This window comes from Polynucleobacter sp. UK-FUSCHL-C3, from assembly GCF_040409815.1.
Classification (GTDB): domain Bacteria; phylum Pseudomonadota; class Gammaproteobacteria; order Burkholderiales; family Burkholderiaceae; genus Polynucleobacter.
This window is the reverse complement of record NZ_CP099959.1, coordinates 1,605,804-1,720,910: the sequence shown is the minus strand read 5'-3', so window position 1 is coordinate 1,720,910 and position 115,107 is coordinate 1,605,804. Positions and strand designations below refer to the sequence as shown.

Annotated in this window: 111 protein-coding genes, 1 tRNA gene and 1 pseudogene (2 of these 113 running past the window's edge); 60 read left to right on the top strand and 53 right to left on the bottom strand. The window is 46.0% G+C overall.

Going from position 1 to position 115,107, the window contains the following annotated elements; all coding sequences use genetic code 11:
• The 4 genes in view from NKE59_RS08710 to rsmA are tightly spaced (each overlapping or abutting the next) and all read left to right on the top strand, a layout consistent with a single transcriptional unit that may run on beyond the window.
• Window positions 1–2,207 carry the 3' portion of an LPS-assembly protein LptD gene (locus NKE59_RS08710; RefSeq protein ID WP_353438592.1) on the top strand. The gene continues 388 nt to the left of window position 1, outside the view, so the window shows 2,207 of its 2,595 coding nt (coding positions 389–2,595); its start codon lies beyond the left edge, outside the window; the stop codon is at window positions 2,205–2,207.
• The gene (locus NKE59_RS08705; protein WP_353438591.1) at window positions 2,207–3,649 is read left to right on the top strand and encodes a peptidylprolyl isomerase; all 1,443 of its coding nucleotides are present in this window, start codon (window positions 2,207–2,209) and stop codon (window positions 3,647–3,649) included. The genes NKE59_RS08710 and NKE59_RS08705 overlap by 1 nt, the downstream gene beginning before the upstream one ends.
• On the top strand, window positions 3,633–4,628 hold the full coding sequence (pdxA, locus tag NKE59_RS08700; RefSeq protein ID WP_353438589.1) for a 4-hydroxythreonine-4-phosphate dehydrogenase PdxA: 996 nt from the start codon (window positions 3,633–3,635) through the stop codon (window positions 4,626–4,628). The genes NKE59_RS08705 and pdxA overlap by 17 nt, the downstream gene beginning before the upstream one ends.
• The gene (rsmA, locus tag NKE59_RS08695; protein WP_353438588.1) at window positions 4,612–5,406 is read left to right on the top strand and encodes a 16S rRNA (adenine(1518)-N(6)/adenine(1519)-N(6))-dimethyltransferase RsmA; all 795 of its coding nucleotides are present in this window, start codon (window positions 4,612–4,614) and stop codon (window positions 5,404–5,406) included. The genes pdxA and rsmA overlap by 17 nt, the downstream gene beginning before the upstream one ends.
• 14 nt (window positions 5,407–5,420) lie before the next feature.
• Here the strand turns inward: rsmA and NKE59_RS08690 are convergent, their stop codons facing one another.
• The 8 genes from NKE59_RS08690 to miaB all read right to left on the bottom strand — a co-directional run bounded on the left by NKE59_RS08690 (window position 5,421) and on the right by miaB (window position 14,084).
• On the bottom strand, window positions 5,421–6,161 hold the full coding sequence (locus NKE59_RS08690) for a lysophospholipid acyltransferase family protein (protein WP_353438586.1): 741 nt from the start codon (window positions 6,159–6,161) through the stop codon (window positions 5,421–5,423).
• Window positions 6,158–6,730, bottom strand: a complete 573-nt coding sequence (gmhB, locus tag NKE59_RS08685) for a D-glycero-beta-D-manno-heptose 1,7-bisphosphate 7-phosphatase (RefSeq protein WP_353438585.1) — start codon at window positions 6,728–6,730, stop codon at window positions 6,158–6,160. Before gmhB ends, NKE59_RS08690 begins: the two co-directional genes overlap by 4 nt.
• Entirely contained in the window at window positions 6,727–8,871 is a 2,145-nt protein-coding gene (gene glyS / locus NKE59_RS08680) for a glycine--tRNA ligase subunit beta (RefSeq protein WP_353438584.1), read from the bottom strand. The genes gmhB and glyS overlap by 4 nt, the downstream gene beginning before the upstream one ends.
• A 3-nt stretch (window positions 8,872–8,874) precedes the next feature.
• Complete coding sequence (gene glyQ / locus NKE59_RS08675; RefSeq protein WP_353438583.1) at window positions 8,875–9,756, bottom strand: glycine--tRNA ligase subunit alpha; 882 nt, start codon at window positions 9,754–9,756, stop codon at window positions 8,875–8,877.
• 84 nt (window positions 9,757–9,840) lie between these two features.
• Window positions 9,841–11,361: an apolipoprotein N-acyltransferase gene (gene lnt / locus NKE59_RS08670; protein WP_353438582.1), complete on the bottom strand. Its 1,521-nt coding sequence runs from the start codon at window positions 11,359–11,361 to the stop codon at window positions 9,841–9,843.
• Window positions 11,362–12,207: a transporter associated domain-containing protein gene (locus NKE59_RS08665; RefSeq protein ID WP_353438581.1), complete on the bottom strand. Its 846-nt coding sequence runs from the start codon at window positions 12,205–12,207 to the stop codon at window positions 11,362–11,364.
• A gap of 57 nt (window positions 12,208–12,264) precedes the next feature.
• A complete protein-coding gene (gene ybeY / locus NKE59_RS08660) occupies window positions 12,265–12,714 on the bottom strand; it encodes an rRNA maturation RNase YbeY (RefSeq protein WP_353438580.1) in 450 nt (149 codons plus the stop codon).
• 11 nt (window positions 12,715–12,725) lie between these two features.
• Window positions 12,726–14,084, bottom strand: a complete 1,359-nt coding sequence (miaB, locus tag NKE59_RS08655; RefSeq protein WP_353438578.1) for a tRNA (N6-isopentenyl adenosine(37)-C2)-methylthiotransferase MiaB — start codon at window positions 14,082–14,084, stop codon at window positions 12,726–12,728.
• A gap of 135 nt (window positions 14,085–14,219) precedes the next feature.
• Here miaB and htpG point away from each other — a divergent pair, with 135 nt between their 5' ends.
• The 5 genes from htpG (at window position 14,220) to NKE59_RS08630 (ending at window position 19,290) form a co-directional block, all read left to right on the top strand.
• Window positions 14,220–16,118, top strand: a complete 1,899-nt coding sequence (htpG, locus tag NKE59_RS08650) for a molecular chaperone HtpG (protein WP_353438577.1) — start codon at window positions 14,220–14,222, stop codon at window positions 16,116–16,118.
• A gap of 10 nt (window positions 16,119–16,128) precedes the next feature.
• Window positions 16,129–16,515 carry an OsmC family protein gene (locus NKE59_RS08645; protein WP_353438575.1) on the top strand — a complete coding sequence of 129 codons (387 nt, stop codon included), beginning with the start codon at window positions 16,129–16,131 and terminating at the stop codon, window positions 16,513–16,515.
• An 84-nt stretch (window positions 16,516–16,599) separates the two neighbouring features.
• Window positions 16,600–17,802: an ammonium transporter gene (locus tag NKE59_RS08640; RefSeq protein WP_353439944.1), complete on the top strand. Its 1,203-nt coding sequence runs from the start codon at window positions 16,600–16,602 to the stop codon at window positions 17,800–17,802.
• Between the two features lie 23 nt (window positions 17,803–17,825).
• Window positions 17,826–18,350 (top strand): gamma carbonic anhydrase family protein, encoded by a 525-nt coding sequence (locus NKE59_RS08635; protein ID WP_353438574.1) that lies wholly within the window; start codon window positions 17,826–17,828, stop codon window positions 18,348–18,350.
• Between the two features lie 7 nt (window positions 18,351–18,357).
• Window positions 18,358–19,290, top strand: a complete 933-nt coding sequence (locus tag NKE59_RS08630) for an AEC family transporter (RefSeq protein WP_353438573.1) — start codon at window positions 18,358–18,360, stop codon at window positions 19,288–19,290.
• Here NKE59_RS08630 and maiA read toward each other — a convergent pair.
• Both maiA and NKE59_RS08620 read right to left on the bottom strand, forming a co-directional pair.
• Complete coding sequence (maiA, locus tag NKE59_RS08625) at window positions 19,287–19,955, bottom strand: maleylacetoacetate isomerase (RefSeq protein ID WP_353438572.1); 669 nt, start codon at window positions 19,953–19,955, stop codon at window positions 19,287–19,289. The two genes, NKE59_RS08630 and maiA, sit on opposite strands and share 4 nt — an antisense overlap.
• Window positions 19,955–21,553, bottom strand: a complete 1,599-nt coding sequence (locus NKE59_RS08620) for a gamma-glutamyltransferase family protein (protein WP_353438571.1) — start codon at window positions 21,551–21,553, stop codon at window positions 19,955–19,957. Before NKE59_RS08620 ends, maiA begins: the two co-directional genes overlap by 1 nt.
• A 215-nt stretch (window positions 21,554–21,768) precedes the next feature.
• Between NKE59_RS08620 and dctP the strand changes: the two genes are divergently transcribed.
• Genes dctP through NKE59_RS08600 form a run of 4 tightly spaced genes read left to right on the top strand, consistent with a single transcriptional unit; the run spans window position 21,769 to window position 25,981 of the window.
• On the top strand, window positions 21,769–22,869 hold the full coding sequence (gene dctP / locus NKE59_RS08615; protein ID WP_353438570.1) for a TRAP transporter substrate-binding protein DctP: 1,101 nt from the start codon (window positions 21,769–21,771) through the stop codon (window positions 22,867–22,869).
• A 20-nt stretch (window positions 22,870–22,889) separates the two neighbouring features.
• Window positions 22,890–23,414 (top strand): TRAP transporter small permease subunit, encoded by a 525-nt coding sequence (locus NKE59_RS08610; RefSeq protein ID WP_353438569.1) that lies wholly within the window; start codon window positions 22,890–22,892, stop codon window positions 23,412–23,414.
• On the top strand, window positions 23,407–24,732 hold the full coding sequence (locus NKE59_RS08605; RefSeq protein WP_353438568.1) for a TRAP transporter large permease subunit: 1,326 nt from the start codon (window positions 23,407–23,409) through the stop codon (window positions 24,730–24,732). The genes NKE59_RS08610 and NKE59_RS08605 overlap by 8 nt, the downstream gene beginning before the upstream one ends.
• Window positions 24,722–25,981, top strand: coding sequence for a Coenzyme F420 hydrogenase/dehydrogenase, beta subunit C-terminal domain (locus NKE59_RS08600; protein WP_353438567.1), 1,260 nt, complete (start codon window positions 24,722–24,724; stop codon window positions 25,979–25,981). Before NKE59_RS08605 ends, NKE59_RS08600 begins: the two co-directional genes overlap by 11 nt.
• 105 nt (window positions 25,982–26,086) lie before the next feature.
• Here NKE59_RS08600 and NKE59_RS08595 read toward each other — a convergent pair whose 3' ends face one another.
• The 5 genes from NKE59_RS08595 to NKE59_RS08575 form a co-directional block, all read right to left on the bottom strand.
• On the bottom strand, window positions 26,087–26,233 hold the full coding sequence (locus tag NKE59_RS08595; protein WP_353438566.1) for a hypothetical protein: 147 nt from the start codon (window positions 26,231–26,233) through the stop codon (window positions 26,087–26,089).
• A 64-nt stretch (window positions 26,234–26,297) separates the two neighbouring features.
• Window positions 26,298–26,374: transfer RNA gene (locus tag NKE59_RS08590), tRNA-Met, on the bottom strand.
• A gap of 42 nt (window positions 26,375–26,416) precedes the next feature.
• Window positions 26,417–27,175, bottom strand: a complete 759-nt coding sequence (gene modA / locus NKE59_RS08585; protein ID WP_353438565.1) for a molybdate ABC transporter substrate-binding protein — start codon at window positions 27,173–27,175, stop codon at window positions 26,417–26,419.
• Between the two features lies 1 nt (window position 27,176).
• The gene (locus NKE59_RS08580) at window positions 27,177–27,611 is read right to left on the bottom strand and encodes a hypothetical protein (RefSeq protein ID WP_353438563.1); all 435 of its coding nucleotides are present in this window, start codon (window positions 27,609–27,611) and stop codon (window positions 27,177–27,179) included.
• Between the two features lie 8 nt (window positions 27,612–27,619).
• On the bottom strand, window positions 27,620–27,820 hold the full coding sequence (locus NKE59_RS08575) for a hypothetical protein (RefSeq protein WP_353438562.1): 201 nt from the start codon (window positions 27,818–27,820) through the stop codon (window positions 27,620–27,622).
• A gap of 63 nt (window positions 27,821–27,883) precedes the next feature.
• On the opposite strand from NKE59_RS08575, the gene NKE59_RS08570 reads away from it, so the two are divergent.
• The 4 genes from NKE59_RS08570 (at window position 27,884) to NKE59_RS08555 (ending at window position 30,651) form a co-directional block, all read left to right on the top strand.
• The gene (locus NKE59_RS08570) at window positions 27,884–28,972 is read left to right on the top strand and encodes an alkene reductase (RefSeq protein WP_353438561.1); all 1,089 of its coding nucleotides are present in this window, start codon (window positions 27,884–27,886) and stop codon (window positions 28,970–28,972) included.
• Between the two features lie 57 nt (window positions 28,973–29,029).
• Window positions 29,030–29,806: a ferredoxin--NADP reductase gene (locus tag NKE59_RS08565; protein WP_353438560.1), complete on the top strand. Its 777-nt coding sequence runs from the start codon at window positions 29,030–29,032 to the stop codon at window positions 29,804–29,806.
• 221 nt (window positions 29,807–30,027) lie between these two features.
• Complete coding sequence (locus NKE59_RS08560; protein WP_353438559.1) at window positions 30,028–30,456, top strand: DUF2452 domain-containing protein; 429 nt, start codon at window positions 30,028–30,030, stop codon at window positions 30,454–30,456.
• Window positions 30,457–30,465: 9 nt separating this feature from the next.
• Window positions 30,466–30,651, top strand: coding sequence for a hypothetical protein (locus NKE59_RS08555; RefSeq protein ID WP_353438557.1), 186 nt, complete (start codon window positions 30,466–30,468; stop codon window positions 30,649–30,651).
• Here NKE59_RS08555 and NKE59_RS08550 read toward each other — a convergent pair.
• Genes NKE59_RS08550 through NKE59_RS08540 form a run of 3 tightly spaced genes read right to left on the bottom strand, consistent with a single transcriptional unit; the run spans window position 30,648 to window position 32,795 of the window.
• The gene (locus NKE59_RS08550) at window positions 30,648–30,911 is read right to left on the bottom strand and encodes a hypothetical protein (protein WP_353438556.1); all 264 of its coding nucleotides are present in this window, start codon (window positions 30,909–30,911) and stop codon (window positions 30,648–30,650) included. The two genes, NKE59_RS08555 and NKE59_RS08550, sit on opposite strands and share 4 nt — an antisense overlap.
• A gap of 35 nt (window positions 30,912–30,946) precedes the next feature.
• Window positions 30,947–32,131, bottom strand: coding sequence for an FAD-dependent oxidoreductase (locus NKE59_RS08545; protein WP_353438555.1), 1,185 nt, complete (start codon window positions 32,129–32,131; stop codon window positions 30,947–30,949).
• Between the two features lie 16 nt (window positions 32,132–32,147).
• Window positions 32,148–32,795: a VTT domain-containing protein gene (locus NKE59_RS08540; RefSeq protein ID WP_353439943.1), complete on the bottom strand. Its 648-nt coding sequence runs from the start codon at window positions 32,793–32,795 to the stop codon at window positions 32,148–32,150.
• 69 nt (window positions 32,796–32,864) lie between these two features.
• Here NKE59_RS08540 and NKE59_RS08535 point away from each other — a divergent pair, with 69 nt between their 5' ends.
• Window positions 32,865–33,107 carry a hypothetical protein gene (locus NKE59_RS08535; RefSeq protein ID WP_353438554.1) on the top strand — a complete coding sequence of 81 codons (243 nt, stop codon included), beginning with the start codon at window positions 32,865–32,867 and terminating at the stop codon, window positions 33,105–33,107.
• Here NKE59_RS08535 and NKE59_RS08530 read toward each other — a convergent pair.
• Both NKE59_RS08530 and nhaD read right to left on the bottom strand, forming a co-directional pair.
• Window positions 33,104–33,799 carry a haloacid dehalogenase type II gene (locus NKE59_RS08530; RefSeq protein WP_353438552.1) on the bottom strand — a complete coding sequence of 232 codons (696 nt, stop codon included), beginning with the start codon at window positions 33,797–33,799 and terminating at the stop codon, window positions 33,104–33,106. The two genes, NKE59_RS08535 and NKE59_RS08530, sit on opposite strands and share 4 nt — an antisense overlap.
• A 4-nt stretch (window positions 33,800–33,803) precedes the next feature.
• Complete coding sequence (gene nhaD, locus NKE59_RS08525; protein WP_353438551.1) at window positions 33,804–35,090, bottom strand: sodium:proton antiporter NhaD; 1,287 nt, start codon at window positions 35,088–35,090, stop codon at window positions 33,804–33,806.
• A gap of 608 nt (window positions 35,091–35,698) precedes the next feature.
• Here nhaD and NKE59_RS08520 point away from each other — a divergent pair.
• The 13 genes from NKE59_RS08520 (at window position 35,699) to NKE59_RS08460 (ending at window position 46,254) form a co-directional block, all read left to right on the top strand.
• Window positions 35,699–35,995: a hypothetical protein gene (locus tag NKE59_RS08520; protein ID WP_353438550.1), complete on the top strand. Its 297-nt coding sequence runs from the start codon at window positions 35,699–35,701 to the stop codon at window positions 35,993–35,995.
• Window positions 35,986–36,558, top strand: a complete 573-nt coding sequence (locus tag NKE59_RS08515) for a tetratricopeptide repeat protein (RefSeq protein WP_353438549.1) — start codon at window positions 35,986–35,988, stop codon at window positions 36,556–36,558. Before NKE59_RS08520 ends, NKE59_RS08515 begins: the two co-directional genes overlap by 10 nt.
• A 62-nt stretch (window positions 36,559–36,620) precedes the next feature.
• Complete coding sequence (locus NKE59_RS08510) at window positions 36,621–36,884, top strand: DUF4212 domain-containing protein (protein ID WP_353438548.1); 264 nt, start codon at window positions 36,621–36,623, stop codon at window positions 36,882–36,884.
• 2 nt (window positions 36,885–36,886) lie between these two features.
• Window positions 36,887–39,028: a sodium:solute symporter family protein gene (locus tag NKE59_RS08505; protein ID WP_353438546.1), complete on the top strand. Its 2,142-nt coding sequence runs from the start codon at window positions 36,887–36,889 to the stop codon at window positions 39,026–39,028.
• Between the two features lie 125 nt (window positions 39,029–39,153).
• Complete coding sequence (locus tag NKE59_RS08500; RefSeq protein ID WP_353438544.1) at window positions 39,154–39,720, top strand: chalcone isomerase family protein; 567 nt, start codon at window positions 39,154–39,156, stop codon at window positions 39,718–39,720.
• A 28-nt stretch (window positions 39,721–39,748) separates the two neighbouring features.
• Window positions 39,749–40,303, top strand: a complete 555-nt coding sequence (locus NKE59_RS08495) for a DUF3833 domain-containing protein (protein WP_353438543.1) — start codon at window positions 39,749–39,751, stop codon at window positions 40,301–40,303.
• A gap of 11 nt (window positions 40,304–40,314) precedes the next feature.
• Complete coding sequence (locus NKE59_RS08490) at window positions 40,315–40,854, top strand: DUF2878 domain-containing protein (RefSeq protein WP_353438542.1); 540 nt, start codon at window positions 40,315–40,317, stop codon at window positions 40,852–40,854.
• Between the two features lie 185 nt (window positions 40,855–41,039).
• Entirely contained in the window at window positions 41,040–42,134 is a 1,095-nt protein-coding gene (recA, locus tag NKE59_RS08485) for a recombinase RecA (protein ID WP_353438541.1), read from the top strand.
• The gene (gene recX, locus NKE59_RS08480; protein WP_353438539.1) at window positions 42,134–42,631 is read left to right on the top strand and encodes a recombination regulator RecX; all 498 of its coding nucleotides are present in this window, start codon (window positions 42,134–42,136) and stop codon (window positions 42,629–42,631) included. Before recA ends, recX begins: the two co-directional genes overlap by 1 nt.
• 153 nt (window positions 42,632–42,784) lie before the next feature.
• Complete coding sequence (gene sucC / locus NKE59_RS08475; protein WP_353438538.1) at window positions 42,785–43,951, top strand: ADP-forming succinate--CoA ligase subunit beta; 1,167 nt, start codon at window positions 42,785–42,787, stop codon at window positions 43,949–43,951.
• A gap of 29 nt (window positions 43,952–43,980) precedes the next feature.
• Window positions 43,981–44,874: a succinate--CoA ligase subunit alpha gene (gene sucD, locus NKE59_RS08470; RefSeq protein WP_353438536.1), complete on the top strand. Its 894-nt coding sequence runs from the start codon at window positions 43,981–43,983 to the stop codon at window positions 44,872–44,874.
• Between the two features lie 81 nt (window positions 44,875–44,955).
• Window positions 44,956–45,657 carry a TerC family protein gene (locus tag NKE59_RS08465; RefSeq protein WP_353438535.1) on the top strand — a complete coding sequence of 234 codons (702 nt, stop codon included), beginning with the start codon at window positions 44,956–44,958 and terminating at the stop codon, window positions 45,655–45,657.
• 96 nt (window positions 45,658–45,753) lie between these two features.
• Window positions 45,754–46,254, top strand: coding sequence for a pilin (locus tag NKE59_RS08460; RefSeq protein ID WP_353438534.1), 501 nt, complete (start codon window positions 45,754–45,756; stop codon window positions 46,252–46,254).
• Window positions 46,255–46,276: 22 nt separating this feature from the next.
• On the opposite strand, the pseudogene NKE59_RS08455 reads toward NKE59_RS08460, so the two are convergent.
• Window positions 46,277–46,408 (bottom strand): annotated as a pseudogene (locus NKE59_RS08455) (cyclic pyranopterin monophosphate synthase MoaC); the annotation flags it as partial.
• A 339-nt stretch (window positions 46,409–46,747) separates the two neighbouring features.
• Here NKE59_RS08455 and NKE59_RS08450 point away from each other — a divergent pair.
• Complete coding sequence (locus NKE59_RS08450) at window positions 46,748–48,931, top strand: tetratricopeptide repeat protein (RefSeq protein ID WP_353438533.1); 2,184 nt, start codon at window positions 46,748–46,750, stop codon at window positions 48,929–48,931.
• Between the two features lie 158 nt (window positions 48,932–49,089).
• Here NKE59_RS08450 and moaC read toward each other — a convergent pair whose 3' ends face one another.
• Window positions 49,090–49,569: a cyclic pyranopterin monophosphate synthase MoaC gene (moaC, locus tag NKE59_RS08445; RefSeq protein WP_353438532.1), complete on the bottom strand. Its 480-nt coding sequence runs from the start codon at window positions 49,567–49,569 to the stop codon at window positions 49,090–49,092.
• 29 nt (window positions 49,570–49,598) lie between these two features.
• On the opposite strand from moaC, the gene NKE59_RS08440 reads away from it, so the two are divergent.
• Window positions 49,599–51,245: a M48 family metalloprotease gene (locus NKE59_RS08440; RefSeq protein WP_353438531.1), complete on the top strand. Its 1,647-nt coding sequence runs from the start codon at window positions 49,599–49,601 to the stop codon at window positions 51,243–51,245.
• Here the strand turns inward: NKE59_RS08440 and NKE59_RS08435 are convergent.
• From NKE59_RS08435 to NKE59_RS08420, 4 genes are read right to left on the bottom strand one after another with little or no spacing between them, the layout of a single operon-like run.
• Window positions 51,242–51,673 carry a nuclear transport factor 2 family protein gene (locus NKE59_RS08435; protein WP_353438530.1) on the bottom strand — a complete coding sequence of 144 codons (432 nt, stop codon included), beginning with the start codon at window positions 51,671–51,673 and terminating at the stop codon, window positions 51,242–51,244. The genes NKE59_RS08440 and NKE59_RS08435 overlap by 4 nt on opposite strands.
• Before the next feature lie 21 nt (window positions 51,674–51,694).
• The gene (gene waaF, locus NKE59_RS08430; RefSeq protein ID WP_353438529.1) at window positions 51,695–52,711 is read right to left on the bottom strand and encodes a lipopolysaccharide heptosyltransferase II; all 1,017 of its coding nucleotides are present in this window, start codon (window positions 52,709–52,711) and stop codon (window positions 51,695–51,697) included.
• 28 nt (window positions 52,712–52,739) lie between these two features.
• Window positions 52,740–52,937, bottom strand: a complete 198-nt coding sequence (locus NKE59_RS08425) for a zinc-finger domain-containing protein (protein ID WP_353438528.1) — start codon at window positions 52,935–52,937, stop codon at window positions 52,740–52,742.
• A 5-nt stretch (window positions 52,938–52,942) separates the two neighbouring features.
• Entirely contained in the window at window positions 52,943–53,863 is a 921-nt protein-coding gene (locus NKE59_RS08420; RefSeq protein ID WP_353438527.1) for a branched-chain amino acid transaminase, read from the bottom strand.
• A 150-nt stretch (window positions 53,864–54,013) separates the two neighbouring features.
• Here NKE59_RS08420 and NKE59_RS08415 point away from each other — a divergent pair, with 150 nt between their 5' ends.
• The 8 genes from NKE59_RS08415 to NKE59_RS08380 all read left to right on the top strand — a co-directional run bounded on the left by NKE59_RS08415 (window position 54,014) and on the right by NKE59_RS08380 (window position 61,588).
• Window positions 54,014–54,775 (top strand): AzlC family ABC transporter permease, encoded by a 762-nt coding sequence (locus tag NKE59_RS08415; protein WP_353438526.1) that lies wholly within the window; start codon window positions 54,014–54,016, stop codon window positions 54,773–54,775.
• On the top strand, window positions 54,772–55,119 hold the full coding sequence (locus tag NKE59_RS08410; protein WP_353438525.1) for an AzlD domain-containing protein: 348 nt from the start codon (window positions 54,772–54,774) through the stop codon (window positions 55,117–55,119). The genes NKE59_RS08415 and NKE59_RS08410 overlap by 4 nt, the downstream gene beginning before the upstream one ends.
• Window positions 55,120–55,159: 40 nt before the next feature.
• Window positions 55,160–56,371 (top strand): phosphoglycerate kinase, encoded by a 1,212-nt coding sequence (locus NKE59_RS08405; protein WP_353438524.1) that lies wholly within the window; start codon window positions 55,160–55,162, stop codon window positions 56,369–56,371.
• A 2-nt stretch (window positions 56,372–56,373) separates the two neighbouring features.
• On the top strand, window positions 56,374–57,810 hold the full coding sequence (gene pyk / locus NKE59_RS08400; protein WP_353438523.1) for a pyruvate kinase: 1,437 nt from the start codon (window positions 56,374–56,376) through the stop codon (window positions 57,808–57,810).
• Window positions 57,811–57,812: 2 nt separating this feature from the next.
• Window positions 57,813–58,706, top strand: a complete 894-nt coding sequence (locus NKE59_RS08395; protein ID WP_353438522.1) for a phosphoribosylaminoimidazolesuccinocarboxamide synthase — start codon at window positions 57,813–57,815, stop codon at window positions 58,704–58,706.
• Window positions 58,707–58,771: 65 nt separating this feature from the next.
• Window positions 58,772–59,260, top strand: a complete 489-nt coding sequence (purE, locus tag NKE59_RS08390; protein WP_353438521.1) for a 5-(carboxyamino)imidazole ribonucleotide mutase — start codon at window positions 58,772–58,774, stop codon at window positions 59,258–59,260.
• Between the two features lie 24 nt (window positions 59,261–59,284).
• On the top strand, window positions 59,285–60,490 hold the full coding sequence (locus NKE59_RS08385) for a 5-(carboxyamino)imidazole ribonucleotide synthase (protein ID WP_353438520.1): 1,206 nt from the start codon (window positions 59,285–59,287) through the stop codon (window positions 60,488–60,490).
• A 24-nt stretch (window positions 60,491–60,514) separates the two neighbouring features.
• Complete coding sequence (locus NKE59_RS08380) at window positions 60,515–61,588, top strand: L-threonylcarbamoyladenylate synthase (protein WP_353438519.1); 1,074 nt, start codon at window positions 60,515–60,517, stop codon at window positions 61,586–61,588.
• On the opposite strand, the gene NKE59_RS08375 is transcribed toward NKE59_RS08380, so the two are convergent.
• Entirely contained in the window at window positions 61,534–63,099 is a 1,566-nt protein-coding gene (locus tag NKE59_RS08375; RefSeq protein WP_353438518.1) for a D-alanyl-D-alanine carboxypeptidase/D-alanyl-D-alanine-endopeptidase, read from the bottom strand. The genes NKE59_RS08380 and NKE59_RS08375 overlap by 55 nt on opposite strands.
• A gap of 166 nt (window positions 63,100–63,265) precedes the next feature.
• Between NKE59_RS08375 and NKE59_RS08370 the strand changes: the two genes are divergently transcribed.
• From NKE59_RS08370 to NKE59_RS08350, 5 genes are all read left to right on the top strand, one after another.
• The gene (locus tag NKE59_RS08370) at window positions 63,266–63,547 is read left to right on the top strand and encodes an HU family DNA-binding protein (protein WP_353439942.1); all 282 of its coding nucleotides are present in this window, start codon (window positions 63,266–63,268) and stop codon (window positions 63,545–63,547) included.
• A 408-nt stretch (window positions 63,548–63,955) separates the two neighbouring features.
• Entirely contained in the window at window positions 63,956–64,246 is a 291-nt protein-coding gene (groES, locus tag NKE59_RS08365; protein ID WP_353438517.1) for a co-chaperone GroES, read from the top strand.
• 26 nt (window positions 64,247–64,272) lie between these two features.
• Complete coding sequence (gene groL, locus NKE59_RS08360) at window positions 64,273–65,931, top strand: chaperonin GroEL (RefSeq protein ID WP_353438516.1); 1,659 nt, start codon at window positions 64,273–64,275, stop codon at window positions 65,929–65,931.
• Between the two features lie 115 nt (window positions 65,932–66,046).
• Complete coding sequence (locus NKE59_RS08355) at window positions 66,047–66,316, top strand: cupin (protein WP_353438515.1); 270 nt, start codon at window positions 66,047–66,049, stop codon at window positions 66,314–66,316.
• Window positions 66,317–66,366: 50 nt separating this feature from the next.
• Window positions 66,367–66,693, top strand: a complete 327-nt coding sequence (locus NKE59_RS08350) for a hypothetical protein (RefSeq protein WP_353438514.1) — start codon at window positions 66,367–66,369, stop codon at window positions 66,691–66,693.
• A 53-nt stretch (window positions 66,694–66,746) separates the two neighbouring features.
• Here NKE59_RS08350 and NKE59_RS08345 read toward each other — a convergent pair whose 3' ends face one another.
• The 3 genes from NKE59_RS08345 to NKE59_RS08335 are packed head-to-tail and all read right to left on the bottom strand — an operon-like array spanning window position 66,747 to window position 69,615.
• Window positions 66,747–68,111 carry an NAD(P)(+) transhydrogenase (Re/Si-specific) subunit beta gene (locus NKE59_RS08345; RefSeq protein WP_353438513.1) on the bottom strand — a complete coding sequence of 455 codons (1,365 nt, stop codon included), beginning with the start codon at window positions 68,109–68,111 and terminating at the stop codon, window positions 66,747–66,749.
• Between the two features lie 14 nt (window positions 68,112–68,125).
• Window positions 68,126–68,461 (bottom strand): proton-translocating transhydrogenase family protein, encoded by a 336-nt coding sequence (locus tag NKE59_RS08340; protein ID WP_353438512.1) that lies wholly within the window; start codon window positions 68,459–68,461, stop codon window positions 68,126–68,128.
• A 17-nt stretch (window positions 68,462–68,478) separates the two neighbouring features.
• The gene (locus NKE59_RS08335; protein ID WP_353438511.1) at window positions 68,479–69,615 is read right to left on the bottom strand and encodes a Re/Si-specific NAD(P)(+) transhydrogenase subunit alpha; all 1,137 of its coding nucleotides are present in this window, start codon (window positions 69,613–69,615) and stop codon (window positions 68,479–68,481) included.
• Window positions 69,616–69,783: 168 nt separating this feature from the next.
• Between NKE59_RS08335 and mnmA the strand changes: the two genes are divergently transcribed.
• Complete coding sequence (gene mnmA, locus NKE59_RS08330; RefSeq protein ID WP_353438510.1) at window positions 69,784–70,926, top strand: tRNA 2-thiouridine(34) synthase MnmA; 1,143 nt, start codon at window positions 69,784–69,786, stop codon at window positions 70,924–70,926.
• A gap of 3 nt (window positions 70,927–70,929) precedes the next feature.
• Here the strand turns inward: mnmA and NKE59_RS08325 are convergent, their stop codons facing one another.
• Complete coding sequence (locus NKE59_RS08325; RefSeq protein ID WP_353438509.1) at window positions 70,930–71,544, bottom strand: glutathione S-transferase C-terminal domain-containing protein; 615 nt, start codon at window positions 71,542–71,544, stop codon at window positions 70,930–70,932.
• A 134-nt stretch (window positions 71,545–71,678) separates the two neighbouring features.
• Between NKE59_RS08325 and purB the strand changes: the two genes are divergently transcribed.
• Both purB and NKE59_RS08315 read left to right on the top strand, forming a co-directional pair.
• On the top strand, window positions 71,679–73,052 hold the full coding sequence (gene purB / locus NKE59_RS08320) for an adenylosuccinate lyase (RefSeq protein ID WP_353438508.1): 1,374 nt from the start codon (window positions 71,679–71,681) through the stop codon (window positions 73,050–73,052).
• A gap of 9 nt (window positions 73,053–73,061) precedes the next feature.
• Entirely contained in the window at window positions 73,062–74,435 is a 1,374-nt protein-coding gene (locus NKE59_RS08315) for a 3-deoxy-D-manno-octulosonic acid transferase (RefSeq protein ID WP_353438507.1), read from the top strand.
• On the opposite strand, the gene secF is transcribed toward NKE59_RS08315, so the two are convergent.
• The 5 genes from secF to queA all read right to left on the bottom strand — a co-directional run bounded on the left by secF (window position 74,413) and on the right by queA (window position 79,949).
• Window positions 74,413–75,387: a protein translocase subunit SecF gene (gene secF / locus NKE59_RS08310; RefSeq protein ID WP_353438506.1), complete on the bottom strand. Its 975-nt coding sequence runs from the start codon at window positions 75,385–75,387 to the stop codon at window positions 74,413–74,415. The two genes, NKE59_RS08315 and secF, sit on opposite strands and share 23 nt — an antisense overlap.
• Before the next feature lie 3 nt (window positions 75,388–75,390).
• Window positions 75,391–77,250: a protein translocase subunit SecD gene (secD, locus tag NKE59_RS08305; RefSeq protein ID WP_353438505.1), complete on the bottom strand. Its 1,860-nt coding sequence runs from the start codon at window positions 77,248–77,250 to the stop codon at window positions 75,391–75,393.
• A gap of 50 nt (window positions 77,251–77,300) precedes the next feature.
• Window positions 77,301–77,624: a preprotein translocase subunit YajC gene (yajC, locus tag NKE59_RS08300; RefSeq protein WP_353438504.1), complete on the bottom strand. Its 324-nt coding sequence runs from the start codon at window positions 77,622–77,624 to the stop codon at window positions 77,301–77,303.
• A 93-nt stretch (window positions 77,625–77,717) separates the two neighbouring features.
• Window positions 77,718–78,872, bottom strand: a complete 1,155-nt coding sequence (gene tgt / locus NKE59_RS08295) for a tRNA guanosine(34) transglycosylase Tgt (protein ID WP_353438503.1) — start codon at window positions 78,870–78,872, stop codon at window positions 77,718–77,720.
• Between the two features lie 12 nt (window positions 78,873–78,884).
• The gene (gene queA / locus NKE59_RS08290) at window positions 78,885–79,949 is read right to left on the bottom strand and encodes a tRNA preQ1(34) S-adenosylmethionine ribosyltransferase-isomerase QueA (RefSeq protein WP_353438502.1); all 1,065 of its coding nucleotides are present in this window, start codon (window positions 79,947–79,949) and stop codon (window positions 78,885–78,887) included.
• A gap of 30 nt (window positions 79,950–79,979) precedes the next feature.
• On the opposite strand from queA, the gene recG reads away from it, so the two are divergent.
• The 3 genes from recG to ubiA are packed head-to-tail and all read left to right on the top strand — an operon-like array spanning window position 79,980 to window position 83,903.
• Entirely contained in the window at window positions 79,980–82,109 is a 2,130-nt protein-coding gene (recG, locus tag NKE59_RS08285; protein WP_353438501.1) for an ATP-dependent DNA helicase RecG, read from the top strand.
• A 10-nt stretch (window positions 82,110–82,119) separates the two neighbouring features.
• Window positions 82,120–83,046: a LysR substrate-binding domain-containing protein gene (locus NKE59_RS08280; RefSeq protein ID WP_353438500.1), complete on the top strand. Its 927-nt coding sequence runs from the start codon at window positions 82,120–82,122 to the stop codon at window positions 83,044–83,046.
• Entirely contained in the window at window positions 83,046–83,903 is an 858-nt protein-coding gene (ubiA, locus tag NKE59_RS08275; RefSeq protein WP_353439941.1) for a 4-hydroxybenzoate octaprenyltransferase, read from the top strand. The genes NKE59_RS08280 and ubiA overlap by 1 nt, the downstream gene beginning before the upstream one ends.
• An 8-nt stretch (window positions 83,904–83,911) precedes the next feature.
• On the opposite strand, the gene proC is transcribed toward ubiA, so the two are convergent.
• From proC to NKE59_RS08250, 5 genes are read right to left on the bottom strand one after another with little or no spacing between them, the layout of a single operon-like run.
• Entirely contained in the window at window positions 83,912–84,745 is an 834-nt protein-coding gene (gene proC, locus NKE59_RS08270; RefSeq protein ID WP_353438499.1) for a pyrroline-5-carboxylate reductase, read from the bottom strand.
• Window positions 84,746–84,759: 14 nt separating this feature from the next.
• Entirely contained in the window at window positions 84,760–85,494 is a 735-nt protein-coding gene (locus NKE59_RS08265; protein ID WP_353438498.1) for a YggS family pyridoxal phosphate-dependent enzyme, read from the bottom strand.
• Window positions 85,494–86,744, bottom strand: coding sequence for a glycolate oxidase subunit GlcF (gene glcF / locus NKE59_RS08260; protein WP_353438497.1), 1,251 nt, complete (start codon window positions 86,742–86,744; stop codon window positions 85,494–85,496). The genes NKE59_RS08265 and glcF overlap by 1 nt, the downstream gene beginning before the upstream one ends.
• A 2-nt stretch (window positions 86,745–86,746) precedes the next feature.
• Entirely contained in the window at window positions 86,747–87,880 is a 1,134-nt protein-coding gene (gene glcE / locus NKE59_RS08255; protein WP_353438496.1) for a glycolate oxidase subunit GlcE, read from the bottom strand.
• A gap of 2 nt (window positions 87,881–87,882) precedes the next feature.
• Window positions 87,883–89,379 (bottom strand): FAD-linked oxidase C-terminal domain-containing protein, encoded by a 1,497-nt coding sequence (locus NKE59_RS08250; RefSeq protein WP_353438495.1) that lies wholly within the window; start codon window positions 89,377–89,379, stop codon window positions 87,883–87,885.
• A gap of 34 nt (window positions 89,380–89,413) precedes the next feature.
• On the opposite strand from NKE59_RS08250, the gene NKE59_RS08245 reads away from it, so the two are divergent.
• Window positions 89,414–89,986: a cob(I)yrinic acid a,c-diamide adenosyltransferase gene (locus NKE59_RS08245; protein WP_353438494.1), complete on the top strand. Its 573-nt coding sequence runs from the start codon at window positions 89,414–89,416 to the stop codon at window positions 89,984–89,986.
• A 44-nt stretch (window positions 89,987–90,030) separates the two neighbouring features.
• Here the strand turns inward: NKE59_RS08245 and NKE59_RS08240 are convergent, their stop codons facing one another.
• The 4 genes from NKE59_RS08240 to NKE59_RS08225 are packed head-to-tail and all read right to left on the bottom strand — an operon-like array spanning window position 90,031 to window position 97,726.
• Window positions 90,031–91,152, bottom strand: coding sequence for a 3-deoxy-7-phosphoheptulonate synthase (locus NKE59_RS08240; RefSeq protein WP_353438493.1), 1,122 nt, complete (start codon window positions 91,150–91,152; stop codon window positions 90,031–90,033).
• 38 nt (window positions 91,153–91,190) lie between these two features.
• Complete coding sequence (tldD, locus tag NKE59_RS08235; protein WP_353438492.1) at window positions 91,191–92,684, bottom strand: metalloprotease TldD; 1,494 nt, start codon at window positions 92,682–92,684, stop codon at window positions 91,191–91,193.
• Window positions 92,684–93,505, bottom strand: a complete 822-nt coding sequence (locus NKE59_RS08230; RefSeq protein ID WP_353438491.1) for a carbon-nitrogen hydrolase family protein — start codon at window positions 93,503–93,505, stop codon at window positions 92,684–92,686. The genes tldD and NKE59_RS08230 overlap by 1 nt, the downstream gene beginning before the upstream one ends.
• A 33-nt stretch (window positions 93,506–93,538) precedes the next feature.
• Entirely contained in the window at window positions 93,539–97,726 is a 4,188-nt protein-coding gene (locus NKE59_RS08225; RefSeq protein WP_353438490.1) for an AsmA-like C-terminal region-containing protein, read from the bottom strand.
• A 57-nt stretch (window positions 97,727–97,783) separates the two neighbouring features.
• On the opposite strand from NKE59_RS08225, the gene glnE reads away from it, so the two are divergent.
• A complete protein-coding gene (glnE, locus tag NKE59_RS08220; protein WP_353438489.1) occupies window positions 97,784–100,594 on the top strand; it encodes a bifunctional [glutamate--ammonia ligase]-adenylyl-L-tyrosine phosphorylase/[glutamate--ammonia-ligase] adenylyltransferase in 2,811 nt (936 codons plus the stop codon).
• A gap of 9 nt (window positions 100,595–100,603) precedes the next feature.
• Here the strand turns inward: glnE and recN are convergent, their stop codons facing one another.
• Both recN and NKE59_RS08210 read right to left on the bottom strand, forming a co-directional pair.
• Window positions 100,604–102,271, bottom strand: a complete 1,668-nt coding sequence (recN, locus tag NKE59_RS08215; protein ID WP_353438488.1) for a DNA repair protein RecN — start codon at window positions 102,269–102,271, stop codon at window positions 100,604–100,606.
• Between the two features lie 15 nt (window positions 102,272–102,286).
• The gene (locus tag NKE59_RS08210) at window positions 102,287–103,192 is read right to left on the bottom strand and encodes an NAD kinase (protein WP_353438487.1); all 906 of its coding nucleotides are present in this window, start codon (window positions 103,190–103,192) and stop codon (window positions 102,287–102,289) included.
• A 34-nt stretch (window positions 103,193–103,226) separates the two neighbouring features.
• Between NKE59_RS08210 and hrcA the strand changes: the two genes are divergently transcribed.
• From hrcA to dnaJ, 5 genes are all read left to right on the top strand, one after another.
• Window positions 103,227–104,243, top strand: coding sequence for a heat-inducible transcriptional repressor HrcA (gene hrcA / locus NKE59_RS08205; RefSeq protein WP_353439940.1), 1,017 nt, complete (start codon window positions 103,227–103,229; stop codon window positions 104,241–104,243).
• A 20-nt stretch (window positions 104,244–104,263) separates the two neighbouring features.
• Window positions 104,264–105,373, top strand: a complete 1,110-nt coding sequence (gene hemH, locus NKE59_RS08200; RefSeq protein WP_353438486.1) for a ferrochelatase — start codon at window positions 104,264–104,266, stop codon at window positions 105,371–105,373.
• Window positions 105,374–105,422: 49 nt separating this feature from the next.
• On the top strand, window positions 105,423–105,968 hold the full coding sequence (grpE, locus tag NKE59_RS08195) for a nucleotide exchange factor GrpE (RefSeq protein WP_353438485.1): 546 nt from the start codon (window positions 105,423–105,425) through the stop codon (window positions 105,966–105,968).
• 105 nt (window positions 105,969–106,073) lie between these two features.
• The gene (dnaK, locus tag NKE59_RS08190) at window positions 106,074–108,002 is read left to right on the top strand and encodes a molecular chaperone DnaK (protein WP_353438484.1); all 1,929 of its coding nucleotides are present in this window, start codon (window positions 106,074–106,076) and stop codon (window positions 108,000–108,002) included.
• A gap of 81 nt (window positions 108,003–108,083) precedes the next feature.
• On the top strand, window positions 108,084–109,199 hold the full coding sequence (gene dnaJ, locus NKE59_RS08185) for a molecular chaperone DnaJ (protein ID WP_353438483.1): 1,116 nt from the start codon (window positions 108,084–108,086) through the stop codon (window positions 109,197–109,199).
• A gap of 3 nt (window positions 109,200–109,202) precedes the next feature.
• On the opposite strand, the gene panB is transcribed toward dnaJ, so the two are convergent.
• The 6 genes from panB to NKE59_RS08155 are packed head-to-tail and all read right to left on the bottom strand — an operon-like array spanning window position 109,203 to window position 114,512.
• A complete protein-coding gene (gene panB / locus NKE59_RS08180) occupies window positions 109,203–110,018 on the bottom strand; it encodes a 3-methyl-2-oxobutanoate hydroxymethyltransferase (RefSeq protein WP_353438482.1) in 816 nt (271 codons plus the stop codon).
• A gap of 53 nt (window positions 110,019–110,071) precedes the next feature.
• Entirely contained in the window at window positions 110,072–110,581 is a 510-nt protein-coding gene (gene folK / locus NKE59_RS08175; protein WP_353438481.1) for a 2-amino-4-hydroxy-6-hydroxymethyldihydropteridine diphosphokinase, read from the bottom strand.
• Window positions 110,582–110,623: 42 nt separating this feature from the next.
• Window positions 110,624–112,051, bottom strand: a complete 1,428-nt coding sequence (gene pcnB, locus NKE59_RS08170) for a polynucleotide adenylyltransferase PcnB (RefSeq protein WP_353438480.1) — start codon at window positions 112,049–112,051, stop codon at window positions 110,624–110,626.
• Window positions 112,041–112,754: an HAD family hydrolase gene (locus NKE59_RS08165; protein ID WP_353438479.1), complete on the bottom strand. Its 714-nt coding sequence runs from the start codon at window positions 112,752–112,754 to the stop codon at window positions 112,041–112,043. Before NKE59_RS08165 ends, pcnB begins: the two co-directional genes overlap by 11 nt.
• Window positions 112,751–113,512 (bottom strand): DnaA regulatory inactivator Hda, encoded by a 762-nt coding sequence (gene hda / locus NKE59_RS08160; protein WP_353438478.1) that lies wholly within the window; start codon window positions 113,510–113,512, stop codon window positions 112,751–112,753. The genes NKE59_RS08165 and hda overlap by 4 nt, the downstream gene beginning before the upstream one ends.
• 10 nt (window positions 113,513–113,522) lie before the next feature.
• Window positions 113,523–114,512, bottom strand: a complete 990-nt coding sequence (locus tag NKE59_RS08155) for an AI-2E family transporter (protein WP_353438477.1) — start codon at window positions 114,510–114,512, stop codon at window positions 113,523–113,525.
• An 85-nt stretch (window positions 114,513–114,597) separates the two neighbouring features.
• Between NKE59_RS08155 and purM the strand changes: the two genes are divergently transcribed.
• Window positions 114,598–115,107 carry the beginning of a phosphoribosylformylglycinamidine cyclo-ligase gene (gene purM, locus NKE59_RS08150; protein WP_353438476.1) on the top strand. It continues 546 nt past the right edge of the window, so the window shows 510 of its 1,056 coding nt (coding positions 1–510); the start codon lies at window positions 114,598–114,600; the stop codon falls past the right edge of the window.

Here is a 115,107-nt window from a genome sequence, read left to right as displayed (position 1 = left end):
GCGTTGTAGACCGTGAAATGAAACTAAAAGGGCGCGCACAAATACGACGAAATACCACTATTCTTAAAGCCGATGAAATTATCTATGACCCGGATACCGATATTGCCGATTTAATTGGTAATGCACAGTTAATTAAAGACAACACCGAATTTTCTGGACCGCGGGCACGATTTAAGGTGGATGCTCGCCAGGGTGAAATGGATCGGCCTAGTTATGAACTACGGGATGTACGTGGTCGGGGGAAGGCAAGTAAATTAACGATTGAGACTGCCGATCTATTTGTATTTGATAAAGCAACATATACAACCTGTAGTCCAGAGAACTTAGATTGGTATTTCACGGCAAGTCGTGTGGAGATCGATCAGGAGCAAAAGGTAATGACCGGCAAGAACGGGGTCATGCGCTTTTTTGATGTGCCCATTATGTATGCACCTTATTTCAGTTTGCCAACCTCTAATCAACGGCGTTCTGGTTTGTTATCTCCAACCATCGGTTATAACTCCAATAATGGCTTGGATATTGCTCAGCCGTATTACGTGAACATTGCACCGAATCGTGACTTAACAATTACCCCGCGATTCATGAACCACCGAGGAACTCTCTTGGGGAGTGATTTTCGATATATCGATCCTAAATACTCAGGTACCCTAAGTGGGCAGTTTTTAAACTATGACAAAAAGATGGGTCGCGATCGTTGGAAATACGACTGGCAACAAAGACAACTGATTGCCCCAGCATGGAATGCCTATGCCAATATGAACAAGGTCTCAGATAGCTTCTATCCCATTGATTTCTCCTACGGAATTGGTGGAGCGGTCACTAATCAATTTAGACAAGAGCTCGGAACAAATTACGGCGGTATTAAGAACTGGAATTTCACGGCGCGCACATTGACCTTTCAGACCTTACAGCCAGACCCTACCGCACCCGTTACTTCTCCCTATAACATCCTGCCACAGATAGCGGCAAACTACAGTAATCGAGGTAATCTGAATACTCCAGGTTCGTATGCTGGAACATTTGGGCGTGGACCCGATTTAACGTTTGGCGCAGATTTCACACGATTCTCATACAACACCAATAACTTATACGCTCCTGCATCGGGCATACCACAGGGTGGAGCATTTAGTCAGGCAGACCGAACAATATTTAAGGGGAGTATTGCGATGCCACAGATTACCCCCGGCTACTATATAAAGCCGAAGTTAAGTTTTCAGGCCAGTCAATATTCGGCAGCCCTAGTTAATGCACCTGGAAGACAAATTAGTCAGCCTAATGCACCAGTGCAAGGGTTTGTACTGCCGACCTTAAGCCTAGATTCAGGATTAGCGTTTGAGCGCGATGCTACAGAAATGAAATGGTTCTTTGGTCGAGAGATGTTGGTTACGATGGAGCCCCGCGCTTTTTATGTTTACACCCCATTTCAAAGCCAGGCTCAGACGCCGCTCTTTGATACTGCTGATGCTGGTTTTGGGGTGACCCAAATCTTTAGTGAAAATACCTTTGTGGGTGGTGATCGCGTAGCGGACAGCAATAAATTAACCACCGGCCTAACTAGTCGAATTCTTGAGGCAAATACTGGTGCTGAGAGAGCAACAGTGACCTTAGCCCAACGTCAAGATTTTGCAGGTCAGCGCGTTGGTTTAAATGGCACGATTGCAAACCCAACACGCTATTCTGATACCTTAGGTGCCAGTACCATTCGTTTAATGGGCAATTTCAATGTGGATTTATTTGGTCAATACAATACGGAACTTAATCGCTTTGTTCAAAGTAGCATAGGCGCAGGTTGGCGACCAACACCAGGCCGCAGTCTTAATTTTGCTTATCGCAACGTCTGGAATCCGCCTGCTGCAGGTAGCAATTCCGGTGTTACAAGCACGGATCAATACAATGCATTTGGTGAATGGCCCGTATTCAAAAAATATCGTCTGCTCGGCCGTTGGGGCTACGATGCATTAATGGCAAAGACCTTAAATACTTTAGTGGGATTGCAATATGACGAGGACTGTTGGACGGCTCGGTTTGCCTACTCACAGGCACGCAATACCTCGCAGATCACCACCACCCAGGTACTTTTTCAATTAGAATTTAGAGGTTTTGGTAGTGTTGGAAACAATCCAGTGGATGTGATGCGACTGAATGTTCCTGGTTACCAACCCGTTGCAAAACCTTTACCACCATCACCATACGAAAACTATCAATAATGGCTTTGCATCGTATTAAATTGCTCCAACCAGCCTTTATTGGCATATCAAGCTGTTTGGTGTTAGTACTTGTATTTTTTGCTAGCAATTCCTATGCGCAGGTCAATCCATCAAATATTGAATTAAAGATCAGAAATATTGATGGGGTCGTTGCGGTTGTCAATACGGGAGTAGTAACTCGCAAAGAGATTGATGATCGTATTGCGTCACTCCAAAAACAGGGCTCCACTGGGGGTAAGAAACTACCAGAGGGTGAAGAATTGCGTAAACAGGTTCTCGAAAACTTGATTCTGGAAAAAATACAAATTCAGGAAGCAGATCAGACCGGCTTAGCTGTTTCTAATAAAGACCTCAACAAGATCATTGAAGATATTGCTGTTCGTAATAAATTAAGCTTGGCTGATTTTAGGCAAGCAATTATTAAAACTGGGATTAGCTTTGAGCGGTATAGTGAATTGCTGCGTGAGGATGTTTTAAAGTCACGCTTGCGAGAGCGTGAGGTAGATTCACAAATAAAAATCTCAGATGCTGAAATCGATAACTTTATTGTCGAGCAAATGCAGCGGCGAGGCACTGATACTGGCGCTGCACGTGCCTCGGGACCCGAGGAAATTGCGGTCGCCCAAATTTTCATACCTGTAGAGGAGGGTGCGGGACCTAGTGCCCAGGCAGATGCCAGAAAAAAAGCGGAGTCGATCTTAAAAGAGGCTCGTGGCGACGCTGATTTTATGCAATTAGGCGCTCAGGCTAATAAAGAGAATTCTAAAATCAAGTTCCAAGATTTAGGTTATCGGACGCAAGATCGCTTACCCCAAATTTTTGTAGAGACGGTTCGTAATTTAGGCCCAGGCCAAGTTGCATCTTCTGTAATTCGAAGCCCCGCAGGATTTCATGTGCTCAAAGTGATGGACCGACGGAGCTCTGGGTCAGGAGCGCGCGCTGCAAGTAATGCCAACCCTCTTGATACCACACCGCAAAATATGATGGTTACTCAAACTCTAGCGCGACATATTTTGATACGACAACGTCAAGGCTTGCAGGATGCGGATGTTGAGCGCCGCTTACTCAGATATCGAGATCAAATCCGAGCAAAGACTGCAGATTTTGACTCTCTGGCAAAGAAATTTTCAGAGGACGGCTCGGCTCAAAATGGCGGTGTTTTGGGCTGGATGGGTCCGGGCGATCTTGTACCTCCTTTTGAGATTGCCATGAACCGTTTGCAAATTGGCGAAGTCAGCGATCCAGTTAAGACTGAATTTGGATGGCATTTAATTCAGGTAATGGAGCGACGCGATGCGCAGCTGACGGTTGAGAAGCAACGGGAGTTTGCGCGTGCAGCGATCCGAGAACGTAAATTTGAGCAGGCTTATCAAGACTGGTTGCGACAGTTACGCGATACGGCAACAGTCAAAATTTTGAACGTGGATGAACAGTACCGTTAAGTTAGCAATTAGTACTGGTGAGCCTGCCGGTATAGGGCCAGAGGTATCGATTGCGGCTGCAAACGCATTTATTGCAGATAATCCTCATACCAAAATTACTCTCTATGGTGATCGAAGTCTGCTGCAATCTCAAAGCTTAGTAAGCCAAATTCAGATTGCGCACATCCCGCTCATCAAGCCAAACCAAATTGGTAGGCTTAATCCAGAAAATGCCCCCTATGTTCTTTCTGTAATTCAAGGGTCCAGTGAAGCCTGCCGTTCAGGAGTGTATGACGCTTTGATAACAGCCCCCGTTCAGAAAAGTATATTAAGCAGACCCTCGATAGAATTTAGCGGGCATACCGAGTTCTTGGCCCAACTAGATGGCAAAGACCAAGTTGTCATGATGTTGTGTGGGGAGATATCAGATCCTAAGAGCGAGGATAAGAAATCATTTCCATTAAGAGTAGCTTTGGCGAGCACGCATTTACCAATCCAACAAGTGGCCCAATCGATTCAATACAAGTCTTTATTGCAAACCATTCGTATTATTCATACTGATCTACAAACCCGCTTTGGTATTGCTAGCCCCATCATTATGGTGACTGGTTTAAATCCCCATGCCGGAGAAGATGGACATTTAGGGCGAGAAGAAATTGACACGATTATCCCAGCGATCAATGCAGCGCAGGTTGAAGGGATCAAGATATCTGGACCATTTCCAGCCGACACGCTTTTTAATCCAGCTCGTTTACAGGTTGCTGATGCCGTATTGGCCATGTATCACGATCAAGGCTTAGCCCCCTTCAAGTTTGCAACGTTTACCGAGGGTGTGAACGTGACTTTGGGTCTTTCTTATATTCGCACCTCAGTGGATCATGGCACTGCACTGGATATTGCTGGACACGATAAGGCAGATTGGCACAGTATGTACGCCGCACTCAACTTAGCCCAAGAGCTCACCTTAAGACAGAAGCGTTTTAATGCATCAGGCACGTAAGCGATTTGGGCAGAACTTTCTAACCGATGGCAGCATTGTTTCGGGTATTGTCCGTGCCCTAGCTCCCGAATCAAACATCCATCTCTTAGAAATTGGTCCTGGTTTGGGAGCCTTAACATTACCACTGCTCTCTCAGGTAGACCATCTGGATGTTCTTGAAATCGATCGTGACCTGGTAAGTTATTGGCAGGAGCAAAAGCAGAAGCAAGCTTTAATTGGTTTAAATATCATCGAGGGCGATGCGCTTGAATTTGACTTTCTATCCTGGGCTCAGCGGGGTAAAGAGGCGAAGCAACGCAGTTGCATCATCGGTAATCTGCCATATAACATCTCTTCACCACTACTTTTTCATTTGATCTCAGCAGCGCCTTGGATCGATGAGCAGGTTTTTATGTTGCAAGCCGAGGTGGTTGAACGAATTACAGCGGCAGCAGGTGATTCTGAATACAGTCGTTTATCAGTCATGCTTCAAGCGCGCTACTATGTAGAACAAATCATGAATGTACCACCGGAGGCCTTTGAGCCTAAACCTAAGGTGAACTCAGCAGTAGTCCGCATGATCCCGCGCCGTGATTTTGATTTAACGGCAAAGGAATGGGACGCCTTAAGCAAGATCGTAGCGATGGCATTTGCACAACGACGTAAAATGCTGCGCAGTAACTTACATGCCTTCCAAGCAGAGTTAAACCTTTCTGATGAAGAGCTGAGAGCAAGAGCGCAAGAGATTACGGTTAGACGTTACATTGAATGGGCCAAAGTCTTGGCCCGATCATCCTGAAAAACTGAGCAGGACTAGTTGGCATTATAGGACTCGGGGTCAATCCGACGCATCTCACCCTCAATCCAAGACTCAACCTCTGTATGCAATTGATCACCAGATTTTCCATGCGACGGGATCGCAGGTCCAATAGAAACAGTAATGAGGCCAGGGTACTTCAAGAAACTATTACGGGGCCAGAAATGACCGGCATTATGAGCAACAGGAAGCACCGTCGCCTGGGTCAAGCCTGCAAGTCGAGCGCCACCCTTGCGATAGGGCTTATGGGAGCCAACAGGTGTGCGCGTTCCTTCTGGAAACAAAATAATCCATTTGCCTGCTTGTAAACGTGCCTTTCCTTGATTGGTGACCGAGATTGCGGAACTCTCTTTAGCCGAGCGATTGATATGAATCATATTGAGTAATCCCATGACCCAGCCAAAGAACGGAATCCATAGGAGCTCACGTTTAAACACATAGCAAAGATCTTTTGGGAAAAGATTTAAATAGGCAATGGTTTCCCAAGCAGATTGATGCTTGCTAAGGATCACCACCGCTTGGTCACGTACTGCATTGGCATGCTCCATACCAAGTACCTGATAACGAACTCCACAAAAGAACTCCAGAAAGAAAATAATACTTTTCCCCCAGAACTGAATCAGCTGATAGCGCTGATGTTCGTTGAGAAAGGGGAAGCTCACTAAGCAAAAAACGGCATAGGGCGGCGTATATAGAACGAGGCTTAAAAAGAACAAGAGGGATCGTAGCCAGATCATGATGTTGATAGGATGTATTTTGTAAAAGCCATTAGATCAGCATGAGTCTTGGTGCCTTCGGGTAACTCAGCATCTTTGACCTTATGGCCCTTGCCAGTTAGGACAAGATGGGGCGATGCTCCTAATTTAGTACCTGCAACAAGATCGCGAAGAGAGTCGCCAACAATCGAAATATTCTTTAAGGGCAAATCCAGATTAGCGCGATCCTTAAGATACCGTTTGGCAATTTCTTGCATGAGCCCCGACTTTGGTTTGCGGCACTCGCAAAGATCCTCATCAACATGGGGGCAAAAGAAAATCCCATCAATCCTGCCGCCAAGGGGCTTGAGTAAATCGATCATTTTTTGATGCATCGCGTGTAACTCAGAAAGCGAGTAAAGGCCTCGAGCAATCCCTGATTGATTAGTAGCAATCGTTAAAACATATCCTGCCTGTGAGAGCAAAGCAATCGCATCTAAGCTATTGGGGATCGGTATCCACTCATCTCTAGATTTAACGTAGTCATCGCGATCTTCATTGATTACCCCATCGCGATCTAAAATAATGAGCTTACTTGTCTTTGGACTCATGCAAGTTTGCCGATATCGGCTACTAGATTCATTTTCTGATGTAACTGGCTTAAAAGGGCAATACGGTTTTGCCGAAGTTGCAGATCATCATCCATCACCATTACATCGGCAAAAAATTGATCAATAGGTTGACTAAGGACTGCAAGACTCTGCAGTAAAGTCATAAATTCTTGACTCTTAAACTGCTGATCTAGTTTTGGGCTTAGAGTCTCTAAAGCCTTATAAAGATTCGCCTCTGCGGGAAGACGCAGTAGCTGAACTTGCACATTTTGAGCTGGTTGACCCTCAATCTTTTTCAGAAGATTACTAATACGCTTATTGGCCGCTGCTAATTGGGCAGCTTCACTTAGTTGTGTAAATCCACGAATAGCCTGTAAACGCTTGGGCAGATCATTTAGCTTACCCGGGTTCATGCTCAAAATCGACTCAATTTCTGGGGCTGTAAAGTGAGCATCCCCGAGTAATTGATCCCTGAGGTAAGTTTTTAATCGCTCTAGAAAAAATTGATAGATGGCTTCGTTATCAATTTCATTCTTAAGTGAAAGACCGACAAATTGTTTCTTGGCCATTGCGATTAATACTTTGAGATCTAAGGCCAAATTCTTTTCGATAAGAAGCCGGCAGATTCCTAGAGCATGGCGACGAAGGGCAAATGGATCCTTATCACCTGTTGGTACTAAGCCTACTCCCCAAATCCCGACAATGGTCTCTAATTTATCGGCAATGGCAAGAGTGGTGCCAACCATGGTTTGTGGAAGAGCATCACCGGCAAAACGTGGCAAGTAATGTTCATAGCAAGCTGCAGCAACATCCGGATGTTCTAGATCTGCCAAAGCGTAGTATTGCCCCATCACCCCTTGAAGCTCTGGAAATTCGCCAACCATATCACTAAGTAAATCGGTTTTGGCAACTTCGGCAGCCCGACCAACTATTTTGGGATCGATAGCAATCCCAGTTTCGTCCACTTGTTTAGCAATCTCACCAGCCAGAGCTCGTACACGCTCCATCCGCTGTAATTGATTACCTAGTTGATTGTGATAAACCACCTTAGCCAGATCGGGGATGCGAGACTCTAAAGAACGCTTCTGATCTTGTTGAAAGAAAAAGCGCGCATCGGATAGTCGGGGTCTAATAACGCGCTCATTTCCGGAGATAATTCCTTCAGGTCGATCGGTTACGATATTAGACACAATCAAAAAGCGGTTCTTCAACTTACCAGTACCGTCTGTTAAAGCAAAATACTTTTGATTGGTTTGCATGGTCAGGATCAGGCACTCTTGCGGAATATTTAAAAATTCAGGATCAAAGTGACAGGTATAGATCGCAGGATATTCAACCAGGGCAGTGACCTCATCCAGCAGAGAATCTGGCATGAGTACTTGGTCGGACTTCACTGCGTTTATTAAGTCAGTCTCAATGAGTTGGCGTCGTTTAGTAAATGAAGCAATTACCTTACCTTCGCGCTCAAGTGCTTGTTCATAATCGACGGCAGACTGAATGGCAATTGGGCCAGAAGACATAAAGCGATGACCCTCAGTAGTGTTGCTTGCTGTAATACCGAAGGCTTGAATGGGAAGCACATGAGAGCCATGGATCGCAACAATACGATGAACGGGTCTTGCAAACTCAACATCCTGAACGCTGCCATTTGCATCGTTTACTTGGTAATGCATCATTTTGGCAATCGGTAATTGCTTGATTGCTTCTTCAATAGCCTTTTGAAGACTACTTTGTAGATCTGCCCCTTTAGCAGTAACGTTGAGGTAAAGAGCCTCATTCTTACCCTCACCACTTTTTTCTAACTGCTCAATAGTGGTGTTGGCATAACCCAGGCTCGCCAGTTTCTTTTGTAGAGGCGCACTTGCTTGACCATTTTCGTCAAATGCAATTGAGGTGGGTAAGAGTTTCTCACGCACAGGATAGTCCGGAGCTTGCTCTAGAACTGCGCTGATTAATACTGCGAGTCGTCGTGGGCTAGCAAAGGATTGGCTAGTGGCTGATTGATTGACTAAGTGATCCTGGCTAAGGCATTGAAAAACAGATTGTGCAAAGGAGTCCCCTAAGCGCTTGAGCGACTTGGGAGGTAACTCTTCAGTAAAGAGCTCGACTAATAAGGCGTCATGTTTCATGGTGTGAGGCATGCCTTAAGTAGATCTCTTCTGGAGCATAGGAAAGCCAAGCTGTTCACGAGACTCAAAATAGGCTTGAGCAACCGACCGTGACAAATTACGAATACGTCCGATATAGGCGGCGCGCTCGGTCACCGATATGGCGCCACGTGCATCGAGCAAGTTAAAGGTATGTGCTGCTTTAAGCACCATCTCATAAGCAGGGAGCGCTAATGAAAGCTCCATTAAGCGTTTTGCTTCGCTTTCATAATTACTGAAGTTACCAAAGAGCATCTCAGTGTTGGAGTGTTCAAAGTTATAGCGCGATTGCTCGACTTCATTTTGATGATAAACATCGCCATAGGACACGCCATCGGTCCACACCAAATCAAAAACGTTTGAACAGTTTTGTAAATACATCGCCAAGCGCTCAATTCCATAGGTGATCTCGCCGAGAACAGGCTTGCAATCCAAACCGCCTACTTGCTGAAAGTAGGTAAATTGGGTTACTTCCATACCATTTAGCCAAACTTCCCAGCCAAGACCCCAGGCGCCTAAAGTAGGATTTTCCCAATCGTCTTCGACAAAGCGGATATCGTTTTGGTTTAGATCCAAACCCAATGCTCTCAAAGACCCTAGGTATAAATCCAAAATATTTTCAGGGGCAGGTTTGAGAACCACTTGATATTGATAGTAGTGTTGCAGTCGATTGGGGTTCTCACCATAGCGTCCGTCTTTAGGACGGCGTGATGGTTGAACATAAGCAGCTTTCCATGGCTCAGGCCCAATGGCGCGCAAGAAGGTGGCTGTATGGGAGGTGCCAGCACCAACCTCTAGGTCAATCGGTTGCAAGAGCGCGCAGCCCTGCCGATCCCAGTAGTCTTGAAGCTTAAGAATGATTTGCTGAAACGTTAGCATGCCAAGTCGACGAGTTTAGTAATTACGATATTAAGACCTTGATTTTACTCGGCAAAGAATGGTCGGGCTCAAAAGAACCCTTTCTTACTTTCGAAATCGTAGGTAAGCGCTTAGCAATAGAAAAAGAGAGGCTAATAAGATTGGCCAATTGCCCCAAATCACATAAGGGGTCTGCCCTGCATATGGCTGCACCAACCCAGTGAGCTCCCCTTGTACAAATTGATCTAAGGCGGTCTGTACCTCACCGCGATGATCAATGATGGCTGTAATCCCAGTATTGGTCGCTCGTAAACTGGGTAAGCCTGTTTCGATGGAGCGTAATTGTGAAAGGCGTAATTGTTGCATCGGCGCCTGCGATTGCCCAAACCAGGCCAAGTTAGTGACATTGATTAAAAGATTGACCGGGTTTTGGCTCTGGCGTAGGCGACTGACGATCTCATTGCCAAAAATATCCTCATAGCAAATAGAGATAGCAGCATAGCGTGCTTTACTGGGATCCTGATCGCGTCCTAGAACAGTAAATGGAGCCTGCGAAAATGAACCTCTTGCAAAATTACTCATGGGCACTTTGAAGGCATCGACAAACCATTGAAAGCCCGGCGGGATAAATTCTCCAAAGGGAACGAGATGATATTTATCGTAGTGGTATCGGCTTTGATCTTTCGTAAAGCCACTGACTCGATTGGAGTAACGGAAACTTTTTTCATCTATCGATACCTTACCAATCAGACCTAATAAAACTTGACTACCTGATTGATTGGCAAAGTTTTGAATTTGCTCAAGAGATTGATCGGGTAAATCGTGTTCAGGCCACGGGAAAGCGGTTTCAGGAACAATAATCAAATCAGCAGGCGCTTTCATAATGGTATCTCGATAAAAATCGATCTGCCGCAAAATTTCCTTGGGATTGAACTTCAGACTTTGCTCAAAGTTACCCTGAATCAGACGAACGGAAATGGCTGATCCACTTGGACTTGTGAACTGCCACATTCCCAATATCTGTGTGATAGCGATCACACTTAGGACAGCAAGCGCATTACGGATCTTTAATAGACTAATTTGCCAAGATGCCCAAACAACTAAGAAGGTACATGCGAGTCCACCCAGGTAAGGGGCAATTTGTATAAAGGGGCCATGCACTTGTGACTCTGCAAGACCCATCCAAGGAAATCCCGTGAACAACTGACCGCGTAAGTATTCCGCCATCACCCAGGCGGATGGTAAGGCAAGACCACGCCAGAGGGGATTGGTAATGAGCAGTCCACAACCAAAGGCGAGGCCAACATAAATCGCCATCAGACCTGCTAGAGCAAAGACGGCAAAAGAGGATAGCAACGTAGACATCCCTCCTACATCATGGAGACTGATATAGATCCACCACAGGGCAACGATGAAGTAACCTAGACCAAAAATCAAGCCCTGATTAAAAAGGCGGACCAGTGTTTGCTCGGCCCCTTTGGCACAGACGCGCCACACAAAGGCCAATAAAAGGATGTGGATGTATCCACTTAAGGGTAATTCACTCGAGATTGCTAGTAGTGCTCCAGCAGCGAACAGTAAAGCAAGATGAATCAGAGGAAGCGATCTGACGGTGCTTACCGACAATTAGGCCTCGGTCGGACTATTTGGATTAGGCAAAATACGACGCATGAGAAGAATATGAACCTGTCTTGGGTCAGCGCGTTGAACCTCAAACTCAAATTCATTTACTCGAACCCGCTCCCCAAATTTGGGAACCCGCCCAAGGTGTTGTATCACTAAACCAGCAACAGTCTCGACATCGTCCGCCTCAAATTGAGTATTTAAATCCTCATTTAATTGCTCTAGCTCTGTTATTCCTTTAATTCGATAATCACCATTTTTTAGAACGGTAATGTTGTCGGCATCCTCATCAATGTCATGCTCATCTTCGATATCACCCACAATTTGTTCAATCACGTCTTCAATCGTGATCATGCCAGCAACGCCACTATATTCATCAACCACAATGGCCAGATGATTGCGATTATTACGAAAGTCTTTTAATAAGATGCTCAAACGCTTTGACTCCGGAATAAAGACAGCGGGGCGCAACCAATCACGGATTTGAAAATCCTTCTCGGTAAAGTGACGCAATAGGTCTTTGGCCAACAGAATGCCAATTACTTGATCACGGCTACCCTCAAAGACCGGAAAACGTGAATGCCCTGTTTTAACAACATCCGCAATGATCTGCGGTAGGGGAGAACTGACATCGATCCAATCTATTTGGGCTCTTGGTAAGAGAATATCCCGCGCTGATAGCTCGCCCACCTGAAAGACCCCTTCGATCATCGAGAGGGCGTCAGCATCCATCAAACCATCAATCTGTGCCTCTCGCAGAGTTTCTATTAACTCCTTGCGTTGAGCCTTGGGATCAGAGGGTTGGACAGAGAAAAACGCACTTAAGCGATCAATCAAGCTATTTGACATAGATTAGACATAGCATAAAACATTTTGATGACAAGACCCTATTGAAGAAAACTGTTATTAATAGGGATTGGCAAAGCCGATAGAAGCCAGTAACTTGACTTCAAGGGCCTCCATTTTCTTTGTTTGGGCCGCATTCATATGGTCATGACCCTGGGCATGCAGACAGCCATGAATGAGTAAATGCGCTAAATGGGCCTTCAATAACTTACCTTGCTCTTTTGCTTCTTGGCGCACAATCGGCATACACAAAACGATATCAGCATCAATTGCTTCACCCTTGTTGTGATAAGGAAAAGTAAGGACATTGGTTGGTTTATCAAAGCCCCGAAAGAACAGATTTAGATCGTGCGCCTCTGCTTTATTGATAAACCGAATCGTAATACGAGCAGGTTTTGTAAAACACTTTCTGGACCATTGGCTAAGCTCTGTCTCGGAGGCGATCGACATCATTTGGGTTTGTAGTGCAGAACTTGCATATTGCAGTTCGATGGATGGTAATTTAGGCATGGATCTTTTCTTCAGGCGGGCACATAAGCAAGTTCGCCACGCAGGGTATGTTTAAGAACTTCGGTGACCTTGACATCTAACATCTCTCCGATCCAGCTATCTGCTTGGGGGTGAGCGACATCATTGGGGGGAATGAGGATATTAATCACGCGGTTGTTTTCAGTGCGACCTAAGAGATGGGCGCCATCGCGCGTGAATCCCTCAATCAAAACACGCTCTGTTTTATCTAACATGGCCTTGCTAACCACAAGTGCTTGCGCATCAATTTGAGCAATGAGGCGCTGTAAGCGTTTGAGTTTGATCGCGTAGGGAGTGTCATCCATTAAATTGGCTGCAGGGGTTCCTGGGCGGGGACTAAATATAAAGGAGTAGCTATTATCAAAATTGAGCTCCACCACCATATCCATTAATTTTTCAAAGTCAGCATCGGTCTCACCAGGAAAGCCCACGATAAAGTCGCTGGATAAAGACAGATTAGGACGTACAGCGCGCATCTTACGAATGATGCTCTTGAACTCCAGTGCGGTATAGCCACGCTTCATCGCAGCAAGAATGGTGTCAGAGGCATGTTGAACGGGGAGGTGTAAATGGCTAACCAGTTGAGGCACTTTGTCATAGACATCGATTAATCGCTGTGTGAACTCTTTGGGGTGGCTGGTCGTAAACCGAATCCGATCAAGCCCTGGGATTTCAGACATGTACTCGAGAAGCAGGGCAAAGTCAGCAATCTCCTTGCTATTGCCCATCGTCCCGCGATACGCATTGACGTTTTGTCCAAGCAGGGTAATTTCTTTTACGCCTTGTTCGGTAAGACCAACTATTTCAGTGAGAACATCTTCAAAGGGCCGTGACACTTCCTCGCCACGCGTATAGGGAACCACGCAATAGCTACAGTATTTGGAGCAACCCTCCATGATGGATACAAAGGCAGAGCCCCGTGTTTGACGCGAACGAGGGAGGTGATCGAATTTCTCAATCTCTGGAAACGAAATATCTACTTGGGATTTACCAGTTTCTAGTCGTTTAGCAATTAAATCAGGAAGGCGATGTAAGGTTTGTGGGCCAAAGACAAAGTCAACATGGGGCGCACGGTTCACAATTTGCTTGCCCTCTTGGCTGGCAACACAACCACCAACCCCAATGAGCAAATTAGGCTTATTTTGTTTGAGCTCACGCAGACGCCCTAAATCAGAAAAGACTTTTTCTTGGGCTTTCTCGCGAATAGAACAGGTGTTGAGCAAGATGACATCTGCTTCTTCGATGTCACTAGTATTACTCATGCCTTCGGATGAATGGAGTACATCGGCCATTTTTTCCGAATCGTACTCATTCATTTGACAACCAAATGTTTTGATATAAAGCTTTTTCATGTGCCGATCTCAGGTTTATAGCTGGGGGCTAGGCTAGATTGTAGTCGAAGCGCCCATATGGAGGGCTTGTCTAGGGGCTTGAAATTGGGCAATCAGTCCCCATATAAGTCGTATCCATTAATACTGAGGTAAGCCATGACTATGCAAAAAGAAACCCTAGGATTTCAGGCAGAAGTAAAGCAGCTTTTACAGCTGATGATCCACTCCCTTTATTCCAATAAAGAAATTTTCTTACGTGAGTTAATTTCAAATGCTTCCGATGCGGCAGATAAGCTCCGATTCGAGGCTATTAACCATGCCGATTGGTACGAATCTGATCCTGAGCTCAAAATTCAGATCAGCTTTAATAAAGAAGCGAGAACCGTCACCATTGCCGATAACGGAATTGGGATGAGCCGCGATGAAGTGATTGCCAACTTAGGAACGATTGCCCGCTCTGGAACGAAAGAATTCTTTTCTAAGCTTTCGGGTGACGATCAAAAAGATGCTGCATTAATTGGGCAGTTTGGAGTGGGTTTCTATTCGGCATTTATTGTTGCTGACAACATCGTGGTTCAGACCCGTCGCGCAGGCTTACCTGCTAGCGAAGGAGTACGTTGGGAATCTCAAGGGGCTGGCGAGTTCACGATTGAAACCATCAATCGACCTGAGCGGGGAACGTCGATTACCCTACATTTGCGAGAGGAAGAAGATGAGCTCCTCTCAAGCTGGAAACTCAAATCCATTATTCGGAAATACTCGGATCATATTTCCCTGCCCATTCAGATGCAAAAAGAAGAGTGGGATGAGGGCAAAAAAGAGCAGGTGCAAAAGGATGAATTTGAGAACATTAATCAAGCGACTGCATTGTGGGCGAGACCAAAATCGGAGTTAACGGAAGAGCAATACAAAGAGTTCTACAAACATATCTCCCATGACTTTCAGGATCCCTTAACCTATTCGCATAATCGCGTAGAAGGGCGTAGCGAGTTTACTCAACTCTTATTTATTCCTAAGAAGGCAGGTTTTGATCTCTGGGATCGCAATAAGCGTAACAGTATTAAGCTCTATGTAAAGCGCGTATTTATTATGGATGACGCAGAGCAGTTAATGCCTACTTACCTGCGTTTTGTTTCTGGAGTGATTGACTCCGCCGACTTGCCTCTCAATGTATCCCGCGAGATTTTGCAAGAGTCGCGAGACGTTAAAGCGATTCGTGAGAGCTCCACGAAGCGTGTCTTAGGTATGTTGGAGGATTTGGCGAATAGTGAAGATGCGAGCAAGAAGCAACAATATGCCGAGTTCTGGCAAGAGTTTGGCCAAGTATTAAAAGAAGGGATTGGTGAGGACAGCGGCAATCAAGAGCGCATAGCTAAATTAGCACGTTTTGCTAGTACCCATTCAGACTCAGCTGAGCAAACAGTTTCTTTGGCTGACTATGTCAGTCGTATGAAAGAGGGCCAAGACAAAATCTATTACGTAACAGGTGATTCTTACACTGCCGCTAAGAACAGTCCTCATCTAGAGATCTTCCGCAAGAAAGGTGTTGAGGTTTTACTTCTATCCGACCGGGTTGATGAGTGGATGCTTTCATTCTTCCCAGAATTTGAGGGTAAATCACTGGTATCCGTAGCCAAGGGTGGCTTAGATCTCGGCGCTCTGGCTGATGAGGCGGAGAAGAAGGAGCAGAAAGAAACGGAAGAGCAATACAAAGATTTGATCGAGCGTATGAAGAAGACATTGGATAGCAAGGTGAAAGATGTTCGTATTACCTTCCGTCTAACTGATTCCCCAGCATGCTTGGTGGCGGATGAGCATGAGCTCTCCGGAAATTTATTGCGTATGCTTAAGGCTGCGGGACAGCAAGCCCCAGATACAAAACCTATTTTAGAAATTAATCCTCAGCATCCTTTGGTGCTCAAACTAAAATACGAGGACAAGCAATTCGATGACTGGGCAACGATTTTGTTTGATCAAGCGCTCCTTGCGGAGGGCGGGCAATTACAAGACCCGGCTGCATTTGTGAAGCGGATTAATCAGATGTTATTGGCATAAAGGAAACGCTATGAGAGCAGTCGTATCTCGTTTTGGTAGTGGTCATTTTCAACAAGCTCTAGAGGTTGGATCAGATCATTTTGTTTCCGATGTCGATCGAGAAAAGGGCGGAAATTCAACCGGGCCATCCCCTCATGAATACTTGGGCTCGGCTTTAGCCGCTTGCACAGGAATGACTTTGAAGATGTATGCAGGAAGAAAATCCTGGGATCTTCAGGATGCGATCGTGACCGTTGATATCCTGCGAGCAGATGAAGTGGAAATCTTTAAACGCACCATTCAATTGCTTGGCAATATCGATGCGGAGCAGAGGGAGCGCCTCCTGGAAATTGCCAACAAGTGCCCCGTTCATAAGGCGCTTGCAGGCAAGATCGAGATTCAAACAATCCTCAATTAAAACGCACCAAATAGGTGCATTTCAGGCTAGTCTCAAGCCCCTAAACATTAATAATTAGCAAAATATTAAATAAAAGGGGTAATGATGGAAGCGGTTAAATCGGGGGCAGATGTCCTCTTTATTATGCTGGGCGCCATTATGGTGCTTGCAATGCACGCAGGCTTTGCTTTTCTAGAGCTTGGGACAGTTCGCAAGAAGAACCAGGTCAATGCACTCATTAAAATTTTGGTTGATTTTGCCGTCTCAACAATTGCATATTTCTTTATTGGATACAGCATTGCCTACGGCGTTCATTTCTTTTCAAGCGCAGAAGTTCTTGCACAAAAGAGTGGCTTTGAGCTGGTCAAGTTTTTCTTCCTGCTGACCTTTGCCGCGGCAATCCCCGCGATTATTTCAGGGGGGATCGCAGAGCGGGCTAAGTTCAACCCACAACTGATTGCCACATTTGTAATCGTTGGATTTGTATATCCCTTCTTTGAGGGTATTACTTGGAACCAGCATTACGGAATTCAGGCATGGATCAAAGAGCTAACGGGTGACGAGTTCCATGACTTTGCAGGTTCGATTGTTGTGCATGCAGTGGGTGGCTGGTTAGCTTTGCCCGCCATCCTTTTGTTGGGTGCGAGACGTGGTCGATATTCCAAGGAGGGGCAAATTGCAGCCCATCCACCATCAAGCATTCCTTTCTTGGCCTTAGGCGCATGGATACTGACCGTAGGTTGGTTTGGATTTAATGTGATGAGTGCTCAGACCATTGATAAGGTGAGTGGCTTGGTGGCACTTAACTCATTAATGGCTATGGTTGGTGGAACCTTGGCAGCCTGGTTAGTGGGCCGCAATGATCCTGGGTTTTCTTACAACGGGCCTTTAGCAGGATTGGTGGCAGTCTGTGCGGGCTCTGATCTTATGCATCCCTTGGGAGCCTTAGTGACGGGATTGGTTGCAGGCGCGTTGTTTGTCTACATGTTTACCCAAGTGCAAAATCGGTGGAAGATTGATGATGTTCTAGGAGTTTGGCCCTTGCATGGCCTCTGCGGATTATGGGGCGGTCTAGCAGCTGGTATCTTTGGCGCCACAGCCCTTGGCGGTCTTGGCGGTGTTAACCTTGCCGCCCAAACAATTGGTAGCCTATTGGGAGTAGTCATTGCTCTAGTGGGCGGCTTTGTGGTCTATGGAATCTTAAAAATGACCCTCGGTATTCGGATGTCACAAGAGGATGAGTACGAGGGTGCTGATCTGAGTTTGCACAAAATTTCTGCGACTCCAGACCGAGACTCCAGTTGGTAGCCTAGCCTCACTATAATTGGGGCATGGCTATATATGAATTAGATGGCATTTCCCCTGAATTAGGCGATGGAGCATGGGTGGCAGACTCGGCCGAGGTGATCGGTCGAGTGCATCTAGGCAAGAATGCTAATGTCTGGCCACAGGTGGTAATTCGTGGCGATAACGAGCCGATACGCATTGGTGCTGGTACCAATATTCAAGATGCAGCAGTTTTGCACTCCGATTTTGGCTCGCCATTAACCTTGGGCGAGAACGTATCGATAGGCCACCAAGCCATGGTGCACGGTTGCACGATTGGCGATGGTAGTTTGATTGGGATTAATGCCATTGTTCTTAATGGTGCCAAGATCGGTAAGAACTGCTTAGTGGGTGCTGGTGCTTTAGTCACCGAAGGTAAAGAGTTTCCGGATGGCTCTCTCATTATTGGTTCACCGGCTAAGGCAGTGAAGAGTCTAAGTCCAGAACAAATTGCTGAGATAGACAGAATCTCATCCCACTATGTTGAGAATGCAAAGCGCTATCGCAACGGTCTAAAGAAAATCGCATAGGCTTTAGTTGCTGCACGTTCTTAACGTTATCATCCCAATCTTCGCTTTAATACTAGCGGGATATATTGCTGGTAAGTCTGGCAAGTTAAGCGTTAATGCATCGACTGAAATTAATCGCTTTGTGGTTTGGTTGGCACTACCAGCGCAGATGTTTGATTTCACGGCCCACAGTAATTGGCAAGAGTTATGGCAACCTGGTTTCATCATCGCTTTTAGTGCCGGTGCACTAGCTGTTTATTTCGCACTCTTAATTTACTACCGCATTCAAACCAAAGATTGGACCGTAGCCAGCTTTCAGAGCTTGAGTGGTTCGTATGCAAACACAGGCTATATGGGCATCCCTTTATTGATGCTCGCTTTTGGTGAGAGTGGTTTGGGACCAGCTGTCATTGCTACTTTGATAGTGGTCTGCGCTTTATTTGCCGTAGCGATAATTTTTATTGAGTTAGGGGTACATGCCAAAAAACCCTTTAGCGAGATCATTCAAACGGTTGCTAAATCCTTGGCAACTAATCCATTATTAGTGGCCCCGTTTTGTGGAGCCCTTTGGGCAACCACCAGCTTAGAGTTGTATGCACCATTGCGTCAGTTTGTGAGTTTCTTGGGTGCAGCGGCTAGTCCATGTGCTTTGGTCTCAATTGGACTTTTCCTTGTTCAAAAAACGAGCGCTCCAACTACGACAACGTGGAGTTTGGTCTTCGTTAAATTAATCCTCCAACCGTTTGTGGTGTGGGTGGTAGCTGATCCAATATTGGGCTTACCGACCTTTTGGGTATACGCCGCAGTTTTAGTGAGCGCCCTACCAACAGGGACAGGCCCCTTTATGTTGGCGCAATACTATCGCGCGGATGGCTCACTCATTTCTAGAGTGGTATTGATTACCACCTTGGGATCTGTCATTACCTTATCCGCTTTAGTGTGGTGGATGACCCCTCACTAGATCTGGGGGTTAGATCCTTCGGCATCCAATTGTTTCTCCCAAGACGCATTGATAAATGCAGGCAGGGTCATGCATTGGGTGACGATGCGATGAACTGTTGGATAGACACTAAAATCGATCTTGGCGTCATAAGCATTAAAGACCTGCGGAACTAAAAAGACATCTGCCATGCTTGGCGTGTCACCATAACAAAATTGACCAACACGAGCATCCTTCGCAAGACGTTTTTCTAGACTTGCTAGACCTTTTTTAACCCAATGGTTATACCAAATGGTTTTGTTCTCATCGCTCACTCCTAAGGTACCTATGAGGTAGCGTAGTACTCGTAAATTATTAATGGGGTGAATATCGGCTGCGATATCTTGTGTTAGTCCCCGAACCCATGCTCGATCCTCTAAATTTTTGGGGAGCAGTGGTGGGTTAGGGTATTTCTCTTCTAGATACTCAATGATGGCTGCTGATTGATGTAAGGGAACACCATTCTCGATATAAAGGGGCACTAGGCCATTCGGGTTAAGAGCTTGATAGGGCTCCTTGAGTTGTTCCCCGCCACCCTTACGTAAATGCACGGGGATGATGTCGTAATCGATCCCTTTAAGGTTCAAGGCAATACGAACCCGAAAAGCAGCGGAGCTGCGCCAGAAGCTATAGAGAATTGGTTTCATCAGAAGGACGCTACCGCACCATCGCTGCGCGGATCCCAGCCGCCGCGCAAGATTCCAGATGGCTCCCGAATAATGCAACCCGCATGACCCACCGATTCATCAAAGTCAGCGAGCATCTCTACATCATGACCCATTTCTTTGAGTTGCTTCACTAGAGAGGGATCAAAGCGTGATTCGAGCTTCAGACTATCGCTGGTTTGCCCCCAAGTACGACCAAGCAACCAACGGGGCCGACTAATCGCATCTTGTGGGTCTAGCCCATAGACCGCTGTACGAGTGAATACCGCACACTGCGTTTGTGGTTGTCCGTCACCGCCCATGGTGCCATATACCATCGAGCGACCATCTTTAAATAATGCCAGTGCAGGATTAAGTGTATGAAATGGTTTGCGATAGGGCTCTAGGGCGTTGAGTGCATTGGCATCTAAAGAGAAACTGCAACCGCGGTTTTGCCAATTAATCCCTGTTTTAGGTAAAACAATACCAGCTCCAAACTCGTGATAAATACTTTGAATGAATGAGACGCAGCGGCCCTCACTATCAATGACCCCCATCCAAATCGTATCGGCAGGCCCACGCCCAGCACCCCAGGGCAATGCTTTCTGACTGCTTACCTTATCAGCAAGAGTCTTTAAGAAGGCGGGAGATAAAAATTCTTGGCCATGCTGTTGCATATAAGCAGGATCCGTAACAAATTGATCACGAACCTTGAATGCTTGCTTGGTTGCCTCGACACAGTGATGAACATACTCTGGGCTATCTACCGCGTATTGCCTTAAATTGAGTTGATCGAGGATGCCCAAAATCATTAAAGAGACCACGCCTTGCGTTGGCGGGGTCATGTTGTATACGTTAGCAACACTATGAGCAAGATGCAAAGGATTAATCAGTTTTGCCTGGTGACGATTTAGGTCATCAAGCCGTAATGGACTACCAATTTGTTTGAGTTCTTTGGCGATCTGTTCAGCGAGCTCACCGCGATAGTAATCATCCGTTCCCTTTTTGGCGATCTGGCGCAGGGTTGCCGCTAAGCGTTTTTGTAGAAAGACGCTACCGGTGGCGGGGGCCTTACCATTTACCAAGAAGGTGTCTGCAAAACCAGGTTGCGGAGTTAACTCAGCGCGCTTCTTTTCTGTTAAGGCAGACTGGCTATGGGTAACAGGTACACCACGCTCTGCATAATGGATTGCATCTTCTAGTAAGCGCGAGAGCGGCAGTCTGCCACCTAAACTCTTTTTAGAGAGAGCGAATGCAGCGCCCCATCCAGAGATAGTGCCTGCAACCGTGTTCGCAGCAATCGGCCCCCGAAACGGAATGGAGCCGGTAATGCCTTGAGATTGATACCAAGAGCGCGTTGCTAAACCAGCAGCAGCCCCACAGGCATCAATGCCCCCCATGGCTTTGCCAGGAGCATGAATCACCCAAAACGAGTCACCTCCAATCGAGTTCATATGGGGGTAGACCACTGCAATGGTAGCTGCAGCGGCGATCATCGCCTCTAGGCTATTGCCCCCCTCCCGCAAAACAGCGAGTGCAGATTGAGAAGCGAGTGAGTGGGGCGCAACAGCCATCCCCTGAATACCCCATTTTGGTTGCATAGCAATATTTTCCTTTGTACTAGAATGAAGAAAGTATTCCCTAAATTAAAGAATATTTGCACTAATAAGGGGAATATACCAACGAGACATCGATGTTTTCCCTGTAAATTGAGTAGCAATTGATAAATCGGTTCTTAAAGACTTCAGTGGGGTCGAATGCGTCAATTCATCACCATAAATTGTTTAGATGGGTTTTATAACTTTGGAGGATACAAATGAGTTCAAGTCGGCGTAAATTTTTAAGTACTAGTTTAGGTGCAGGTGTTGCGGGTGCCGCTCTTGCTGCACCAGCGATTGTAAAGGCACAAACAGCCCAAACCTTTAGCTGGAAAATGACCAGTGCCTATCCAAAGGGTGCGCCCTTTTACATGGACGGCCCAGGTAGCGCAACCGATCTAGCCAAGCGCATTCTGGAAATGTCGGGCGGACGTTTAAAGATTCAGGTCTTTGGAGCTGGTGAGTTAATACCTGCATTTGAGGGATTTGATGCAGTCCGCGCCGGTACTGTAGAAATGAACCATGCCAATAGCTATTTCTGGACTGGTAAAACATTTGCTGCCCAGTACTTTACGGCCGTACCCTTTGGTTTGAACTTCCAAGGAATGAACGGTTGGTTTTATGACGGCGGCGGTATTGATCTATGGAATGAGGTGTATGCCCCCTTTGGCATGGTTGCAATGCCATGCGGTAATACTGGAGTGCAGATGACCGGTTGGTTTAAGAAAAAAATTAACACGGTCGCCGATCTCAAAGGCTTAAAAATGCGTATCCCTGGTTTGGCCGGTAAGGTCTATGCCAGCTTAGGCGTGGATGTAAAGGTTCTACCAGGCGGAGAAATTTTCCCAGCGCTTGAGCGTGGCGTGATTGATGCCGCTGAGTTTGTGGGCCCATTCCAAGACCGTCGTCTCGGTTTACAAAAGGCCGCTAAGTTTTACTACACCACTGGCTGGCATGAGCCTGCAACAACCTCTGAATTGTTGATTAACAAAGCAGCATGGATGAAGCTACCTAAAGATTTGCAAGAGATCGTTCAAAATGCATCGGCCGCTTGTAATGTGATTGGTGAGGCATGGTGTCAGAAAAACAATGCCGATGCGATGGAAGATTTGGTTAAGAAGCAAGGTGTACAGGCTTTGCCATTACCAGATGCAGTAGTTAAAGCGCTTCGGGCCGAGACCACAAAGATCCTAGATGAGGCTGTTGCTAAGGATCCGATGACGAAGAAAGTTCATGATTCGTATTTCGCATATAAAAAGAAATATGATGCATGGGCTGCTTATAGTGAAGCAACTTATCACAATAAGGTTCGTGGTTAATCGATACGTAAAGGTTTTAAATGCAGAAAGCACCATTAGTAATTGCTGAGCGCATTGAAAGCGTTATTGACCTGTTTGGCAAGGTGGCCTCTTGGCTCACCTTGTCAATCGTTCTTTTAATCGTTATCAATGTCATCTTGCGCTACTCCATGAGTCTAGGTTCAGTTTGGGCCCAAGAACTCGAGTGGCATCTATTAGCCGCCATGATTTTATTTGGGATCAGCTTTTCCTTATTGCGTGGCGATAATGTGCGAGTTGATTTGTTTTATGCAAATTACACTCCCCAGAAAAAATACATCGTTGATTTAGTCTCAGCGATTTTGACCATCATCATTGCGGTCTTTTTTGTAAAGCTCTCTATTAATTATGTTGGGCAATCCTTCTCCATTGGGGAGAAGTCACCGGATCCAGGCGGCATTCCAATGCGTTGGCTGGTGAAGTCCCTAATACCGATTGGCTTCTCGCTGTTAGCCTTGCAAGGTTTTGCAGAGATGTTACGGGTCATCATGAACCGCCCCGATGCAGGGGGTAAAGACCATGTTTAATCCAGAAATTATTGCCTTTTTGATGTTGGGTGGCTTTTTTGCCATGCTCATGATTGGTGTGCCTGTTGCTATCTCCTTAGCAACCGTCGGCTTCGTGTTTGGTTTTATTGGCTTTGGTGACAATCTATTTAATTTATTACCCGCCCGAATATTCGGCGTTGCCGCAGGCTATCAGTGGCTAGCCATCCCGCTCTTCATCTTTATGGGGATCATGCTTGAAAAATCTGGTCTAGCGGATGATCTCTTAGATGTGATTGGACACTTATCAGGTGGCGTTAAAGGTGGTATGGCCGTTGGCATTATCTTGTTTGGCGCTCTGATGGGGGCCACAACCGGTATTGTTGGTGCCACCATCATTACATTGGGCTTGCTCACCTTGCCAACTCTTTTAAGAAGGGGATACGACAAGGGGATTGCCTGCGGCACGATCATGGCATCGGGCACCTTAGGTCAAATCATTCCACCAAGCCTTATTCTGATTTTGCTCTCCGATATCTTGCAACTATCTGTCGGTACTTTATTTGCTGCCGCAGTGATGCCTGGTTTGCTGCTCACGCTTGTCTACATCATCTACTTACTCATTCAAGGATGGTTAAAGCCTGAGATGATGCCGCCAATACCGCTTGAGGAGCGTAGCAAGGTCTCTGGTAAAGAGTTGTGGAAGCGTTTCTGGAAAGTGGTTGTCCCGCCCATTATGTTAGTCGTCGCAGTTCTTGGTTCGATTGTCGGTGGAGTTGCTGCGCCTACCGAGGCGGCCGCCATGGGATCGTTTGGATCGATCTTAGTGACCGTATTTTCTGGGCGCTTTACCTGGACAAGATTAAAAGCTGTCTTGATAGATACCACCAAGATCAGTGCTTTGATGATGTTCATTTTGATTTGTGCCCAAGTGTTTTCCTTGGCGTTTAGAGGCCTAAATGGCGAAGAGTTGATTGCTAAGCTCTTCAATGTAATTCCAGGCGGGCTCAATAGTGATATCTGGCTCATGCTTTTATTAATCTTTGTTCTAGGTTTCTTCTTAGAGTGGATTGAGATTAGCTATATTGCCGTACCACTCTTTATGCCGATACTCTTGTCACAAGGTGCCGATCCTGTTTGGGTAGCGATGATGATCACGGTTTGCTTGCAGTCTTCATTCCTAACGCCACCTTTTGGTTGGGCGCTTTTCTATCTGAAGGGGGTTGCCCCGCCCGAGGTTCTCATTAAGCATCTCTATAAGGGCGCAATTCCATTCATTGCGATGCAGGGCGTAACGCTATACTTAGTGTTCCAGTTCCCGCAAATCTCTCTGTGGCTGCCTAAATTAATTGGATGGTAATAAAGTAGCATCAATCTATTCGCTTGCGTACTCGGGCCCTGCGCCCGAGCGTGAGCTCTGCACAGACTGCGGTATCTCCCGCTCGTCTGATCCTAAGCGCTGTGGCCGTGCTTGCCAGTTTATTGACCCTCAATACGAGACACTCGAGAGTGAGATACATAGGCAATCACGTTTACTTGAAAACAGCGATCAACTGTTCTTCGGCGTCTACCGCAAGATGTACCGAGCTAGTCTGCGATTGCCTAAAGAGGGTGCACAGTGGACTGGTATTACCACTACGATTGCAGAAAGACTTCTCCAAAATCATTTAGTCGATGCCGTCTTAACCATGGCGCCCGATCCAACGGATTCATGGCGGCCTATGCCCGTGTTAATCACAGATCCCAAAGACATGGAGCAGGCACGTGGCATGCGCATGGGCTACGCACCTCTTCTGGCATTACTTGATGTTGCTAAAGAGAAGGGCTATAAGCGACTCGGGGTGGTTGGTATTCCATGCCAAGTTTATGCGCTTCGGGCTTTAGAGAAAGAGTTGAAATTAGAGAAACTTTATGTGATTGGTACGCCATGCTCGGATAACACGACGACCGAGAACTTCCATGAGTTCCTTAACCTAATCGATACCAAGCCTGATGAGATTACGTATTTAGAGTTTAGGGCTGACTATCACGTCGAGATCCGATATAAGAATGGCGAGAAGAGAGCGATCCCATTTTTGATGTTGCCTCTGTCTAAACTCAGACCGGATTTTTTCCCTCTCACTTGTAGAACCTGTGTCGATTACACCAATGCGCTTTCTGATATCACTGTTGGTTATATGGGAGGAACAGGTGAGCAGTGGTTAATCGTGCGCAATCAACAGGGTGAGGATCTACTAGCTCTTTTAGGTGATGAAGTAAAACTAAGTAATCCAGAGAGTGGTGGCAATCGTGTCGGACCCGTCAAAGGATTTATGAAGAACGTTGAGTTGGCTGCTGGCGGTTTGCCTCTTCGACAAATGCCCAATTGGTTAAGACCGATTGTGGGATGGTTAATGCCTAAGGTTGGACCAAAAGGATTAGAGTTTGCAAGAGCACGTGTTGAAATGAAGGCGATTGAAACGGTTCTTCACCTCAGACGAGAGCTACCCAAGAAAATAAAGAATATGGTTCCAGGACATGTCTGGAAAATAGCAAAGCCTTATAACTTAACTCCTAATGAGGGAGAGCTCAAAGATCCCGCTAAAGAGAGATCACAAATAGGGCAATGATTAGAACGTTGAGGATCCCGAAAATAATAAACACGGGTTTGTAAATGTATTTACGTTTAACTACCTCATCACGCTCTTTTTGAGTCTTTGGTTCCATACAAAATATTAACTCTTTTGTTTTGTCGAGAATGCGCCCAGCAATATTAAGACAGCGATCACAATACCAATTAAATCACGATCACGGATGTACATATAAAAACCCATCGCGAGGGCAATAAATCCAAAGATCATCCACCATTTACGTGTAATCATTGCAGTACCTTAACAACAATTGACTCAAAAACAAAGCCCCCAGACAAAGCTGAGGGCAGAAATTTGGTGGCGAATCAGGGATTTGAACCCCGGACCTGCGGATTATGATTCCGTCGCTCTAACCAGCTGAGCTAATTCGCCGAACTGATAATTGTAGCAAATTGTAGATATTTGAGTGATTGCTCAAGGTAATGCATACCCATGCCGCTTCAGAATTTCTTTGGCGATGGGTGATTGGATAAACTCAAACAGCTTAACGGCATCCTTCGTAGGATTTTTAATCAGAACCATTCTTTGCTTGATGGGCTGATATAAGTTTGGATTGAGGGTAATGAATTTGATCTCTTTTTGGATCGCAGGCGAGTTGGCAATCGAGAGTGCAGTAAAACCAATATCGGCAGACCCAGTACTCACAAACATAGCCGCCATCGCAATATTGTCGGCATACACAATCTTGTCTTTAGCGAGATCCCATAGATGGCTTGCTTTGAGGTATTCCACACTTGCTTTACCGTAGGGTGCCAACTCAGGCTTAGCTAAGGCAATTTTGTTGGCTCTTTTGATGAGGCCCGCCAAATCATCTTTGGATTCGTTGGGCGATATGCCTTTTGCTTGATTGGTAATGAGTGCCAACTTCCCAATTGCATAAATCTTCCCCTCATCAACGGTTTTTCCCTTCTTGAAGAGCTCTAATGGATATTGTTCATCGGCAGAGATAAATAGGTGAAAGGGTGCCCCATGAATAATTTGGGAGGCAAAATTGCCCGAAGAACCATAAATGACTTTTAGGTCTGCCTTATGCTCTTTCTGAAATTGGTTATTGATCTCCGTAAAGGCGTCTTTCATATTAGCTGCCACCACCACAAAGGTCGATTGCGCGAAGCAATGATTTGTGATCACTAGCAGGGCTCCGCATAAGAGAGACTGTAAATAACAGCGCATATTAGCCTTGACGAATTTTAAATAAAAGTAATAGATCAGTTTGAATGCTTTGAATCTCGGTTAGTAGCGTAGCCCGTTTATTAGTTTGGGGGTCACTACTATTTTGATTGCGTTGACATTGATACATTTTTAGAAACATGTCCTCAGTGAGCCCAAATTGCTCCCAATCAAACATGAGATTGATTTGTTCCTCCTTCATTGCGTCTCGTGTTGGATCCGTGATACCCAGCTTATTTTTTTCTAGAAGCGTATCGGAGTTTGTAAAAAGCGATTCTTTTAACTGCTCAAAACGCTCTTTAACATTTTGGTACTTATGTTTTTCTTCATCACTAATATCCAAAAAGAGGGCAGCTGTAAATGATCGAATCTGATCAAGCTTTGCTTGCAGCACTGCAAGATCGGCATCGCTCTCAAAATCAGCATCCTGCAAGAACATCGTATTCCTTATTCATTGACCCGAATAAAACGCCCATCTTCCATTTCTGTCTTTGGGCGGATCCAATAGCTGCCATTGATTAGTGCTTCATACACATAGGCATCCTCTAGATTTGCCTCAATCTTAGCAAGACAAATAATCCGGTAAAAACCACCAGTTTTGAGGTGTTGTAGTTGATCGCCAACCTGAAATTTGGGTGAAGTGCTCATCAGAAACTTGTATGGATAGTCTATAAAATCTCCACTTTACATTGATCTTTATAAAGGCTGGAAATGAACTTGCTGACCCCCATTACCTTAGGCGCAGTTTCTCTTGAGAATCGAGTTTTGATGGCGCCACTGACGCGCATGCGGGCAGATAATGAGGGGGTGCCTAGCCCCTTGGCAATTGAGTACTATGCACAACGTGCCTCAGCCGGTCTAATTATCAGTGAGGCAACGCAAATCTCCGAGTTAGGCAAGGGCTACCCCGCAACCCCAGGAATATATAGCGAGCCTCAAGTGGAGGCGTGGCGCAAAATTACGGATGCTGTTCATGCACAAGGCGGCAAGATCTTTTTGCAGTTATGGCATGTGGGGCGCATATCGCACTCATCCTTACATCCCAATGATGGTCTACCCGTTGCACCCTCGGCGATTAAGCCTGCTGGTAAGGTCTATACCGCATCTTGGGCCTTAGCGGAATACGAAACACCGCACTCATTAAGTTTGGATGAGATTAAGCAATTACGTTCAGAGTATGTGCATGCAGCAAAACAGGCTCAGCTCGCAGGCTTTGATGGTGTTGAATTACATGCTGCTAATGGCTATCTATTGGATCAATTCTTACAAGATGGCACTAATCAGCGCACAGACCAATACGGTAGCTCGATTGAGAATCGCTGCAAATTAGTCCTAGAGATACTGCAAGACATTATTCCTATTTGGGGCAGTGGTCGGGTGGGAATTCGTCTATCACCCTATGGAAGTTTTAATGATATTGCCGACTCCGATCCTCAAAAACTGTTCTCGTATTTGATTAATGTTTTAAATACTTTCAATCTTTCTTATTTACATTTGATTGAGCCGCGCGCAACAACAGCTGGGGGTAGTGATCAATTGCTTGCTGATGCTCCACGAACTGGCCAGTTATTCCGTCCATTATTTGCTGGCAAGGTGGTGTTGGCGGGTGGCTTTGATCAAGCGGGTGCAGAAAAGGCAATTGCCGATGGGGAGGCTGATGCCATCGCATTTGGAAGACTCTTTATTTCTAATCCAGATTTGCCAAGACGTTTTGAGTTAAATGCTGAGCTTAATCCATATAACCGCGCAACATTCTATGGCGGTAATGAGAAAGGCTACACCGATTATCCGACCCTTTAAGCGCATTCATTACAATGAAGAAGATCATCGAAAAACATACAAAGATCAAAATAGACTATGGCCACCTATCAAACTGAGCGCGTTCTCACCGTTAAGCATTGGAACGACAGCCTTTTTAGTTTCACAACGACCCGTAATCAAAGTTTGCGTTTTCGGAACGGCCATTTCTTGATGATTGGTTTAGAGGTCGATGGCAGACCTTTGGCTCGTGCCTATAGTGTGGTTAGCCCCAATTACGCCGAGCACCTCGAGTTCTTTAGTATCAAAGTACCCAATGGTCCCCTAACATCGCGTTTGCAACATATTCAGGTAGGCGACTCTATCTTGGTGAGCGAGAAGTCTGTCGGTACCTTAGTGATTGATGACCTGAACCCTGGTAAGCACTTGTATCTATTTAGTACTGGAACAGGATTGGCACCATTCTTAAGCATCATTCGTGATCCAGATACCTATGAGCGCTTTGAGAAGATTGTCTTAATTCATGGGGTACGTGTGGTTAATGAACTTGCGTATCAAGAGTATTTAACGAAAGAGTTACCCAATGATGAGTTCTTGGGTGAGCTTGTGCGAGAGAAGTTAATTTATTACCCCACGGTAACGCGTGAAGCTTATGCTCATACTGGCAGACTGACTACTGCGATTGAGTCAGGCAAATTATTTGCGGATATTGGTTTACCCCCACTCGACCCCAAAGTAGATCGCGCCATGATTTGTGGCAGCCCGGCGATGTTAAAAGAAACCAGCCAACTCTTAGATCAGTGTGGCTTTAAGGTCTCTCCCTCGTCAGGCGAGCTGGGTGATTATGTCTTTGAACGAGCCTTTGTCGAGAAGTAGCCAAAAAAGAAGCCCCTTGCGGGGCTTGAAATTCAAAGGAAATAAATCAGTCTCTATTACAGATTAGGGCTACCGATCTGGCTATACAGACTAATCAGTAATTAAAAACCCTTAGGCTATCGTTCTTCATCGCCTGGCTGTAGAGCCTTTTATTAGCTTTGTCCTGTGATTTCAGGCATTAGGCACTAGAATTTACCCTAGTCAGCCCCAATAGAAAAAGTATGCGAATCGAAGATAAAGACCCTGATAGACATAATGCTATCGAGTACCCGATGGAGGTCGGTGCTCCTAAATTTGCACCAGTGCCCATTAAGGAAGAAAAAGATAAGGCAATTAACATTGCCCGGCAGCATGCGAATCAAGAGTACGACCGCATTATGGAGCAGGCCGCAGTCTTAATGCGTCAGGCTAAGGCACTGCAAGAACGATTAGATGCAACCGAGATGGTGCATGCCGCCAAATTTACCTTTAACCCGGTCTACGGAAAAAAATATTACCTCTATCAAGACCAGGCAATTAGTGGATATCGCTTAGTGCAGAACTCACCGCGCGAATGGAGCTGCGGTATTCCAGACGGGTGGTCCTTTTGCCAAGCAGTACGCAAGATGGGCGATAGTACGTGGGAAATCGTTGAGGAAGATTTGCAATAAGGATGCCATATGAAAAGACCCGATAGCCGTTGTTGTGGATCAGGTGTTTGCATCATCAATGATGCTGGCGAATGTTGGTGTGGCCAAAAATGGGATGGTGAAAAAATGTCCCACGTTCCTTTAGACCTCAATCAACCGCAAGATGAGGCAATCCAACAAGCAAGTACAGAAAAGCCCAAATCAGATAAAACTTAGTCTTGCCCTCGTTTTTTACGAAGATGCGCAATGGTTCTAAAGTGAAGGTAGGCTAGAACGATTGCCAAAATAGCGACAGAGTATTTGAGAGGGATGCGTAAGAGCATTTCAAGGATGAGGGCTAAGAAAAATGCCCAAGCCATCACGCTCAAGTAGGAGACAGCCGCCAAAAACTCTTTGAGCTTACTACCATCCAAAAAGCGCGAGTAAACAATCGCAATAGGTATTAAAGCCACCATCAGATATAAGATCATGCGCATTGATTGGTCTCCAGTACGTTGCTAATTACTTGAGCTTACTCGCCCAAAATATTGGGCAAGAGCTTAGTGAGGGTAGCGCGCTGCGCTGTTGCGGATCCCGCTAAAGCAAAACCAAGTAATTGGGCTTGGGGGCTATAGAACAATCCCTCAATGCCATTCTCTTCTTGTTTAATCGTCCATGAGCCCTCGCTACCAGATGCAGGCGGAGATACCACTAGAGGTAAAGCTGGAGTCTTAATCATCACCGGCATGGCAGGGTAGATTAGGGCGCTATCGTGCCCTGCCAGAATACTTGCTAGTGTACGAGCAGCCTGCATGATGGGCATTACGTAAGGCAAGACATGGCCTTCAACTTCGGCACAATCGCCAAGACTATATATTCCCTGGATGCTTGTTTCCAGTTGACGATTAACTACGATGCCACGTTCGGTCTTGATGCCAGCGCGTTTGGCTAATTCAGTTCTGGGGCGAAGACCAATTGCAGAGAGAACGCAATCTGCTTGCAAAACATTTCCATTGCTAAGGCCAACCTCAAACCCATCTCCTACTCTTGAAACAGTCTTTGCACTGGTGCCAAGATGCCAGAGTACCCCCAGAGCGGATAACTTTGCTTGAAGCTCATCAGCCATTGCTCTTGGTAGAAGGCGTCCTAAAACTTGATCGGCTAAATCAACGACCTCAACGTGATAGCCACCTAAACTGAGGTCGTTTGCAAACTCACAACCAATTAAGCCGGCTCCCAAGATCACAAGCTTCTTTTTCTGGCCAATGCGTTCTCTAAAGATAGCGTAATCCTGCAAATCATTGACGGTCATAACTTGATCAGCTCCATCGCCAGCCAGATCTATCTGAATTTGATCGGCCCCCAAGGCTAAGACTAATTTGGAATACTGCAAAACATGTTCTTTGCCATCAGCACTTTGGAAGCTAAGACTTTGATCGGACCCATCAATCTTCAAAACCTTGCTATGTGAATGGATCTGGATATTGAGTTGCTCCATCATTTTTGCTGCACTTGAAGAGATCAGTTGTTGAGCATCTTTCTTAGAAGCAAAAGCAGTGGATAGCATGGGCTTGGAATAAAAATCCCCACTCTCTTGAGTTATTACAGTAATGGCTTGCTCAGCATTCAGTTTGCGGTATTCCCGGATCAGGGTATAGGCAGCCAAGCCGCTACCAATGATGACAATCAGTTTGTTTTGGTGATGAGTAGTGTTCATACGATAGATGCGGGGCTTACTTGCGAAAGCGCGCGAGCAATTCTTTCATAAAGATCCATAAAGCGGGTAGGCCTGGAATGATGATCATCGCGAGAGCGACTAAGGAAAAATTACTCTTAACCCAAGGATGATCGCCAATCAGATAGCCTAAGGCGGTGAGACTGCAGACCCAAATAATTCCGCCAATGATGTTGTAAAAGACAAAGACTGGGTAGCGCATTTGAGCCACGCCAGCTACGAAGGGGGCAAAGGTTCTGATAAAGGGAAGAAAACGCCCAATCACAATCGTTATCGGACCATGTTTTTCGTAGAAGGCGTGGGCTTGGTCAAAAGCCTTCTTATTAAACCAACGTGAGTTTTCCCAAGAAAATACTTTATTACCAACATAGCGACCAACCGAGTAATTGACCGCATCCCCAAGAATCGCGGCACTGGTTAAGAGAAACATTAAGAGCGGAAGGTTTAGCTCACCCACGGCAGTGAGGGCTCCGGCAACAAAGAGCAAAGAGTCGCCTGGTAAAAAAGGCATGACCACCAAACCGGTCTCAACAAAAATAATGGCAAAGAGGAGAACGTAGATCCACGTACCCCATTCATTGGCAATGAGGGCTAGATTTTTATCAAGATGAAGAAATAAATCTATGAGGTAAGCAAAATCCACGATAAGCTTTCAGAGTGTTTGTGGAATTGTAATGACATTCACCCCAATAAGAAAAAGCTCTAGAATGCGGGGATGCAATACGTCTTCCTGCTCATCGATATCGCTTTAGCCCTCTGGCTAGCCATCAATGTCTACCTATTAATTCTGGCTTTCCGAGTTCGGCGAAAAGAAGCTAATCCAGAACCCCTCTCATCATTTTTGCTAGAGCGTTTTGGCATTTTGGGCAAAAGCTTTGTTAGCACAGTGGTCTATGTAGTTATAGCCATAGGAATTGCTTATCTACTCTATGAAATTGGGGCAATGATCTTTACTTAAGAAAGTAGTAATTGTCGAAGATCATTTAAATCATTGCCTTGATGTGTCGGGGCTAAGCCAATTTCTTCAAAGGGTAACTGATAGCGATTAACCCAGAAGGTATCAAAACCAAACCAATTGGCACCAATGATGTCCCAGGCATTGCACGAAACAAATAACACCTCATTCTTAGGAATGGGAAAGTGATTAAGAACCAATTGATAACTGGCCGGTGTAATTTTGAACTGGCGGGCCTCATCAACGGAGATCACTGCATCTAATTCATTCCCTAATTGGCTATGATCAATCGCCCATGAGAGCATTTGTAGATTGCCATTGGATAAGATGCAGGTTTTTAGACCACCAGCATGAATAGCCTGAAGTGCTTCCGCGGATTCTGGGAATGGACTTAACTTAGCATGCTGTCCCAGTAATTGAGTTTCGTACTCGTGCGTTAAGTTGAGCCCGAGCTGTTTACAGGAATAGTGCAAGGCAGCGATCGTGACATCCCAAAACGATTGATAGTGTTTGCTACCACTCGGATTTTGCGGATCACTTAAAGAAATAAGGCGCGTGTACTCTAATTGCTTATCACGCCATAAAACGGACAAGGCCTTGCCCTGACCCGGAAAAAGTTTCTCAGCCAATGCGCCAATGGAATACACATCAAAGAGCGTTCCATAGGCGTCAAAGGCAATGAGTTGGTATTTCACGAAACTAATGAAGCAAGTTGTATTGGATTATGTAAGCGATGGCACCCGCTAAATATCCAATCAACGCCAACCAACTAATTCGTTTCACGTACCAAAAAAAATCAATTTTTTCCAAACCCATTGCCGCTACGCCCGCTGCGGAACCAATAATCAAAATAGAACCTCCCGTACCGGCACAATATGCGATGAACTCCCACAAAAAACTATCGGTTGGATATTGTTCAAGGCTATACATGCCCATGGAAGCTGCTACCAATGGAACGTTATCAACAACTGCGCTTACCAGTCCAATCAAGATAACGATATAAGCCTGATTTCCGACAGTGCTATCAAGCCATTGAGCAATGGCACTCAAGATATGAGTATGCTCAAGGGTTGCCACTGCCAGAAGAATGCCAATAAAAAATATGATGGAACTCATATCAATTTTGGATAGCGCATGCACTAGAGTCAGCGTATGTTTTTTATCCTCTTCTTTTTCATGATGCATTAAGTCACCGATAAGCCAAATGATGCCAAGACCAAATAAAATGCCCATGAACGGCGGTAGACCAGTAATTGTTTTAAAGATTGGTACTGAGATTAGTGCGCCCAAGCCCAGATAGAACATCACATTCTTCTCAAAGGGGTTGGTGAAGTTCTGTTTAGTATTTTGTACACTATTATTCGGTGAAATAACTGCTTTACCTTTTAACATTATGGCAATAACGACTAGTGGTATTAATAAGCTAATAGCAGATGGAATAAAGACACCTTTGATGATCTCAAAAGCAGTAATTTGACCACCAATCCAGAGCATTGTTGTTGTTACGTCGCCAATCGGTGACCACGCGCCACCTGCATTTGCAGCGATGACAATAATGCCAGCAAAAAATAAACGATCATCTCGTTTATCTAATAATTTTTTCATTAAAGACACCATGACAATAGCAGTTGTGAGATTGTCAAGTATGGAGCTTAGAAAAAAAGTTACAAAGCCAACTAACCACATCAGGGTGGATAACTTTTTTGTTTTAATCTTTGAGGTTATTACCTCAAAGCCGTTATGAGCATCAATCACTTCAACGATTACCATGGCGCCCATTAAAAAGAAAACAATCGAGGCTGTACCGACAAGCGTTTCAGAGAGTTCTTTGCCTACATGAGCAGGATCATTTGATAGGGTTGCATAAATTGTCCACAGCAAGCCCGCTCCAATTAGTGCCGAGGCAGATTTGTTCACTTTCAGAGAATGTTCAAAGGCAATGGCTGCGTAGGCTAAGACAAAAACGATGACTAGTGCGGTTAACATAGATGTTCCAAAAATCGGCTGGTTAATAAGGGTATCGTTAACACTTTATACAACACTTTATCGGACAGCAAAATGGCTAAACTACTTTTGAAATACTTTATTACTATTCGATTAAGAGACAATTGGGAATTAGTAAACTAGGTCAATACCTTTTATGGCCCTTAACAACTTAACGTCCCCTTCAAATAGTCTAGTGCAAAATCTGCGTCAGTAATTAATGCGGGTTTTACCTTTCTCAAAAATGATGAGTGCGGATGTTAATTACTTTTCACGGTATTCCATAGAGGCCTACTTCGCCCCAGATGAGATCATCCTGCCGCCTGCAGATGGAATGCCTAAGAATTTGTCTAAGAATTTGTATTTGATTCGTCATGTGAATTACTCTTGGGTCTTTGGGGTGGTACTAAAAAAGAGGGCTAGTAACTTTCAGGAGCTAAAAAACTAAGAAAAACAGGTAGCCTGAATACCAAAGGGGTAAATATCTGCCAATGTTTAAGGGTAAACACTAATATTTAAGTAAAAACTAAGGGAAATCACTGATTTGGGTGTATTCGGTCCAGAATCATAATGCCTGTTGGCTTTTTTTCCAATTAGCAAAAGGCTTTCGAGTGCTTTTATTCTTAAATATTGCCCAGTTAATTCTCTATATAGGCGGCCTAGCTTTAATCGGTCAGGGCCTGTTGTTTGTTCTCTCTGGGCAAAAACGCGAGACCAATTTGTTTTATCAGCTATTCCAAATTGTAAATAAACCCTGGACTGCAACGGCCCGCTTTATTTCTCCAAAGCAAATTGCAGATCATCAAATTCCATTTGTGGCGTTTTGTATTGTGGCCGTCTTATATATTACGGTAACCCTTGCCAAGATAGAGCATTGTGTATCGATAGGGGTTGAGCTATGTCAGTAAAACGTGATCTTCGCTGGTATCTTTTTAAATACTGGGCCTCGTCCCTCATTGTGCTTGGGCTAAAGAAACGGGCAACAGAGGTGTTTGAAGAGATGTTGCAGGAGTATCCGAATGATCCCTATGTACTTTCTAGCTTGGCTTACTTAAAAACCCAAGAAGGGGACAAGGCCGGTGCAATTACGCTCTACAAAATTGTGGTGCAACGCTCCGATGCGCCAGCCTATTCTTGGTACAACCTTGGTTTTTTACAAGAAGAAATTGGTCAAGTTGAAGATGCTGAGTTTAGTTTTCGGAAGGCCTTAAACCTTGATGAAAAGATGGATTTAGCCTGGTACGGACTAGGGCTAACCCTAATTCAGCAGCGCCGTTTTGACGAAGCTATCAAGGCCTTGAAGAAAAATACCCAATTACAACCGATGAGTCCCTATGGCTGGTATCAATTAGCAAGGGTTTATGTGGATCGCCAAGAACCCGAAGAAGCAGTAAAAATCATCAGGCATTTAAAGGATTTTGAGCCCAAATTTGCAAAACAGTTGGAACGGGAGACCGGTCTGACTGTTTAGCACAATGAAGTAGAAGTTCGAAGTTTGCAGTCGTTTTTTTTATAACTTAAGGAGAAACTGTTATGCAATTAACAGAATCGCATAAACAATATTGGTCTAAGAATCTACGTATGACAGCTTTTTTGTTGTCAATCTGGTTTGTCGTGACCTTTGTTGTCGGTTTTTACGCGCGGGAATTAAATTTTAATTTCTTTGGCTGGCCGTTTAGTTTTTGGGTCGGTGCACAAGGGGCATTAGTAATTTACGTTCTCATCATCGCTTATTACGCTCATTACATGAATAATCTTGATAAAGAATATGACTGTGCCGAAGTGGAGGAAGATTAATCATGGCTGGAATGACACCTAATGACGGAAGCGTCTTTGGCGGCGGCGGTAGTAACGTAGCCTTTAAAAAACAACTAAATAAAATCTACAGTTGGTATACCGGCGGATTCATTTTGTTCGTAGTGGTCCTTGGGATCCTCGAGCAAATGGGCATGGGCCGTGCCATGATTGGTTACGTATTTTTGGGCGCAACCGTTCTGCTCTACGCCGGTATCGGCGTGATGAGTCGTACGAATGATGCCGCAGAATATTACGTGGCGGGTCGACGCGTTCCTGCACTCTATAACGGTATGGCAACGGGTGCTGACTGGATGTCTGCAGCCTCCTTTATCGGTATGGCAGGTACCTTGTACCTCACCGGTTACGGCGGTCTTGCCTTCATCATGGGTGGGACTGGTGGATATTGCTTAGTCGCATTATTCTTGGCTCCCTATCTGCGTAAGTTTGGTCAATTTACAGTGCCTGACTTTTTGGGTGCTCGTTATGACGGTAATCTCCCACGCTTTTTAGGAATCGTGGCGGCAATTTTGTGCTCATTCACATATGTGGTGGCACAGATTTACGGCGTTGGTTTAATTACCACCCGTCTAGCTGGCGTTCCTTTTGAGCTCGGTATCTTCTTGGGCCTTGGAGGTATTTTGGTTTGCTCGTTCTTAGGTGGTATGCGTGCGGTGACCTGGACACAGGTTGCTCAGTACATCATCTTGATCATTGCTTACCTGATCCCTGTGGTTTGGCTATCAGTGAAGCAAACTAGCTTCCCAGTTCCACAGCTGATTTATGGTCAGCAACTTGAAAAAGTGACTGCTAAAGAAGCAGAGCTGATCAAGGATCCTAAAGAGTTAGAAGTACGTGCAATCTTTAAGGCACGTGCAGATGCACTTACAGAGAAGTTAAAAGACGTTCCTGCTGCATTAGCTGCGGATAAAGCGGCTGCAGAGAAGAAAGTGGCTGATTTAAAAGCTGCTAACGCTCCTGCAGACGAAATCGCTGCTGCTGAAAAAGCGCTAGCTGCCGTTCCAAAAGATGCGGATGCTGCCAAGAAGGCCTGGACAGCACAAAGAACCGGTGCAACCAATCGCTCTAATCAACTTGCCAACATGCCTCGTCATGGGCAGCAATTTGCGGGAGACCCAGCGGGCGATGAAAAAGCACGGACAGCCTTTGATACATCACGCCGTAACTTCTTAGCTCTGATTTTCTGCTTGATGGTGGGTACAGCTGCCTTGCCACATATCTTGATGCGCTATTACACGACTCCGTCGGTAAAACAAGCGCGTGAGTCTGTGACTTGGTCCTTGTTCTTCATCTTCTTGCTGTACTTCACAGCGCCAGCACTTGCCGTTTTGGTGAAATACGAGGTCTTTACGGTCCTAGTAGGAACACCATTTGATAAGTTACCGGCCTGGATTTCAGCTTGGGCAAAAGTCGATGCTACCTTATTATCGGTGGCGGATATCAATAAAGACGGTATTTTGCAACTCGCTGAGATGACCATTGGTGGTGACATCATCGTGTTAGCAACCCCAGAAATTGGCGGCTTGCCATACGTGATCTCTGGCATGGTGGCAGCGGGCGGTATGGCTGCTGCTCTGTCAACTGCTGACGGCTTGCTCTTGACGATTGCAAATGCTTTGTCTCATGACCTGTACTACAAAATGATTGATCCAAATGCACCAGCATCACGTCGTGTTATGGTTTCAAAAATCTTGTTAGTGGTTGTAGCACTTGCTGCTGCCTATGTGGCTGCGCAAAAGCCTGCTGATATCTTGTTCCTCGTGGGCGCTGCGTTCTCATTTGCTGCGGCTGCATTCTTCCCCCCATTGGTATTGGGTATTTTCTGGAAGCGTGCAACGAAGGCGGGTGCTTGCGTCGGTATGATCCTAGGTCTTGGTATTACGGTGTACTACATGATCATGACTCAGCCATGGTTGCGCGGTGTATTTAATATCACCTCGCCGGTTGAGCTCTGGTATGGTATTCAGCCAATCTCGGCTGGTGTCTTTGGTGTGCCTCTCGGTGTTGCGGCCATCATCCTCGTGAGCTTGGTAACCCCAGCCCCACGTAAAGATATTCAGGATTTGGTTGATCGCGTTCGTTACCCAACATTACGTGGCGATACCTTGAATACGGAAGCAAACTAAGTTTTACTTGATTTAGTTTTCTAAATCACCTAGAACCCGCTCTTCGGAGCGGGTTTTTTTATGCTCTTTTGAAGCTTTCGAAGTACTCTCGTGCACCCGTCACAAAACTCCTCTATGCTAAGAGCATGAAATCAAGCCACGCACTCGTGTTGTCTTTACTGATTAGCTTAAGTCCTATGGGCTGGGCGAATTCGCCTGCCGCAGGGAAGTCGCCGGTATACGGCTACTTGGAGACCGCCACGCTTCAAGGTCAGGGGCGTCTGACTTTTTGGGGTTTTGATGTCTACGATGCACGCTATTATGTGGCCGACCCCAAGGGGCAAAATGGCTTTGCCTTAGAGATTCAATATATTCGTTCGTTTAAAGGAAATGATCTTGCCAAGCGCACCATTGATGAGATGAGTCGCCAGGGTGTTTCTGAGAAGCAACGCACGATTTGGTTGCAAGGTTTAGAAAAGATATTTCCGGATATTGCTTCGGGGGATACCTTGATTGGTCTTCATCTTCCCGATAAGGGAACGATGTTCTTACACAATGGCAAAGTGGTTGGAGATATTTCTGGGGATGCCTTTGCGAAAGCTTTTTTTGGGATCTGGCTTGATGAGCGAACCAGCGCCCCTAAATTACGCTCAGCACTGATTGCCACTCGATGCCCGCCCGCATTAATTGCCGCAAATTGCCCGAATCCTTAACAATTTTTTCTCTTAGGTGTTAATCATCATGAATCTCTTGAGCCGGCTTAAAAACATCTTTGTAGTATGTGTGATGGTATTGGGTGTGGCATCGTGTTCTGGCCCAACGGTGCAGATGTATGCCAAGGAAAAGCCCCAGCTCGATTTGGCCACGTACTTTAACGGCGATATCGATGCCTACGGGATCTTTACAAACCGCAGTGGTGAGGTGGTGAAACGTTTTAAGGTGGTGATCAAGGCGAAGTGGGAAACCAAAGATGGTAAGCGTGTTGGTGTGTTGGATGAAGACTTTACCTATTCGGATGGGACAAAGCAAAAACGTATTTGGACCTTAACTGAACTTGCTCCAGGGAAATATTCTGGAACTGCCAGCGATGTGATTGGCGAGGCAGTCGGCGAAATGGCAGGGAATGCACTCAATTGGAGATATACCCTCGCTCTGCCGGTCGACGGCACAATCTATCACGTCCAGTTCAATGATTGGATGTATCTGATGGACGATAAGGTCATGCTTAATAAGGCAGCGATGACTAAGTTTGGAATCTACCTTGGCGAAGTGACCTTGGCTTTTTATAAGCGCTAGAGACTGGCATCGTGACCTTAGTAATTTCTAGAGAGGTGTGGCGCAAGATTTGGAATTTTGTTTTATTCCAAGCCGCCTGGTTTGCTTGCATCTTGGGGGCAGCGCATCAGCAGATTTGGATTGCGATTGGTGTTTCTGCAGTTTGTATTGGTATTTATCTTTGGCTTCACGCCAATGCGGTATCTGAACACAAATTTTTACTCAAGGCTCTAATCTATGGTTTAGTCGTGGATACCCTATTGCTTCAATTGGGTTGGATACAGTTTGAGTCTCCTTTGCCCTGGATTGGGATATCACCAATTTGGATGTGGGCTCTTTGGTTGGTTTTTGCCACCACCCTCAAAGAATCGATGTCTTGGTTACAGGGTAAATGGGCCTTGTCAGCCGTATTAGGGGCGATAGCTGGCCCACTTTGCTACGAGGCGGGGGTCCGCCTAGGTGCGGCTCAGTGGCCAAACTCGGATATACAGGTCTTTGGCCTTATCTACCTTGCACTTGCTTGGGCGTGTGCAATGCCATTACTTTTCTATTTCAGCCAAAAAGATCATTAATATCTATATAAATCAAATACTTATAAGTTTATAGGTGCTTACTTACAAATTAATATGTAGATACTGATGCTGAAATGTTCTAGAGGGGCTTGCAAATAGTACTGTTTTTATATACAGTAAACATACAGTAACGATTAACAGACCTAAATACAGCAAAACACCGTACAGAATAGAAAAGGACAGCCATGAACGACAAGAAAAAATCAGCCTCATCCGAATTTGAAGGAATGAGTGGAGACAAGCAAAAAGCATTAACGGCTGCCTTAGCGCAAATTGAAAAACAATTTGGTAAAGGCTCGATCATGCGTCTGGGTGATGCAGAGATCAATCAGGACATACAGGTGGTATCGAGCGGTTCTCTCGGTTTAGATATTGCATTAGGTGTTGGCGGCCTGGCACGCGGACGAGTGATTGAAATCTACGGACCAGAATCATCCGGTAAAACGACGCTCACTTTGCATGCAGTTGCAGAGATGCAAAAACTGGGTGGCACTTGTGCGTTCATCGATGCAGAGCATGCATTGGATGTGCAATATGCAGCCAAACTCGGCGTCGATGTCAATAATTTATTAATCTCCCAACCAGATACGGGTGAACAAGCATTGGAAATTGCTGATGCGTTAGTTCGCTCTGGCTCAATTGATCTCATTGTGATTGACTCAGTGGCTGCATTAGTACCGAGGGCAGAGATTGAAGGTGATATGGGCGACTCATTGCCAGGCTTGCAAGCTCGCTTAATGAGTCAGGCTCTACGTAAATTAACCGGTACGATTAAGCGAACCAATTCTATGGTGATCTTCATCAATCAAATTCGGATGAAGATTGGCGTGATGTTTGGGTCTCCAGAAACAACTACTGGCGGTAATGCCCTGAAGTTCTACGCCACGATGCGATTGGATATCCGCCGCATTGGCAGTATTAAGAAGGGCGATGAAGTCGTTGGCAACGAAACACGCGTGAAAGTGGCGAAGAACAAAGTATCGCCACCATTCCGCGAAGCCATTTTTGACATCATGTATGGCCAAGGAATTTCACGTGAGGGTGAAATCATTGATATGGGCGTAGAAGCCGATATCGTCGAGAAGTCGGGTGCTTGGTATAGCTATGGCGGAGAGCGCATTGGGCAAGGTAAAGATAATGCCCGTGAGTTTTTGAAAGAAAACCCTGAGATGGCTAAAGAGATTGAGGCAAAGATCCGTGAGAAGTTGGGTGTTAAAAACGGTGGCTCCTTGATTAGCGAAACACTCGATGATGAGGAGATGGAATCTGCGGACGCTTAATGCAGGCTCCAAGTAAATCGTCTAAACAAAGCCCGAGTCTCAAAGCTCGGGCTTTGCGTCTTTTATCTCGACGTGAATACAGTCGCAAGGAGCTAGCGAGTAAATTACTGCAGCTAACACAGCAGAATATAGAAGAGCCACCCATCGACTTAGAGCTACAAATTGAAGCAGTGTTGACTGACTTTGAAGCAAGGGGATGGCTAAGTGACGAGCGTTTTGCGCAAGCTTTAGTGCGTCGTCGAAGTGAGCGCTATGGGATTCGACGCGTCGCAGATGAGCTGCAAAGAGCAGGGGTTGAGGCGGGCCTTATTACCCAATTAACGGGCGAGCTCAAAGAGTCTGAATACGACCGCGCCAAGTCCTTATGGACCCGTAAATTTGGTCAAATTGCGATTGAACAAACGGAGCGGGCGCGTCAGTACCGCTTTCTTATTTCTAAGGGATTTAGCCCTGACCTTGTGGCCAAGGTGATTGGCGGACGCAAAGCATCCATTTAGCCGAATTAAGGCTTGAAAATGTTAGACTTATGGGTCTTTTGCAGGCGTTCTAAGCCCCGTTTTGCCTTGATTTGGGTCAATAGCCCTAAAAGCTTCATCAGGGAAAATAGCTTTCACGCTGGCGTTGAAAACTAATCATTTCCAGGAGCTGTTATGAAGATTCATGAGTACCAAGGCAAGGAAATTCTGCGCCAATTTAATGTACCTGTGCCAAATGGTATTCCGGCGTTTAGCGTCGATGAAGCCCTAAAGGCGGCTGAGAAATTGGGCGGCCCTGTCTGGGTTGTCAAAGCCCAAATTCATGCAGGTGGTCGCGGTAAGGGCGGCGGCGTGAAGTTAGCCAGAAGTATGGAAGAGGTAAAAAGCTACGCCTCTTCAATCTTGGGAATGCAATTAAAGACCCATCAAACGGGACCCGAAGGACAAAAGGTTCGTCGGCTCTTAATTGAGGATGGTGCTGATATTAAAAAAGAGTATTACCTTGGAATCTTGACCGATCGCGGTACCCAAAAAGTGGTGCTGATGGCTTCTAGCGAAGGCGGCATGGATATTGAAGAGGTTGCTGCAAAAACCCCTGAAAAGATTATTAAAGTATTTGTGGATCCACTAATTGGTTTAAGTGATGCACAGTGCGATCAGTTAAGTAAAGGGATTGGTGTTCCTGAGGCATCCCAAGGTAAGGCTCGTGAGGTGTTCAAGAATCTTTATAAAACTTACTGGGATACCGACGCATCTCTTGTCGAGATCAATCCCCTCATCTTAGAAGGTAATGGCAATATCAAAGCACTTGATGCCAAATTTAACTTTGACTCGAATGCGCTGTATCGCCATCCTGAGATCGTTACCTACCGTGATGAAGACGAGGAAGATCCTGCGGAGATTGAGGCATCAAAATTTGATCTAGCTTACATCTCCTTAGATGGCAATATTGGTTGTTTGGTCAATGGCGCTGGTTTAGCAATGGCAACAATGGATACCATTAAATTGTTTGGTGGTCAGCCTGCAAATTTCTTAGATGTTGGTGGCGGTGCTACTGCGGAGAAGGTAACCGAGGCATTTAAGATCATGCTCAAAAATAAGAGCGTCAAGGCTATCCTCGTAAACATCTTTGGCGGCATTATGCGTTGTGATGTGATTGCAGAAGGTGTAGTGACTGCATGTAAAGCAGTAAACCTATCGGTACCTTTGGTCGTGCGAATGAAGGGAACTAATGAGGAGTTAGGCAAAAAGATTTTGGCGGACTCTGGATTGCCAATCATCAGCGCCGACTCTATGGCCGAAGCAGCTACAAAAGTAGTTGCTGCAACCCAAGGTAAATAAGCCATCACACCCAATTAGAGGAATACATTATGTCGATCTTGATTAATAAAAATACGAAAGTCATTACCCAAGGCATTACGGGGAAGACCGGACAGTTCCATACTGAGAAATGCCAAGAGTATGCGAATGGCAAAAATTGTTTTGTTGCTGGCGTTAATCCCAAAAAAGCAGGCGAGTCTGTTTTTGGAATCTCAATTTTTGGCACAGTAAAAGAAGCCGCTAAAGAAACAGGTGCAACGGTATCCGTTATCTACGTACCACCCCCAGGAGCTGCCGCAGCAATTTGGGAAGCAGTTGAAGCCGACTTAGATTTTGTGATTTGTATAACCGAGGGTATTCCTGTTCGCGATATGTTGGAAGTGCGTAATAAGATGCAGCAAAAGGAAGCCAAGGGTGGCAAGAAGACTTTATTACTGGGCCCAAACTGCCCAGGACTTATTACCCCCGATGAAATTAAGATTGGGATCATGCCAGGCCATATTCATCGTAAAGGCCGCATTGGCGTTGTCAGTCGCTCAGGCACCTTGACCTATGAAGCCGTAGGCCAACTTTCTGCAATTGGTTTGGGTCAATCAACCGCTGTAGGAATTGGTGGTGATCCCATCAATGGTCTTAAGCACATTGACGTAATGAGAATGTTTAATGATGACCCTGATACAGATGCGGTCATCATGATTGGTGAGATTGGCGGACCCGATGAGGTCGAAGCTGCACGCTGGTGCAAGGCTAATATGAAAAAACCCATCATAGGCTTTATTGCAGGGGTAACCGCACCTCCAGGAAAGCGTATGGGTCATGCAGGGGCATTGATTTCAGGTGGCGCTGATACGGCAGACGCAAAACTAGCGGTCATGGAGGAGTGTGGATTTAAGGTCACTAAAAACCCCTCTGAGATGGCGAGTTTACTTAAAGCAATGATTTAATTTAAGAATTCAGTTTTAATGGCAGGCATTGTTCTATATAAAAGTGTTTTGGGTCAATATCAATAACAAATAGAGGAAGACATGGAATTTTTAGCAATGATTGACTGGTCTGTGGTGATCCAAATCATCATCATTGATCTTCTTTTGGGCGGCGATAATGCCGTAGTGATTGCGCTAGCCTGCCGCAACTTGCATCCCAATCAAAGAAAGAAGGGCATTATTTGGGGAACTGCCGGCGCGATTATCTTACGCGTCATCCTAGTTGCTTTTGCAGTCACTTTATTACAAATACCGTTCTTGAAATTAGTTGGTGGCGCATTACTGTTATGGATTGGCTACAAACTCATGGTGCAGCACGATGAAGAAGAGCACAATCTTGATGCACCAGACAAACTCTTTGCTGCTATTAAAACTATCATCATTGCGGATATCGTAATGAGTCTAGACAACGTACTTGCAATTGCAGGTGCAGCGGGTCAAGTTGATAATGCAGCCCATCAAGTGGGCTATGTGATCTTTGGTTTGATCGTCTCGGTTCCCATTATTGTTGCTGGTAGCAAGGTTGTTCTATACCTTATCGATCGTTTCCCACTCATTGTGACTGCTGGTGCGGGTCTCTTGGGTTGGATTGCGGGTGGCATGATGATGACCGACCCTGCGCTTATTAAGCAATTTGGTGAAGGCTTGGCGGATTACGCCACCATTGCTGGTATTGCTGGTGCGATTGGAGTGATGGCTGTTGGTGAATTGGTGAAGCGTAGCAGTAAAAAAGTTAGCACTTAATTGACTGACAGCAAAATCAGATACTAATTACAACAAACCACCCCTCTGTAATGAGTTTTTATCTGATGATAGAGGCTCATTAAGGAGGGGATTTTTATGCTTAAAAATAATAAAGATATAAATCAAAAAGGTTTTACTTTAATTGAAGTGATGGTAGTCGTTGCCATCATTGGTATCTTGGTTGCGGTTGCAGTGCCTCAGTATCAGGATTACATAGCCCGTGGCAGAGTGGTTGAGGGCTTAAATTTAGCTTCTAGTGCCAAATTAGCAGTAGCCGAAGCCTACGCGACTAAGGGCCCTTCACCGATGGATCGAGCGACTCAAGAGGCTTTCTCATTTACGGCAACACGCAGTGTCAAAGAGATTGAGATCCTTGCAAACGGGGCGATTGCTATTGATTACCAAACTACTGTTGCCCCAGATGGTAAAAATAGTTTGATATTGATCCCCACCAATGAACCGGACGTTGCATCTCCACGGGCAATAGACTTATCACAAAGTGGTGTTACAAGCTGGTCTGGGGGTTGGTCGTGTCGTTCGGAGCAAACCAGTCTTTCAGCAAAATTGCTTCCTGCAGAATGCAGGGCTGGTAAATAAGGTAGGGAAGGCGAGCTTTTAATTAACTCGCCTTCCACTCTCCAGACTTACCGCCACTCTTCTCAAAGGGCTTGACATGCCCCATCACCATGCCACGGCCTACCGCTTTGCACATATCGTAGATTGTGAGGGGAGCAACTTGGACTGCGGAGAGAAAACCCGCTAAAAAAGAAAAACTAAAAGATCATAAAACCAAACACCGTCAAATTAATTAATTAATAAATAAAAAAATGGAAAAAAGGCAAGAAAAAGACAACAAGAGCCTCATAATTGCAAAATATATTCATGGTAGATTGGCTAGTGAGGTCTCATGAATATAATAACTAAAGACAGGTGCCCTTTATGATTTTCTAGAAGCTGACTCACCTGCCGCATTCTCACCATCCAGCCTATCTATGCCCAGTATTTATCTTAAATAATTTAATATTTTTTAAAGTGGTGGTAACAGTTGGATTTTTGCTAAAGCTCTACATATATATTTAGAATATAAATTATGAATCCTCAACTACAAATTATGCTTTCCCAAGCAATACAGGCTTTTGAGACTGGTAATTTCGAGCGGGCTGAATCGATTATAAAAAAGATCTTGAAGGTAGATCCAAAAAACTACTCTGCATTGAGTATTTTCGGATTAATTAGAGTTACACAAGCAAATTATAAAGAAGCATCTGATTATTTAAAGAAAGCTACAAGCATTCAACCAAATGATGCTGCTATTCAATATAACTTAGCTAAAAGTTTGCATGACTTAGGCAATCTTTGGGATTCGATACCTCATCACAAAAAAGCAGTAGAACTAGCTCCAAAAAATCCAAGAGCTTGGCTTAGTTATGGAAAAACGTTATTAGATTTAAGTCAATATTTACAAGCCTTGGATTGTTTTGATGAGGCACTAAAACTGACACCAGATTATGTTGAGGCGCTGATCAATAAGGGCATTGCATTGCATCAAATTCAGCGTTATGCAGAGGCAATTACACACTTCGATATAGCCATAAGTCTAAAGCCTGACTTTGCAGAAATCTGGTCAAATAAAGGAAATACTCTATATGAAATCAAACAATATGATGAGGCAATTGAACACTTTACTAATGCTTTAAGTCTAAAGCCCGACTTTGCCGAGGGTTGGTCGAACAAAGGAAATGCCTTATATGAAACCAAACGCTATGATGAAGCAATTACAAACCACGATAAGGCTTTAAGTTTAAAGCCGAATTATGCAGAGGGTTGGTATAACAAAGGAGTCACACTAAATGCGCTTAAACGCTACGACGAGGTAATTTCTTGCTTCGATAAGGCACTCACTTTAAAGAATGATATTGAATGGGTCTTTGGTGATTTACTCCATACTAAAATGAAAATATGTGATTGGTCGCATTTTAATGATGATTTTGATGAGCTTTCTAATAGCGTAATGACCAATAAAAGAGTTTTAAGACCATTTCCTGCCCTTGGTTTTACTGATAATACTTTATTTCATAAAAAAGCTGCTGAAATTTATACTTTATCCAAATATCCACATAACGATATTTTAGGTCTAAACCATAAATACTCCCAAAAAGAGAAAATCCGAGTTGGATATTTTTCTGGCGATTTTAGAGAGCATCCTGTTGCATTCTTAACCGCAGAACTATTTGAGCTACACGATAAAAATAGATTTGAAATTGTTGCCTTTTCTTTTGGTGTCGACAGTCAAACTCTACTGCGTTCACGCTTAGAACAGGCTTTCGATCTATTTATAGATGTAAAAACAAAGTCTGATCAGCAAATTGCCCAACTTTCGAGACACTTAGAAATTGATATTGCAGTTGATTTAGGTGGGCATACCGATAGCGCTCGAGTAGGTATTTTTGCTTGTAGAGCGGCCCCTATTCAGTTAAGTTATATTGGGTATTTAGGAACAATAGGCGCTGAGTATTACGATTATTTGGTAGCAGATAAAACCATAATTCCTAGTGGGTTTGACCATTTCTATGCAGAAAAAATTGTACGTCTGCCAAACTACCAAGCAAATGATCGAAAACGTGCTATCTCCGATAAGAAATTTACACGTACAGGATTTGGGCTTCCCAGCGCGGGAATTATTTTTTGCTGCTTTAATAATAACTACAAGTTTTTGCCCGCTACCTTTGATAGCTGGATGCATATTTTGAAGGCGGTGGATGGTAGTATACTTTTTCTTTATGCTGATAGTAAGTGGTCAAAAGCTAATCTTATAAAGGAAGCAAGAGTCAGAGGTGTTGATTGTTCTAGATTAGTCTTTGGTGAGCATATTTCTTATAGTGAATATCTGACTCGCTATCAAGTTTGCGATTTATTTTTAGATACTTTTCCGTATAACGCTGGAACAACTGCTAGTGATGCCCTATGGACTGGACTACCAGTATTAACGCTCATGGGTCAGTCGTTCGCCAGTCGGGTAGCAGCGAGTCTTTTGAATGCGATTGACTTACCTGAGCTCATTACAACGAATCAAGAGCAGTATGAAGCCTTAGCAATTGAGTTAGCCACGAATCCTCAGAAACTTGCAAAGATTAAATTGAAGCTGGCTAACAATCGCTTGACTACCCCCTTATTTGATACACCGCTTTTTACTAAAAATCTTGAAGCAGCCTATATCCAGATGTATGACCGATATCAAGCTGGTTTAGAGCCAGATCATATCTCTATTATTTAGTTAGTAAGTGCTTAAAATTACTTGTTGCCCTTTGTGGGTAATGCGGGTTTGCTTCTTGTAGCCTTGGTTTCAAAAAGTTACTATTTACCTATTTCTTGGTAGGTCAGGATTGCGCCAAAATTTTTTATTGCCCCTGTTATTGCTATATATACTTTTGGTTACTTACTCGCCTTCCACTCTCCAGATTTACCACCGCTCTTTTCTAGTAATTTAATATCACTCATGACCATGCCACGATCGACTGCTTTGCACATATCGTAGATTGTGAGGAGAGCAACTTGGACTGCTGTGAGGGCTTCCATTTCTACGCCGGTCTGCCCAGTTGTTTCTGCCCTCACTGTGCATCGAATGATGTTGGTTGTAGGCGTGGACTCAAATTCTACGCTGACATGCGTTAGGGCAAGAGGGTGGCAGAGGGGGATCAAATCGGAGGTCTTCTTGGAGGCCTGAATGCCTGCAATTCGGGCTATTCCAAGGACATCCCCTTTTTTATGACCGCCTGCCTGAATAAGCTCATAGGTGGTAGGATGCATTTGAATGCAACCACTAGCAATGGCTATTCGGTGGGTGGAGGCTTTATCGCCAACGTTTACCATGTGGGCTTGTCCACTGGAATCAAAGTGCGTCAGTTTGTTCATAGCTAAGGTTTTACCATAGAGGGATGGGTATGCAATTGAAACGTATTTTGGCACTTCACTTAAGTTTAATCTTGAGTGCTCCCTCTTTTGCCCAACAGAGCGGAGTTTCCGTTCAACAAGACTCAGCCGCTCAGCAAAACTTGGGGCGCGTCGTCCAGTCACCTGAGGCCCGCTCCCCCAATTTACCAACCCGTAATACCCTGCAATCTCAACCCACACTTATATTGCCTGATATGGGTGATCCGGGTGGAGATGCGCTCAGCCCTTTGGATGAGCGTAAGATCGGCGAGCAAATCATGCGCGAGATTCGGCGTGATCGGGATTTCTCAAATGATTGGCCAATCTACGACTACCTTAATCAAATGGAGCGCCGCTTAATGCAAGCTGCCAAACGATTGCAATTGGGCGGCGCCAACGCTCAGGGGAGTGCTGCGTATGACTATGAGGTTTTTGCAATCAAAGATCCATCGATTAATGCCTTTGCGTTACCTGGTGGGTTTATTGGCTTTCATACGGGTTTGTTAATTACTGCAGAGACCGACTCTGAGGTAGCTTCTGTGATGGGGCATGAGATCGGACACGTTTTACAACGCCACATCGCTCGGTCTCTAGAGCGTCAGGGCACAAATTCAATTATTGCCTTGGCAGGTATTGTTCTTGGTGCATTGGCTGCCGCAAGTAATCCAAGTGCTGCTGCTGGATTAATTACTGGGGGTCAAGCCTTGGCGATTCAAAATCAACTCTCATACTCACGCGATGCAGAACGCGAATCCGATCGTATTGGTTTTCAGATACTTCAGGCTAGTGGTTATGATGTAAATGGTGCCCCAGCATTTTTTCAGCGCCTGCAAAAATTCTACGGCGTCATGGATAGCGGCGTACCTGCATACGTACGTACACATCCACTAACGATCGACCGCATTGCAGATATGCAAGATCGTGCTCGCACAGTTCAACAAAGTCGGGTTCCCAGTACCTTGGAGTTTTACTTAGTTAAAGCGCGGGCGCGGGTTGAGCAAAGTGATAGCTCAAGTGGTTTGTTTGACCTACGCAATGTGTTTGAGAGTTATTCCAAGCAAGCTGCCCCTGAGAAGCAAATGGAGGGCTTTTATGGCTTAGCGTTGGTTGCCCAGAAACAGGGTCGTCTTGAGCAGGCGGAGGGTTTTTTACAAAAGGCGCGCGCTGTAGCGCAGAATGTACTCGCACCAGGTTCTCCAGTGCAGCGTCAAAGCCTATCCTTTGATTACACTGCCTCAGAATTGGCCTTGGCGAGAGGAAAGGCAGAAGATGCTTTGCAGTTTGCACAAAATGCTGCTAAAGCTGATCCATATTCTTTTTCTGCAGTTGTAGCTATGGTTAAGGCAGAGCTCAAATTAGGTCGAACGAATGATGCGATCACACTTCTTCGTGCTAAAACAAAAGCTCAACCCAATGAAACAATTTGGTGGGAGTTATTAGCAAGTGCTTATGACCAAGATAAAAAGATCGGTCTACGGCATTACGCTCTTGCTGAAAAGTTTGCTACCGAGGGTGCCTGGCCATCTGCTATTGAGCAGTTAAAAATTGCACGTGCCGCTGCTGGAACTGACTTTTACTTAGGCTCAGTGATTGATGCCCGCTTACGAGCGTTTCAGAATCAATACCGCGAAGAACAAAACGAGAAAAGAAAAAGCTAGTGCAGTTCGTGTTGATCGTTCGGAAACTCAAAATCATCATCGTGTGAGCGGCTGGCATGTAAATGTGCAATTCGCCAGCCCTTACCGTCTTGCATTAGAACCAAAGTAATATTGATCAAGAAATCTGCTTCAATTTGATTGTTCTCAAAATAGACTGCTTCGGTGGAATCAAAGATAGCCGCACCCATAGTGATATGTTCAATACAGGCAATGGGTTCTAGATAGAGTGGTTTACTCAACATCCGTTCTATACCCGAGCGGATTTCAGCATGTCCACTGAGTCGATTGCCTTCAGGTAGCACACAGGTAATCGAATCATCATCCAGCCAGAGCGCTAAGGCCCCCTCAACATCGGCTTGGCGCAAGGTCTCGCGCCACGCATCAACAACGTCGTCTGGGTTTTGAAAAAGTCTGGCAAAACGTGGCATAAGGATCTCTGGCTGGTTAAGCTACAGCATAGTGTAGACCTGCTCAGCCTCAATTTTAGTTAAACAATCAAGATGCCCTAAGGGGCAGTTTCGTTGGTAGCAAGGACTGCAGGCTAAGCCAAGCCAAACAACCTTCGCTTGCTTGGATAGGGGTGGCGTATGCTTAGGATTACTAGACCCAAAGATTGCAATTTGTGGAATCGCTAGAGCTGCAGCAATGTGCATAAGCCCCGAGTCGTTGCTAATGATTTGTTTGCATTGTGCAATCACTGCCATTGCTTCTTCAAGACTAATCACTCCACACCAATTATGGATCCGCTCTATTGGCTTGGTATGGTCTTGGATTTCTTGGGCGAGCGAGTAGTCTGCTTTACTCCCCAAAATAACGATCTGGGCATCTGTATCCTTACCTAATATTTTTGTCGCCAGCTCGGCAAAGTGTGAGCTTGGCCAGCGCTTTGCAGGACCATATTCCGCTCCAGGTGCAAACACATATAGAGTTCTCGTGTCCAATGCATCGATACGCGCTTTCACTTCCTGAACACCTTCATCGGCAATAGAAAGTTTGGGTTGTGATGTATGGTCAAAGGATGGAGATGAGTTTTCTGAAATGTTTAGTAATTGGCCGTAATGCTCCACCATCGGTGTGCGTGCCTGACGTGATGGGTTAGCGAGAACATGATTAATAAAGCCGAAGCGAAGTTCGCCCCGATAGCCAATACGAATTGGGATACCAGCGAGCCAAGGAATTAAGGCAGACTTAAAACTATTGGGTAGGACAAACGCTCTGTTGTATGCGTTCGCTTTAATTTGCTTAGCAATGGAGCGACGTAGATCCCATTGCAAAATGCCATGCTGAAAATCAACCTCGATGACCTTCGTAATCTCCTTGCAAGCTCGATAGATAGGAGCAACCCAAGGCGTGCAAAGAACATCAATCGTTTGTGAAGCATTTGTTTGTTTGAGACCAGCGAGTAAAGGCTGCGACATAACCGCATCACCAATCCATTGAGGGGCAATGATGAGGGTACGTTGCATAGAAAAAGCCCTCCATGGAGGGCTGTTATTAATGGCCGTGAGGCTCGGTACCAGGGATGAGTCGGTATATCGTGCCGCAATATGGGCAGCGTACCACGCCAGTTTCTAAAACATCTAGAAAGACGCGTGGGTGATAGTTCCACGAAGGAGTATCTTTGGTAGGGCAATGGAGTGGCAAATCATTGCCATGAATCATCACCGCATTTAGTTCCTTGAGTTCGCTCATCTTAACTAGACAGGACTTAACCACTCACGGTAGCGATCATTTTTGCCATATACCGTGTCGAAGAATACATCTTGGATTTGTTTGGTGATCGGACCGCGCGTACCGTCGCCAATGGTGCGATCATCAAGCTCACGAATTGGGGTAACCTCTGCAGCCGTTCCGGTGAAGAAAGCCTCATCTGCTGAATACACCTCATCTCGCGTGATACGTTTCTCGCGTACCTCAAAGCCTAAATCTTTTGCAATCCGAATAATCGAATCACGGGTAATGCCGTCAAGACAGGATGCGAGATCTGGAGTAAAGACAATACCATTACGAACCATGAACATATTTTCACCAGAACCCTCAGACACATAGCCTTCGGTGTCTAAGAGCAATGCTTCATCGTAACCGTTCGCAGCGACTTCTTGATGAGCAAGAATGGAGTTGATGTAATAGCCTGAGGCTTTTGCTCTCACCAAGGAGGAGTTAACAAAATGACGGGTGAAGGAAGAGGTCTTGACCCGAATCCCTTTATTGAGACCGTCTTCACCCAAATAAGCACCCCATTGCCAAGCGGCGATGGCTGTATGAGTTGAGTTCCCCGTCGGGGAGATGCCAAGCTTTTGTGAGCCGATAAAAATAATAGGACGAATATAGCAAGATGCTAATTTGTTATCACGCACGACCTGAGTGATTGCTTGGGCAATCTGTTCTTCGGTGTAAGGTATTTTCATCTGAAAAATTTTCAGACCATTAAAAAGACGCTTGACGTGTTCTGTGAGGCGAAAGATGGCGGTACCATCTTGCGTTTTGTATGCTCGGATTCCTTCAAACACGCCCATGCCGTAGTGCAGGCTATGGGTTAGTACGTGAACATTGGCATCTCTCCAGGGGACGAGCTTGCCATCAAACCAAATAACTCCATCACGGTCAGACATCGACATCTTTAGCACCTTTTATGTTGTGGGCGGGCTGGCTAGCACTAGAAAACTGGCATAAGCCATTAAAAGTCTTATTGTAGAGCAGAGAAATGGCGGGGGATGGCTTTGAAACAGGCTTGCCGAACCAGGGGGTTTCTATAATAGGTGCCTCCTATGCGTTTTAATCCATTCGTTTCCAAGTTGCCCTACTGGGGCTGGACCCCTTTGCAACAAGGGGCTTGGCGAGACGGACTAAAAACCATGTCGACCTCAGCAGTGACCATTTTTAGTTGGGCCTTAGTTACTGGGCTGGCAATGGGTAAATCCCCATTGAGCACAGAGCAGGCGCTAGCAATGAGCCTCTTTGTGTTCGCAGGAACTGCCCAGTTAGCAGCCTTGCCCCTAATTGCTGGCGGATTCTCCATCGGCACGATTTTGATTACTGCCTTCGTCGTTAATCTGCGCTTCATCATTTTTAGTGTTGGCGTTCAGGCTCATTTTTCTCATTTGCCTTACTGGAGAAGGGTGATCTTGGGGTATTTCACGGCAGACTTCGGCTATCTCATGTTCACAAACCGCTTTACTGAAGTTCAAAACGCTCAGGAGAGAAAGGCTGACGGCTATTACCGAAGCCACTTTATGTATGGCTTGGCTTGTGGTAACTGGACCATTTGGCAAACAGGCTCAATTATCGGTATTTTGTTTGCCAGCCAGATTCCGGACAGTTGGGGATTGGAGTTTGCCGGTACTCTAGCTTTAATTGCAGTGATCATACCGATGCTAGATCATCGCTCGGCTCGCTGGGCGGCAGGGGCTGCAGCGGTCGTCGCTGTATTGGCGTATTCCATGCCATTTAAGCTAAACCTTACTTTGGCCATTATTGCGGCAATTATGGTGGGGATTCTTGCAGATCGATCTCCCAAGGGGGCGCAATGAGGCCAGAGCCTTTAAGTTCTTTAGAAATCATCTTCCTAATTCTAGGGATGGCCATCATTACTGGATTAACCCGTTCGTTCTTCGTATTTTTAGGCGATCGGGTCAAGGTTCCAGAGCTCGTTCTTCGGTCCATACGCTTCGCCCCGCTGGCAGCGATTGTGGGCATTTTGGCTCCGGAGCTTGTATTACCCCCTGGAGCCCTTGAGATTAGCCAGTTGGACTGGAAATTACCCAATATTTGGGGCGGTATTGCTGCTTTTGGGGTGTATTTTTGGACCCGCCAGATGCTACCGACCTTATTGGTCGGAATGGCAGTATTTAGCCTGGTACGCCACTGGATCTAAAATGGAGGACTCCAACCTTCCTAGATGAATAGTCTGTTTTATGCTCACTCCGCTTCTCAAAGTTAAACGCTTAAATGAACTTGCTGCTACTGGCCAGTTAAAAGGGAAACGTGTTTTTATTCGTGCTGATTTAAATGTTCCGCAAGACGAGGCAGGCAATATTACTGAAGATACCCGTATCCGCGCATCAATTCCTGCAATTCAGATGTGTTTGGATAGTGGCGCCGCGGTGATGGTGACATCTCATTTAGGAAGACCTAGTGAGGGGGCTTTTAAGCCCGAGGACAGTTTGGCGCCGATCGCTCATCGCATTGCTGAGTTGCTCAATCGCAAAGTGCCACTAATCAGTAATTGGGTGGATGGCGGCTTTGATCTTGCCGTTGGCGATGTTGTTATTTTAGAAAATTGTCGTGTCAATGTGGGTGAAAAAAAGAATACCGATGTACTAGCCAAGAAAATGGCTGCACTCTGTGATGTGTATGTTAATGATGCATTTGGAACAGCACATCGTGCCGAGGCAACGACCTATGGCATAGCGCGTTATGCCAAAGTAGCTTGTGCAGGCCCGTTGATGGCTGCTGAGCTTGACGCTCTAAGTCGCGCTCTGGCAGAACCAAAGCGTCCCTTGGTTGCTATTGTGGCGGGTTCCAAGGTCTCTACCAAGTTAACGATTTTGAAGTCATTGGCCGAAAAGGTTGATGAGTTGATTGTGGGCGGTGGAATTGCAAATACTTTTTTATTAGCTAAGGGCCTATCGATTGGCAAATCCTTGGCAGAGCCTGATTTAGTCGATGAAGCAAAAGAAATTATTGCCTTGATGGAAAAGCGGGGCGCGCGCGTCCCCATTCCTGAGGATGTAGTAGTTGCTAATGAGCTTTCGCCTTTAGCGCGTGCCAATCGAGTGCCGGTTGATGAAGTGGCCCAAGACGACATGATTTTGGATGTAGGTCCCAAAACAGCAGCAAAGTTGTCGATGATGTTGGCCCATGCCGGAACTATTGTATGGAATGGCCCATTAGGAGTTTTTGAGATTGATCAGTTTGGCGGTGGTACCAAAATGATTGCTGCTGCAATTGCCCATTCACCAGCCTTCTCTATTGCGGGTGGGGGTGATACGTTGGCAGCGATCGCGAAGTATGGAATTGAGAATCAAGTGGATTACATTTCAACTGGTGGGGGTGCTTTCCTCGAATTCCTCGAGGGTAAGACCTTGCCTGCATTTGCCGTGCTTGCTGAGCGCGCTAAGGACTAATCATGCAACGAGCAACAAAAATTATTGCTACTCTGGGACCCGCTTCTGAGAAACCCGAGGTCTTGCGGGACATGATCCGCGCGGGGCTCAATGTGGTGCGCCTGAATTTCTCGCATGGTACGGTTGCTGACCACCGCGCGCGTTACGATCTGGTGCGACAAATTTCAAAAGAAGTGGATAAAGAGGTCGGCATCATGGCTGACTTGCAAGGCCCAAAGATCCGGGTGGGTAAGTTCGCCGATGGGAAGGTTGTTCTTAAAGAAGGCGCTCAATTTATTTTAGATATCGCCTGCGAACTTGGTAATCAAGACCGTGTTGGTTTGGACTATAAAGATTTACCTAAAGATGTAAAGTCAGGAGATCGTTTACTTCTGAATGACGGGCTGATTGTTTTGATAGTCGATAAGGTTGTGGGTGGCGAGATTTATACCAAGGTGGAGACCGGTGGCCCCTTATCGAATAACAAAGGAATTAATCGAGCCGGTGGTGGTTTAACGGCCCCAGCCTTAACAGAAAAAGATATTCAGGATATGGACGCCGCTATCTCAATGGGCGTTGATTTCTTAGCAATTAGCTTTCCTAAAGATGGCGCTGACATGGCCTATGCCCGCAAGCTTGCCGATGCTGCCAGTGTCAAGCATGGTAAGGGCAAGGCACGTTTAATCGCCAAGGTTGAGCGAGCTGAAGCAATTGCGCCCGGAGCGCTTGAAAGCATTATTGCTGAGAGTGACGGCATTATGGTAGCCCGCGGCGATTTGGCTATTGAGGTTGGTAACCCTGCGGTACCAGCCTTACAAAAGCGCATGATTCGCTTGGCCTTAGAGGCAGACAAGTTCACGATTACAGCAACCCAGATGATGGAGTCGATGATCAATGCACCCGTACCAACGCGCGCCGAGGTGAGCGATGTTGCTAACGCAGTATTGGATGGTACTGATGCAGTGATGCTCTCTGCAGAATCTGCGACCGGACAGTTTCCAGTAAAAACCATTGAACAAATGGCAGCGATTTGCATTGAGGCTGAAAAATCTGAAGTTGTGAACTTGGATACCGATTTCTTGGACCAACGTTTTGAGCGGATTGATCAAGCGATTGCTCTTGGCGCATTATTTACTGCACATCATTTAAATGCAACGGCCATTGCCGCATTAACCGATTCGGGTTCAACCCCGATTTGGATGAGTCGCCATAATATCCGTGTCCCAATCGTGGCACTAACGAGCCGAATTGAAACCCAGCGTGCGTTGAGCACTTATCGTAATGTCAGGCCTTTTAGCATTGAGGCGGGAGTTGACCGTGAGTCGGCATTGTTGGGAGTTGAGAAACGCCTAAAAGAATTAGGGGTAGCAAAATCAGGCGATACCATCGTCTTAACGATTGGTGAGCCAATGGATCAAGCGGGTGGCACGAATACCCTAAAGATTGTGAAAGTTCGCTAGTCATGAATGCGTTGCACAGCACCTCAATTCGTTCTTTACCTCTAATCTCTCAGGGTAAGGTACGCGATGTCTATGCTGTGGGTGATGATCGGCTATTAATGATCACTACCGATCGCATTTCAGCATTTGATGTGATTATGCAAGAAGCCATTCCTGAAAAGGGCATGGTCCTAAATCAAATGAGTAATTTTTGGTTTGCTCATTTGGCTCATGTGATTCCTAATCATTTGACAGGAATTGATCCAAGTACTGTAGTGGCTTCTAATGAAATCGATCAGGTCAAGGGCAGAGCTGTTGTTGCAAAGCGCCTCAAACCCATTCTTGTTGAGGCAGTAGTTCGTGGTTATCTAGCAGGTAGTGGCTGGAAGGATTATCAAGATACTGGGGCGGTTTGTGGGATTCGTTTACCCGCTGGTCTGCAAAATGCCCAAGTCTTAGCAAAGCCTATTTTTACACCAGCAGCTAAAGCGGAGATGGGTCATCATGATGAGAACATTTCGTATTCAGAAGTAGAAAAACGGATTGGTACTGAGCTTGCGCACAAGATTAAAGAAACAAGCATTCGTTTGTATCGCGAAGCCGCTCAATATGCTTTAGAAAAAGGCATCATCATTGCCGATACGAAGTTTGAGTTCGGTTTAGATGAAACTGGACAACTGGTCTTAATGGATGAAATTCTGACGGCCGATTCATCACGATTCTGGCCTGCGACTACTTATCGGGTAGGAACTAACCCACCATCGTTTGATAAACAATTTTTGCGAGATTGGTTAGAGTCTGTTCGGGTCGATGGTAAGCCTTGGGCTAAAGCGCCCCCTGCGCCCCATTTACCGGCTGAGATTATCGAAAAAACTGCAGAAAAATATCGTGAGGCATTACGCAGGTTGACCCAATAGTGCTCATGACGTTAAGAGCCTAAAGACTGCGATAATAATGTTTTTCAAGCCCTTTTGGAGAGCCAATGGCTGATCAGGTTCTGGTAGGAGTTGTGATGGGATCCAATTCAGATTGGGATACCATGCAATACGCTGTTCAGATATTGGAGCAGTTCAATATTCCGCATGAGAAGCAGGTTTTGTCAGCACATCGCATGCCAGATGAGATGTTTGCCTATGCGGAGAAAGCCGAAGCACGGGGCTTAAAGGCCATTATTGCGGGTGCTGGTGGCGCAGCCCACCTTCCGGGCATGCTTGCAGCAAAAACGATCGTACCTATCTGGGGAGTCCCGGTACCTAGTAAATATTTACGAGGCGAAGACTCTCTCTACTCGATTGTGCAAATGCCAAAAGGAATTCCGGTTGCCAGTTTTGCAATTGGTGAGGCTGGAGCTGCAAATGCAGCCTTACATATTGTGGCAATGTTGGCCAGCTCGGATGCGTCATTAGCAAAGCGATTGCACGATTATCGAACCATGCAAACCCAAGCTGCTCAAGCAATGAAATTGCCCTAATGGGGAAAGCATCTTAATTCCATCATGACGAAGTCTGGAAATTCTGCTGTAACGAATCTGTCACCCATTCTCCCACCTGCTTGGTTAGGAATATTAGGGGGTGGACAGTTGGGCCGCATGTTTATTCATGAAGCTCAATCGCTTGGCTATAAGGTATGTGTTCTTGATCCAGATCCGCTAAGCCCTGGGGGTGCAGTTGCTGAGAAGCATATATGTGCAGATTATGGTGATGAGAAGGCCTTAAATGAAATGGCTAACTTGTGTGCAGCAGTTAGTACCGAGTTTGAGAATGTGCCTGCCAAGACCCTTGATTATTTTCAGAATAAAGATATTTTTGTTGCTCCCATGGGCAGGTGCGTTTCGATTGCCCAAGACCGGATCCTTGAAAAAGAATTTCTCCAACAGTGCTCTGTTTTATCGGGCATTGGCCCAGCCCCACACCATGTGATTAAAACGCAAAGTGATCTTGCAACAGTCCCTACCCAATTATTTCCAGCAATCTTAAAAACTGCACGAATGGGTTATGACGGTAAGGGTCAAGTGAATGTTAGGGATGCGGATGAGCTTGCAGTTGCTTGGCAGGGCCTTGGTGGAAATGCTTGCGTATTAGAAAAAAGAATGCCTCTTGCATTTGAGGTCTCGGCATTAATTGTTCGTGCTCATGACGGGCAGGTCACGGCCTATCCAATTGCTGAAAATATTCATCGTAATGGTATTTTGCATACCAGTACAGTGCCATCCCCATCCCTTGTAAAACATCCTAATGTATCAAAAAAAATTATTGGAGCGAGCTTTGAAATCGCCGAGAAGATGGCGTATGTGGGTGTTTTATGTGTTGAGTACTTTGTCTTGCAAGATGGCTCAGTGCTCGTCAATGAGATAGCGCCTCGCCCCCATAATTCTGGGCACTACACCATGGATGCCTCTGTTACGAGTCAATTTGAGCAACAGGTAAGAGCTATGGCGCGTTTACCGCTTGGTGATGTCACCCTCATGGAACCAGTCGCCATGTTGAATATTTTGGGGGATGTGTGGTTTGATAAAGATCAAGCGAGAGAGCCTGCCTGGCATCATGTACTTGCCCATCCCAGTGCTAAATTACATTTGTACGGTAAAGCTAGCCCCAAGTTAGGACGCAAGATGGGACATATTAATTGTCTGGGTAAGGGTATTCAGGAGGCAAAAGATGCCTGTGTAGCGGTAGCCCATGATTTAGGTATCGCACCATAATCTTACGATTTATTCGAGAAGCATTTGTCTGATTCCGAGTCCGTTACCAAAGCCCTGAGCGCACTTCATGCTGGCAAACTTGTGGCCATCCCCACAGAGACTGTTTACGGTTTGGGTGCAGATGCTAGTAATCCCTTGGCCATACAAGCGATTTATCAACTTAAGGGTCGACCAGCAAACCATCCACTCATAGTTCATGTCCAAGCGCCATTGGAATATTCACAAGATAAAGCCCACGATTGGTTAGCCATTCTAAGTCCTTGGGCAAGGCATATTCCCGAATCAGCCTTTGTTCTTATCGAGCACTTTTGGCCTGGCCCACTTACCCTGGTTTTTCAGAAAAGCCGATTGGTCTTGGATGCTGTAACCGGCGGTCAAGATACTATTGCCATTCGCTCCCCGTCGCACCCACTTGCACAAGAACTGCTAAGAGGATTTCGGGGAGGTATTGCCGCTCCTTCGGCCAATCGATTTGGTAAGGTTTCACCGAGCTCCGCTGCTCACGTTCGCTCAGAATTTATAGATCAAGATGATTTATTGATCTTAGATGGGGGCGATTGTCAGTTCGGCATTGAGTCGACAATCTTAGATGTCTCAGGAGATGGGGAGCCACGGCTTCTTCGGCCGGGCAGTATTAGTCCAAAACAAATTAAGGAAGCAACAGGGATTAATGTTTCTATTGACCCTATAAAGGATCAGAAGATACCGCGCGTTTCGGGTAGCCTGAAGGCGCACTATGCACCCAATACGCCACTTCATTTATATAAACAGGGATTAAGTGATTTCTTACAAAGCATTAAGCAAGGAAGAATACTTGATCAAAGTATTGCTTTAGTTGTCTGGGAAGATAAGAACTTGCATGATCTTGCTCAATTAAAAGAGCTAACCAAGAAAAGTAAGCTTATCCAAGTTCCAAAAGAGCCCATTGCGTTTGCTCACGGTTTATACCGTTTGCTTCGTCTTCTAGATCAATCCCAGTATCAGACAATCTACATACCAAGCCCGCCGAGTGGTGAGGGTTGGGATGCAATTCGAGACCGACTTCAGCGCGCCTCTTTTGGATCCGGCCCGTCTTCCATTAACCACCCTAGTAGTTGATCATGGATTTCTTGGCCGCGATTAGCTTTGGGATCATTGATAAATGATGTCACTGCATAAATACGACCCGACTTACTAAAGACATAGCCAGAAATATTTCTTACTTGATTAAGCGCGCCCGTTTTAATTCGAACTTCGGGCTTTTTCTTGAGATGTAAAAATTTACGTAGTTCTTTTACAAGGCGATGACGTACCGTTCCTTCAGACCCCGCTATTGGTAAAGAGTCAATAAATACCTCAGAAATCGGAAGGCCTTGGGCAGTTATTAGTAGTGTATTCAGATTTTTTGCAGAGATAGCCTCATTGCGAGATAGGCCTGACCCATTTTCAATAACAAGTTCAGGAAAAGATAAGCCTTGTTGCATGAGCCAAGCTTTAACGACCTTTTCGCCACCAGGTATATCAGCGGGCTTACCAATTTTTTCAAGTGCCAAGGTTAAAAACACTTGACGGGCCATCACATTATTAGAAAATTTATTAATATCTTGTGAAGCCTCAGCAAGATTAAGTCCTTCGTAGCTTAGAAGGGGGCGAGCATACACAGGAACAGTTCCAGAAAGACCGCGTGGGGATTTAATCCAAGTTCCACCAGCATCTTCCCAGGCTGCAGTAAACCCAAGAGTAAAAAAAGTATTAGGGTCAAATTTAACGGTGTTGTAGCCGATACCCCTACAATTTTTAGACAGATCACCTCTAAAAGTGGCTACCCACTGTATTGCAGATTGGTTCTTGAGTTGATTGCCAGAAACTAAATTTGGATCAGGATTTATCTCAACATTAACATCACGCTTACCAGCATCACACTGATTTGAGTTGACTGAAATATTGTTTTGAATACTAAGGCGCGCAAGCCTAGGCGTGTAAGTAATATTAAAAGTATCACTATTTTTATTGGAATCAATCTTAAAAGAAAGGGTTCGGAAAGAATATAAAAGTGGATCTGGTGGTACGTTGTAGGACCGAAATAACTCTCCATCAATAGTCTGATCCTCCATTACTTGGGGGGCATAAGCACTGCGATCATAAATCAAATTACCATCGATATGCTGTATACCAAGCTCTCTTAATTTACCTGTTAGCTTTAAGAGTTCCTCTGGAATCAATTTAGGGTCGCCATGCCCTAAAAAATATATATTTCCTTTTAAAGTTCCATTCTTGATAACGCCATCTGTAAAAAGATCTGTGCGCCACCGATATTTAGGCCCAAGAATATCCAATGCAACCAAAGTCGTTAGCAACTTAATGGTTGATGCAGGATTCATGCTTACTTCATCACGCCATGCCAGAATCGTGCGAGATTGCGATTTGGGATTAGTGGGTACTAGAATTTCTGTCACAGAAATGCTGATCGAATCCTTACCAATGCCACTTCGTTTGATTGCTTGGTCAACCGATGTTGGTAGTCGAATGGAAGCTTGGCTCTGTGATTGCGCTGCAACATGATGACCGGTTAAAAGAAATAATAAAGAAGAGGCTAGTAAAAACCCTATATTGAGCAAGAAACCCCGCAATCTCAAACACTTAAATATAAATCTGCTCATTTTTTATTCAATTTGTCAAAAAGCTTTTCAGTATTTTCGTAATTAGTTTGCTAGGATAAACGTGGAGGATCTATTTGACCTGAAATGGTCGAAGAGCCCCAAATTTCATAGCGAAGTGACAAAGCAAAGGAAATCTATTATGACAAAAGCAGACCTAGTGGATGTGATTGCAGATAGTGCAGATTTAAGTAAAACAAAGGCTGAGGAAGCTATAAATCTACTATTAGATTCAATTAAAGCGAGCGTCGCAAAAGGAAATGCCGTTCAGCTTATTGGGTTTGGTAGCTTTTCCTTGGGTTCGCGCGCGGCGCGTATGGGCAGAAATCCAAAAACTGGAGAGGCAATTAAGATTGCAGCATCCAAAACCATTAAATTTTCAGCTGGTAAGACCTTCAAAGATATAGTGAATAGGCGGTAGTATGGCTGACGTTTGATTAAAAAAACCCCTGCCTAGTGGGGTTTTAATGGGGCTATTAAAGAACCGACTACGGTAACTTGAGTGTTGATGCAGCTGACTTTCTAAATCAGCTTAAGTAAGGGCATATTGTTGATTTATCTGAAGGAAATTTCCTACAAATGGGGGTTTGACTTGGATCTCTGTGAAATCCTGGGCTAATAAAGGCTTATTTAGGAAAAGCTCTTGAAAATCTTGAGATAAGACCTATATAATCAGCACTCGCTACACAAGAGTGCTAATAATGATGAATGTTTATGACATAATACGAAATAAACATATAAATCATGATCTTAGCAATCTGTGCAGGGATTATAAACCATGCATTTAGGTCAATTTAATTAGTTAACACTTACTAACATAGGAGAAGGAATGAATCTGCGTCCTTTACACGATCGCGTCATTATTAAGCGTTTAGATCAAGAAACAAAAACTGCCTCTGGGATTGTTATTCCAGACAATGCTGCTGAAAAACCAGACCAAGGTCAGGTATTAGCAGTTGGACCCGGAAAGCGTGACGATAGCGGCAAGTTGAATGCCCCCGACGTAAAAGTTGGAGACCGCGTTCTCTTCGGAAAATATGCTGGTCAAACTGTAAAAGTCGACGGTGATGAGCTTCTCGTAATGCGCGAAGAAGACATCATGGCTGTTGTTCAGAAGTAATTTAGTCTCAAGAAAGGAATTTAATCATGGCAGCAAAAGACGTAGTGTTTGGCGATAACGCCCGCGTAAAAATGGTTGAGGGTGTAAATATCCTTGCGAACGCAGTAAAAGTAACTCTTGGACCTAAGGGCCGCAATGTTGTAATTGAGCGCTCATTTGGTGGTCCTACCATCACCAAGGACGGTGTTTCGGTAGCAAAAGAAATTGAATTGAAAGATAAGCTCCAAAACATGGGTGCGCAGATGGTTAAGGAAGTTGCATCGAAGACCGCTGACATTGCTGGTGATGGAACTACAACCGCTACCGTATTAGCCCAATCGATTGTTCGTGAGGGAATGAAATACGTTGTTGCAGGCCACAATCCGATGGATCTCAAGCGCGGTATTGATAAGGCAGTAAGCGCAGCAATTGAAGAGCTAAAGAAGATTAGTAAGCCTTGCACCACCACAAAAGAAATTGCGCAAGTAGGATCAATTTCAGCCAATAGCGATGAAAGCATTGGTAAGCGGATTGCTGAAGCAATGGAAAAAGTTGGTAAAGAGGGTGTGATTACTGTAGAAGATGGCAAATCGTTGGAAGATGAGCTTGAGGTTGTAGAGGGAATGCAGTTTGATCGTGGATACCTCTCCCCTTACTTTATTAATCAACCAGAAAAACAAACAGCCGTTTTAGAAAGCCCATACATTCTTTTATTTGACAAGAAAGTCAGCAATATTCGTGACCTCTTGCCAGTATTGGAGCAGGTTGCAAAATCAGGTCGTCCACTGATGATCATTGCTGAAGATGTTGAGGGTGAGGCATTGGCTACTTTGGTCGTTAACAACATTCGCGGTATCTTAAAAACCTGTGCTGTGAAGGCGCCTGGTTTTGGTGATCGTCGTAAGGCTATGTTGGAAGACATCGCAATATTGACCGGTGGCCAAGTGATTGCCGAGGAAGTTGGTTTAACACTCGAGAAAACTACTCTTGAGCACCTTGGACAAGCCAAGCGCGTGGAGATTGGTAAGGAAAACACCATCATTATTGACGGTTCTGGTGACGGCAAATCGATCGAAGCGCGTGTTAAGAATATTCGTGTGCAAATTGAAGAAGCAACCAGCGACTATGACCGGGAGAAGTTACAAGAGCGGGTAGCCAAATTAGCTGGTGGTGTGGCAGTAATCCGCGTAGGCGCAGCAACTGAAGTTGAAATGAAAGAGAAAAAAGCGCGCGTGGATGATGCATTGCATGCAACTCGTGCAGCGGTTGAAGAGGGTATTGTGCCTGGCGGCGGCGTAGCTTTAATTCGTGCAAAGCAAGGCATTACTGGCCTCAAAGGCGACAACGCTGATCAAAATGCAGGAATTAGCATCGTATTGCGTGCAATGGAAGAGCCACTCCGAATCATCGTATCCAATGCAGGCGATGAGGCGAGCGTGGTGGTCAATGCGGTTGCAGCTGGAAAAGGCAACCATGGTTACAACGCAGCAACCGGTGAGTATGGCGATCTAGTAGCTCAGGGTGTTATTGATCCTACCAAGGTGACCAAGACCGCATTGGTAAATGCTGCTTCTGTCGCAGCACTCTTGCTAACGACTGACTGCGCTATCTCAGAGAGTCCAAAAGAAGACTCTGCAGGCGGCGGTGGTATGCCAGGTGGTATGGGCGGCATGGGAGGCATGGGTGGTATGGACGGAATGATGTAATACAGTATTAGTCCAAAAACTAAGGGCAGCCTAGGCTGCCCTTTTTATTTGTTAGTATTTAAAAAACCTTGATTTAGGTATTAAAAAACTTTCAAGAGATAGAATATCCTTTGATATGAACAAGAGTCAATTTTTAGAGCAATTATCCAATGAGGGTTTTCCAACCCCCGTGATGGTGGAGCGAGAGGCTAATAGCTCCCTTGATGTTCATGCCCATCCGTTTGAGGCAAAGGCATTAATCATTAGCGGGCAGATTGATATAACTGTTGATGGAATAAAAACAAGTTATCGATCTGGAAATATATTTCATCTTCGCAAAGATCAGGAGCACTCTGAATCTTACGGCCCTAGAGGGGTGACGTATCTCGCCGGACGAAAAGATTGAGAGTTCTTCTAGCTCATGATTCCAATTTGCTAACCTTTCATTTTAGAATCATGAAAAAAATATTCATTATTTCCATTGCAATCCTTTGCGGCGCATGCGCTGCTCCAAAAGAAAAACCAGTAGAGCAGGCTAAAGAAAAAATAGTAGTACCGATGGGAGATCAATACTGGACCCTAGACTTTACATATTTTTATAAGGGCAAAGAGACCCAAACGGTTATCTCGCAGTATGAGCATCGCAGAGATTGTTTTGAAGCAATGTTTAAGATGCAGAAAGAAGCCAGTCAAAAGCCTTATAGCAGTGGAGGCGGTTTGTGTAAAAAGTTATTTGTTGATGGGCAAGAAAGAACACATAAAGATCAATTAGGCTACCGCTAAAAGCAAAACGGGGTAGATGGCTACTCCGTTTGGACTGGATTTCTTTAGCTTGCTTACTCCACAGCCTTGACCATATCTTCAACGACCTTCTTGGCATCACCAAAGACCATCATGGTTTTATCCAAATAGAAGAGTTCATTGTCTAGACCGGCATAGCCTGCGGCCATGGAGCGCTTATTAACAATAATGGTTTTGGCTTTAAAGGCTTCAAGGATTGGCATGCCGAAAATAGGGCTGCCTGGGGTACGTGCTGCCGGGTTAACTACGTCATTGGCGCCAAGCACTAAAACTACGTCAGCTTGACCGAAATCACTATTGATATCTTCCATCTCAAATACTTGGTCATATGGAACCTCGGCTTCGGCGAGAAGAACGTTCATGTGGCCAGGCATACGACCAGCGACGGGGTGGATGGCATATTTAACCGTTACTCCGTGATGAATCAATTTCTCAGTTAATTCTTTAAGGGCATGCTGAGCACGTGCTACTGCTAAACCATAGCCTGGAACGATGATGACGGTATCCGCATTGGTCATTAAGAAAGCAGCATCTTCTGCTGAACCGGTTTTGTAGTTCTTCGGACCGCTATCTTCTCCACCGGCAGCAGCTTCGGCACCAAACCCACCCAGTAATACTGCAACAATGGAGCGATTCATGGCTTTGCACATGATGTAAGACAGGATCGCGCCCGAAGAGCCAACGCAGGCTCCCGCAATAATCAATACGGGGTTATTTAAAGTGAAACCGATACCAGCCGCCGCCCAACCTGAATAGCTATTGAGCATCGATACAACCACTGGCATATCTGCACCGCCAATTGGAATGATTAGAGTGACACCGAGAACGAGAGCAATGGCACACATCATCAAGAAGGCTGCATGACTTCCAGTCAAGAAGTATGCAAAACCAGCGGCAACCATCAAAATAGCCATAATTAGGTTGAGCAAATGCTGACCAGAAAAACTAACGGGCTTACCACTAACTTTGCCAGATAGTTTTCCAAAGGCAATGATCGAGGCTGTAAAGGTGATTGCACCAATGAACGCTCCGATAAATAACTCGATCTTTTGCGCGCCCGAATGTTCTTGGGCAGGATTAAATACTGCCGCAATCGCAATCAGTACAGCAGATAGACCAACGAAAGAGTGCATTAGAGCAACAAGCTCAGGCATCTTGGTCATCTGGACGCGTTTCGCCGCGATTGAGCCAATGATGGCACCTGCAACAATCGCAACACCAATTAACCAATAGACCGGTTTAAAGCTCGGAATTAAAAAAGTGGTAACGACCGCTAAGGCCATTCCAATCATGCCGTAGGTATTGCCTTGGCGTGAGGTCGTTGGGGAGGATAAACCCTTCAGGGCTAAGATAAAGAGTACTGAAGAGACTAGATAAGAAAGGGCTGTGATATTTAACATGATTCGATCTCTTTTTAGTTACCAGCCGCTTCGTTCTTGGGAGCTTTTTTCTTAAACATCTCCAGCATGCGTCGCGTCACCATAAAGCCACCAAATATATTGATCGATGCCAGGAACACAGCAAGCGCACCAATGAGGCTGGTAAGAGTGATCTCATCCCCATTAATAATTTCGGTTTGCAAGAGAGCGCCCACGATGATGATTCCAGAAATGGCATTGGTCACTGCCATCAAGGGAGTGTGTAATGCGGGGGTAACGTTCCAAACAACATGGTAGCCAACAAAGATAGCTAATACGAAGACAGTGATGTTTTGAACAGTTAATAGACTTTGAATAGCAGCAGCATCCATTTTGGTTCCTTCAGAAATTAATTGGTACGAATGGCTTGACCATCACGACACATCAAACAAGCTGCGACGATATCGTCATCTGCAGCAGCAGGAATCGCCAGTTGCGCTTCTTTATTAATGATGAGTTTCATGAAATCAAGCAAATTACGGGCATATAAGGCAGACGCATCAGCAGCTACCATACTAGGTAGATTGGTGTATCCCACGATCTTCACGCCATGATGATTAACCACCTTATCAGCTTGAGTGAGTGGGCAATTACCAGAGCCATTGTCGCCCCGACCCGCAGCAATATCAATCACCACTGAACCGGGTTTCATTTTGCTAACTGTATCGGTATGTAACAAGACCGGTGGCTTACGACCAGGGATTAATGCCGTAGTAATCACGATGTCAGCTTGCATAGCCCGTTCAGCAACGAGGGCCGCTTGACGCTTCATCCAAGCCTCTGGCATTGGGCGCGCATAACCACCTACGCCTTGAGCAATCTCGCGCTCTTCATCGGTTTCGTAAGGGACGTCTACAAACTTAGCCCCAAGAGACTCAATTTGCTCCTTAGCGGCAGGGCGCACATCGGATGCCTCAATTACTGAGCCTAAACGTTTGGCAGTAGCAATAGCCTGTAAACCAGCAACACCAGCACCTAAAATGAGCACACGCGCAGCTTTAACAGTTCCTGCGGCGGTCATGAGCATCGGCATAAAGCGTTGATATTCATTCGTAGCGACCATCACAGCTTTATAGCCAGCAATATTCGCTTGGGAAGATAGTACGTCCATGCTCTGAGCACGGGTAGTACGAGGTGCCGCCTCTAGGGCAAAGGCTGTAATGCCTTGTCCGGCCATTGCCTGAATACCGGCATTATCGAATGGATCGAGCATGCCTAATAAAACAGCACCCGATTTCATTTGTTTTAGTTCAGCAGCCTCTGGGGAGCGAACTTTCAAAACAATCTCAGATCCCAAGGCGTCGGCTGCAGAGCCAATACTGGCTCCCACGGCCTCATAGGCTGAATCAGGTTGGCTAGCACCTACGCCAGCACCAGCTTGTATCAAGACCTGATGGCCTTGGCTAATTAATTTTTTGACAGTCTCAGGGGTTGCGGCAACACGGGTTTCCCCGGCCCTCGTCTCCAGCGGCACTCCAATGCGCATGGCTTATCTCCAAAAGCAACGATTTCTAAAAAAGGACCTATTTTAATAAATTAGCCACGCCTTGTGAGCTAGCCCGCTCAGTCTCCTGTATATCCCTTTGGCCAGACCTTGACCGAGACTTTTACAATATGAGCTTGAAACAATTAACTGTATTTTCGCACTTTTTTAATGGTTAGCCCCAATATCCAAAGCCCCGTCCCCCAAAGCCCTACCAGTAAGGCTTTGGGCAACTATTCTGTCCCGCAGAAGGTAGTAGTTGGGATGTCCGGGGGGGTGGACTCTTCGGTAGCGGCATGGCTTCTTAAGCAACAGGGTTATGAGGTCGTAGGCCTTTTTATGAAGAACTGGGAAGACGACGATGGCGAGGAATATTGCTCCGCCCGACAAGATTGGTTAGATGTGGTCTCGGTTGCCGATATCTTAGGGATTGATGTGGAGGCTGTTAACTTTGCTGCGGAATATCGCGAACGGGTATTTTCTGATTTTCTAAGAGAGTATGCCGCGGGCCGCACCCCAAATCCAGATGTACTCTGCAATGCTGAAATTAAGTTCAAGGCATTTTTAGATCATGCCATCAGCTTGGGCGCTAATTTAATTGCTACGGGGCACTATGCGCGCGTTAAACACCATGATCAGGAAGTGCAGTTATTAAAAGCGGTTGATACGACCAAGGATCAAAGTTACTTTTTACATCGTTTAACTCAAATGCAGTTATCCAAAGTTTTATTTCCTCTCGGAGAAATCACTAAGAAAGAGGTGAGACAAATCGCCGCAGACCTTGGTCTGCCGAATGCTCGTAAAAAAGATTCCACCGGCATTTGTTTTATTGGAGAACGACCCTTCCGAGAGTTTCTCAATCGGTATTTACCAAGAGTTCCCGGCCCCATCAAAAGTGTCGATGGCAAAGTATTGGGTGAGCATATGGGCTTAGCGTTTTTTACTCTGGGTCAACGCAAAGGGATTGGGCTTGGCGGTAGTCAAGACGGAACTGGTGATGCTTGGTATGTGGCTCGCAAAGATATTGCTAACAATACCCTGTATGTTGCTCAAGGACACGATCATCCTTGGCTACTTAGCGATACCTTATCGGCGATGGATGCATCGTGGGTAGCGGGTTGCGAACCTAAATTAGGACAATACAGCGCTAAAACACGCTACCGTCAGGAAGATGCTATTTGCACCATCACTGCGGAGCACGATAGTTCATTTGACCTACGTTTTGAGAGTGCCCAGTGGGCTGTAACACCAGGGCAATCAGCCGTTCTTTATCAGGGTGAACGCTGCCTTGGCGGCGGTATTATTGTTCGCTAAGAACTAAGCCGCTGGTGGGACTGTTTGAACAAAAGAAGGACGTTCGGAAAGTCGCTCATAGAGCCCTCGTAAATTAGGGTATTGAGTTTTCCAGTCTAAATAACCAAAACGCAACTCAAACCAGCCAAGTGCGCAGCCAACAGAAATATCGGCCAAACTAAATTGATTGCCATGACACCACTTCGCATCACCCAGTCCTTTAGCGATGGTTTTAAAACCATGATCAACCTTCTCCATTTGGCGATCTAACCACTTGGTACTTTGTTCGGTTGGATTGCGGAAGGTTTTTTCTAAGCGAACCAAAATACCAGCATCCGTTACACCATCGGCCAGCGCTTCCCAAGTTTTAACAGCAGCTCGCTCGCGCCCAGTCGCAGGAATTAGTTTGCCCACCGGGCTTAGGGTATCGATGTACTCAGCAATGACGCGGGAGTCAAACATAGCACCACCATCATCCATGACCAGGCAGGGAACTTTGCCCAGGGGGTTGAAGTCTGCAATTGCCGTTGATGCATCCCAAACATTGTCAAGCACTAGTTCAGCATCTATTTTCTTTTCAGCCATCATGATCCGTACTTTGCGGACAAAGGGGCTAGTGAGCGAGCCAATAATTTTCATAAGGGGCAGTATAGCAATCAATCAGTCATTTAAGCCGTGCGGAAATCACCAAAAATGCGTATCAAGCCGTTTGTCACTAATGGGTTCATAAACCCATTAAAATCAGTATTCAACCACTTTACAATGAGTCGACCTTGACCAAACTATCCCAACTGAGTGCCCTTTCCCCCCTAGATGGGCGATATGCCAAAAAGCTGGATGCCCTACGCCAATGGTTATCCGAAGCAGCGTTTATGCAACAGCGGGTTGTAGTCGAAATCCAATGGTTATTGGCTTTGAGCGAAGCAAAGTTAGCGAATATCCCCAGTATTGATGCAGCTGATAAAAAGTTTTTATTAAAACTGGCTGAAGATTTCTCTGAGGCAGATGCAGAGCGCATTAAATCCATTGAAGCCGTTACCAACCATGACGTCAAGGCAGTTGAGTATTGGTTAAAAGAGAAGGTTGCGAAGCGCCCTAAATTATTAAAGGCTAGCGAGTTTATTCATTTTGCTTGCACCTCAGAGGATATCAATAACACCTCGCATGGATTAATGTTGCGAGGTGCGCGCGATCAAGTCTTATTGCCACAGCTAAAGAACATTCTTAAGGTATTAAATACCCTGGCTGTTAAACATGCCAAGCTGCCCATGCTATCAAGAACACATGGACAGCCCGCATCCCCAACAACATTGGGAAAAGAGATTGCTAACATTGCGAAGCGCTTAGAGTCAGCAATCCAAAAGATTGAAGATGTTGCTTTATTGGGTAAGATGAATGGCGCTGTCGGTAATTACAACGCACATTTAGCGGCTTATCCCAATGTCGATTGGGAGAGGTTCTCTAAACAGGTTGTGGAGAAACGCTTGGGTTTGCAATTTAACCCCTACACCATTCAGATTGAGCCCCATGACGGAATGGCTGAGTTGTTTGATGCAATTGCACGCGCCAATACCATTCTCTTGGATATGGATCGCGATTTCTGGGCCTATATTTCCTTGGGGTATTTCAAACAAAAGACCAAAGCAGGGGAGATTGGCTCATCAACCATGCCCCATAAAGTAAACCCAATTGATTTTGAGAACTCTGAGGGTAATCTTGGTATTGCCAATGCCTTATTACGTCATCTAGCAGAAAAATTACCTATCTCGCGCTGGCAGCGTGACCTCACGGATTCCACTGTATTGCGTAATCTAGGCCCTGCCTTTGGCCACAGCGTACTTGCTTACGATAGTGCTTTACGCGGACTTGCTAAATTAGAAGTAAACGAAACTGCGATTGCTGCTGATTTAGATGATTGCTGGGAGGTTTTGGCAGAACCGGTACAAACTGTTATGCGCCGTTATGGCATAGAAAATCCTTATGAGCAATTAAAGGAGCTTACTCGCGGCAAAGGAATTACCCGAGAGGGCTTGCATCGCTTTATTAAATCTTTGCCGATACCTGAGCCCGAGAAAAAGCGTTTACTAAAGATGACCCCAGGATCTTATGTTGGTAAGGCCGCAGAGCTGGCTCTTCGTTTAAAGTAATTGGAACCTTTGGGCGCTTCATCTCATCAGGTAACAAAATTACCTATTGGCCTCTACTTTCTGTATGAGGCCCTTTGGCACGTTGCTATTCCATTCGTTCTAGTGCGTTTGTTGTGGCGTAGTCGCAGTAATCCAGACTACCTTAAAAAAATTGGTGAGCGCTTTGGCTTTTATGGGGTCAAATCTTCATTTCATCGGGCTGTATGGATTCATGCGGTATCGGTTGGCGAGACCCGTGCCACTCAGGCACTGATCGAATCTTTATTAAAAGAGGGTAAGACAATCCTATTGACCCATATGACCCCAACAGGTCGTAATACCGGGGCAGAGTTGTATCGTAAGGCGATTGCCTCAGGTCAACTTCGCCAAGTTTATTTACCTTACGACATTTGCTGGGCAATTGAAGCTTTCCTAAAATACTTTCGTCCCCAAATAGGGCTTTTTATGGAAACTGAGGCGTGGCCAGGTTTTGTATTTCGGACCAAGCAACTTGGCATCCCCTTATTTTTGATCAATGCCCGTTTATCAAATCGTAGTTTTAAGCGCGTTCAGCACTTTGGTTCTGCAGGCAGATCCCTCTTCCAATCCTTTGCAGGCATCTTGGCACAATCTGAGCCAGATGCAAAACATTACCAAGCACTCGGTGTCAACGATGTCATCGTTACCGGTAATATGAAATTTGATGTACATGAGCAGACCTCTATTCAGTCTTTAGGAAAGCAATGGAAGCGTGCCCTAAGTAATCAAGGGCGTTTGGCAGCATGCGCAGCAAGTACACGCGCAGGCGAAGAGAGCCTCATTATTGAGTCATGGAAAAGGTATCTTCAGCAACACGACTCTCTTAAAAAGCCCTTACTCATTTTGGTTCCTCGCCATCCCGACCGATTTACAGAAGTCGCCGATTTACTCTATCAATCCGGCTTGTCATTTGAGCGACGATCTAGTTTTAGTGACCCGCGCTCAAGTGCGGAGCTTGACCCATCTTTGCATTGGGCCTCCATGGATATCTTGCTGGGAGATTCAATGGGTGAGATGGCAGCTTATTACAGCGCTAGTGATTTGGTGGTAATGGGTGGCAGTCTTTTGCCAACCGGTGGACAAAATTTGATTGAAGCTTGTGCCAATGGGTGCCCAGTCATTTTGGGAGAGCACACGTATAACTTTCAGCAGGCTAGTGAAGATGCAATTACCTGTGGGGCGGCGGTGCGGATTGTAGGCTCCAACCATGATCTCGTGCAATCATTGAGCGAGGGTCTTAAGGCTTTGCTCACGAATACCAGTCAACGTCAGATGATGTCTGCAAAAGCCTTGCAGTACGCCTCCCAGCATCAAGGCGCAACTCAAAGAATCTTAGATCGGATTAGACCTGCGCTCCAAAGTTAGGATCATCTGGGCGATTATTGTCGCTCGCTTTGCGATCGCCCTTAATTAGATCCTCACGTTTAACACCAAGCCACATGGCAATCGCAGCCGCAACGAACACCGACGAATAAATACCAAACAAAATACCGATGGTTAGGGCGAGAGCAAAGTAGAACAAGGTAGGGCCGCCAAAGATGAGCATGGCAATCACCATCATCTCTGTGCTGCCATGCGTAATAACGGTTCGACTGATTGTTCCAGTGATCGCGCTATCAATAATCGCCTTAGTATCCATTTTGCGTTGCTTACGAAAGTTCTCGCGGATTCGGTCAAAGATCACCACTGACTCGTTCACGGAGTAACCCAAGACCGCCAACACGGCTGCCAGCACAGAGAGCGAGAACTCCCACTGAAAGAAGGCAAAGAAGCCCAAAATGATAACAATGTCATGTAAGTTGGCCAAGATACCGGCGACCGCAAACTTCCACTCAAAACGGAAGGATAGATAGATCATGATGCCAATTACGACAAAGGCTAAGGCTTTCAAACCGTCAATCGCAAGCTCTTTGCCTACCTGGGGCCCTACGTATTCAACCCGTTGTAGTTTTGCTCCAGAATTATTTGCTTCAAGCACTTTCATTACAGAAGCACTCTGAACAGCAGAGGGAATAATTTGACCTGTTTGATCCTTTTGCAAAGGAAGACGAATCATTACATCCCGAGAGCTACCAAAATTTTGGATCTGGGTATCTGTATAGCCTATCTTCGTAATCTGATCACGAATAGAGTCTAGAGGTGCGGTTTGAGGATATGTAATCTCCATCACAGTTCCACCAGTGAACTCGATGGATAAATGTAAGCCTTTTTGCCAGATGAAGAAAACGGCCGCTATAAAAGTAATCAACGAGAATGCATTGAGAAGCAATGCATGGCGCATGAAGGGAATATCTTTACGGATCCGGAAAAATTCCATGATTTATTTTCCTTCTGGGCGCCAGACTTGGCCAATTGAAATCGCCTGTAATTTCTTTTGACGACCATACCAAAAATTAACAACCCCTCGTGCAAAGAACACTGCCGAGAACATCGAGGTCAAAATACCCAAACAATGAACGACTGCAAAGCCTTTCACAGGACCGGAGCCAAACGCAAGCAAGGCAAGGCCGGCAATTAGGGTGGTGATATTTGAATCCAAGATGGTTGCCCATGCTTTATCAAAGCCAATTGCGATGGCGGTGTGAGGCGCTACGCCATTACGTAATTCTTCCCGAATACGTTCATTAATAAGAACGTTTGAGTCAATCGCCATACCAATGGCAAGGGCCATCGCTGCAATCCCTGGCAAGGTTAGAGTGGCCTGCAACATGGATAGCAATGAGATCAGTAAGACGATATTTACAGCGAGGGCGATCACAGAGAAGAGGCCAAACAGCATGTAGTAGGCGGTCATGAAAAGAGCAATGGCTGCAAATCCATATATCAAGGATTTAAAGCCCTTCTCGATATTTTCTTGACCAAGGCTAGGACCAATAGTGCGCTCTTCAATAATTTCCATCGGCGCTGCTAAAGAGCCAGCGCGTAAGAGAAGGGCTAGATCATTAGCACTCTCTGTAGTGGGTTGACCGGTGATTTGGAACTTGGAGCCGAATTCGCTTTGAATGGTTGCAATGGTCAATACCTCGCCTTTGCCCTTTTCAAACAGAATCATGCCCATTGGTTTACCAATGTTCTCGCGCGTGATTTCTTGCATGACACGGCCACCGGCAGCATCTAAAGAAATGTTCACGGAGGGGCGTTGGTTTTGATCAAATCCAGCACTCGCATCAGTAATGCGATCGCCTGTAAAGATCACCGATTTCTTAAAGACCCCCAGACGATTTTCGCCAAAGCGGAACACATCCGTTCCCGGGGGAGGGGTTTCATTCAAGCCAATACTCGAAGCGACTGGATCTGCCAAACGTGACTCTAGAGTAGCGGTGCGGCCAATAATATCTTTTGCTCTTGCCGTATCTTGCACGCCAGGCAGCTGGACAACAATACGTTCTGCGCCTTGTTGCTGAATGACGGGTTCTTTAACGGCAAGTTCATTCACGCGTTTATTGAGCGTAATAATATTTTGCTTTACTGCATTTTCTTGAACTTCTTTGAGGGATGCAGATTTAAAACGCCCCACTAATTTGGCGCCATCCGCTGACTTCTCTACTTGCCACTCAAGCTCAGCTTGGGGCCCAATTAGGGCTGTGCGAGCAACATCTGCTTCCGCAGTTGAACCAAAGCGGATATTAATCACATCACCCGTTCGCTCAATTCCTTGATGGCGCAAGCCTTTATCTCGTAACTGACCACGAATATCTGTTGCGAGCGAGGTCAACTTCTTTTGGACGGCGCCTTGCATGTCTACTTGCAATAAGAAGTACACACCACCCCGTAAATCAAGACCAAGCGGCATTGGCAGGGCATTAATGGAACCAAGCCAGTGCGGTGTATTGGACAGTAAGTTCAGAGCAACAATAAAGTTAGGCTCTTTAGGATCAACGTTGAGCTTTTGATTAATGAGATCGCGCGCTTTTAATTGAGTATCCGTATTGTCAAATCGAATCTTGATGCTACCAATATTGCCAGTCCGCTCGAAGAACAGGCCTGTGTTTTTAATACTGCCCTCGCTCAATATGCTCTCAATCCGAGATTGGGTAGCAAGGTCAACCTTAATTGTTGGCTTTGCAGAAGAGATTTGTACCGCAGGGGCTTCCCCAAAAATATTGGGCAATGAATATAAAAAGCCAATCAGAAGCGCTACCGCAATAACGAGGTATTTCCAAAGAGGGTAGCGATTCATGATCTAGGTAGCTTGGGATTTAGCACTCTTTAAAAGAGCGCAGTTCATTATTAAATCGACTTAATAGTTCCCTTGGGCAACACGCTAGTGACGGCATTTTTTTGCATTTGTACTTCAGTACCAGCAACAATCTCAACAGTGATGTATTGATCTTTGACCGCTGTGACTTTGCCCAAAATACCGCCAACTGTAATCACCTCATCGCCGGCAGCTAGAGCTTCTAGCATGGCTTTCATTTCTTTCTGGCGCTTCATTTGGGGACGAATCATGATGAAGTAGAGCACTACAAACATCAGGATTAAAGGAATAAAGCTCATTAATCCGCCAGCATCACCAGCAGGAGCGCTTTGCGCAAAGGCATTACTAATTAACATCTTGGGGCCTCCAAAAAATTATCAATCTAGAGCAGCAATTCTAAACTGTATGGGATTTGCCTGGGTTTTGACTAGTTTTGACCCTAAAAAACTCTAATCTTGCCCAGGCTCTACGCCACGTTGCCGTTGACTATGGAATTGGGCCTTAAATGGAGTAAAGATACCCTCCGCTAAGGCTGTTCGTATTCCTTGCATGAGCTCTAGGTAGTAATGGAGGTTGTGAATAGTATTGAGTTGAGCCCCCAGAATCTCATTGGCTTTTTGCAGGTGATGTAAATAGGAGCGGGTGAAGTTTTTACAGGTATAGCACTGGCATTGCATATCCACTGGGCGGTCATCATCACGATAGCCTGCATTGCGAAGCTTGAGATCTCCAAAACGGGTAAACAACCAGCCATTGCGAGCATTGCGAGTAGGCATCACACAGTCAAACATGTCAATGCCCATGCTGACCCCCATCACTAGATCTTCGGGGGTGCCAACGCCCATTAAATAATGGGGTAGATGGGCCGGGAGGCGTGGACCAGTGTGAGCCAGTATTCGCTCAAACTCTGGCTTGGGCTCGCCTACGGAGAGTCCGCCAATGGCAATGCCATCAAATCCTTGTTCGGCAACACCTGCTAGAGAATGCTCACGCAAAGATTCATACATACCGCCTTGCACAATTCCAAATAGAGCATTACCGGTATTTAGTTCCCGAAAACGTTTTAGGGAGCGTTCACCCCAACGCAAAGACAACTCAAGCGATTGGCGAGCAGTTTCTTCTGAGGTGGGTTTACCGTGGGATTCGTAAGGCGTGCATTCATCAAATTGCATGGCAATATCGCTATTGAGGGTTGCTTGGATTTCCATCGATACCTCAGGCGACATAAATAACTTATCGCCATTGATCGGCGATGAGAAGGTCACACCTTCTTCACTAATTTTACGCAGGGCGCCTAAACTAAAGACTTGAAAGCCGCCAGAGTCGGTCAGAATGGGCTTTTGCCAAGCCATGAAGCGATGTAAACCACCATGCTTACGAATCACATCTAATCCTGGGCGTAACCAAAGGTGAAATGTGTTGCCTAAAATAATTTGGGCCTGCATGTCTACTAGGTCGCGCGGGGTGACTGCTTTAACAGTCCCATAGGTGCCAACCGGCATAAAAATAGGTGTTTGCACTTCCCCGTGGGGGAGGCGCATGAGACCAAGACGCGCATGACTGTCTTGATCTTGTTTAAGGGTGGTGAACTCAAGCGCTTTCATGCAACTATTGTCTCAGGTTCGCCGTAGATACATCGCATCACCATAGCTAAAGAATCGATATCGCTTTTGAATAGCGTGTTGATAAGCCTGGTGAATTGCCTCTACTCCTGCAAAGGCGCTCACCAGCATCAGCAGGGTTGATTTTGGTAAATGAAAGTTGGTGATGAGCGCATCAACGATCTGGAATTGAAAGCCGGGCGTAATAAAGAGATTGGTCTCGCCCTCTAATCGTTGAGTGATGGCATAGCTTTCTATGGTTCGAATGCTAGTTGTGCCTACCGCAATGACCTTGCCACCCCTTTTTTTTGTTTCTTGAATCGCTTGTAGCGTTTCATCTGGAATGGAATACCACTCATAATGCATTTGGTGTAAAGAGAGATCTTCGTGCCGCACTGGTGTAAAGGTACCTGCGCCAACATGCAAGGTAATCGCAGCCTGCCGAACACCGCGTTCTCTAAGGCTTGTCAAAATACTTTCATCAAAATGAAGCCCCGCTGTTGGAGCGGCAACTGCTCCAGGATTTTTAGCCATGACCGTTTGATAACGTTTGGCGTCATCGCTATCCGGAGTGTGGTCAATATAAGGTGGGAGGGGTAACTCACCATATGCCTCGAGTACTGACATCGCATTTTCTGGGAAAGTGATTTCATAAAAATCATTACTCCCCCCAAGATTAGCTCGACCTAAAACAGTGATTGTGATTGGCGTATTGTCTGAGCCAGTCTCATGTGACCGAGAGCGCAGCATAATTTGACCGCCCGGCTTTGGAACCTTTGAAGCCCGAATCTGGGCGAGGGCCTGATTAGAGCCTGTAATGCGTTCAATTAAAAGTTCAACCTGACCCCCAGTTTCTTTTTGTCCAAACAGGCGAGCTGGGATTACTCGGGTATCGTTAAAGACTAGAAGATCGTTCTCATTAATTAATTGCACAATATCGCTAAATGAACGATCAAGGCATAGAGGTTTTCCGTCCGCAGTATGCGCAAGCTCTAAGAGCCGGCTGGCAGAGCGTTCCGCTAATGGGTGCTGAGCAATTAGCTCAGGGGGAAGGTCGTAATTGAAGTCAGATAGTTGCATGGTATTACCATCGGTGTTGGGATTCTAACCATGAGCACAAAGCCCTTGCCAAAATTAAGCAAAACACCGACTCGAATAGGGTCTCAAGCCCTCCTTGAAAAGATTGGGTTGGGGACTCCTGCCGCTTTGGCTTTGCATCTCCCCATGCGCTATGAGGATGAAACCCAGCTTTGGACTATTGCAGAAGCCATGGCTCAGTCGGGTGAGGGTGCGGTACAAACTCAAGGGGTGGTAATTCGTAGTCAAGTTCTGTATCGGCCCCGTCGACAGTTGGTGGTCACCATTGAGGATGATCATTCCGAGCTAAATCTTCGTTGGCTTAATTTTTATCCGAGTCAGCAAAAGCAAATGGCAGTCGGAGCTCACTTACGCGTTCGTGGAGAGATTCGGGATGGTTATTTGGGCGCGGAGATGGTGCATCCTACTGTACGTGCAGTGCCGGCAAATGCGCCCTTGCCAAAGAGCTTAAGCCCAGTTTATTCAGTCTCTGCAGGCATTAGTCAAGCAGCTATTCGTAAAGCAGTTTTAGGAGCCCTAGATCACCCTAGTATGCAAATGGTTCTAGCTGAAATTCTTCCCCCTTCAATCTTAGTTAGTGCCGAGAAGGCGGCGATGCAATTTAGTCTTCGGGATGCAGTGATGTATTTACATCAACCGCCTGCAGATGCTGATACGAATGCATTAATGGAGCGAACGCATCCCGCTTGGCGCAGAGTACAGCTCGAAGAGTTGCTTGCTCAACAAATATCACTTAAGCAAGCTCATGAAATACGCAAGGGCCGCGCATCTCCTCCTTCGATATTGACCGATCAGCCAGCAAGATCCTTGTCTCCAGTAAAAACAAAATCACTCACGCACCAATTACACGAGGCACTTCCTTTTGAATTGACCGCTGCTCAGAACAAGGTATGGGCACAAATTAGTAATGATTTGCAGGCAAGTTATCCCATGAATCGTTTATTGCAGGGTGATGTAGGAAGTGGCAAAACGATCGTAGCTGCTTTGGCAAGCGCACAAATGGTAGAGCGCTCTTATCAGGTTGCCATTATGGCGCCCACCGAAATTTTGGCTGAGCAACATTATTTGAAGTTTAAGGAATGGTTTGAACCCTTGGGCGTTTCAGTGATTTGGTTAGCGGGGGGCATGAAGGCTAAGGAAAAGAAACAAGCCCAAGATTTAATTGAATCTGGTCAAGCGCAAATTGTGGTGGGGACACATGCCTTAATTCAGGATGCGGTACATTTTGCTGCGTTGGGTCTGGCGGTCATTGATGAACAACATCGCTTTGGTGTACGTCAACGTCTAGAAATCTCTCAGCGGATTGGCTCAGTAACCTACTACTGCCATCAACTCATGATGTCGGCTACGCCCATACCGCGTACTTTGGCGATGACCTATTACGCCGATCTCGATGTATCCGTGATTGATGAGCTTCCTCCAGGGCGACAGCCAATCACAACCAAGCTGGTGAAAGATGGGAGACGTCAAGAAGTTATTACCGGGCTTGAGCAGTGGCTCCAAAAAGGCTTGCAAGCCTATTGGGTCTGTCCCTTGATTGAGGAGTCGGAGGCCTTGCAATTGCAAACGGCGGTTGATAGTCATGCAGAGTTATCCAGTGTCCTTGGCAACTACCCAGTTGGATTGATTCATGGACGCTTAAAGGCAGAGGAGAAGGTAGCCATCATGGCAAACTTCAAGTCTGGCAAGACCAAGGTCTTGGTTTCCACCACGGTGATTGAAGTTGGGGTTGATGTACCCAATGCCGCTTTGATGGTTATTGAGCATGCGGAGCGTTTTGGCTATGCCCAGATTCATCAGTTGCGGGGACGAGTAGGGAGGGGATCTGCCGAGTCAACCTGCATATTGATGTATTCAGAGCCCTTATCCTTGGCCGCCAAAGAGCGCTTACAGACCCTGCGAGAGGTTTCTGATGGATTTGTAATCGCAGAGCGGGATTTGGCTTTGCGAGGGCCTGGTGAACTCCTGGGCGCGAAGCAATCCGGTGAGGCGATGCTACGTTTTGTTGACCTGCAGCGGGATGCATGGTTAATTAAGATTGCCCAAGATCTGGCTGATCGTTTGTTAATACAGCACCCTGATCTAGTACAGGCCCATTTAGGCCGTTGGGTCGGATCACGCACAGAATTTCTAAAGGCTTGATAATTGCACTATGACCTTAACCGAACTCCGTTATATCGTTGCCGTTGCTAGGGAGCGCCATTTTGGACGGGCTGCCGAGGCCTGTCATGTTTCTCAACCAACCTTGTCGGTTGCTATTAAGAAGCTTGAAGAAGAGCTGCAGACCCAAATTTTTGAGCGTACTAGTTCTGATGTTGCTCTTACCACTCTCGGCGCGGTCATTATTCAGCAAGCCCAACGCGTATTAGAAGAAGCTAACGCTCTAAAGCACTTGGCCAAACATGGGCAAGACCCCTTGTCCGGACCATTACGCTTAGGGGCTATTTATACCGTTGCTCCTTATTTACTTCCAAGCTTAGTTCGGGTTGCACGCGATACCTTACCAAAGGCCCCTCTATTTTTGGAAGAGAACTTTACCGTACGCTTAATTGAGATGCTGCGCCAAGGTGAGTTGGATTGCGCCATCTTAGCCGACCCATTTCCGAGCGCTGGATTAGATTTTCTGGATCTGTATGAGGAACCCTTTTTAGTAGCCATTCCCAAGGGACATGAGTGGTCAGATCGTCCCACCATTGGCCAAAAAGAGCTCAAAGAGCAAAACACCTTATTGCTGGGTGCTGGCCATTGTTTTAGAGATCACGTCTTGGGGGTTTGCCCAGAGTTAAACCGTTTTGGTTCCGGCCTTACATTAGGTGAGCATCGCAGCTTTGAGGGCTCTTCCTTAGAGACCATTCGCCAAATGGTAGCAGGTGGTATTGGCATAACCGTATTGCCTCGTACCTCGGTGATCAATCCCAATGATCGAGACGGCTTAATTATTTATATTCCGTTTAATGACCCTGAGCCCACTCGACGCGTGAGCTTAGTGTGGCGCAAGGGCTACCCCCGAATAGAGGCGATGAAAGCTTTAGCACGCACGATTCGGGCTTGCGATCTTCCTGGAGCGAGGCTGCTCTGATTCCCGAGCGTTTGCAGTCCTACATCGCGCTGGTGCGCTTAAATAAGCCCATCGGTATTTTGTTACTGCTATGGCCAACTCTCTGGGGCTTATTCCTGGCTAGCGATGGGTGGCCCGCTCTTTCAATGCTACTTATCTTTTGTGTGGGTACCGTACTAATGCGAAGTGCTGGATGCGCAATTAATGATTATGCAGATCGAGATTTTGATAAGCATGTATTACGAACCAAAGAACGTCCTCTAACCAGTGGCAAGATCAGCAAAAAAGAGGCTGTATTGATTGCGATAGGCCTTGCACTGGTTTCTTTTCTGTTGATACAACCTTTAAATATACTCACAAAACACTTATCCGTTTTTGCTGTGATCATTGCTGGCATCTACCCATTTACAAAACGATTTTTTTCGATACCGCAAGCAGTATTAGGAGTTGCCTTTGGTTTTGGGATACCCATGGCATATGCGGCTATTCAAAATATGATCCCCATCGAAGCTTGGATTTTGTTGATTGGTAATATCTTTTGGGCCATTGCCTACGATACGGCTTACGCAATGGTTGATCGTGATGACGATATTCGCCTCGGATTAAAAACCTCCGCCATTACATTTGGGCGATTTGATGTCACTGCAATCACAATTTGTTACGGTATCTTGTTTGCTTCTCAAATTTGGGTCGCTGAGTTAGCTGGGCTTAGCAAATGGTTCTATCTTGGCTGGATCGCTGCTCTGGGGTGCGCAATCTATGAGCTGCGTTTGATTTCAAGCCGTAAGCGTGATGCCTGCTTCAAGGCTTTCTTGCACAATAATTGGCTGGGAGCCAGTTTATTTTTAGGAATCTTTTTGGGCTTGATATTGGAGTAGGCAATTGATTAAGAGCCACCCAGCTCTTTAGCCATTTGTACTCCACGCTCTTTGGCTGCAGCAAGGGCTTCTTCCAAAATACCTTGCCACTGTTTTTCATGTAAAACATCTAGGGCTGCTGCCGTGGTACCCCCTTTAGAGGTCACTTTCTGACGCAAAGTAGACGGAGAATCACTCGACTGCATCGCCAGGGCGGCTGCGCCAACTACGGTTTGGTAGGCTAATAGCCGAGCCGTGTCAGTAGGTAGCCCCATACGTTCACCACCAGACTGCAGAGCCTCTAAAAATGCAAACACATACGCAGGCCCGCTTCCCGAAACTGCAGTAACCGCATCCATCAAAGACTCATCATGAATCCATACTGTTTTGCCAACGGATGAACAAATAGTTTCAGCATGCTTGCGTTGTGCCTCACTCACAGTTGCTGGCGCAAATAAGCCAGTCATACCCTGATTAATCAGGGCAGGTGTATTGGGCATTGCACGAACGCAGCACTCGTAGTGCAACCAGTGGGCCATACTGGCAGTCGGAATACCTGCTGCAATACTTAGAATAAGAGGACGCTCACCTGAACAATTTTTGATAAGGTGGGCTAACTCAAAAGCGATAGACTTGAAGTCTTGGGGCTTTACCGCAACGATCACAACGTGTGCTGCATTTAATTGCTCTTGCGCATTCATTAGAGTCGATAAAACATGAATGGAGAAGTCATGGGTAAGATGTGCTGCAGTTTGAGGGTCGGTCTCAACAGTGGATATAGATTTAGGATCAAATCCTTTTTTTAGAAGGCCGCCAATAAGGGCTCGACCCATATTGCCGCCCCCAATAAAAAGGGTATTCATGTGATTAGATCTTGTCATGCCTCTATCTTAGCGCTAGGCGGACGTTGTCCAAAAATAGCGCTCCCCACCCGTATCATCGTAGCGCCCTCAGCAATAGCCGCCTCCAGATCTTCCGACATGCCCATAGATAGGGTATCGAAGTTATGAAAACCAGCAGTCATTTCTTTTTGCATACGAATAGACTCAAAAAGTTCCCGAACTGCTGCAAACGATTTACGTTGTTCATTGGGATTCTGGGTGGGCTCTGGTATTGCCATTAGTCCACGCAAGGTAAGACCGCGTAATGGCGCAATTTGCTCACACAGGGCAAGCGCTTCAGAGGGATGAACGCCGGATTTACTTTCTTCCCCGCTAATATTTACTTGCACACAGACCTGAAGGGGGCCAAGACGAGCATGCGGCTCACGCTGAACAGAAAGGCGTTCAGCAATCTTCAGGCGGTCAATGGTGTGCATCCAATCAAAGTGCTCTGCAATCTCAGCCGTTTTATTGCTTTGAAGCGGGCCAATGAAATGCCATTCAAGCCAGGGGCGTAATTTATCAAGCTGCTTAATTTTATCAACAGCCTCTTGAACGTAGTTCTCACCAAACGCTCTTTGTCCTGCATGCATCGCTTCTTCGATAGCTGCACTCGGAAAGGTTTTGCTAACAGCAATTAGTTGTATGGTCTCTGGGTCACGACCATATTCCTCGGCAGCAGCATCAATACGATACTGAATTGCCATTAATTGGTTAGTAATGCGCCCCATTATGTTTTAGCTAGAAGTTGATCGATGATCTCAACCCAATGACGAACCGGTAGGTGGTCTTGATGAAGATGGCTGATGCAGCCCACATTACCGGATACTACTGTCTTAGCACCAGAGCTCGCGCAGGCAGTTTCTAGATTCTGAATCTTTTGGATACGTAATTGCTCAGAGAGTTTTGGTTGTAATACCGAGTAGGTGCCTGCTGAGCCACAACATAAATGACTATCGGCACATACATTCACACCGATACCCAGACTTTCTAGAAGACCTTCAACCTTACCCCTAATTTGTTGACCATGCTGTAAGGTGCATGGTGGGTGATAGACAACCCCCGCTTTCTTATCTTGCCCAATTTTCTGAATCAACTTTTCCTGAAATTGCGGCATGATTTCTGATAGATCTTTACAAAGCTCAGAAACTCTCTTTGCTTTGCTTGCGTAGAGCGGATCATCGTGTAATAAATGTCCATAGTCTTTCACCATCACGCCGCAGCCCGAGGCATTCATCACAATCGCCTCTACTGAGTCTTTGCCATTCTCAATAGATGGCCACCAAGCGTCAATATTGCGTTTGGCATCGGTAAGCCCGCCATCTTGGTCGTTGAGGTGATAGCGCAGCGCACCACAGCATCCTGCTTTACTACTGCTGATTAGCTCAATACCCAATGCATCTAAGACCCGAACGGTGGCGTGATTGATGTTGGGTAGCATGCCCGGTTGAACACAGCCCTCAAGGATCAACATCTTGCGTGCATGGTGGCGCTGTGGGCGCTGTCCTGCAGGTAAGCCCTGCGGTATTTTTCTCTGAAGCGCAGCAGGCATATGTGGTCGTACTACGCGACCCACGGCCATTGCCGTGTTAAAGAGCGTTGGACTTGTTAAACCCTCTTTTAACAGCCAGCGGGTTATTCGCTCTGAAGATGGGCGCGGTGCGGTTTTCTCTTCAGCCCATTTGCGTCCGATATCCACGAGCTTGCCATACTCGACGCCGCTAGGGCACGTGCTTTCACAATTGCGGCAAGTAAGGCAGCGATCTAGGTGTCCGCGGGTCTTCTCGGTCGGCAACTGACCCTCAGCAATTTGTTTAATGAGATAAATGCGACCACGTGGACCATCCAACTCATCACCTAATAACTGATAGGTTGGACATGTTGCAGTACAAAAGCCACAATGTACGCACTTCCCTAAGATACGCTTTGCTTCAATACCATCTGCGGTATTGATAAATTGTGGTGCTAATTTAGTTTCCATAATTAAGGTAGGCGACCTGTCGTAAAGACTCCAAATGGATCAAAGGAGTGGCGCAAGCGCTTTTGCACAAGCTCTAGACCAGCAGTAAGAGGGTTTGATTGCAAAGAGGTGAAACGTTCAAACTGTTCAGAACCATTATTTCTAAAACAACTAGCATGTCCACCATGTTCTTGAGCAAGCGCTATCAGAGTGTTCGAAATGCTTTGATTAGCTGGCCCCTGAAACCAACGTTGTTGACCATGCCACTCCATAATGCTAGTCGGATTAAAACCGATTGGCATTGGGATGGAAGGACAGTGTGCTGGTAAAGATAATCGCCAGAGCGCGTTGCCCGGAGCAAGCTCCTTGAACCAAACATGGGCTTGCTCACGCAATTCATTCCAGAAATTAACTGCATCCGTAAAGTCCATCAATGTGGCGCTTAGTTCCGCCACCATCATTTTGCTTGCGGTAGCAACTGCAGCATTAGCACCTGCTAAGCGAACCGTCAGCTGACCCTCTTCATTGGTCTTGCCAATCCATGCACTTGCATTAAGGGGGAGTGGTTGTCCAGCCCATTCATTCAGAATACGTAATGCGCGATCTTGTGTGATGGTGCAACGTAAACTCGCTGTCGCAGCGGGCTTTGGTAGTACCTTGACAGACGCCTCAAGTAGCAGAGCAAGAGTACCTAGCGATCCTGGCAAGAGACGTGAGACATCATAGCCAGCAACGTTTTTCATGACCTTGCCACCAAAGGAAAGATCTTCACCGCGACCGTCCATGAGGCGAGTGCCCAAGACAAAATCTCTTAAGTTGCCAGCACTGATGCGAGCGGGACCAGCAAGTCCTGCCGCGATTACTCCGCCAAAAGTAGCTGCCTGTCCAAAGTGGGGTGGTTCAAAGGGAAGCATCTGATTTTTTTCAGAGAGCGCCGCTTCAATTTCAGCAATTGGAGTGCCTGCACATGCCGTGATGACTAACTCCTCCGGTTGGTAATCCAAGATTCCTTGATAAGGTTTGGTACTTAAGGTTTGTGGGAGCTTTGGATTGCCAAACCAATCCTTGCTAGCACCACCTTCGATCGATAAGGCTTTGTTATGTTTACCTGCCTCGATAATCTGTTCCCGAAACTGCGAAAGAATTGCTTCACTCATACTTAGAAGCGCTCCAACTCTGGGTGAGGCAGAGCGCCACCACTAATCCGCATTCTGCCGTATTCGGCACAGCGGTTGAGTGTTGGGATTGCTTTGTCGGGGTTTAGTAAGCGATCTGGATCAAATGCTGCTTTAACGCCCCAAAAGAGTTCACGCTCTTGCTCACCAAATTGCACGCACATCGAATTAATCTTCTCAATACCAACCCCATGCTCTCCGGTAATCGTGCCACCTAACTCAACACAGGCCTCTAGAATCTCGGTACCAAATTCTTCAGCACGATGCCATTCATCAGGATCGGCGCCATTAAACAGAATTAGGGGATGCATATTTCCATCGCCTGCATGAAATACATTTAAACAGCCTAAGCGGTATTTTTCTTCCATACCCTTAATGCGACGTAATAAGGTCGCAATGTGTCGTCTCGGGATCGTGCCATCCATGCAGTAATAATCTGCCGCAATTCGACCGGCAGCTGGGAAGGCATTTTTACGACCACTCCAGAAGCGTAATCTCTCTGCCTCATTTTGTGAGACCTGGATACGGCTTGCTCCTTGCTGTTCAAGCACAGCATTCATGCGCGCAATCTCCTCCTCAACCTCTTCGGGGGTGCCGTCTGATTCGCATAACAATATAGCTTCAGCATCGAGGTCATAACCCGCATGCACAAATTCTTCTACCGCACGAGTGGTAGCCCGATCCATCATTTCAAGACCTGCTGGGATGATGCCGGCCGCAATAATGGCTGCGACCGCGTTACCACCCTTTTCTATGTCGTTAAAACTCGCCATAATGACCCGAGCTAATTTGGGCTTAGGGACGAGCTTTACTGTAATCTCGGTAACAATACCCAGCATTCCCTCGCTACCAATTAGTACTGCAAGCAGGTCGAGTCCAGGCGCATCAGGGGCCATACCACCAAATTCAACGACGTCGCCATTCATTAATACAGCGCGTACTCTTAATACATTGTGAAGTGTGAGCCCATACTTTAGACAATGAACACCGCCCGAGTTCTCATTAACGTTGCCGCCAATCGAGCAAGCAATTTGGGAGGATGGGTCTGGCGCATAGTACAAGCCATGCTTGGCCACCGCTTCAGAGATTGCTAGATTACGCACACCCGGTTGCACAACAGCGGTTCGTGTGAACGGATCAATCTTCGTAATCTTTTTAAACTTAGCCAAGGAAAGAACGAGACCTTGCTCGATCGGCATCGCGCCTCCCGATAAACCTGTCCCAGATCCTCTTGGAACAATGGGAATTTGCATGGCATGGCAAGCCTTAAGAATACGCACAACCTGATCCTCAGTCTCTGGGAGAGCAACTGCCAGAGGCATTTTTCGGTAGGCTGCTAAACCATCGCACTCATAGGGAATAGTGTCCTCTGGCTGCCATAGGAGAGCATCTTCTGCCAGGATAGGACTAAGGGCCGAGACTAAAAGCGCCTGTTTTTCTTGGATAGTAAGGATTTCTGCGGCGGTGTGGGGGGCGTTCATCGGTCTATTTTAGCCACTTACCTATAATCAGTGCATGGGAAATAGACTTTCAAAAATAGCGACGCGAACCGGCGATGCCGGGATGACCGGTTTAGGTGATGGTAGCCGGGTTGAAAAGGATCATTTGCGGATCTGCGCCATGGGCGATGTGGATGAGCTCAACTCTCAGATTGGGGTCTTGATGACCGAAGAGTTTCCCGACTCAATTGCGAACGATCTACGAAATCTTCTGCTGCGGGTTCAGCATGATTTATTTGATTTGGGCGGCGAACTTTGTATTCCTAACTACACTTTACTCAAGACTGAACAGGTAGAGCAATTAGATGTCTGGCTGAATCAGTACAACGCCAGCCTGCCTCCCCTGAAAGAATTTATTTTGCCAGGCGGTACTCGCGCTGCCGCTCAAGCACACATTTGTCGAACAGTGTGCCGTCGTGCTGAACGCTCGATTGTGAAACTGGGTTGGGCTGATCCCATTCATGATTCTCCTCGTCAATATGTCAACCGACTATCGGACCTTCTCTTTGTGCTGGCTCGCGTACTCAATCGTGCTGCTGGTGGCCATGATGTTTTGTGGAAAAACCAAAATAAGGTCGACGAGACTTAGTAGAAATAAAAACGCGGACCAGGGTCCGCGTATCACTTGGGTACTTACGCGCGTCGGCGTTTACGAACAGCCTCCGCCAATCGTTCAAGAACTTGTACAGAGTCATCCCAATTAATACAAGCATCCGTAATACTCTTGCCGTACTCTAGAGCCTTGGGATCATCTTTGCCGGGTGTAAATTTCTGTGCACCTGAATGGAGATGACTTTCAATCATGACCCCAAAAATATTTTTTGATCCACTCTCAATTTGCTCGGCAATATCATTGGCCACATCAATTTGTCGTTGATGTTGCTTGCTTGAGTTTGCATGCGATAGATCAATCATCAATCGCGCTGGAAGTTTGGCGGCTTCTAGTTCAGCACAAGCAGCTTGCACATACTTCGCTTCATAGTTTGGTTCTTTGCCGCCCCGCAAAATTACGTGGCAGTCTTTATTGCCCTTAGTTTCTACAATGGCAACTTGACCATTTTTGTGCACTGAAAGGAAGTGGTGTGGTCGATGCGCCGCCTGAATGGCGTCTGTCGCTATCTTGATATTGCCATCCGTACCATTTTTAAATCCAATCGGCGCAGACAGGCCAGAGCTTAGCTCTCGGTGAACCTGGCTTTCGGTGGTGCGCGCACCAATTGCACCCCATGAGATTAGATCAGCGATGTATTGGGGGGAAATTACATCGAGGAACTCACTACCCGCTGGCATGCCGAGACGATTAATTTCCATTAGCACCTGGCGTGCAATACGCAAACCTTCTTCGATCTTAAAACTTTCATCAAGGTAGGGGTCGTTGATTAAACCCTTCCAGCCTACCGTAGTACGTGGCTTTTCAAAATAGACACGCATCACGATTTCAAGATCCGCGCTCAGGCGGCTACGTTCTTTTAAGAGACGTTGACAATACTCAACTGCAGCTGCTGGATCATGAATGGAGCAGGGGCCGATGATGACCAATAAACGATCATCTTTGCCATGGATAAGATTGCGGATTTTCTCGCGGGTACGACCGATTAACTTCTCCGTTGGCGTGCCAGAAATAGGAAAAAACCGAATTAAATGCTCTGGCGGAGGCAGAACCGTAATATTACCTACGCGTTGGTCATCGGTCGCAGAGGTCTTATCGATACTCGCGTACCAGCTTTCTTGAGGGTTTTGGGGTTTAGTGCTCATGGCTTCTATTCTAAAGCCTGATTACAAAGACTGCCTTTTTAGGCGGTTCCACCTACAGTCATTTGATTAATTCGTAAGGTGGGCTGACCAACTCCAACAGGCACACTCTGACCTTCTTTACCGCATACGCCAACCCCACTATCTAAACGTAAATCGTTGCCAATCATAGTGACCTGCTTGAGAGATTCAGGGCCATTGCCGATGATGGTTGCACCTTTCACCGGATATTGAATCTTACCGTTTTCTACCCAATATGCGACCGAGGCAGAGAACACAAATTTACCGCTTGTAATATCAACCTGACCGCCGCCAAAGTTCACTGCGTATAAACCACGATCAATGCTCGCCACAATTTCTTGGGGGTCGTATTGGCCAGCCAGCATATATGTATTCGTCATTCGGGGTAGGGGGAGGGAGGCGAAGCTTTCGCGTCGGCCATTCCCAGTCAAGGGCATCTTCATCAGACGCGCATTTAAACTATCTTGAATGTAGCCTTTGAGCACCCCATCTTCGATCAGTGTGGTGCATTGTGTTGGCGTACCTTCGTCATCCATATTGAGGGAGCCACGTCGACCGCTTAAGGTACCGTCATCAACCACTGTTACACCCTTGGCGGCTACGCGTTCACCGATTCGGCCCGAGAAGGCTGAGGAGCCCTTACGATTGAAGTCGCCCTCAAGTCCGTGTCCGATTGCCTCATGCAAGAGTACACCCGGCCAGCCTGGGCCCATAACCACAGTCATTGGTCCTGCAGGAGCGGGCCGTGAACCCAAATTGAGTAGAGCGTTGTCAACCGCTTCATCAACCCATTGATGAATTCGTTCTGCATTAAAGAAGCCGTAGTCAGTTCGTGCGCCACCGCCAGCAGAGCCTGATTCACGACGACCATTTTGTTCGGCAATGACGTGAACGGATACGCGTACTAATGGACGGATATCGGCTGCCATTAAACCATTTGCGCGTGCTACCAGAACAACATCAAATTCACCCGCAAGGCTCGCCATTACTTGAATGATGCGGGGATCACGTGCTTTAGCACGACGTTCAATTTGCTCGAGGAGCGCAATTTTTTCTGGAGGCTTTAAGGAGTCCAATGGATTCAGGTGGGAGTACAGTGACGTACTTAAATGGCTTTGTCCTATGATCGGGTTGCGAAGTTTTACCATCCCACCTTTTGGTCCAATCACTCGAGTGGCATTGGCTGCTTTTAATAAAGCTTCTGCGCTAATGACATCCGAGTAGGCAAAGGCTGTTTTATCTCCTGAGATAGCGCGGACCCCAACCCCTTGATCAATATTGAAGCTACCGGATTTAACAATGCCTTCCTCCAGACTCCATTGTTCGCTTCGTGTGTGTTGAAAATAAAGATCGGCATCGTCTAGACGATGTGCATGCATCACACCAAACAGATGATCTAGGTCTGAGGTGCTCAGCCCATTTGGCTTAAGCAAAACAGAGTTTGCGAGATCAAAGGCTTGGTTGGCCTCAAGGGGTGCTGCAAGATGATGTAGTGGAAGATCAGAGGTATTCATTACGATAGCTTACGATGTTTTAGAGCAGGCAGCTTGGAGCGAACCCCCTCAAGGGTTTCTTTTTGGACTTGACCAATTACAAATCCCTCGCCGCTAGGAAGTTCTTGAATGATGTGACCCCAGGGATCAATTAGCATAGACTGCCCCCAGGTCTGCCTTTGGTTCTGATGCAAGCCACCCTGAGCCGACGCTAAGAAATAACATTGGTTTTCAATTGCGCGGGCGCGTAATAAAATCTCCCAATGGTCTTTACCGGTTGTGTGGGTAAATGCCGCGGGTATTACTTGGCAGTCTACAGTTTCGTGTTGGCGGTAGAGCTCCGGAAAGCGCAGATCGTAGCAAATGCTTAAGCCAAAAACCCAGTCTTCATCTTGATCATGGATGCGCACCGTGCTGATTTGATTGCCTGCCTCAATGGTCTCAGACTCTTGGTAACGCTCTTTTTCGGTTTGGAAGCCAAACAAATGCATTTTGTCGTAACGAGCGGTACAAATACCCTGAGGATTAAATACGAGGGTGGTATTTAAAACCTTATGCTGATCACTTGCTTCAAGGGGTATTGTGCCCGCGAATAAATAAATCTGATGCTGATGTGCAAGCTCTTGCATCGCTGATTGAATTGGCCCGCTACCAAAGGCCTCCCGAACTTTCACCTTATCGGTGTCGTTAAGACCCATTAGGCAAAAATACTCTGGCAGTGTGATGACCTTAGCCCCCGCTTTAGCCGCCTCGCCAACAAGACGTCGGGCCGTCTCTAGATTCCCCTCTAAATAGGCAGAAGAGATCATTTGGATGGCGGCAACGCTAAGAGATCGAGGCATATAGCTCAATACTAATACTGAATGACAAATTTCTCAGTTCTGAGGAGAAACGCTTGGAGCACGGCTGGGGGTATTCGGTGTAGAAGGCGCGCTTGGCATTTTTTGCTCACGCAAAAGATTGCGGGAACGAATAGTCTCGATGATTTTTGGATCCAAGGGTTGTCCATTTTGATCTAACGCAATAACATCAGGCTTATCCCAACTGCCTTGAACAAGATAATCCGATTGCAGGGTGCGATTTAGCTGGTTGCTAATCAGGTATTGACTAATTAAAGCACTTGCTCCAATGATGGGGTTGACAGCAAAAAGTGCCAGAGCACCGGCAGTCGCATCAATCGTTGGAAAAATCGTAATACGTAAATCTTGTGTTTGTTTGGGGATGTTCACTAAGCCGCTTGTCGCAACACGCGCTTGGTTTAATTGCATTGTAAAGTTTTGGGTTCTTGCAACACCATTACGAATGACAAAGTCACCGGAGAGTGTATTAAAGCTGGTACCTGCGGTCACAACATTTCCGAGACTTCCCTGAATATCAAAGCTTGCAAATTTTAGGAGACTTTGTAGGCTAAATACACCGATGACTTTGGCAATCCCAGAATCGACTTGGAGCAACCGCCCATTTTCAAGTTTAATAGCAATCTTTCCACTAAGGGTTTCATAGGCAGGATCATACGGAGGACCGCTCCAATCCAGTTGCGCAGTAACAATTCCTTTGCCACCTTCCACCGCTTTTGGACTACCCCAGTGTACAATCACTCCACCAAGATCTTTAATCTCTGAACTCACGTCTAGCAAAATACGTTCATTGTTACCCTGGGTATCCACAGACCACTCTCCCGAGACCTTCGTGCTTGCCTCTGCATTGGTGACGACCAAGTTTTGAATAGCGATCTTATTGAGACTATTTTGGGTTTTGATCACAATACCCCCAGGCTTGTATTGGTTGATTGATAGCTGGTCAATCGTGAGATCTAGTTCAGGAATAGAGTTGAGGGGAACAGTTTTGGCGACAGCTTTAGCCTTAGGATCACCAGCCACGCTAATTATCCGGGGGGTTGATTTTGGAACATTTAAGCGAACTAATTTGCCTTTGACGAGATCAAATCCTGGGCGCTCTACATACTGAACTTGCCCCTCAAGGAGGGGGGATTTAGCTTGGATCAGCCAGCTACCATTTACTAGTTTTGCATTGAGGGTGAGATTGGGCCATTGCCGATTCAGAGCGACAGCATTTCGAACGCGCGCATTCAATACTTTGAGGCCATCCCCATCAGGACTCGAGCTGCCTTTCATGCTCCCTTGAGTAGATTTTTGCACAGGAGCTTTATTACTCAGGGCCTTTGGGTAAAGCAGACTATGCCAGTCATCGATATTGATATCATTAGCTTGCAAGTTAATTCCAATTCCTGATTCAGGAACAAGAGGTGTGACACCTATACCAATACCCTGACTCATCACACCTTGTGCATTGATTCGGCCTTCAAGACTAATATTTTTTCCTAACTGACTAGACCATTGCGAGGTCCGCTTTGATGTACTCTCATTCAGTACAGATTGATATTTAAACTGCCCCTTAAGATTGCTGCCCGTTTTTTTATCTAGCGGCTGAGGCAAATTAGACCCCAGTGCATTGAGATCAAGATCCAGGTTTAACTCAGTTAGCTTACTACTTAAAACTAAATTTCCTTTAAAACCAATATTGCCGTTTAGAGCGTTTAGTAATTGTCGTGATTGGGCGCCCACCTTATCCGAGAAGTGCTCTTTGAGCCGCGCAAGATCAACCTTGCCACTTAGGTCGTACAAATCCTTTTTATTTTGAGATACAGCATTTTGTTTTAAGCTAACGGTGCCACCAAAAAACTCAGCGCTGATCTGCTCAAATTGAGGTAGATCTTCTGTTAAGCGAACAGTTCCTTGTACTTTATTAAATGGCGCTAGATCAGACCATTGAACTATATTGTTATTTAGATAAAGCGCAGCATTTAATTTGAGGTCATTAGTATTTTGGAGTGGTAAAGTAAATCCCAAATCTAATTTACCGAGACCCGATATTTTCAACTGATTTGCAAGAGCCGGCCTTTGTAAAAGAACGGGAGTTGTTCTGAGATAGTCCATCATGTCATCAATGGGACCATTAACTACAGCCTTGAACTGAACACTAGCTTGCTTGCTTGCGATGTTTACAATTTCAGCATTGAGATTTTGTATTTGCAATCCCTTGTAGCGAGCACTCTGAATGTTCGCAGCAAGTTTAGCCTGCTGCATGGTGATTTGACCTTCGAGATCAGTAAATTCTGGCCAGGACCCTTTATTTGCAGGAAATAGGGGTGCAGGGCGATAAACTACTTTGGTAATTGGTAGCGTTAGAGTTAGTTCACCTGAGTTGGGAGTCTCAAATGGAGCCTTATTGGGGTCCCCCTTTATTTTCAGACTACCATTTTTGATTTGACCACCAATGACCGCTTTTTCAATATAGCTTCGAGCGTCCTTGGACATTTCAGAAGGTAAGTAGCGAAAAATGGTTTGAATTTCAGCACGATCAAATTGAATGGCAAGGTCCATGCTGTCAGGATTCTTTTCTTTACCAATTAGGTAGCTACCTTTTGTATTTAGAGCAAGATCTTTATTAGCAACCGCAAGATCATCAAGCCCAATTAGCCATTGCTTATTCTTTAGAGACCAATTTACTTTTCCTTTGACGGTATCAAAGTTCATTTTTGGGTCAGCCAAAAACCCATCAATTACTAATTGGAGATTTTTAGAGTTTAGATCGATATTGCCCTGATCTTGATTGGCCAGAATTTTCCCAGTAAGGTTTGTGATTCCAGGAACAATATCTTGATAGCGCTTAACGGAGACATTATTAAGTTTTCCGGAGACGTCAAATTTAGGCCCTTGCCCACTGATTAGGCCACCAACAAGCGGAATAGTTGATTTGTTTTCAGACCAGGTAATGGATACATCGTTTAGTTCGCCCCTTGGCTCGCTTTGCTCAATGATTTGGCGAATCCTGCTTGGCAGGGGCAAATTTAAGGCAAAGAGACTAAGGTTTTGTAAGCCAATTTTAGAGGAAGAAAAAGAGAACTTTTCGATCTCCGTATTTTTCTTCGGAACTTGCCAAGAAAATGTCATGGGCGCCAGACTTTCAGGGGCTGTGTTGGAGCCTTGGTTCTTCTCGCGCCATGTAAATCGTTGAATGCCTAATGAAACAAATTTACCAGAGGTAAATTGTTTGGCATCTAACTCTAGCTGGGCAAATTCAATCGCTTGATTACTTTTTGATTGTTGAAATATGGGACGATCAATTGACAGAGCGAACTGACCGCCATCTGGTAGTCCTTTAGAAAGAGAGAGAGCTCCGGAAGAGCGTAAGACCCCGCTTAGTTGTTTAAAGGGGATTTCAAAATCACGGGTTAATTGGCCAATATCAAGTGATTGCACATCCCATTGAAAATCACCAATCCAATCGCGCCAATTTCCAGGCTCACCACCGATACGGTGTACAAATTTTCCTGAAAGGCTCAGTTTCTCTTGGTGCCATGGACTAAAGAGGCCGATATTGAGTTCGTGAGTACGAATTCCACTGCGAAGGGCTAAGGTCTCAATACGCAGATCTGCTACATCGGATTTCGATTTAGAAAAGTCTTTCCACAAAATAGTCGCATTATTGAGTTCAAGATTATTTTGTGAAAACAGCCAGTTTTGGGTATCGAGATCATCGGCCCCAGTGCCAGCCAAGATGCCCGCAACAAATAAGCGCTCTTGTTTATCGCGAACCACTTGAATGATTGCATCGCTAGCCTGCAGTTTGTTGAAATGGGGTTTAAGGTGATAAACAGACGACCAGCTTAATTCCCCCCGAATCTCCCGAATCTTGAGCCCAGGGCTATTGGGGATGAGTGCTGTTTGTTGGTTTGGGTTAGGAATGAACTCAAGGCCGGTCATGTCAAATACGGGCCGAATTCCTTCCCAATGTACATGCAGGTGGTCAATCTTTACCGACACCCCAATTCGCTCCGAGAGTAATTTTTCAATAGCAGGCTTTGAGGCTTCTATCTGAGGCCAGACGACAAAACGAATCAATAGATGCCCAATGACCCCAAGGCTCACAATAACTAGGCCAAGGATCAATAGGCGCCGAGACCATTGGACCCAAGAACTGGTGGTGGGCCGTAACCTAAGGAGGTCTTTTAGGCGAAGTGGGTACTTTTTCTCGGTCATCAATCCCTATTATCCGACACCCGAATTCAATTGGGCTAGTAAAGATTAAGATTAGATATGGTCAATACCCAAACTGCTCTTACTTTTCTAGAGAACCACTCCTTATTTGCCAGCCGTTGGCTAGGGGCACAGCAGCAATGGCGAGGATGGCTTGAGGAGAGACTTCATACCCCCATTGAGCCTAAGCAGATAGACGGATTGCTTCTATCCTTGCGGCAGTCCTTGGGTCAAGAGGGTCTTGAAGAGTCTGCCTTAATGAGCGAGTTACGCCTTGCCCGCCAGCGCTTAATGCTATGGATTGCGTATCGAGACCTTAATGGCTTGGCAACTCTTGATGAGGTTACGCATGCCCTGAGTTACTTTGCTCAGCAGAGTTTGGCATTGACGGTAGCTTATATTCGCCGAGATCTTAATAGCCGATTTGGCTTGCCATGGGCTCGTTTAGCCGACTACGAGTTGCCGCTCATGATTGTGGGCATGGGTAAGTTGGGGGGAAAGGAACTCAATCTTTCATCCGATATTGACCTAATCTTTTTGTATGAAGAAGAGGGCGATACCCGAGGTGGCTCTAGCTCGATCTCGAACCACGAGTGGTTTACAAAACTCGGGCGTCGCCTTATCAGAATTATTTCTGAACACGATGTCAATGGTTTTGTTTTTCGGGTCGATATGCGACTAAGGCCCAATGGAGATTCTGGCCCATTGGTTTGTAGTTTAGAAATGCTCGAAGAATATCTCTTTGTTCAAGGTCGAGAGTGGGAGCGCTACGCTTGGATCAAAGGTCGCATGATTTATCCCCTAAAAGATCACCCCGATCACGCTCGGTGTGAAAAGGGTCTAGAGCAAATTATTCGTCCATTTGTCTATCGTCGTCATTTGGACTATGGGGTGATTGCGGCGATTCGTGAGTTACATGCACAAATTCAGCGTGAAGCAGAGAAGCGAAGTAGCAACCGTAGTGGCCGATCGCGGGATATTAAATTAGGCCGAGGCGGAATTCGTGAAATTGAATTTCTGGCACAAATGTTTCAACTCATGCGTGGCGGCACAGATCCTCGTTTACGGATTCGCCCAACCTTAGAGGTGTTAGATCTATTAGAAGCCAATCAACTGATGAGTCCTGAAGAAATTCATGACTTAAAGGGGGCTTACGTATTCTTACGACGCCTAGAGCATCGAATACAGATTTGGGAAGATCAGCAAACCCATTATTTTCCAGAAAGTGATGAAGCGCGTTTACAGCTTGCCCAGGCTATGGCCGGACCAGATCAAGTCATTACGCTCGAGACATTTTTACAAGAGTTCAACGATCACCAGAATCGAGTGGCACGTTACTTTGAGAAAGCATTCTCTTTGGATGCGGGCGGTCGTTTGCAACTCGATGCAAACGATATGGATTGGCAGCCCGATCCCGCTCTATTTCCAAAAGTGCACGAGCGTTGGCAAAGTTGGCAGGATAGCTCTCGCGTAAAGGCTTTACCAGAAAAAAGTCGTTTGGTGATCCGAGGTTTGCTTAAAAAAGCTGCAACAGATATCACTGTCTCAAATGTCGGTGACGCAGATCAAACCCTATTACGTTTCTTTGACTTGCTCGAAGCAATTTCTAGGCGCGGTGCTTATTTATCTATTTTGGCAGAGTATTCCAATGCATTACAAAAGGTGCTTTTACTCTTGAGCTCCTCTCAATGGGCGGCTCAGTATCTCGCTAGACACCCTCACTTATTGGATGACCTTTTATCCGCTAGCGCTCAGTCAGAGCTAATCCACGATCCAGATAGTTATTGGAAAAAGGTCAAGATCGATTTGGATATGCGCTTAGATGACGCTCTTGATGACCATGCAAGCCCTGATCATGCAATGGATATTTTGCGTATTACACACCACACGGAGACCTTCTTAATTCTCTTAGCAGATTTGGGGATTGGCGCCCCAGAGGGTTTAAGTGTCGAGCGAGTAAGTGATCGACTCTCCGCTCTAGCCGATCTAATTTTGCAGGTTACCTATGAACGTGTTTGGCCAACTGTTGCCCAAAAGTTTTCTGTAGATGTCAAGAAATTACCGCAGTTTGCAGTCATCGCCTACGGCAAATTGGGTGGCAAGGAGTTAGGGTATGCATCCGATCTGGATCTCGTATTTTTATACGATGCCCCAGCGAGTGACCAATCAGCTCAAGAGGTTTTTTCAATCTTGGGCAAACGAATGATTAATTGGCTAACAACCTTAACAGCAGCAGGCACTTTATTTGAGATTGATACACGCTTACGTCCGAATGGCGCAGCAGGATTTTTGGTGACCAGTCTAGATTCGTTTAGACGATATCAGTTGCGCGAAGGTGATAATGCGGCATGGGTTTGGGAGCATCAGGCGATCTCACGGGCACGCTTTGCAGCAGGCAACCCCGATGTTGGCAAGCGCTTTGAGGAGATCCGTAAGGAGGTTCTATCGCAGGAACGCAAAACGAATGAACTCAAAAATGAGATTATTGAGATGCGCCACAAGGTCCATGCTGGCCATCCAAATGCATCCTCAGACTTTGATCTAAAGCATGACCCTGGGGGAATGGTTGATATTGAGTTTATGGTGCAATTTTTTGTTTTGGCCTATGCGAAGCAATTTCCTGCTTTACTGGGTAATTTAGGGAATATTGCATTACTCCGAATTGCTGCAGAGCATGAACTTATTACCGATGTACAGGCCTTAGAAATTGCCAACGCCTATCGAATATTTAGGGCGCAGCAACACCGCTTACGTTTGGATGGCGCAGAAAAAACGCGCATTGATATTGACCAACACCCTGAATTTGCAAACGCCAGAACCTACGTTAGTGCTCTCTGGAATCAAGTCTTTGGTGCGCCATCACGCCCCTAAGTGAACAACTTAAGACTGATCAAGAAGTTCTCGAGCGTGACGACGAGTGGTATCCGTAATGGTGGTGCCGCCCAACATTCTGGCGATTTCTTCAATTCGTTCTTGCCGTCCTAAAGAACTTACGTCAGAACTAGTTTTTCCACTCATTTGTGTTTTTGCGACTTTAAAGTGATGATTGCCCTGAGCGGCAACTTGTGCCAGATGGGTTACGCACAATATTTGGTGAGATTGACCAAGCTGCTTGAGTAGCTCACCAACGGTCTGTGCCACTGCACCACCAATTCCAGAATCGACCTCATCAAAAATAAGAGTAGGGGTAAAGCTTGCCTGGCTGGTAATGACACTAATCGCTAGGCTAATGCGCGCCAGTTCACCGCCAGAGGCTACTTTTGCTAGGGGGCGGGGAGTGCTTCCAGCATGCGCTGCAATTAAGTACTCCACATGGTCAATACCTTTGGCACTCGGCTCAGATGGGCTTAACATAATCTGTAGCTGACCTCCAGACATAGCCAGCGTTTGCATGGCAGCGCTAATCTCTTTGCTAAGCTGTTGAGCCGCCTTCTGGCGCTTTTGTGAGAGCTCTTTCGCAAGCTTTATGAACTTGGCTTCTTGATCTTGAAATTGCTGACGTAGTACTTCTATATTTTGCGCAGCAGTCAATGCATCTAATTTTTCTTGCGTATCGATCCAAAGTTGGGCTAAATCGTCTGGATTCACTTTATATTTACGTGCTGCCGTATGAAGTACTTGCATTCGCACATCCACTTCCGCAAGTCGATCTGGATCCAAATCCATTTTTTGCAAATAACGATTGAGACTATGGAGAGCTTCATCCAATTGAATCTGGGCAACGTTTAAACTTTCTGCTACTTGATGCAGGGCAGGGTCATGCTCTGCGAGAGCATCTATTTCTTGTTTGGCTTGATTCAGTTGCGACTCAATGGAGTGGTCTGATTCACTGAGAAGATCAATTGTTGCCTGGCTTCCCTGAATAATCTTCGCTGCATTAGCTAAGCGTGAGTGATCATTTTTGATTTCGGCCCACTCATTGGCTTGCGGGGCAATATCATTGAGTTCCTCGAGTTGCCATTCCAAACGCTCTCGTTCTCGTTGTATATCTGCGCCCGCAGATTCTGCTTGCTCTAGCTTTTTCTGAGTGGCACTCATAGCCTTGAATGATTCAGAAACTTGGGTTATTAAATCATCCAGTCCAGCATGGCGATCTAGCAACTCCCGTTGCGCACCTGTTTTTAGAAGAAGCTGGTGCGCATGTTGCCCATGGATATCGACCAGACGGTCGCCAGCCTCACGGAGTTGATTTAAAGAGGCGCTACTGCCATTAATAAAAGACCGACTACGGCCTGTGTTGTCAATACTTCGTTTTAGGATCAGGCTTTTACCCCCATCCTCAAGAGGTAGGTCATGCGCGCCTAACCACGTATTCATTTCTGTTTCTAGTCTTTTGTCTATCCTAAAAATAGCTGTAATTTCTGCGCGCTGACAGCCCTCACGGATCTGGCTGCTGTCTGCCCGCTCACCGAGTGCCAATCCAAGCGCATCTAGCAGAATCGATTTACCCGCACCTGTTTCACCCGTTAAAACACTAAAGCCCTCTACAAAGTCGAGCTCAAGTTGGTCGACGATTACAAAATCACGTAAAGCTAATGATTGAAGCATGTCTATCTACCCAGATTAAAACGTAGAAGGATATTCGTTCCAATGCAATTTTTCTCGTAAGGTTTGGTAGTCGCTGTGACCCAAAGGATGTAGGAGAGAAATAGATTTTTCGGAGAGCCGTACTTCAACACGGTCGCCAATTTGTAATTTAGTAAGCGATTGCATGTCAAAGTTGACAATCACTTCACGACCGCCAACCACCTCGATCGCAATAATGGATTCTTGAGCGAGGACAATGGGGCGATTGGATAGCGCATGAGGTGCAATGGGAACCAAAACGATACCCGGAACCCTAGGATGCAAAATTGGGCCGCCAGCAGACAGGGCGTAGGCGGTTGAGCCAGTCGGTGTTGAAACAATTAAGCCATCGGAGCGTTGGTTATACATAAACGACTGATTGACATGGACTTTAAGTTCAACCATTCCAGACAGGCCGGAACGATTTACCACAACATCATTGAGGGCCAATCCACGATGGATTTCTTTGCCATTTCGAGAGACGGCAGCCTCTAAGAGCGAGCGAGAGTCGATCTCATAGTGCCCTTGGAGGATTTCAGGGAGGACCGTTTTTGCATCCTCAAAAGGGATATCGGTCATATAGCCAAGGCGCCCCATATTGATGCCAAGCAGAGGAACATCGCTTCCTGCAATTTGGCGCCCAATACCCAGCATGGTCCCATCACCTCCCAAAATGACCGCCAAATCGGTGGAATCTCTAAAGTCAGACAGACGCAGGGTTTTGCTGCCTTTGAGCTGTAGATGAGCCGCCGTTTCAGACTCAATACTCAGCTCACAGCCTTGTTGGATAAGGATATTAGCTAATTCCTGTAGATGCTGGCCAATACCATCGGCCTGATGCTTACCAACTAAGGTAACGCGTCTAAATTTCTTCTGTAAGGGCTGGCTTGAAGGGCTTAACATACAACGATTAAACCATAGGCATAAAATTACTCCAATCATGGATGATCGCTCCAAACTTCTGCTGAAAACCCTCATCGAGAGATACATCGAGGAAGGACAGCCGGTGGGCTCCAGAACCCTATCCCGGTTCTCTGGCCTTGATTTATCTGCCGCTACCATCCGCAATGTCATGGCCGACCTTGAGGAGATGGGTTTTGTAACGAGCCCGCATACCTCTGCTGGCCGTATCCCCACCCCCCGCGGGTATCGCTTGTTTGTCGATACGATGTTGACCATTAGGCCTTTGGAGGAATTAGCATCGAGAGAGGTCGAGCGTTCTTTGTATCCAGACTCCCCTCAGAAGGTCATTAATTCAGCAGCGCAACTTTTATCGAGCTTGACCCATTTTGCAGGCGTTGTCATGACTCCCAAGCGCTCCCAGATTTTTAAACACATTGAGTTCTTACGTTTGGGCGAGGGAAAAATTTTACTGATCTTGGTTACCCCTCAAGGGGATGTGCAAAATCGTATTTTGCCGACCACCCAGGATTACACCCCAAGTCAGTTGGTCGAGGCAAGTAACTATATCAATGCCCATTTTTCTGGAAAGAGTTTTTCAGATGTCAGCGCTCGATTGCGTGCCGAGCTTGATCACTTGCGAGGAGATATTGCGGGTTTAATGACCTTGGCGCTTGAGAATGGAGTGGCAGATTCTAGATTAACGCATCCTGATATGGTGATCTCTGGGGAGAGGCATTTATTGGATGTGGGTGAGCTTAGCTCTAACTTAAGTAAATTGCGCAAGATGTTTGACATGCTTGAGCAGAAATCAGTTTTGATGCAATTACTTGACATCTCTAGCCACGCTGATGGAATTCAGATATTTATTGGCGGTGAAAGTGAGTTATTACCCTATGAGGATTTAGCAGTGATCAGCGCACCCTATAGTGTCGATGGCAAAATAGTGGGCACCTTAGGTGTTATTGGCCCGACAAGGATGGCGTATGATCGCGTGATTCCGATTGTGGACATTACTTCAAAGCTTTTAAGTGGCGCCCTGAGTACTACTTAATTATTTAGTTTGGATTTCATTTGAACACCAGCCCTCATCTTCGTTCTGCTCGTACTGGTATTTTGGTAATCAATCTGGGCACACCAGAAGCACCAACTCGTTCGGCAGTGCGAACGTATCTCAAGCAATTTTTATCAGACCCCCGTGTTGTTGAAATCCCACGCTTGGTCTGGTGGTTGATTTTGCATGGAATCATTTTGCCAATTCGCAGTGGCGCTTCGGCCAAAAAATATGCCTCGATTTGGATGCAGGAAGGGTCTCCTTTGTTGGTGTACTCCAAGGCCCAAGCTCTTGGATTACAGGCACGCTTTAGTACCAGCAACCCTAGTGTGATTGTTGATCTGGCGATGCGCTATGGCAAGCCCTCGATTGCAGAGGTGCTGGAGCGTTTTCGGCAAGAGAATGTTGAACGTCTTCTCTTATTGCCTCTTTATCCGCAATACTCTGCAACCACCAGTGCCTCGAGCTTTGATGAAGTTTTTGACGTTTTAAAACGGTGGCGCAATCAACCCGAATTACGTTTGGTCAAGCACTACCACGATAGCCCTGCCTATATTGATGCCTTGCGCCAGAAAATTGAGGAGTATTGGACCCAAAATGGTCGACCCGATTTTGCGAAGGGCGCGAAGTTGGTGATGTCCTTTCATGGTCTGCCCAAGCGTAATTTGATGCAAGGCGATCCCTACCATTGCGAATGTTTAAAAACAGGTCGTCTATTAGGAGAGGCTCTGGGGTTGGAGCCAAATCAATACCACGTCACCTTTCAGTCACGTTTTGGTCGGGCCGAGTGGTTAAAGCCATACACTGCTCTTACGCTTGAGGGCTTGGGTAAGGATTCTTGCCCACATATTGATATTGTGTGTCCCGGCTTCCCAGCGGACTGCTTAGAAACTCTCGAAGAGATTGCGATGGAGGGGCAAGAGATATTCCATGAGTATGGTGGTGGTGATTATCGATATATTCCCTGCTTAAATGATGATCCTGCATTTATTTCTGCCTTGGAACAGATTGCGCAAGCCCATATGCAAGGGTGGCCGAGCGTTCCAGATTCAGCAGCAGACTTGGCTGTGCGGGAGTGTCGTGCTCAGGAGGTCTCGGCAAAGATTGCCGCTGGCGACCAAGCCTCTTGAAATTGGCGGGTATTGCCCCCAACTATGGTTTAGTAGATAAGGTACCGTTATGAATGAAAACAAATCTGAGCAAGAACTCCATACAGAAAATTTAGCCAATCAAGAGACTGCTGCAGGTGAAGGTGGCGAACTCAATCTAAGCATTGAGGAGCAACTGGCGCAGGCTACTCAAAAACTGACTGAGATGCAGGACAGCTTTCTACGAGCCAAGGCCGAGGGCGAGAACATCCGGCGGCGCGCAATGGAAGATATTGCAAAAGCACATAAGTTTGCGATTGAAGGTTTTGCTGAGCATTTAATTCCAGTGAGCGATAGCTTATATGCGGCTCTTGCCACCGAAGCGGGTGATGCTAAGGCGTTTAAAGAGGGGCTAGAGATTACGCTGAAACAATTAATTTCTGCCTTTGAGAAAGGGCGCTTGATTGAGATTAATCCAGCCCCTGGTTCTAAATTTGATCCCCACCAACATCAGGCCATTTCTATGGTTCCATCGGAGCAGGATGCGAATACAGTGGTTTCGGTTCTCCAAAGGGGCTTTTTGATTGCCGATCGGGTCTTGCGACCTGCCTTGGTAACGGTTAGCCAAGCAAAATAATTAAAGAATTTAGTAAATTCAAGGGCTTAGCCCCCTTGAAATCCATGAAATAGCCCCCATCTATGAAGTATTGGGCAGTACTAATTTATTTATTTTGGAGCCATTATGGGAAAGATTATTGGAATTGACTTAGGAACAACTAACTCCTGCGTTTCCGTTATTGAAAACAATGCACCGAAGGTGATTGAAAACGCCGAGGGCACTAGAACAACCCCCTCCATCATTGCGTATATGGAGGATGGAGAAGTATTGGTTGGGGCTCCTGCAAAGCGCCAGTCGGTTACTAACCCTAAGAATACGGTGTACGCGGTCAAGCGTTTAATTGGCCGTAAATTTACCGATGCTGAAGTCCAAAAAGATATCGGTCTGATGCCTTACAGCATTATTTCTGCTGATAATGGCGATGCTTGGGTATCGGTACGTGATAAGAAAATTGCACCCCAGCAGGTATCAGCTGAAGTATTACGTAAGATGAAAAAGACCGCGGAGGACTATCTCGGTGAAGAGGTTACAGAAGCAGTCATTACTGTTCCAGCTTACTTTAATGATAGTCAGCGTCAAGCTACTAAAGATGCAGGACGGATTGCTGGTTTAGAGGTAAAGCGAATTATCAATGAGCCCACTGCTGCAGCATTAGCCTTTGGGTTGGACAAGCAAGATAAGGTCGATCGCAAAATTGCAGTTTATGACCTCGGTGGTGGTACGTTTGACGTTTCCATTATTGAGATCGCCAATGTTGACGGGGAAAAACAGTTTGAGGTGTTGTCCACTAACGGTGACACCTTTTTGGGCGGTGAAGATTTTGACCAGCGCATTATTGACTGGATTATTGCCGAGTTCAAGAAAGAACAAGGAGTTGATCTCAGCAAAGACGTATTAGCTTTACAGCGCTTAAAGGATGCAGCGGAGAAGGCCAAGATTGAGCTTTCATCTTCCCAGCAAACAGAAATTAACCTGCCTTATGTAACCGCAGATGCAAGCGGTCCTAAGCATCTCAACTTAAAACTAACCCGTTCTAAGTTGGAGTCCTTGGTCGAAGAGTTAATCACTCGCACGATGGGCCCATGCCAAGTTGCCATGAAAGATGCCGGCGTATCCTCATCCGATATTGACGATGTCATTTTGGTGGGCGGCCAAACCCGCATGCCAAAAGTTCAAGAACAAGTGAAGGCGATCTTTGGTAAAGAGCCACGTAAAGATGTCAATCCTGATGAAGCAGTTGCTGTCGGTGCTGCAATTCAGGGTTCTGTATTGGCCGGCGATCGTAAAGACGTATTACTTTTGGATGTAACTCCTTTATCCCTTGGTATCGAGACCTTGGGTGGCGTCATGACCAAGATGATTCAGAAAAACACGACGATTCCAACCAAGCACTCGCAAGTATTCTCAACTGCAGAAGATAATCAGCCTGCCGTAACCATTAAGTGCTTCCAAGGGGAGCGCGAGATGGCGAGTGCCAATAAGATGCTGGGTGAGTTCAATTTGGAAGGAATTCCTCCATCAGCCCGTGGATTGCCTCAGATTGAGGTGACCTTTGATATCGATGCCAATGGTATTTTGCATGTGACGGCTAAAGATAAAGCCTCGGGTAAAGAGAATAAGATCACGATTAAAGCAAACTCTGGTCTTTCGGAAGAAGAAATTCAGCGCATGGTAAAAGATGCTGAAGCAAACGCTGAAGAAGATCGTAAGCTACTCGAGTTAGTAACCGCTAGAAATGCTGCAGATGCTCTGGCGCATTCCACGAAGAAGGCTTTGGAAGAGCACGGTAGCAGTTTGGATGCAGGTGAGAAGGATGCTATTGAATCGGCCCTAAAGGAGCTAGAGGAAGCTATTAAAGGAACCGATAAGGCGGCCATGGAAACAAAGACCGAGGCTTTAGCAAAAGTGAGCCAAAAGCTTGGCGAGAAAGCGTATGCTGCGGAGCAGGCGAAAGCGAATCCCGGCGGTGCTGCAAAGCCAGCGGGCGAGGCAAAAGCCAATGATCCCGAGGTAGTGGATGCCGACTTTAAAGAGGTAAACGATAAGAAGTAGTCTCTAGAAATTAGTAAGTAAATGCGATGAGTCGGCCCTGTGCCGACTTCTCGTTTTTATCTTTCAGGAAAAGGGTGCGCTGTGGCAACTGGTAAACGAGATTTTTATGAAGTATTAGGGGTTGGAAAAACTGCCAGCGAGGAGGACTTAAAAAAAGCCTACCGTAAGCTTGCCATGAAATACCATCCAGACCGTAATCCTGATAATCCAGGGGCTGAGGCAAATTTCAAAGAAGCTAAAGAAGCTTATGAGACATTGTCAGATCCTCAAAAGCGTGGCGCATATGATCAGTATGGTCATGCTGGAGTAGACCCCAGTATGGGCGGCTTTGCCGGCGCAGGCGGTTTTGCGGACGCCTTTGGTGACATCTTTGGCGACATCTTTGGACAAGGTAGAAGTTCTGGGCCCCAGGTTTATAAGGGCGCAGATCTGCGCTACAACATGGAGATTACCTTAGAGCAGGCAGCTGAGGGCTACACCACCCAGATTCGAGTGCCCAGTTGGAGTACTTGCAAAGTATGTAGCGGAGCAGGTGCAGAGCCTGGCTCGAAAGTAGAGGTTTGTCCTACCTGTGATGGCAATGGTCAGGTGCGTATTGCCCAAGGGTTTTTCTCGATGCAGCAGACCTGTCCAAAATGCCGAGGGACTGGAAAATACATTCCGAAGCCCTGCAAAAGTTGTCATGGAACTGGCAAGACTAAAGAGCAAAAAACGCTTGAGATCAAAATCCCAGCGGGGATCGATGATGGGATGCGAGTTCGTTCTGTAGGGAATGGAGAGCCTGGTGTTAACGGAGGCCCTGCCGGTGATTTATATGTCGAGGTTCATGTTAAAGAACACTCCGTATTTGAACGTGATGGTAGTGACTTGCATGTGCAAATGCCCATCTCCTTCTCGACCGCAACCCTTGGGGGTGAGATTGAGGTGCCTACATTAGGCGGCAGAGTGGAATTGAGCATTCCCGAGGGAACTCAAACTGGTAAGACCTTCCGTCTTCGGAGTAAAGGTATTAAACAATTACGTTCGTCCCTCCTGGGCGACTTATATGTTCATGTGGTCCTAGAGACCCCGGTTAAGTTATCGGACGAGCAAAAAGAAATGCTGAAGCGGTTTGAAGAGTCCTTAAAGACGGGTAGAAAGAAACATAGCCCTCAGCAAGAGGGTTGGTTTGATCGAATGAAAAGCTTTTTTAACTAAAACTTAAGAAGCAAAGCTGTGCTCGGGTCCGGGGAATTTCCCGGACTTTACTTCTTTCACATAGGCTTTAATCGCCGCTTCGATCGAAGAGTGATCTGCCATAAAGTCTTTGACAAATTTCGGTGGTTTGCCAGGACTAATACCCAACATGTCAGGAAGCACTAAGACCTGTCCAGAGCAATTGGGTCCCGCACCAATACCAATGGTTGGAATACGAAGTGACTTCGTAATCATTTCTCCTAGGGCCGAAGGAATAGCCTCAAGCACAAGCATTTGTGCGCCCGCCGCCTCGCAAGCATGAGCCTGTTCCAGCATATGGGTAGCATCATCTTTTGATTTACCTTGCACTTTATACCCACCCAGTAAATGAACAGATTGAGGTAAGAGACCAAGGTGAGCGCATACAGGAACACTTCGTTCAACTAGGTACTGAATCACATCAATTTGCCATGTGCCACCCTCTAACTTCACCATATCGGCTCCAGCTCGCATAAGCTCAGCGGAGGACTCTAGCGCTTGCATCGGATCACCATAGCTAGCGAAGGGGAGATCAGCAATCAAAAAAGCCTGCGTATTGGTGCGCGCAACACACTCGGTGTGATAAGCCATTTCTTTAATGGTGACGGGGGTAGTGCTGGTGTGCCCCTGTACTACATTGCCCAGTGAGTCACCCACTAAGATCACTTCAACACCACAGCGATTAAGCAAGGCACTCATGGTCGAGTCGTAGGCTGTTAAAACAGCAATCTTCTCTCTATCTGCATGCATGGCAAGTAGTTTAGAAATGGTGATGGGCTTATTGTCTTGAAGGTAGCTCATAAGGTAATTCTAATCGAGGCCGCTAGGGGCTAACAATCAGGGCCGTCTAGGAGCTAATGAACCTGGAGACCGCAATCACAATGTTTACAAGTGAGTCGTTTAATGCGTTGCTCAGCAATTTTTGGGAGGAAGGTTTTTAAGTGACCGTGTTCGGGTAGGAAAAAATCAGGACAGATTTCTAGAAGAGGAAGAATGACAAAAGAGCGCTCTGTAATCCGTGGATGCGGAATAGTTAGGTCGGAGTGATTTTGTTGGATTCCCTCAAAAAACAAGATATCCAAATCAAGTGTGCGCGGTGCATTTGCAAAGGGGCGCTCGCGCCCAAATTGTTGTTCGATGGTTTGACAAACATAAAGCAGGCCATAAGGATTGAGTTCTGTATCAATTTCAACTACTGCATTGATGTAGTCACCGCCGACCGCATCAACGGGGGCGCTTTGATAAAAACAACTCTTATTAACAATATGAACTTCGATATGTTGGGCTAGGCAAACAATGGCATCGGTGATGATCTGCCGAGCATCCCCAATGTTTCCACCAAATCCAATAAAGGCCTTCGCCATATCTGTCCCATTTGAAATATGACCTACTTTACTCAAAAAAGCTTAATTTTGCTTGCCGCCATTTATTTCAAAATCAAGAGTAGTTTCAGCCTCTGAATTAGAGCGTTTTGAGCGGTGCCGCCTTCTCTTATTAGGGCCAGCTGGGGTTTGTGTGGAAGGGAGGCCATCGTCCTTAGCCCTAGCGATGAGATTTTCACGTTCGGATAGGTCTGCATGAATAAAGTCGGTCCACCATTGTCCAAGGCTTGCATGGCAAGAGCCAACCTGACTTCGTAAAAGCATAAAGTCGTAACCCGCTCTAAAGCGGGGCACTTCAAGTAGGCGATAGGGGTAGCGACCATTACGTTTCTCAAAACCGGGCTGCATGGTCCAAATATCACGCATATCTCCCTCGTGACGACGCTGTACCGAGATACCCGTATTTTGTTGTGCAATGGTGTCATCGATGGCGGCATGCAGAGCGGGTAAGTTGGGCATGCCACCAGCTACCAATGCTTGCCAGCGCTGCTCTAAATCGGGCCACAGAAGTGAGGCAAATAAAAACCCGGGTGAAACCGATTTACCAGCCTGTATTCGCTCATCGGTATTACGCAAAGCACGTTGAATAAATTGTGCTGACTGGTCATTCGCTAGGGCTTTATCAATCAATGGCAGTAAGCCATGATGGAGTCCCGCATCGTGTAATGCTTGAATGCCTGCCCATGCATGCCCAGACATTAGCAGCTTCAGGATCTCATCAAACAGTCGGGCGCTTGGTACATCGTGAATGAGATCACCCAGCTCCGCAATCGGCTTTCGAGTTTCTGACTCAATCTGAAAATTTGTTTTGGCAGCAAACCGAATCGCCCGCAGCATGCGGATAGGATCCTCGCGATACCGTTTAATGGGATTGCCAATCATGCGGATTGTTTTGGAACGAATATCCGCCATCCCTCCGTGATAGTCGAGAACGGTCTCGCTGGCGGGATCGTAGTACATTGCATTAATCGTGAAATCCCTACGTGCTGCATCTTCAGCATGGGTACCCCAGACGTTGTCGCGCAAGATACGCCCACTCTCAGCCACATGCTCCCCAACACTTTCAAGAACTGCTCTAAACGTAGAAACCTCAATGATCTCGGGACGCTCTTTACCAAAAAAAGTAACGTGTACGATTTGAAAGCGACGCCCAATTAAACGGGAGCGCCGAAATAATTTTTGTACTTGTTCGGGGGTTGCATTGGTAGCCACATCAAAATCTTTTGGTGCAATACCTAAAACGAGGTCACGAACCGCGCCGCCAACAATGTAGGCTTTGTAACCAGCCTGCTGAAGGGTGTGGGTTACTTTGACCGCATTCTTTGATAAAAGCCCAGGATTAATCCGATGGGTCTTTTTGTGGACTTTATGAGCAACAAGGGTGGCCCCAGATTGATTGGATTTAGGGCGCGGACCTCGACGCAAAAGACGATCGAGGAACTTAGTAATCATGAAGGGTATTTAGATTATTGGATGAAGAGAAAAGCTCCAAAATTGGCCAATGACGTTTTTCTGCTTCAGCCCGTAAACGTCCATCCGGATTAGTAGCAACGGGATTGCTGACGTATTCCAATAAGGGAAGATCGTTCATCGAGTCTGAATAAAAGTAACTCTTCTCGAGGCTGTCAAGGGATAAACCCTGCTCTTGAAGCCAGGCGTTTACTCGTGTTACCTTACCTTCCTTAAAGCTCGGCAGCCCAGCGACCTTGCCCGTAAAGCGTCCATGGGCTTGATTATTTTCAGTGGCAGGATCAGTCGCAACCAAATGATCAATGCCAAAGGCTTTCACAATGGGGCGTGTGACAAAGCTATTTGTGGCCGTCACCACACAACATAAGTCACCAACTGCTTGATGTTTTTTGACCAAGGCCAATGCATTGGGATGTAGCTGCCCATAAATTTTTTCGCGCATAAAGGCATCATGCCACTGTTGTAGTTGTTCCCGTGTATTTTCAGACAAAGGTTTGAGAGCAAAGCGTAAGAACGCATCAATGTCTAATTTACCAACTTTATAATCAGCATAAAACTGCTCGTTTGATTTGGCGTATTGGTCACCATCAACAACTCCCTGGCGAACTAAAAATTGCCCCCACTCGTAATCACTATCAAAAGGTAAGAGGGTGTGATCGAGATCAAATAATGCCAAACGACTCATGATTTAGTCCCTGCAATTTGAAGAAGTTCACGAACCAATGGCAACGTAATTGCTCGTTTGGTTTCAAGCGAGTGCGCATCAAGAGCATCAAGTAATGCCATCAAACTAGGCATATCTCGGTAAAAATGACTGATAAGCCAGGGTAGAACGTCAACCGACAAATTTAAGCCCCGCTCCTTAGCAGCATGGGTGAGTGCAGACACTTTTTCAGAGTCGGTCAGTGGGTGAATCTGAAAAATAAGTCCCCAAGCAAGACGGGTACGAAGATCTTCACGAAGCTCTAAACCGTTGGGCGCCATACTTCCAGCTAGGTAAACAAAGTAGTTAGAGTTTGCATGAACCAAGTTGAGTATTCGAAAAAGACTTGCCTGTAGCCGATCGTCAAGCTGATCAACATCGTCTACCGTCATCACAATTACCTCTTTGCTATAGGAGCGAGATAATTGATCCTCGCACTCAATCCAAGCATTAGGTTGATTGGGGTTAAGTTCGATAAAGGCTATAGCGCGTTCCTTGGCAGCATATGACATTGCCTTAAGAAGATGAGTTCGACCACAACCGTTGTTTCCCCACCAATAGAGCCAACGTTCCTCAATCAGCACTTCTCTCTCTGAGGCTGATGGCCAAGCAGCAATAGATCGCTCAAGTGTATTTTTCAGCTCTTCATTGCCGCTGACTAAGAAATTATGAAGTGAAGCAGGGGGCGTTTGGTTAAGGTCCAGTGCAAATTGACGTGGTAGGGCGGATGAATGATTCATGAACACTTCGTTATTTGCGATACCACGCGCTTTGTTCGTATTGCGACCATACAAAGCGAATCAAGACCAGCACGATTGCGCTGGCAGGTAATGCCAGCAGGACCCCAAAGAAGCCAAACAATTTAGCGAAGATCAATAAGGCAAATAGGACGGCGACCGGATGTAAACCAATGCGTTCGCCCACAAGGCGCGGGGTTAGGAAAAACCCTTCCAGCACCTGTCCAATACCAAAAATCACCAAGACTACGATTAGCTCAGCACCAAAGCCAAATTGCAGAATGGCAGAAAGGATAGCCAGAACCAGGCCAATTGCAATGCCGATATATGGAATAACAATAACCAAGGCGGTAAAGACCCCAAGACCAAGCGCTCCTTCCATACCGGTCAGACTAAGACCGGCGCTGTAGAAAACCGCCATGATCAAAATGACCAATATCTGTCCGCGTAAGTATTGGGAGAGCAGCCCATCGGTTTCGCTGACGAGGATTTGTGCGGTTACTTGAAAGCGAATTGGAATCAATTGTTTGAGTAAAGCAAAAAAGTGATCCCAATCGATTAGTAAGTAAAAGAGTACAAAGAGAATTAGGATGAAGTTGACAAACCCGCCCAATACAGAACTACCGGAGGCCAAAACAGTTTCCATGCTGGTACTCAAAATCTGATTGGCGTTTGCAGAAAAATGCGCAGTGATCTTTTGGGTAATGGCTTCTCGTAGGGCCTGCCAATCAATATCTATATTGAGGCTTAATAGTTTTGGCGCAAGCCACGTTTGGATACTTTGTAACCAAATAGGTAGCTGAGCCTTAATCAGGGGGATTTCATGGCGCAGCAGATTGATTAGCAATAGAAGGATGACTGCCAGTACGCTTAGGCCAAAAAGAATGCTGATAGTGCTAGCAAGGGCTTTACCCAGACCTATTGTCTCCAAGCGAAGACAGACCGGCCGCAGGATATAAGCCAATATAAAAGCGAAGAGGAAGGGGGTAAAAATTTCTGCCATACGGCCTCATACTCTAGAATTCAGAGATTCTACCGATCAAATTGAACGAATAAGCGGATTTCCCTGATTTCCCAAAGATTAAACGATGAACAATTCCTCTAAGCCCCCCTCATCCCAAGGACTCTCCTACCGTGACGCTGGGGTCGACATTGACGCCGGCGATGCCTTGGTAGACCGTATTAAGCCTTTGGCCAAGAAAACCATGCGAGATGGCGTGTTGGCCGGAATAGGCGGCTTTGGGGCTCTTTTTGAGGTCCCTAAGCGATATCAGGAGCCCGTTCTAGTGTCAGGCACGGATGGCGTCGGAACGAAGCTTAAATTAGCCTTTGAGTGGAATTGTCATGAGACCATTGGCCAAGATTTAGTCGCCATGAGTGTGAATGATATTTTGGTTCAGGGGGCCGAGTCTCTATTTTTCCTCGATTATTTTGCTTGCGGCAAGCTGTCAGTCGATACAGCGACAACCGTCGTGGCCGGCATTGCTAAGGGCTGCGAGTTAGCGGGGTGCGCATTGATCGGTGGCGAGACCGCTGAGATGCCAGGCATGTATCCGCCGGGCGAATATGATTTAGCGGGCTTCGCAGTCGGCGTGGTC

Bases quoted from the DNA above. Each gene is read 5' to 3' on its own strand.
- NKE59_RS08705 (WP_353438591.1), top strand. From the start codon at position 2,207: ATGGCTTTGCATCGTATTAAATTGCTCCAACCAGCCTTTATTGGCATA.
- pdxA (WP_353438589.1), top strand. From the start codon at position 3,633: ATGAACAGTACCGTTAAGTTAGCAATTAGTACTGGTGAGCCTGCCGGT.
- rsmA (WP_353438588.1), top strand. From the start codon at position 4,612: ATGCATCAGGCACGTAAGCGATTTGGGCAGAACTTTCTAACCGATGGC.
- NKE59_RS08690 (WP_353438586.1), bottom strand. From the start codon at position 6,161: ATGATCTGGCTACGATCCCTCTTGTTCTTTTTAAGCCTCGTTCTATAT.
- gmhB (WP_353438585.1), bottom strand. From the start codon at position 6,730: ATGAGTCCAAAGACAAGTAAGCTCATTATTTTAGATCGCGATGGGGTA.
- glyS (WP_353438584.1), bottom strand. From the start codon at position 8,871: ATGCCTCACACCATGAAACATGACGCCTTATTAGTCGAGCTCTTTACT.
- glyQ (WP_353438583.1), bottom strand. From the start codon at position 9,756: ATGCTAACGTTTCAGCAAATCATTCTTAAGCTTCAAGACTACTGGGAT.
- NKE59_RS08665 (WP_353438581.1), bottom strand. From the start codon at position 12,207: ATGTCAAATAGCTTGATTGATCGCTTAAGTGCGTTTTTCTCTGTCCAA.
- ybeY (WP_353438580.1), bottom strand. From the start codon at position 12,714: ATGCCTAAATTACCATCCATCGAACTGCAATATGCAAGTTCTGCACTA.
- miaB (WP_353438578.1), bottom strand. From the start codon at position 14,084: ATGAAAAAGCTTTATATCAAAACATTTGGTTGTCAAATGAATGAGTAC.
- htpG (WP_353438577.1), top strand. From the start codon at position 14,220: ATGACTATGCAAAAAGAAACCCTAGGATTTCAGGCAGAAGTAAAGCAG.
- NKE59_RS08645 (WP_353438575.1), top strand. From the start codon at position 16,129: ATGAGAGCAGTCGTATCTCGTTTTGGTAGTGGTCATTTTCAACAAGCT.
- NKE59_RS08640 (WP_353439944.1), top strand. From the start codon at position 16,600: ATGGAAGCGGTTAAATCGGGGGCAGATGTCCTCTTTATTATGCTGGGC.
- NKE59_RS08635 (WP_353438574.1), top strand. From the start codon at position 17,826: ATGGCTATATATGAATTAGATGGCATTTCCCCTGAATTAGGCGATGGA.
- maiA (WP_353438572.1), bottom strand. From the start codon at position 19,955: ATGAAACCAATTCTCTATAGCTTCTGGCGCAGCTCCGCTGCTTTTCGG.
- NKE59_RS08620 (WP_353438571.1), bottom strand. From the start codon at position 21,553: ATGCAACCAAAATGGGGTATTCAGGGGATGGCTGTTGCGCCCCACTCA.
- dctP (WP_353438570.1), top strand. From the start codon at position 21,769: ATGAGTTCAAGTCGGCGTAAATTTTTAAGTACTAGTTTAGGTGCAGGT.
- NKE59_RS08610 (WP_353438569.1), top strand. From the start codon at position 22,890: ATGCAGAAAGCACCATTAGTAATTGCTGAGCGCATTGAAAGCGTTATT.
- NKE59_RS08605 (WP_353438568.1), top strand. From the start codon at position 23,407: ATGTTTAATCCAGAAATTATTGCCTTTTTGATGTTGGGTGGCTTTTTT.
- NKE59_RS08595 (WP_353438566.1), bottom strand. From the start codon at position 26,233: ATGATTACACGTAAATGGTGGATGATCTTTGGATTTATTGCCCTCGCG.
- modA (WP_353438565.1), bottom strand. From the start codon at position 27,175: ATGCGCTGTTATTTACAGTCTCTCTTATGCGGAGCCCTGCTAGTGATC.
- NKE59_RS08580 (WP_353438563.1), bottom strand. From the start codon at position 27,611: ATGTTCTTGCAGGATGCTGATTTTGAGAGCGATGCCGATCTTGCAGTG.
- NKE59_RS08575 (WP_353438562.1), bottom strand. From the start codon at position 27,820: ATGAGCACTTCACCCAAATTTCAGGTTGGCGATCAACTACAACACCTC.
- NKE59_RS08570 (WP_353438561.1), top strand. From the start codon at position 27,884: ATGAACTTGCTGACCCCCATTACCTTAGGCGCAGTTTCTCTTGAGAAT.
- NKE59_RS08565 (WP_353438560.1), top strand. From the start codon at position 29,030: ATGGCCACCTATCAAACTGAGCGCGTTCTCACCGTTAAGCATTGGAAC.
- NKE59_RS08560 (WP_353438559.1), top strand. From the start codon at position 30,028: ATGCGAATCGAAGATAAAGACCCTGATAGACATAATGCTATCGAGTAC.
- NKE59_RS08555 (WP_353438557.1), top strand. From the start codon at position 30,466: ATGAAAAGACCCGATAGCCGTTGTTGTGGATCAGGTGTTTGCATCATC.
- NKE59_RS08550 (WP_353438556.1), bottom strand. From the start codon at position 30,911: ATGCGCATGATCTTATATCTGATGGTGGCTTTAATACCTATTGCGATT.
- NKE59_RS08545 (WP_353438555.1), bottom strand. From the start codon at position 32,131: ATGAACACTACTCATCACCAAAACAAACTGATTGTCATCATTGGTAGC.
- NKE59_RS08535 (WP_353438554.1), top strand. From the start codon at position 32,865: ATGCAATACGTCTTCCTGCTCATCGATATCGCTTTAGCCCTCTGGCTA.
- nhaD (WP_353438551.1), bottom strand. From the start codon at position 35,090: ATGTTAACCGCACTAGTCATCGTTTTTGTCTTAGCCTACGCAGCCATT.
- NKE59_RS08515 (WP_353438549.1), top strand. From the start codon at position 35,986: ATGTCAGTAAAACGTGATCTTCGCTGGTATCTTTTTAAATACTGGGCC.
- NKE59_RS08510 (WP_353438548.1), top strand. From the start codon at position 36,621: ATGCAATTAACAGAATCGCATAAACAATATTGGTCTAAGAATCTACGT.
- NKE59_RS08505 (WP_353438546.1), top strand. From the start codon at position 36,887: ATGGCTGGAATGACACCTAATGACGGAAGCGTCTTTGGCGGCGGCGGT.
- NKE59_RS08500 (WP_353438544.1), top strand. From the start codon at position 39,154: ATGAAATCAAGCCACGCACTCGTGTTGTCTTTACTGATTAGCTTAAGT.
- NKE59_RS08495 (WP_353438543.1), top strand. From the start codon at position 39,749: ATGAATCTCTTGAGCCGGCTTAAAAACATCTTTGTAGTATGTGTGATG.
- recA (WP_353438541.1), top strand. From the start codon at position 41,040: ATGAACGACAAGAAAAAATCAGCCTCATCCGAATTTGAAGGAATGAGT.
- recX (WP_353438539.1), top strand. From the start codon at position 42,134: ATGCAGGCTCCAAGTAAATCGTCTAAACAAAGCCCGAGTCTCAAAGCT.
- sucC (WP_353438538.1), top strand. From the start codon at position 42,785: ATGAAGATTCATGAGTACCAAGGCAAGGAAATTCTGCGCCAATTTAAT.
- sucD (WP_353438536.1), top strand. From the start codon at position 43,981: ATGTCGATCTTGATTAATAAAAATACGAAAGTCATTACCCAAGGCATT.
- NKE59_RS08465 (WP_353438535.1), top strand. From the start codon at position 44,956: ATGGAATTTTTAGCAATGATTGACTGGTCTGTGGTGATCCAAATCATC.
- NKE59_RS08460 (WP_353438534.1), top strand. From the start codon at position 45,754: ATGCTTAAAAATAATAAAGATATAAATCAAAAAGGTTTTACTTTAATT.
- NKE59_RS08450 (WP_353438533.1), top strand. From the start codon at position 46,748: ATGAATCCTCAACTACAAATTATGCTTTCCCAAGCAATACAGGCTTTT.
- moaC (WP_353438532.1), bottom strand. From the start codon at position 49,569: ATGAACAAACTGACGCACTTTGATTCCAGTGGACAAGCCCACATGGTA.
- NKE59_RS08440 (WP_353438531.1), top strand. From the start codon at position 49,599: ATGCAATTGAAACGTATTTTGGCACTTCACTTAAGTTTAATCTTGAGT.
- NKE59_RS08435 (WP_353438530.1), bottom strand. From the start codon at position 51,673: ATGCCACGTTTTGCCAGACTTTTTCAAAACCCAGACGACGTTGTTGAT.
- waaF (WP_353438529.1), bottom strand. From the start codon at position 52,711: ATGCAACGTACCCTCATCATTGCCCCTCAATGGATTGGTGATGCGGTT.
- NKE59_RS08425 (WP_353438528.1), bottom strand. From the start codon at position 52,937: ATGAGCGAACTCAAGGAACTAAATGCGGTGATGATTCATGGCAATGAT.
- NKE59_RS08420 (WP_353438527.1), bottom strand. From the start codon at position 53,863: ATGTCGATGTCTGACCGTGATGGAGTTATTTGGTTTGATGGCAAGCTC.
- NKE59_RS08415 (WP_353438526.1), top strand. From the start codon at position 54,014: ATGCGTTTTAATCCATTCGTTTCCAAGTTGCCCTACTGGGGCTGGACC.
- NKE59_RS08410 (WP_353438525.1), top strand. From the start codon at position 54,772: ATGAGGCCAGAGCCTTTAAGTTCTTTAGAAATCATCTTCCTAATTCTA.
- NKE59_RS08405 (WP_353438524.1), top strand. From the start codon at position 55,160: ATGCTCACTCCGCTTCTCAAAGTTAAACGCTTAAATGAACTTGCTGCT.
- pyk (WP_353438523.1), top strand. From the start codon at position 56,374: ATGCAACGAGCAACAAAAATTATTGCTACTCTGGGACCCGCTTCTGAG.
- NKE59_RS08395 (WP_353438522.1), top strand. From the start codon at position 57,813: ATGAATGCGTTGCACAGCACCTCAATTCGTTCTTTACCTCTAATCTCT.
- purE (WP_353438521.1), top strand. From the start codon at position 58,772: ATGGCTGATCAGGTTCTGGTAGGAGTTGTGATGGGATCCAATTCAGAT.
- NKE59_RS08385 (WP_353438520.1), top strand. From the start codon at position 59,285: ATGACGAAGTCTGGAAATTCTGCTGTAACGAATCTGTCACCCATTCTC.
- groES (WP_353438517.1), top strand. From the start codon at position 63,956: ATGAATCTGCGTCCTTTACACGATCGCGTCATTATTAAGCGTTTAGAT.
- groL (WP_353438516.1), top strand. From the start codon at position 64,273: ATGGCAGCAAAAGACGTAGTGTTTGGCGATAACGCCCGCGTAAAAATG.
- NKE59_RS08355 (WP_353438515.1), top strand. From the start codon at position 66,047: ATGAACAAGAGTCAATTTTTAGAGCAATTATCCAATGAGGGTTTTCCA.
- NKE59_RS08350 (WP_353438514.1), top strand. From the start codon at position 66,367: ATGAAAAAAATATTCATTATTTCCATTGCAATCCTTTGCGGCGCATGC.
- NKE59_RS08345 (WP_353438513.1), bottom strand. From the start codon at position 68,111: ATGTTAAATATCACAGCCCTTTCTTATCTAGTCTCTTCAGTACTCTTT.
- NKE59_RS08340 (WP_353438512.1), bottom strand. From the start codon at position 68,461: ATGGATGCTGCTGCTATTCAAAGTCTATTAACTGTTCAAAACATCACT.
- NKE59_RS08335 (WP_353438511.1), bottom strand. From the start codon at position 69,615: ATGCGCATTGGAGTGCCGCTGGAGACGAGGGCCGGGGAAACCCGTGTT.
- mnmA (WP_353438510.1), top strand. From the start codon at position 69,784: ATGGTTAGCCCCAATATCCAAAGCCCCGTCCCCCAAAGCCCTACCAGT.
- NKE59_RS08325 (WP_353438509.1), bottom strand. From the start codon at position 71,544: ATGAAAATTATTGGCTCGCTCACTAGCCCCTTTGTCCGCAAAGTACGG.
- secF (WP_353438506.1), bottom strand. From the start codon at position 75,387: ATGGAATTTTTCCGGATCCGTAAAGATATTCCCTTCATGCGCCATGCA.
- secD (WP_353438505.1), bottom strand. From the start codon at position 77,250: ATGAATCGCTACCCTCTTTGGAAATACCTCGTTATTGCGGTAGCGCTT.
- yajC (WP_353438504.1), bottom strand. From the start codon at position 77,624: ATGTTAATTAGTAATGCCTTTGCGCAAAGCGCTCCTGCTGGTGATGCT.
- tgt (WP_353438503.1), bottom strand. From the start codon at position 78,872: ATGAAAGCGCTTGAGTTCACCACCCTTAAACAAGATCAAGACAGTCAT.
- queA (WP_353438502.1), bottom strand. From the start codon at position 79,949: ATGCAACTATCTGACTTCAATTACGACCTTCCCCCTGAGCTAATTGCT.
- recG (WP_353438501.1), top strand. From the start codon at position 79,980: ATGAGCACAAAGCCCTTGCCAAAATTAAGCAAAACACCGACTCGAATA.
- NKE59_RS08280 (WP_353438500.1), top strand. From the start codon at position 82,120: ATGACCTTAACCGAACTCCGTTATATCGTTGCCGTTGCTAGGGAGCGC.
- proC (WP_353438499.1), bottom strand. From the start codon at position 84,745: ATGAATACCCTTTTTATTGGGGGCGGCAATATGGGTCGAGCCCTTATT.
- NKE59_RS08265 (WP_353438498.1), bottom strand. From the start codon at position 85,494: ATGGGGCGCATTACTAACCAATTAATGGCAATTCAGTATCGTATTGAT.
- glcF (WP_353438497.1), bottom strand. From the start codon at position 86,744: ATGGAAACTAAATTAGCACCACAATTTATCAATACCGCAGATGGTATT.
- glcE (WP_353438496.1), bottom strand. From the start codon at position 87,880: ATGAGTGAAGCAATTCTTTCGCAGTTTCGGGAACAGATTATCGAGGCA.
- NKE59_RS08250 (WP_353438495.1), bottom strand. From the start codon at position 89,379: ATGAACGCCCCCCACACCGCCGCAGAAATCCTTACTATCCAAGAAAAA.
- NKE59_RS08245 (WP_353438494.1), top strand. From the start codon at position 89,414: ATGGGAAATAGACTTTCAAAAATAGCGACGCGAACCGGCGATGCCGGG.
- NKE59_RS08240 (WP_353438493.1), bottom strand. From the start codon at position 91,152: ATGAGCACTAAACCCCAAAACCCTCAAGAAAGCTGGTACGCGAGTATC.
- tldD (WP_353438492.1), bottom strand. From the start codon at position 92,684: ATGAATACCTCTGATCTTCCACTACATCATCTTGCAGCACCCCTTGAG.
- NKE59_RS08230 (WP_353438491.1), bottom strand. From the start codon at position 93,505: ATGCCTCGATCTCTTAGCGTTGCCGCCATCCAAATGATCTCTTCTGCC.
- NKE59_RS08225 (WP_353438490.1), bottom strand. From the start codon at position 97,726: ATGACCGAGAAAAAGTACCCACTTCGCCTAAAAGACCTCCTTAGGTTA.
- glnE (WP_353438489.1), top strand. From the start codon at position 97,784: ATGGTCAATACCCAAACTGCTCTTACTTTTCTAGAGAACCACTCCTTA.
- recN (WP_353438488.1), bottom strand. From the start codon at position 102,271: ATGCTTCAATCATTAGCTTTACGTGATTTTGTAATCGTCGACCAACTT.
- NKE59_RS08210 (WP_353438487.1), bottom strand. From the start codon at position 103,192: ATGTTAAGCCCTTCAAGCCAGCCCTTACAGAAGAAATTTAGACGCGTT.
- grpE (WP_353438485.1), top strand. From the start codon at position 105,423: ATGAATGAAAACAAATCTGAGCAAGAACTCCATACAGAAAATTTAGCC.
- dnaK (WP_353438484.1), top strand. From the start codon at position 106,074: ATGGGAAAGATTATTGGAATTGACTTAGGAACAACTAACTCCTGCGTT.
- panB (WP_353438482.1), bottom strand. From the start codon at position 110,018: ATGAGCTACCTTCAAGACAATAAGCCCATCACCATTTCTAAACTACTT.
- folK (WP_353438481.1), bottom strand. From the start codon at position 110,581: ATGGCGAAGGCCTTTATTGGATTTGGTGGAAACATTGGGGATGCTCGG.
- pcnB (WP_353438480.1), bottom strand. From the start codon at position 112,051: ATGATTACTAAGTTCCTCGATCGTCTTTTGCGTCGAGGTCCGCGCCCT.
- NKE59_RS08165 (WP_353438479.1), bottom strand. From the start codon at position 112,754: ATGAGTCGTTTGGCATTATTTGATCTCGATCACACCCTCTTACCTTTT.
- hda (WP_353438478.1), bottom strand. From the start codon at position 113,512: ATGAATCATTCATCCGCCCTACCACGTCAATTTGCACTGGACCTTAAC.
- NKE59_RS08155 (WP_353438477.1), bottom strand. From the start codon at position 114,512: ATGGCAGAAATTTTTACCCCCTTCCTCTTCGCTTTTATATTGGCTTAT.